The sequence below is a fragment of the Leptolyngbya iicbica LK genome (assembly GCF_004212215.1).
Taxonomy (GTDB): Bacteria; Cyanobacteriota; Cyanobacteriia; order Phormidesmidales; family Phormidesmidaceae; genus Halomicronema; species Halomicronema iicbica.
Genome location: NZ_QVFV01000006.1, coordinates 1 through 115,343, shown reverse-complemented (window position 1 = coordinate 115,343; position 115,343 = coordinate 1). Strand labels below are relative to the sequence as shown.

Below are 115,343 nucleotides of genomic sequence, written 5' to 3'. Positions count from 1 at the left end.
CAGGCTTGGAACCGCCCACCTCCCAAGACCAGGTATTGCGAAACCACAATGTCGGCAGCAGGTGAAGGGGCGCAGCTTCGGGGCCACGATTCGCCACCGAAAGTTTAATCAACACATCCTCGGGGCCGCCCTTGGCGTATTCCACAAACACATCAAAGTAACGGTTCTCGTCAAAGATGCCCGTGTCCAGCAGTTCATATTCCGGCACATCCCGCCCGAGGGAGCCGTTGGTCTTCACTAAGTCCTCGTAGGGATATGCCTGCTGCGGATACTTGTAGAGGTATTTCATGTAGGCGTGGGTGGGCGAGCTGTCTAAATAGAAGTAGTATTCTTTGACATCTTCGCCATGGTTGCCTTCGCTGTTGGTCAGGCCAAATAGTCGCTCTTTGAGAATGGGGTCGTGACCATTCCACAGGGTGATCGCAAAGCACAGTAATTGATGATCATCACTGAGCCCGGCCAAACCGTCTTCGCCCCAGCGATAGGCCCGCGATCGCGCATGGTCATGGGGAAAGTAGTTCCAGGCATCGCCATTGTCACTGTAGTCTTCGCGCACCGTGCCCCATTGCCGCTCACTCAAATACGGCCCCCACTTTTTCCAGGGCTGTTGCTGCAATTTGGCAGCCTGTAAGCGCTGTTGCTCTGCGTTCATACATTCATCCTTTGGTAGTAATGGGGCACTTCCTGAAAAGGCTGCCCTGAGAGATGAGTAGACATCGTCCCAGGCAGCGATCGCGCTCAGGACAACGGCTTTTGTAGCTATCAAGATGACTCGGTCAAGCGAGAGGAACCCGATTACTTATGGCTGAAAGGCTAGCAACCAAAGCCCTCACAAATCAGAAACGAATTGATTGTAATGTATGCCCTTTTGCGACAGATTCCAATAATTTCTCATAACCAGGTAAACATTAGGTTTAGAAGGGGTTTGAAACGTTCTCTGTGCCCTGTTTTTACCTTTCTGAGAGGCTGAGAGGTAAAACCCAGAATCAATATTGGATGTCTCTGGGAGCCGACTGCGGATCATCCCCAATGCCAGGAGAGTATGCAGCGGCGATCGCGCCCCAGCCGACTTGAGGTGTGCTCTCGCAATGCAAGTTCCCTCGTTGGCTAACGTCGAGTCACGAGCCCCAACCAGCGGCAATCCTGAATGCGGGCGATTTCCTTAACGTCAACCGCAACTGTCGCCACGAATGTTTCAACCTTGAAAGATCGCCTGAGCAATTGAAGGTGGCGCAGGCCCATCAAAAAAGCCAGTGGGCCGCGATCGCTGCCCACTGGCCCAACAGTTTCGTCGTCTGTGATTTAAAGATTGTCGAGCTGAGTCTTGAGTTCTTCAAGCTCCGCGTCAACGGCGGCATCCTTAGGCGCAGCCACCGGTTCATCAGCAGCGGGGAGCTGGTTATGATCGGGGGCACTGCCTGATAGTTGCGCTTTCATCGCCGCCAATTCGTCATCCACATCACCGCCCGCTTCTAACGCCGCAAATTGACTTTCCAGATCGGAACCCGCCAGCTCTTGCGCCGCTTGCGACTTGGCTTCCATCATCAGCACTTTTTCTTCCATGCGCTCAAACGCCCCCATGGCGCTGCTGGTATTCATGGAAGTCATGGTGCTCTGCAACTGTTCGTTGGCTTTAGCAGCGCTGACTCGCGCCTTGAGCATATCTTTCTTCGTCTTGGCTTCCGAAATCTTGCTTTCCAAGCCAATCAAATTTTTCTTGAGCTGCTCGACTTGGGTGGCTTGGCCGTCAAGCTGCGTTTTTAAGGTGTTGGCGGTTTCACTCTGCGTTTTCTTCCGAGTTAAAGCTTCGCGCGCTAAATTCTCATCACCTTTCTGCAACGCCAGCTGAGCCCGCTGATGCCAGGTGTTAGCTTCTGATTGAGCCCGCTCGTACTGCTGCTGTACCCGCTTTTGGGAAGCGATCGCCTTCGCAACGGCCTGCCGCATTTGCACCAGGTCTTCCTGCATGTCAATGATGGCCTGATCCAAGATCTTTTCCGGATCCTCTGCACCACTAACGGCGGCGTTTAGATTAGAGCGAACGACGCGGCTGACTCGATCAAACAACCCCATGATTCTGTAGTTCCTTCTAAGTTTGCTGTGTTACCGGGAGGCACCTCCCAATCAGTCTCGTAGCCTCTAACCCCTATTATTCGGTTCACAACCTGACGCATCAGGAGAACCTGGCTTGAAACTAGATAACTGATGACAAGCAACAGGGCGGTTGCCTGCTCTAGTCTTAACACATGACTCCGTTGCCTGAGACATTCTAATCAGCAGGTGTAACACCGATTTTCTGCAATAGGGCTCCCAAATTTTGGGTCTGGACTCTCCGCCACTTTTCCCGAGGTCTCAACGTTGGCTGCCCCTCAAGGGCGATATTCTGGGGTTACTGTTTGGACAGTTATCAGGCCGAACTGATTGGATGCCAGGTTTTGAGCAATTGAGTCAGACGTTGGTTAAACGTGTCAATCACTCGTTTATCCTCTGCTCTCACCGCTTTAAGATGTTGGTTCACATCATTGATCCGACCCTGTCTGTAATCTCTGGTGTAGCGGGATAGCTGCTCCCAACTGCTCAGCTGGGGGTCAACAGATAGGCAATATGAATGGAGTTGAAGGAGTTCCGATCTCAAGTTGTCAAGCTGAATCAAGATCCTAATGCGATTGCGGTTTAGGCTATCGACTTGCTGCTGTCTCAGCATGTTAACCTGCTGATAAATAGCCAGTTCTTGTTGATAGCGGTAGTAGCGATTGCGATCTAGATTCCGTTCATCTGGTGAGGCAACCGGCTGAACATCACACGCGCTCTCATAACGTTGAATCCAACGTTGGTGAGCCGCAATTCTGGCATTGAGTGCTATCACAGCCTGGTTTTCGTTAGCAATAAATCTTTCTTGGGCGGTGAGATAGAGCCAAGCGGCATCTAAGAGTGCCTCAAGCGCTTCAAACGGTGGTATATCTGCGCCGATAAAGGTAACTCTGCTGGTGGTAATATCGGGAAAATGGTCTCGACTAGCAAAGTCAAGCACAGGTGAGGGCTGCGCAGATGAATCAACCGCTTCGAAAAACTCCCTGAGCCCTGCCCGCAATTGAGCTAGCCATTCTTGCAACTCTCTCCAAAGCCACACCAATGAGTTGGACATGAGACATCTTCTGTCACAAAGCAGACTCACTCAGCATATTTCAGCGCGCAGAACAATTTCGTCCGCAGGTTACCGGCAGATGGGGAACACTTTCTATTCGTTGGTGACGTCTTTGAGATCTTGAGCCTCCCATTTGAGGACAGAGGCGTTAATGCCTTGCTCTTGCTTGCGCTTAGAGTCAGCTTCGAACCATTGAATAATTTGCTGCGGAGTCAACTCTGAGATCGGCGTTTCACAGTCTTCAGCGATCGCCTTCAGCAGCTTACTGGTGGAAATAGTCAGTCGCGTGAGAAATTTTTCGGGCGAAGTGAGCAGGGCTTTATCGACGTCGGCGGATTCTTCGGGCGTAAGGAATTGTACGGATTGGTCGAACATCTGAATAAACTTAAGTGGCAGAGCGATCGGGTAACTGCATCGATCTATCAAATCGCGTCGTGACGCTAGTAAAGATATCAACACTACCCAATTTCAGCATACTCAGTATTGCAGCTATGCTTCAGAAAACTAAAAAAATGTGTCGCTAAGCTTACAGCTGCTTGGCGACACCAAGTCATTTCTTTAGCGCTTACTATCACTCAAGTCTGGCGAGCTATGGCCATCTAAACTCAATTGATTTTTGTGATTTTTGTAATTGCTTTAACTCTTTCTTCGTAAGTTTTTTGCCAGTCCCCGTATTGTTAGCTCGCTCTTGACGATCTAGATCTGGCAATTTGAGTGCAATGCCTGCAGCCAACCAGTAATAGACATTCACTGGATCAACATCTAACGGGTAGTAGTAAGGAAAGTAACTGATGAACAACACAAAGGTGAACATCGCTGCTCCGTAGCCACGTAGGTTTGGGTCTTTGATAGAACGATAAGCTTTGAAGGTGGTGATGACTAAAATTGTGAACAGCGATAAGAGTAAAATCAACCCCAACGGAGCCATTTCATACAGCACCTTAGAGTGATACGTTTCCACAAGAACGGTCTTGCCAAAAATTCGGGCAGCGTTCGTAGCTCGCCCTAATCCCCTGCCCAGTAACCCTTGTTGTTGATCCATCGCCCACTCTAGCTGGTGGGTAATGAATTTTGTAGGAGGGGCAGCATTCCACCGGCTGACAAAACTGTCAATACTGCCTGAGAGCACCTCAGGATATTGAATCGCTAAGAAAACTAGAATGCCAGCCAGCCCCACAGCAATTGGCAAAAATCGCTTGGGCTGCAGTAGCTGCCCAGTCATGAGGAGCAGCAGCACCACGGAGGCAGGGACTAGCGCTAGAGCAATGCGCTGCCCCGAAACTACGGCCATGACCCCGACCATGACCATAGCGAGAATGCCAATGCCACGCCAGATAATTGAGCGATCGTTAAAGGCAGTGCCAAAAGCAAAGAAAGTGCTGGAAATTAAAAACCAGGCCCACTGCCAGGGCGCCACGAAGGTTCCAGGCAAACGAATAACTCCAAATTGGGGTGAATATAAAAGGGCTCCGCCTACAAAGCATCGAGCCTCTAGAGATGCCTTGAATAGATCATCGCCCTCACCTTGCGTAGGAGGACACATTCCTGTTTTCAACATCATGTATTGAACAAAGCCGAGAGCACAGCAAATGATGATCAAAACAGCTTGAGTACGTAATAAAAAATAGAGATTTTCTTTGCTGCGAATAAGATAGTGGATGCAAGTAATAAGCAAGAGGTAGCCAACTAAAGCTTTTAATCCTAAAACACCTAGTAAAATAGGCTGCTCACCATTCGATGAAAGCTGCTGAGAGCCATTTACAAATAGGAGAATTGCTATCGAGTAACTCATAAATACGATAAGTGGCAGTCTTAATGCAGGCGGTTGTACAAGCGGTTGTTTGTATTTTTGGCAAAACAGAATTACTGTCAAAAGAGCTGGGAAGAAAATAGCGTCTTTGGCGAGTGTGAGTATGGCACTGCCGCCTAAGGCATAAGTGACCGTGCCACTAATGGGTAAATAAAAGATAAAGCCATAAATGGCATATCGAGGAAAGCGATAGGACAGTGCTAGACAAGCGATCGCGGCCCCACCAGCAACGCCGAGCTTGGGTTCAGCTATAAAGCTAATGATGGCTCCCAACACGACACTGACTAAAAGTATGGGAATGATTGCAGAAATCACCCGCTGCCGATCTTGGGCCTTAGCACGGGCAATTCTGCGCAGTTCTTTTTTTGAAAGTTGAGGCTCAGCTGCCGCTGCTGCCTGAGCCTGCTGCTTTTTCTTAGCTTTGCTTTTGGGCTTAACTTTAGTCTTGGGCATAGGGACTAATGCGGGACAATAACTGGCGGAGAGGAAAGGTAACTGCTGGGGCAGCGATCGCTCCTTCGGAGCACGGACCCAGGCGGTTTTGGGGATAACATGGCTTCGCCCATTCTCTGAGCTCCCTTACAACCGGACGGTGCTAGTGAATCTTGGCAACTGAGCTAACGGCAACTGGTTAAAGGATTGTTCCCCTAAATAACAGTGAGACATCCCGCTCCTGCGAGATAACCCTGCAGATCTGAGACTCCTTCAAAGCAACCGTTCTTGGGTTCAAAACTGCTTGAGCCGCACTGCATGTATCGTCTGGCTCCAATTGGAAGCAGACTGATTTTTCCAAGCCTAACGAGGTCAACCGCCAGCTTGAGAGGAGGCTGTCAATTCTTTACGAAGACCTTAAAGGAAAATCCGTATTTTTATCGACCTAAGCAATTAGGAATTCCTTCGCAGCCGCCCGGAATGGTCGCGCGGGTAGTGTCGCCGCCCCAGCGACAGCAGTACTGACGTTGTTCATCAGACATGCGCTTAGCTCCTGAAAAGTCTACGTCTTCAATCACGGCTCCGGTATGCTCGCCTGTAGAAAAGTTAGGCGGTTCTAAGCGACTACGGGGTGAGGCAGATTTAGCTGTGCCATAGAAAAAGGTCACGCCCATCAGATCGGCTTCGGCAAGACTGGCTTGGTAGAGGATAGTGCGCGAAAAATTGGCTCGGACTAGATCACAACGACTTAAGTCAGCGCGAATGAGGTTGACATCGCTCAAGTCAGTCCACCGCAGGTCGCTGCCGGAGAGGTTTGCATTCGCCAAAATGGCCCCCAGATTGATGACCCGCACGCCGCGATTTCGATCTTCGGCGTATCCGCCATGTCCATCGAGGATGGGCCGCCCCAGATGCTCGTCTCGCTTGAGGGGTGTGAGGAGGCGCGATCGCGATAAAAAGCGAATAATCTTGGCTTTGCCAGGAGCGTCAATGCTGCTTAAAATAGCTGCCGTCCGCGCCTCGGCGATAATTCTTTCTTGGGGCCAATCTTCGAGTAGTCCTTCGTCATCCAGCACTAACTCAGAAATGCCTTGAAAGTAAGCATCAATAGTTTGCTGTTGAGTAATGCGATTTTGTTGCAGTGTCAAATCGCGGGAGATGATGTACTGTCGCCAGGCCACAAATAAGGCCAATAGAGCGACAAAAATTTGCCCGATCGCGCCCAAAAAGTCCCCAAACGAGCCCAAAATATCCCACCGCAGGGTGAGTGCCCAGGTGCGAATTGCTTGATTAATGCCGAGGGCCTCAGTGAGCCCAATGGCACCAATCACTGCGGCCGGAATGGCGACGATGAGCGATCGCTGCTGGGGTGAAAGTTCGGCCACAAAATAAGATAGCGAGGGCCAAATCAATCCCCAGGCTAATACCAGCGTTAGGAGGGCACCAATGAGGGTGAGCCAACTTAGGCTAAAGGCCAAGCCCAAGATAACCAGTAAGACACCCACCAAAATGACTAACGTAGCAGGGGGACTCTTGGCTGTAGACACGGCCATTGGGGCTGTGGCTAGCTCTGACCGCATAGCTGGAGGCAGGTCGTCTGAACGAGGCGATCGCCCATTCTGAGATAGCTGACGGGTGTCGGGCTCGGCTGCTGCCAGGTCATGGTCCATGCTTGCAGTTTCTAAAGCGTGCTGCTCATGAGGATTAGAGTGATCAGAGGTCGATGATGACTGAGATGCCGCAGCAATATCCGAGTCTTCGCGATTATCAGGAGTTGGGTCGCCGTTGGGCTGGGCACCAGAATTCATAGCGAAAATCCTTTGCATGGGCCAGGTTCATCGCTCAATGTAGCCTGATCCGTCAAAATTGGACAATGTGCTAAATCAGCTGGTGACATTTCAGCCATAGGGAATACAGATGCGATCGCTACTGATTACTGGAGCCAGTGGATTTTTAGGCGGTCACCTTTGTCATCAAACCAAGGTGGGCTGGCAGCTTTGGGGCACATATCACACGCAAGCGATCGCCCCGGTCAACATCAACCCGCTGCCACTTGACCTTACTGATGAGCAGTCTGTGCAATCGGTTTGGGAGCAAGCGCGGCCCGATGCGGTGATTCATACTGCCGCGCTTGCTGCAACCGGGCAGTGCCAACAAAATCCCACTCTCAGTTATCAGGTGAATGTTGCGGGCACAGCTAAACTGGTGCGACGCTGTGCGGCTGCTCAAATTCCGTTTATTTTTACATCGACAGATCTAGTCTTCGACGGTACTTGCCCGCCCTATGCCGAGGGCGATCGCCCTAACCCGGTGAATATTTATGGCGCTCACAAAGCGATTGCCGAAGCAACCGTGCTCGCGACCTATCCCGCTGCGACGATTTGTCGCTTGCCGCTATTGATGGGGCCACCCACCGCAACCGCCCAATGTTTTGTTCAGAGCACACTAGCGGCGATCGCGGCGAATATTCCCCAAACTTTATTTACCGATGAGATTCGTACGCCCGCCTCGGTATTCGATATTATTCAAGCCTTGCATCTCATCCTTGACCAAGCCGTATCTGGGATCTGGCACTTAGGTGGGCCACAGCCGATCAATCGCTATGAGCTGGGATGCTTGATAGCCAAGACTTTTGAACTGCCGACGACTACGCTTCAGCCAGCTTTACAGGCTTCAGTTTCTCTCTCTACGCCCAGACCTCCAGATGTTGCTCTTGATAGCCATAAAGCTTTTGCCTTGGGTTATACCCCAAAGCCACCCCAAGCAGCTTTGAAGGCGATCGCTCAAGCTTCAAGTTCCAAAGAAAACTGACCTGGATCAGTTGCTCATCTCAAGCTCAGAAATTGGCGAGAAGATAATTTCTCGGTAATTGTGGCAAGGACATAGACCAATGGGTCATTCGGGAATCTCTGTTGCCCAAGTGCCTCAGTCACAAGTCAGGAATCTGCCCTACCCATATCCATTGAACATGGCAGCGTCATAATTTTGTTCTGCCATATCGTTCGTAGAGTCGGCATGACCGACGATGGTTTTCACTAGAGAGGCGATCAAAATGTCCTGATGGATGGGGGCGATCGCCTCACCGTGCAATACCTTCTGGGTCATGACATAGCTGATCAGCGCTCCCACAAAAATGCGGGCGGTGGCCTCAGGATGAGGAGACGGCAGTTCTGGGTGAGCCGCTACGTACTGGCTCAACAGGGTCCAAACTTTTTGGGGCAGCGCCTTGATAAACAGTTGCGCCAATCCCGGAAACCGTCCTGATTCCCCAATCAAAAGCCGCAAAAACGCGATGTATTCGTCATCGATCGCGAGGATATCCAACAGCTTTTTGGCCAGTTTGCGAAGGGCGATCGCGGGCGGCTCGTCAAAAGCAAAATCGCCAAACACCAGTTGAAACCGCTCCGCCGTTACCTGCTCAATCAGCGCTGTGAACACGCCTTCTTTATCTTGAAAATGCTTGTAAATGGTGATTTTAGAAACCCCTGCCGCCGCTGCTACGCGATCCATGCTGGTCCCTTCATAGCCATTCTGCAAAAAGATTTGCCAGGCTCCCTGCAAGATCTGTTCGCGCTTGAGTTGAGCCGCTGAAGTGGGTGCTGGCAGGACTCCCATAGCCTTTATCTCCAAATTTTAAGAATGTATTGATAACGCTAGACGTCTGGGATGTTGGATCTATACTACACCGTATAGTTTAGCTCTAGCTTTGGGGTTTAGTGATGACCCAGCTTGCACCGACTCATGGCGATTCTGACTCATCCTCAGCATCTTCGGTGAGTCCTCAGCAAAGGTTGAAATCAAAGCTGAAGTTGATTTTGCCGCTTTTGTTGCTTGTGGTGGCGGCTGGCGTGGGTGTGCGCTATTGGCTGACTCGTCCTGACGATAGCGTGATTGCACTTAGCGGACGGATTGAAGGGTACGAAACTGATTTGGGGGCCAAGGTCGGCGGGCACGTTGCGGAGGTGACAGTGCGCGAGGGCGATCGCGTTACCCCCGGACAGGTGATCGCACGACTGGATGATGCGGAGTTGCGAGCCCAACTGGAAGCGGCCCAGGCGCGGGTGGCGGCGGCCCAGCAACAGGTGAGTCAGGCCCAGTTGCAAATTGCGGTGATCGACAGCCAGATTCAAGAAACCCAGCTCACGCTGCAGCAGTCTCAGGGGGACGCTGCCGGGCGGGTCAATCAGTCAGAGGCGACAGTGGCTGCGGCCCTCGCCCAGCTGGCGGAAGCCCAGGCGCGATTGCAGGAGGCACAGTCCACGCTAGCGTTAGCGAGGAGCGATCGCGATCGCTTCGCCACCCTAGTGAACCAGGGGGCCATTGCTCAGCAGCAGTTTGACCAGGCCCAAACCCAGTTTGAAACCGCCCAGGAAACGCTGGTGGCGCGTCAGGCCGCCGTTGCTGCGGCCCAACAGCAGGTCAGCGCTGCCCAAGGTGTCCTCACCCAAGCCCAAACCACCGAACTGAACCCCGACATTCGTACCGCGCAGCTCAATCGTCTGCAAACTCAGCAAGAACAGGCGCGATCGCAGCTCGAAGCGGCTCAGGCGAATCTCAAGGCAGCCCAGGCTAGCGTGGCCGAAACTACGGCGCGGCTGAATGATTTGGACATCACCAGCCCCATCGCGGGTGTCGTATTGACCCGCACCGTCGAACCGGGAGAGGTGATTGCCACCGGCACCACGGTGCTGACAGTAGTGGACTTGAGCGATGTCTACCTGCGGGGTTACGTCCCTGAGGGCGACGTTGGCAACATTCGCGTCGGGCAGCCCGCCCAGGTGTTTTTGGATTCGGCTCCCGATCAGCCCTTGGAGGCCGCCGTTTCTGCCGTCGATACCGAGGCGTCCTTCACCCCGGAGAACATCTATTTCAAAGAAGATCGGGTGACTCAGGTGTTTGGCCTCCGGCTGAATATTGAAAATCCCGACGGGTTTGCGAAGCCAGGGATGCCTGCTGATGGCGAAATTCTGCTGGACGATGGGGAGGTAGAGAGATGACACTCTCAGCCCCCCAAGCGCGAACGACCTTACAGGCCGATCGCGCGATCGCCGTTCACCATCTCCGCAAACGCTACGGCAAGCTGGATGCCCTCAAAGGCATCAATTTTGAAGTGCGATCGGGGGAAATCTTTGGTTTGATTGGTCCCGATGGCGCGGGCAAAACGACGACGTTCCAAATCCTCGCAGGAGTCATGGCCGCCACCGCTGGCGAGGTGTCGGTGCTCGGCACTCCCCCCCGGCAGGCGCGACTCAACCTGGGCTACGTCACCCAAAAGTTTTCCCTCTATCCTGACCTCAGCATTGAAGAAAACATGCGCTACAGCGCCGGACTGCGGCGGGTGCCCGATGCCGTGTTTGCGGAACGGGCCCGCCCTCTGTTGCAGCGGGTGGATCTGGAGCGGTTTCGCGATCGCCTGGCGGGGCAACTTTCCGGCGGCATGAAGCAGAAGCTGGCCCTTTGCTGCGCGCTGGTGACCCAGCCCAAAATTCTGCTGCTAGATGAACCGACGACGGGGGTTGATCCGGTATCGCGGCGGGAGTTTTGGGATCTGCTGGCAGCGGTCGCTACGGAGGGCGTGACCGTCGTCGCTGCCACCCCCTATCTGGATGAAGCGGAACGCTGCCACCGCATCGCCCTAATCTATGCTGGAGAAATTCAACAAATCGGCACTCTGAAGGAACTGCGGGACAGCCTCGGCTTGCAGCGCATCGAAGTGCGGGCCGAACCACTGACCCAGGCCGAAGCCGTTTTGTCAGAGCGGGTTCAATCCGTGGCGTCTGAGGAGCCGTCTTCGAAATCTTCACCATCCGAGAATCGCCCCCCTCGCCCCCCAACTTTGGGGGAGACCGGACAAAGTCCTCCAGCATTAGGGGATTTAGGGGGCCATCAGCCCTCAGCTATCGTGGATATTCAGACCTTTGGCGATCGCCTCGATGTCCTTGTAACCGACGCCGAGCGGGGCCAAACACAGATCCGCTCAGTGCTCAGCCAACACGGCTTAACGGTCAGAGCCATGGGCCAAAACGATCCCACGCTAGAGAATGTGTTCGTGAATCGGCTGCGCCAGCAGGGACTCGACCCCGCCTACCTGGAGTTTCCCGCCTATCGTGCCGGGAAGGAAAAAGGCGGTTTAGCAATCGCCACCCAAAATCTGCAAAAGACCTTTGGCGACTTTCAAGCGGTGAAGGGCGTCGATATCACTGTGCGTTACGGCGAAGTTTATGGCCTGTTGGGCGCGAACGGGGCGGGCAAAACGACCGTGATCAAAATGCTATGCGGCCTGCTACCCGCGAGCAGCGGTACGGTAGAGCTAGCGGGTGAAACTCAAAACCTAAATCGCTCCGAAGTGCGATCGCGCATCGGCTACATGAGCCAAAAATTCACCCTCTACGACGACCTGACCATTCGCCAAAACCTGGAATTTTACTGCGGCGTCTATGGCGTGCCCAAAAAAGCGCGGCGAGACAAGATTGACTGGGTGCTGGCAACCTGTGGGCTGGTGGGTCGCGAAAATCTGATCACGGGCAGTCTGCCGGGGGGCTGGAAGCAGCGGGTGTCCTTTGGCGCGTCGGTGATGCACGAGCCCGATATCCTGTTTCTGGACGAACCCACTTCCGGCGTCGATCCGTTGGCGCGGCGGCAGTTTTGGCGACTGATTCGCGACTTTGCTCGCCGGGGCACCGCCATTCTCGTCACCACCCACTACCTCGAAGAAGCCGAGAACTGCAACAACATGGCCTTCATGGTGGCGGGGGAAATTGTGGCCCAGGGTTCCCCTAGCGATATTAAGACCAGTCAGCCCGGTCAGTTGTTTGAACTGGTCTCCGACCAAACCCAGGCCGCCTCAGATCTCTTGAAGGAGCGGCTGGAACCCTGGCGCGTGGCGATTTTTGGCGATCGCCTCCACCTCGTCCTCGACCATCCCGATCAGGAACTCGACACCGTGCGCCGCTGGTTGGCCGACGCCGACATCGATATCCACACCCTCCATCCCGCACCCTTCTCCCTCGAAGATGCGTTCATCGGCATTGTGCAACGGGCAGCGGTGTCATGAAACGAATCCTGTCCCAGTGCTGGAAAGAACTCAACCAGTTTCGGCGCGCTCGCCTCACCGTCGCCCTCGCCTTCGTGCTGCCCCTGGCGGTGCTGCTGATTTACGGCTACGCCATTCGCCTGGAAGCGAAAAACATTCCCCTCAGCGTGCAAGACTTCGACAACAGTCCCCTCAGCCGCACCTACGTTGCTCGCCTCTTTGCCACCAACCAATTCGTCCCCACCCCCTTAGAGGGCACCGCCCCCACCGCCGCGTTAGACCGGGGCACCGCCAAAGCCACCATCGTCATTCCTCCCGACTTTGAACGCCAGGTCAAAGCCCGCAAACCCGTCACCGTGCAAGCCCTGATCGACGGCACCGATGTCAACAACGCCCGCGTCATTCAAAACAGTCTGCGGGCCACGACCCAGTTCTTTCTGCGCAGCAGCGATTTGCTCCCGCCCCAGGCGCGATCGCCCATTGATGCCCAAGTGCGCCTCTGGTTCAACCCCGGTCGGCAAGAATCGCTCTACATCGTCCCCGGCATTTTTGGCGTCATTCTCTGGGTGTTTCCCTCCATGCTGGCCGCGATCGCCCTCGTCCGCGAAAAGGAACAGGGCACCATCGTGCAAGCCTACGCCTCCGACCTGAGTTCAACGGAATGGTTGCTCGGCAAAGAGTTGGCCTATCTCATCGTGGCCCTGGCCGAAGCCCTCGTGGTCATGACTGTCGCCATGCTCCTGTTTGGCCTTCGGGTGCGCGGCGACCCGACGCCGCTGCTGTTGGGACTGGTAATCTACGAGGCTGCCGCCGTCGCCTTTGGGCTACTGGTCGGTGCCCGTGCAGGCAATCAGACCGGAGCGGTGCAGGGCACGGCGATCGCGGGTTTCCTCACCGCCCTCCTACTTTCCGGCTTCATCTACCGCCTTGAAAATATCCCCTTCCCCCTCTCCCTGGTCTCCAACGTGATTCCCGCCCGCTACTTCATCGAAATCACCCGCGATGCCTTCGTCCGGGGCACCGGCTGGCCCGGCATCTGGTACGCCCCCTTGGCCATTGCCGCGATCGGGGGCTTCTTCTTCCGCATCGCCATCCGTGCCCTCCACCGGATGCAATTCTCAGACTAAATTCTGGCGTTGCTGAATTGATTCATGATTCAGATGGGTACCGAAGCGGTTTGATCACGCAGGCAGTGCCGCAACAGTCACATGCCAGCAGTGCTGTCACCTGACCGGTACCCACAGCTCCTCCAATGGTGAGATAAATACATGCGACAAATTGGCGACGACGAGCCGGACATTGGTAGCGTGCTTGCCAGACTTATGGCTATGCTTACGGCCGTTAGAGGCGTTATATCGACGAAACTGTATGGCCTAATCTTCCAAGTGCCTGCTTAGATCACTCCCCACTAGCAAGCATAGAAACGTTAAGCGCTGAGCCATACAGAGGACTGCTTGTTATATTAGATACATCAAGTCTTCATGAACCCTCGGGCAAAGGTTCATGAAGACTCAGTGAATCAGGGCTTTAACGATAGTCGGCAGCTTGCGCTGCATAGTTTGATAGCAATATCAATCAGGGAAATTGCAGATTACTGGCTTTCGTCACATGACTGCTGTCCTGCAAAGGGGATATTCAGTCAGGCTGAGAAACTTTAGAGTTAATCCAGGTGGATGCGGGCTCGACGGTTTTGGGTTGGTGCCCCCCTCGCAACTGAGGTCGGCTGCTAAATGGTGATTGGCTCTAGCAGACAACTAATTGGGTTGAGGCAAATGAGTATGGGATCCGCTTTTCGATTAACTGGTTTGACGGTATTCGCCTCTGTGCTGGCCAGTCTTGTCGTTCCCCATAAGGTGCTGGCCGACGTACCTTTAACTCGTGCCGATGTCGAGGCGCTGTACAACCGCGTTGAGTACTTGCCAGACTCTGGCACCGCCAGAGCCGCTAACCTTTCTGACTGGCTGGCTGTCGGTGATGCAATTCGGACGGCTGCGGCAGCCCGAGCTGATTTGCGATTTAATGATGGCTCGCTCGCTCGTATTGGCGAACAGGCAACATTTTGGTTTGTGCCCAATACGCGGAATTTTCGCCTGTCTAACGGTACGGCTTTATTGTTAGTGCCGCCAGGTCGTGGGCCAAGTACGATTCAAACACCTAGTGCGGTCACTGGCATTCAAGGCACGGCGGTGGTGGTGCGCCATATCCCCGAAGTCCCGGTGTCGCCAGATGCGCCCCCGAGTCTCTCGTCACCGCCAGGTCGCACTGTCGTTATGGCACTGACGAATAACCCCGGTGGCCCTGTTGAAGTGACGTTGCCCAATGGCAAATCTGTGACTTTGGTGGCTGGGCAGATGGCGATCGCTGCCAATGGCAACCTTGAAGTATTTGAATTTAATCTCCAACTGTTCTACAAAACCAGCACTTTGGCCGCTGGCTTACACCTCGATGACCCCAACTTTATGGGTACGGGTTTACCCACCGATGCTGTGCATCAAGAGACGCGTGATGGATTAGCGCAACAAGCCAACTTTGTGGGCCGGGCGGTGCTCAATCACCAGCTACTTGATTTGCAAGTCAGCACCATTGCTGGCCTTGATTGGCAACTCCCAACTGACGATAACTGGACGGCGAGCATGAGCGATCGCCTCGATCCTGCCGCTAGCTATCTCCCCAGTCCAGATGCCACCCCAGCAGCTACCAACAACTTAGAGAGTATTCCAGTCGTTGTGGCGCCGACAATGGATGCTTCAGTCTTTGATTTTGGTCTAGACATGTCCGGCCAAAGTGGATTGGCCGCAGGCGGGATTACGGATGCGAGTACTGCGAGTGGCCCTAATCTATCGGTGCCGCCTCCTGGTGTTTTAGAACCGACTCCGGCGACTCCAGCGACCCCGGCGACTCCAGCGACCCCGGCGACCCCGGCGACTCCGGCGACTCCAGCGACTCCGGCGACTCCGGCGACCCCGGCAATCCCCGCAACTCCGGGTGAACCAGGTACCCCTGCGACTCCCGCGACTCCGGCGGTTCCCGCCAACCAAAACGTGCCGTAAGGCGATTGTTTCGGAGGTTTTATAGATAAAACGGCCCAGTGGACCGGGCAAAGCCGCCATTACCACCAATTGCGACTTCCCTTCATAGTCTGGCGATGGCCTGCAGTTTGGCAGTCAATATTTTATAAATTGCCCAGTCCTTCATTAATTTAGCAATGCTATTTGGGGCAAGATAGTACATACCTCTATCTTCGGAGTTGAGAGCCTTTTGCCGATAGGTTCTCAGTCAATTCAATGATTGATTTTCGTGGCTATCCAGATTTTGCCACTGCCAGTCACGCGGTGCTGGCGTTGTTGCGCGATCGCATCGGCTTTGATCTGTGGATGGTGACACGAGTCTCTGGACATGACTGGGTTGTCTTGCAAGCCGAAGATCATGGCTACGGAGTCGAGCCTGGTACCGTCTTCCAGTGGGCTGACTCTTTCTGTTCAGAAATGATCAAAGGCAAAGGTCCTTTCATTGCCACTGACTCCGATCTCGTTGCGGCTTACAAAAACGCTCCCATTAATCAAAAATTCAAAGTTGCAGCTTACATTGGCCTGCCACTATGCGATAAAGACGGCAACCTGTTTGGGACCCTTTGCGGCATCCACCCCACGACTTTTCCTGATAGCTTGCAAGATGATTTGCCGCTATTGGAGTTGATTGCTCGTTTGCTGGGCAGCTTGTTAGATGCTGAACTCAAGAGCCAACAGGCACGTCGAAGCGCCGAGCGGGCCGCATGGGAAGCGCAGACCGATACCCTGACGGGGCTTTACAATCGGCGAGGCTGGGAAAAGTTGCTACAACTAGAAGAAACTCGCTGTCAACAATTAGGCTGCGCGGCCAGTGTGATTGTGATTGATCTGGACGATTTAAAGAAAATCAACGATCAATTTGGTCATACTTGTGGGGACCAGCACCTACAGCAATTCACGGCAGCGATTGAACCCGTGCTTCGTCCATCAGATGTTGCAGCACGAACTGGCGGCGATGAGTTTGCTATTTTAGGCGTTGAGATGGATCATGAAGCGGTCCGCAGCTATGTTGAGCAACTTCAAGAGACGCTTACACGGTCTGAGATCCGTGCCTCAATTGGTTATGCCGTGCGTCATCCCCATCAAGGCTTGATGGCGGCGTGGCATGAAGCTGATTTGGCCATGTATCGTCATAAGCAGCAACGCAAGTTAGAGCAGGCGGCGCTATCTTGTCCGTTGCCGAGTGGGTGAGGCTAGCGGCTTTTAAGCGGGAACTCGGCCTGCTTTAAGTCAGAGGCGATACTCTCTTGGCACAGGGCAATGGCAAACAATGCGGGCAGCATGTCGCCACCGAAGGCGATAAAAGTTTTTGGGGATCATCCAGCGTGAGTTTGGTCTACGTGTCTGCGATCGCGGACCCTAGAAATACTTGACAAATAAAAGTTTTTCCTGCATTGGTGAGATCTTTTTGGCTTTTTTGAGCACAATAGCAACTAGGGAAGGGGAGTACGCCTGGTGACTCGGGCACCATAAACGAGGCGAGTACGCCAGTTAGGGGCAACTATAGGTATGGGCCAAGTGGATCACGCATCAAGCCATCCAAACGACGAGAGCAAAATTGCTCGCGAGGCACTACGTAAAGTATCTCAAGACTTGAGGGCGCTACAGGATGAGCTCTCAGGTCAGTTAAATCAAGACATCGCCCGGTTGCAAGGAACCAAGCATCGCCTGCTCAACGATATTGAAATCCTTGAAGAGGAGTACCAAACTCTTAAAGACGAGGTTGGTACGCTCAGAGAGCAGCACAGTGTAGAACTGAGTCGTCAGCAACTAGCCCAGCAGCAGGTATGGGCTAAGAAGTTAGCGCAAGCTCTCGCCACTCATCTGCAGGGACGGTTGACTCAAGACATCTACGCTGGCGGTACACCCGTCGGTGTCACTACGGCTCCCGATGGCTCTTTGCAAAATGCTTACCAGCTCCTGTCGTCACTCGATTCTAGTCTGAACGATACCCTCCATTCCTTACAGCAAGATCTCAACAGTTATCAAAGCTCACTATCGCAACAGATTAGCCGGATGCACAGTATGGAGCAGCAGGGTGAAGCTCTGTTAGAAGCTCTGGTGAGTCGGTTGAGCTTGCAATTGCAGACGCAAATTGCTCGACCACGAGCGATCGCGACAGTCACCAACGGCAACGGTAGCGCCTATGGTCAGCCGTTAAACGGCTATCAGCAGCGACCACTATCGCCCCCGGGGCAGTCCCCGACTGGTGCTCATGCCCTGCCTTACAATCAGCCTGCTCATAGTCAACCCCATCATCAAGGATATGTGCCGGCAAGTGCCTCGGCTAACTCGACATCTAATCCCACTGCGACCGCGCCCAACCAGGCTAAAAAGCCCGCCTCAGCGTTCCAAAAGGGGCTGATTTTCATTGTTCTATCGACACTGGCGTTATCTGTACACAACGTTTTGGTCGGCATTATTGGGTATGGGGGCAATATTTTTGGCCAGATTCCCATCGAAGGTATTTTTCCCCTCAACATCCCTAACTCTCTGATGCTGTTGTGGCTCAGGATGTTGGTGGTGTTGCCGTTAATGTGTTTGGTGGCCCAAAAGATTTATCCCAAAGTTTGGGGCGAGTTGCGGCAATTTTTGGGACAGCCAGATAAGCGACCGTTGTTTCCCGTGATTGCCAGTGGCTGTTTCTTGTTTATGTCGCAGGTATTGATCTATAAGGCGATTTCTGACATTGGGCCGGGAGTCGCCGTCACGTTGCTGTTCATGTATCCGTTGATTACAGTACCGCTGGCCTGGTTCCTGTTTGGCGATCGCCCCACTCCTCTAAGAGGACTGGTAATGTTTGCGATTACTATTGGCATCGTCTTTACCGCTCTGCCGCGCATTAGCAGCGATCTTGCCGTGGGTACTGTTTCACCCTGGGGCGTTTTTGCCGGTTTACTCTCTAGTGCGGCTTTTGCCTTATACCTAGTTTCAATGCAGATCAGTTTCCGTAAGCTGCATCCGGTGCCTGCTACCCTCATTCAATTCAGCACGATTTTTGTGTTGACTAGTCTGATTCTCATGGTGGGCTCCGTGTTGGGATTAGAGACAGCACAACCCAGTAGCTATACGAGTCTGTATATTGCAGCATTCTTGTTGGGGGGGTTAACCCTACTGGGATACTTATTCAACAACTTTGGCGTTCGTTTAATGGGGGCTGCTCAAGCTTCAATTGTGGCCGCGAGTGGCCCCGTATTGACGGCCGTGATGGCTTACATCATTACCCCTGGCGAAAAATCAACTCTTCAGTCGATTCAATGGATCGGGGTGATTTTGGTCACTCTTGGGGTTCTGGCCCTCAGTCTAGAAAGGTTAGGTAAAAAAGCCAAAGCTCCCAAGAAGGTGAATGCGGCGTGAGCTCCACCACTAGAGCTTAGTTTCAAACAGGCAGTTTTCTTGATTAGAGGTCTTGAAAACGTTGGACGTCAAGGGCTGAACCTGAGCCACCCGTCTTGCCAATTTATAGCGCCGCGTAGATCGCTCCGTACATCCCCATGCTGCGGAACAAGGGGCTTAAGCCCCTTGCCTGTTGGTACCTGACTGCGGACTGCTATAACTCAAGTCTATTTAGTTAATTCGCTTGGCATGAGTTGCTGGGTGAACAAAGGGCCATGAGCCAGGGGAACCGTCAGGCCAAAGGATCGAGCTCCTTTTATTAGTTACGGCTTATTGGTTACGGCCGTGGATGATCGACGGACTTAAAATATTCCTCTGCTGTCATGGCAGCAACTGTGTGCAAAAATCTCGTGAGCAGTACATCTATTTTGGTTTTTGCGTATTTGGGCGGGAGAAAGATTGATTGTTAACCTGATACGATGCCGACTATATCCGACTAAATCAGGATTAGTTGAGCAAACTTTAGCAGTAAGCTACACAGATAATCCGGGAATCCTACATAGCAGGTTGAATATTTATTTAAGTAGATGCTCGGCGACGCTATCTGAGTGACTTTAGCCGTCACACTGAGGGGTCTTGGCCCTAAGCAACACCGTTAGTCTGCATGCTTTCAAAAGAGAGAGTCAAAATCTAGCCCCCGCGATGTTTGTGCTTCTCCCTGCCTTTGTGCGTCCACGTAGATAGCTTTGATGAATGTTCGTCAGTGATGCCAGAGTCGTAAACTTTGACCTACAGACTGCTGGTCTGTGATAAAAGCATCATGTCTTTGTTCCACCGCACAGGCTTACTTCTTTCCCTGTAATGAATGGATCGGTACTTATTGTCGGCGATTCCGACTTTTCAGCGCGGCTTTGTGAAAAAGTCCGTGGTTTGTCAGTGATGACTGCTTGGCAGGTGCCAGATGCTCAAGCTGCTACAGAGTTATTGGACTCAGAAACGCCCGATATTATCTTGCTTCAAGCAGCTCAGCCAAGTAATTGGGAATTTTGTCAATCGCTAAAGCAGCAGCGCCATCATCTGTGGTGTTACACCATTTTGTTAGATGAGCGGAACTGTCCGCCAGAGCCAATTTCTGAAGAGGTTTTATTGCGCCAGGTGGGGCTGACGACTACGGCTTTAGAGGTGGGGGCTGATGCGTATTTATGGCTGCCGAGTGCGACGACAGTGGAGGGGACGGCGAGTGTTGATCATCTGAATCGGGCGTTGCAGGCTCACATTCGCACTGCTTTTCGGCGGAATCAGGCTTATCGGGAATTGTCACAGGCCAATGATTTATTGTCGGCGATCGCCCTGGTCGATCCATTAACTCAGTTGGGCAATCGTCGGGCCTTTGATTGGGAGTTACCACGACAGATTCAAGTCACTCGTGAGCAAAACCATCCCCTAAGTTTATTGATTATTGACATTGATTTCTTTAAGCAGGTGAATGACGACCATGGTCATCTGGTGGGTGATCAGGTGCTGAGAATGTTTGCCGATCGCTTGCGCCATCACATGCGCTTTTATGAAACGCCTTTTCGCTACGGGGGGGAAGAGTTTGTGGTACTGCTGCAAAGTACAACGGCAGAGGATGCTGAACAACTGGCAGAGCGGCTCCGGCGGTTGATTAACGACACGCCGTTTGTTATTAGTAAACGGTTGGATCTGCCACTCACTATCAGCATCGGTGTGGCGACGTTGGCGGCCACTGATGATGAGCATGGTAAAGAGTTGATTCGCCGGGCAGACGACAACCTATTGCGGGCTAAACGTACTGGGCGCAACCGCGTCATTATGGGCTGAGTCGTGATGCCCCTGCCTGGATGATCTGAATGAGTGGGAGCAGTCGTCTGGGCGCTTCAGGCCAGAAGTTTGGACAGTATTTCCCAAACTTAGGAATCGGAATTTAATCTAAGTGTGGACAGCCGTCTTGGCTGTTCAAGCGCAGGTGAGATGCCTGTCCAACAATCCTTGAAGTCGATAAAGTTTTGATTGCTTAGCTAGGGTTGCTTAGCTAGGGGACGAATGAACCCGCTAGTCTAGGTCTGCATAGCGGCGACTGCGGGTGATGCGGTAACTGAGCAAAATTACCGGCACAATGCCCACTACCAGAATTGCGAGGGCTGGTGCGGCGGCATCCACTAACCGCTCGTCTGAGGCGTATTGAAACACGCGCACCGCCAGCGTGTCGAAGTTGAACGGACGAATCACCATGGTGGCGGGCAGTTCTTTCATTACATCCACAAAGACGAGCACCGCCGCTGTGAGCAAACTACCGCTGAGCAGTGGGGCGTGTACTTGCGTCAAGGTTTGCGTGGGGGTGTTGCCCAGACAGCGTGAGGCGTCGTCCAGCGTGGGGCGAATTTTGGTGAGTCCGGCTTGCACAGTGCTAATGGCGATCGCTAAAAACCTGACCAAATAAGCAAACACCAGCGCTGCCACAGTGCCACTCAACAGCAGCCCCGTAGAGACGCCAAACCACTGCTGCGCCAGATTGGCAATGGCGTTATCTAACCGACCAACCGGGACGAGAATGCCGACGGCAATGACGGCTCCCGGTACGGCGTACCCTAGCGCCGCCACCTGTACCCCAAACCGCACGCCCGGCCCCGGTTGCAGCCGCGCCCCATAAGCCAGAATGAGAGCCAGCATGATGCCTAACCCAGCAGTCACCCCCGCCAAAATGAGACTGTGACTGGCGAGATCTAAAAATTCGCGGTTGAGAGATTTTTGCCAATTTCTCAGGGTCATCCCAGCTAGCAGTGCAGCGGGTAACAACAGTCCCAAGAGGATGGGCAAAGTACAGGCTAATAACGCCGCGATCGCCCGCACTCCCCCCAGTTGAAACTGCGACAGACTGGGCTGACTGCCTGATCCCTGGTAATAGCGAGCCTGCCGCCGCGAAAACCGTTCCAACACAATCAAGACCGCGATAAACAGCAGCAATACACTTGCGAGCTGTGTGGCGGCGAGGCGTTCCCCCATGCCAAACCAGGTGCGATAAATGCCCGTGGTGAAGGTGGGCACGCTGAAATATTGCACGGTCCCAAAGTCGTTCAGCGTTTCCATCAGCGCCAGGGCAGTCCCCGCCGCGATCGCCGGACGCGCTAACGGCAGCGCCACTATGCGGAAACTGCGCCAGGGATTGCACCCGAGCGAGCGACTGGCTTCCAGCGTGCAGAGCGACTGTTCTTGAAAGGCCACCCGCGCCAGCATGTAAACGTAGGGATACAGCACCAGACTGAAGAGCACGATCGCCCCCGGCAGCGATCGCACATCAGGAAACCAATAATCATTGGCGCTTTCCCACCCGAACAGGGTCCGCAAGCCCGTTTGCACCGGGCCGAAATATTCCAAAAAGTCGGTGTAGGTGTAGGCCAGTAAATAAGAGGGGGCCGCCAACGGCAGCAGTAAGGCCCACTCAAACAGCCGACTGCCCGGAAAGCGACACATCGTGACTAACCAAGCGGTACTGACACCGAGGACCAACACCCCCAGCCCGACGCCGATCATGAGTCCGAGGGAATTGAAAATGTAGCTCGGCAACACCGTAGACGCGAGATGCTGCCAGACCTCGCTGGTGGACCCTTCGCCCGCGTAGAAAAAAGCACTCAAGAGGACGGAGAGCAGCGGCGTTGAAATCAACAACGCAATGAGCAAAACTCCCAGCGACCAACCCGACAGCCGCAGCGAGGGCCGGGGTCGTTGAGCAAACCGGATGCGCATTTTAGGCGTCGTTAAGTGAGCCATATCAAACTGCCTGACGACGCTCCGTCACCTGAGCCGCCAGCGACCTTAATTGGTCCAGGGTCATGATCTCAGGACTCATTACATAAATCGCGGAGCCAGCCTCTTCGCCCTGAAACACGAGCAAAAATTGTTTGGTCGCCTCGCCACCGGGTGGGGTCAATTCGTATACATTGCGCCCAGTATCGTCTGCCAGGTCATCCCGCAGATCGACCCCATAGCCTTGACTTTCTAATCCGGCAATGAGCGTCTCGGCCACGACCCGAAAGGTCCCGACACCGCTGACTTGGCGACATTCTCCCAGGCCCAAACAGCCACTCGTGGCGCCCTCAAAATGGGGAAATTGCTCGCCATAGCTCAATAACGGGCCGTCATCATCCCCAGGGGACGCAAACGCTGGGGTGCGATCGCCGTCCTCGATGGGCAACTCTTCTGGTGGCGGTGTTTCGCTGGGATGCGGGGGCAGGTCAGCGACTGACGGGGGCGGTGCGACTGGTTCCGCAATGACATTAGTTGGCAACAAGGTCGCAGGCGCAGGTGCGGGCGTAATTGAGGGGTTGGGTGGCGGTGACGACGCAGACTTGGGCTGCGGTTCCGACGGCGATGGCGGGGGCTCAGACTGCGGCAAAATCACCACCGAGATGTCTTCATCAGCTGGAGACGCCGTAGGGTCAGCGAACACTTCTTCGGCTGCCGGCTGGGGCATGGGGACCCAGAAGATAGCGCTGTGGGCGATCGCAGAAAGCGTCACAACTGTAGCGGAAACGACGACTGATCGCTTGGCCTTAAACGGAAAAACCAACTGCACTAACCTGACTTACTCCGAATTTGAAGTCACTCGTCTATCTCAGACAGTCAAGTCAGACAGCCGAGATAGCTGAGAACAATTCCTCCACGAAATCATAGCCTTAATGGCAGTCACTTGCAATAACCCTGTCGGGAATTCCAGACACCGTTACAGACTATTGCAGACAGACGCGGCGGAAAGAAGAGCGCTCCATGCCGCCACATGACTCTGAAAATAGTTCCCTCAGGGGACGGGTCCCTTGGACGATGCCTGACCATCCTGATTGAACCGACAGGGACCCATCCCCTAGCCCCTTCGCAATCTCCCCCCCCTTTGTCATCGTTCGGAGTGGCGCGCCAGCGTCATGGGCCATTGCGCTGAACATTTGCCAAAGGAACTTCTTGGCAGAAATCCTCGCTAGCCTGTCGTTTGCAGCGCTGAGATTGCCTCTAGACTAGGGATAGGGAAGAGTTGGCGAGGCGATTACGGGTCGGCATGACTGGCCCGAGGAAAGTCCGGGCTCCCGAAAGACCAGACTTGCTGGGTAACGCCCAGTGCGGGTGACCGTGAGGATAGTGCCACAGAAACATACCGCCGATGGAGCGATCGCTCACAGGTAAGGGTGCAAAGGTGCGGTAAGAGCGCACCAGCAGCATCGAGAGGTGCTGGCTCGGTAAACCCCGGTCGGGAGCAAGGTCGCAGAGGCAAGGGTTGGTCTTTTTCCTGTCTCGCTGTTGGTGTACCGCAAGAGGCGGTTGGTAACAGCCGTCCCAGATAGATAATCGCCCTCTCGGCTTGCCTGAGAGAACAGAACCCGGCTTATGTCTGACTCTTCCCGACCATCATCGTGAGCGGTGCACTGCCACAGCCAGCGATGCGGATTTCGCCTGACGAGGTGGGCGCTCTGTTCATCACCGTGTGGAAGCAGACCTGTGACCAAATGGCCTCAGCCTGGTATTGGCAACGGCTGCTATTAGTTCACGCGACATCAGTTATTTATGGACATGAAGCGAATGACGGCGATCGCGATTACTAATGAATGCTGCCTGGGTGATTTATTGAGCTTTATTAAATCAAATTCAGAAAAAAATTAGTGTGTTTGCTCCGATTAAAACGATTTTCTTGTTTCCTGCTCCTAGAGTGCGGACATGGCTTGCTGTACTATCTAAAACTCTGGAAAAGGACTCGAAAATGCGAAAATTCCCCCTCATGATCAAAGCTTCTCTCGCGGCCTCGGTTTTATTGGCCGGAAACTTTACCCTCAAGATGGCGGCTGCCGAGCATCACGGCTATGAAATCTGGGGCTCTGATCAATCTAACTCCGTCGCTGATGTGGAATCTCGCGGGGTCAAAGGGAGCTGGATCTGGGTTTGGGATAGTCAGGATATGGAGCAGCAGTTGGAGACGGGCGAGGCTGCTGAACCCCTAGGCTGCGATGGCCAAAACCGTCCTGGCGACGGCCCTTGCAATATTTACGAGGTGTTTCCGGCAGCGCTGATGGAACACGACGCCGAAGGAGCCACCGGCAATCAGCTCGGCACCGATTTTGGTCGCCTCCACGGCATGCTGCCTGACCCTCAAAATCGCTACATGAATGTCAACCTCTTCTCTCCGGGGGGCGGCTATGTCGGCATTATGGATGGCGAGACCAAGGAGGCCGTGGCGCTGTTTCGGGTGACGGGCACCAGTGCGGGGCGATCGGTACACATGTCGTTTTGGAACAGCGACGGCAGCGCCTTACTGGTTGCCAACCTGAATGGCAAGGTGCTGGAGCGGATCGACATTACCCGTAACGCTGAAGGCGACATTATTGATGCCACCTTCAACCAGTCCGCTGCCCTCGGGGTCGGCAAAGCCATGACCATTGATGATGGGGCCAAGGTCTATCTGGGAGACAATAGCCACGGCAACCCGATGGTGGGGCAGGTCGCGGGCAGCTATGACCTGGATGTAGCCTTTGGCGACCTGACGCCTCAAGGTTTTTGCAAAGAAAATGGCTGTGAGAATGGCCCCGAGAGTGACCTCGGCGGACGGGCGAATAACGTCATCATTTGCCCGATCGTTTCCAAAGGGGACAATGCCTATGTCACCTTTGGTGGGGGTGGACTATTAGTGGTCGATACCACAGTGACCCCGATGGCGATCGTGGGCGAGTATGACAATCAGGTGGTCAATGGCGCTGGCTGCGGTGGCGTGCAAACGGGCGACGACATGTGGCTCAATGCGGGGGTTTCTGCCTCTGATGCCGGGGCCGATCAATCGACCTTCACCCTCTTTAGTCTGGATGACTCGCTGTTTGGCAGCACGTCGAATGCGCCAAATACGCCTGCGCCGAGGATGATCTTCAAAGACATGACCAATACCGCCACCATCGGCAATTTGGCGGGCGAGGCCGCTAACGCCACGGGCCAACTGCCGGGCAGCACGAGCCGTCGCGACTCTCACGGCATGGCGATCACCCCGTCTGGCGATTACATTCATACCGTCGATCGCATTCAAAACAATGTTGAGGTGTTTAACACCGCCACCCTGGCCCACACCACCTATGACCTGATCTCTGCGGATGGCCAGGGCCACGGCGTGGGAGCCTGTGCTGCCGCTTCAGTCGTAGATGACGAGGCGCTACCCGGTAATGACCCCGCCCCCGACCTGATGGAAGCCACTCCTGATGGCAAGTACCTGGTGGTGGCGCTGCGGGGGCCTGTACCCGTGTCGGTAACCCATTCGGCCCAGGGCAGTTGCCCCGGTGTCGGCATTATCGAACTGCTGGAGGATGGGGCTACAGGGCGTCTGGCAGGCGTACTGCGGACCACGAACACTATTGACAATGCGCCCCTGAGCGCCCCCGGTGGCCATGAGTATACAGGCGCTGAGCGCAGTGACATTCACGGGGCCGCCATTCGTCGGAAGTAAAGCTCGGTTGTCGCCCCACGGCATCATGCGCAATGGGGCGACGAAATTCGGGCTCAAACATGCATGGCCACGCCCAAGGGGAAGAGCTGCGATCATTGGAGCCAATAAAATCTGTTTTTCCATGGGCCTCACAGCGCGATCGCGCTGTGAGGCTTCGCTCAAGAGACGTTGAGCATGGCTCGGCTCGGTTTGTCTAGAAGGGGAATCGGGGAATCGGCAGGCTATCCAGGACTTCATCGATGACGCGATCGGTAAGCTCTTGGACGACCGCGTTGGCGATCGCATTTGCTGCCGCATTGGCAAACATGTCATCCCCAGTGGCTGCGACGTCAAAGACGCAACCATCCAACAGCGCTTCGTCAACCCCAGCTTCCTGGCAAGTGGTCAGCGCCGCATCAATGCGCGCCGGGGCCACGCCATTTAACGTCACCAACTGTCTGGGAAAGGCGGTATCCGTGAAGTTGGCGGTCGATTGTCCCAGGGGATAGTCGAACAACGATTCGGACTGTCGAATGCGCCAGCTATCACCGAACTGACGATACAGCGTATCGAAGTAGGTATCTTCAATCGTGCGGACAGGGATCACGGCTGGCAGCGCCCGATCCAGAGCATTGGTCGCCAGACTGTAGGTGGACTGAGCCGGCACAATGGAGCCGTCGCGGCCCATCAAATCATCGTCTGTTGAGCCGTTGAAATTACCCAATAAGCCACTCCAATCCTCAGGTTGGTCGCGGCGTAAGGTCGGCATGATATTGAGGAAGGTGTCGCCCCCAGCGCGAATGGAGCGAATGATGACCTGATCGCCACTGGGCCAAATAATGGCGTAATTGTCGTTGCCGCTGCGCTGAATCTCACCGCCCCCCGGTAAGGGCAATGCGTCCACCGCCAGCGGGGTCGGAATGCCATCAATCCACACGGGGGTCGAGCTGCCGTCGGGAATATCTTGGGCATAAATCGCCACCCGATGGCCGCACACGCGCATGGCGACGGCTGAATTCAGGGACACCCCATTTCTGCCAGCCACCGCTTTCTGCCGCGCCTGCACTTCAAAGCCTGCGTCTTCAGCTTTGGTCAAGATGAATTCGCCCACGAGCTGAAAGCTGTAGTGCAGTCCATCGTAGGTATTGATATGGGGGTCGCCGTAGCTGCGTCCCTGCACTGGCTCGGCTAGCGGCTCGGTGTTGGCCACGCAGAAGGCCGTATCACTCCCCGCCTCAAGGGGATTGTCTTGCGCACTCGCTGACCCCAGGGAGAGGCTCACCACGCTAAAACAGGTGGCGAGCAATAGCCCCAGCCAGCGCAGCGATCGCCCATGACGGAGCGGAGATTGAAAGTCAGGCATGATAAAGAACCTCGTGGCACTGCAAAGGGTCTGGTTTTCCGGTATCAGTCTACCGATCAGCAACCAGACATTCCGGAAGCGACGCGATGGCCTGAACCGCGATCGCCCCCTGCTGATCACGAAGCCAAGCGCTCCAAAATGTTCCCTGGTCGTGGGGCATCGTTGTGCGCATCGTGGGTGCTGAGGAATCTGGGTTTTATAAAATCCAGTTTTGTTGGGCAGGCATCTTGTCTGCCACAGGACAGCCGAGACGGCTGTTCACACTGACTTCAATGCTCATGCTTTAATCAGACGACTTGAGGCTTTGCAAGGCTTGACGCAGATGCCCTTGATGGGCTTGCAAACAGGCGTCAGCTTCGGGGGCGGAGAGTCCACTCCAGTGCATGAGGAGGGCGAGTTTGACCCGCTGGTCGCTCCGATCTAATAAAGCGGCGGCTTGGTCGCGATCGAGGTCGGCCAGGTCACTCAAAATGCGGATGGCGCGATCTCGCAGTTTCGTATTGGTCACGGCGACATCGACCATGCGGTTGCCGTACACCTTACCCAGTTGCACCATGACCCCGGTGGAGAGGATGTTCAGCGCCATTTTGGTGACGGTGCCCGCTTTTAACCGGGTGGAGCCCGCCAGAATTTCGGGGCCCACCAGCAGCCGAATGTCGCCATCGTAGTTGGCGGGCACCTGCTCGCAGGGCACACAAGCAATGAGGATGGCGGCGGCTCCCCGTTGTTGAGCCGCTTTTAACGCGCCATGCACATAGGGCGTGGTGCCCCCAGCAGTGATACCGACAACAACGTCATGCTCATGAATATGGTGTTCGTGGATGATGGCCGCGCCATCTTCGGCAATGTCTTCGAGCCCTTCGGAGCTGCGGATCAGGGCTCCGGCTCCCCCGGCGATGATGCCCTGCACGAGGTCAGGCGGGGTGCAAAAAGTCGGTGGACATTCCGAGGCGTCGAGCACGCCCAGGCGACCGCTGGTGCCTGCCCCCAGGTAAAACAGCCGTCCCCCCAGCCGCATCGAGTCGGCAATGAGGGTGATGGCGGCGGCTAAATCTTCCCGAGCACCCGCGATCGCACTCAAAGTTTTCTGATCTTCAGCGTTGACTAAATCGACAAATTCCAAGGGCGACAGTTGATCGAGGTTTTGACTCGCCGGATTAGCCTGCTCGGTGAGCAAGTGCCCCCGATCAATGGGCGAGTCGGGCACCGGGGTATTAGAAAAAGTCACCGAATTACTCCTTGAGCAGGGTTGAGACAGGGGAGAAACTGCGCTGCCGCGATCGCGACTCCCTGTCAATGGGCAATGGGCACAGCGCACGGCGTGCGGGGGCGATCGCAAGGCACTGGATGGCGCGGCGGTAGATAGGCTCGGCCTGGGGCGAACGACCTGATGTTGCGAAATTCGTAACCCCATCAGAGTCTTCCAAGCCTCGATGCCATAATGGCGATCGCTGCCAGGCTAGAGCAGTTTTTCTAAACGCTGGCGGATATCGTCGAGTTCTTCATTCGACAGTCGCGATTCGTCTGCCGTGGGGGGCTCTTCTGCCACGTATTCGCCGTCAGGATCCCAATCCATCGCTTCGACAGCACTGTCAGGAGGCACCATCAACGAACCCGCTGGAATCAACCGCAAGTCAAAGCCTGCCTCTTCGCAGAACTCTTCGATTTCGTCTTGCTCAAACGCTTCGATATCGGGCGTCGGAAAATCCTGCGCCTCTAACATCAAACCAAAGCGCGTAGCATCATCCTCGTCTTCAAACATGAGGACAGTGTTCCGCCCGTTGGCCTGCAACGAGTGAATTCCCTCGTTGTCAGTCCCCGCGTTAAACAAGAGCACATAGACTTGCATGAGTCTTTAATCCGTCGTTTATCCATAAGCGTTAATTTTAAGTATCTTAATGGGCAGCCAGACCATTTCAATGCTGAAACCCGGCAAATTGATCCACCTCGCAATGCCGAAAACGGTGAAAATTTGCCCAATCTTGGTACTGTCATGTTGGCAATTGGTGTCTTTGAGTCAGGCGCTCAGAGCGGCGAGATCAAACCGCCGCTGTGGGCAGACAGCACAGGTGTGTAGGCCATGAGCAACGGGTCATCCCCAGAGCCACAATCGACTCCCAAAAAACAGCGTCGCCGCCTCTGGACGACGACTGGCTTGGCGATCGGGGCGATCGCGACCCTGAGTGTGGCTGGGGTGGCGATCGCGGCTTGGCGGTTTGCCCACGAAACGCTATCTCCCTGGGCCTCAGACTATTTGACCGAGGCCCTTGATCGCCCGGTGGCCCTGGGCGAAGTGGAGCGAGTCTCGATTACGGGAGTGCAGTTTGGCCCATCGGCGATGCCGCCCACCGCGACCGATCCAGACACCCTGTATGTCGAGACCATCGCCGTGCGGTTCAATCCGCTGGGGCTGCTGGGGCGGCAAGTCAACCCACAAATTACCCTCACCGGCGTCCAGGTTTACATCGAACAAGACGAACAAGGCAAGTGGGTCGAAGTTGACATTAATTTAGATGACGACGATGACGATGAAGACCGGGGTGAGCCCTTCATCCGGGTCAACCCGACGGTCATCTTCGCAGATAGTGAAGTGCAACTCTTGCCCTATCTCGGGCCAGACGAATCGCCGCAAGTCTTTACCCTCAACGACATCAACGGCACCGTCGCGGTGCAAAAAGTGGTGGTGGATAATCCCCGGGCTGGGGGCAAACCCCAATTAGACGCCCAGGAAATCACGTTGGACTTCAGTTCTCGCCCTGAGAATGCAGGGGATTTAGACCTCAGCGGCGTGATTCGACAACTGGATTATGGGGACAATGCGCCCCCTAATCTGCTCGACTCGCTCGAGGCCAATATCGCGGTCCAGGCTCAGGCGATTGATCTGGCGGCATTGTCGCCGCTGGTGTTTGCCAGTGCCGGAGAGCGGCTGCCCCTGGCGATCACAGCGGGGCTGCTCAACGGCAATATCGCAGCCGAACTGACGCCGTTTGAAGCGCCCCGGCTGACGGGGACGGCCAGTTTAGAGGATGGCGAACTTTTTATCGATGCCCTATCGACGCCGTTCTCAGAGATTAATACCCAGGCACGTTTTCAGGGCAATCGGATCGCTTTGGAAGAGACCACGGCCACCTTTGGGGAACTGAAGGCGGAGGCGCGGGGCATCATTGATCCCCGCAATGGCTACGACCTGACCGGGGCGATCGCTCCCGTCACCCTGGAGGGCATTGCTGAGACCTTTAACTTTGAATATCCCGTCGAGATGGCGGCCACTCTGCAAGCTCCGAAGGTGGCGCTGACCGGGCCGTTGGCAAAACCCACGGTTTCCGGCCTGGTGGAAACGGTTGATGGGGGAACGATTGACCAGGTGGAGTTTGCGCGGGTGGCCTCTGAAGTGACCTACAGTCGTGAGGGCTTTCAGTTTGCCGATTTGGTGGCGAATCCCCTGGCGGGTGGCGAACTGACCGGGAATGGTGAACTGCGATTTGGCCGTCCCGTCGCGATCGCCTTCGATCTGCTCGGGACGGATTTGCCCGCCGATGACCTGGCCCGCCTCTATGGTTTGCCCGACGATATCTCCATTGGCACCCTGGCTTTGGAAGCGGATATTGCTGGCCCGGTCAAATCATTGACCGGCGTGTTCACTTGGGATGCCGTTGGCGGCACCTACCCCACGCGGGGCACAGCGGAACTTGAGCGTAACCTGCTCACGCTGCGACAGGCCGAGATTGCTGGGGGCACGGTGTCGGGGGTGGGTCGCCTGAACCAAGGGCAATGGACTGCGGACGTCCAGGCTCAGGGACTGCAAATGGGCTTCTTCAATGCCGCCTTGCAAGGGGTGACGGCAGGCGGTGATGTGCGACTGGGCGGCAGCACCCGCGACTTTTCGTTGGCGGGGCTGCAAGGCGACGGCAATATTGTCGCGGCGTTAGCCGGTGGCACGCTGAACAGTACTTTCAATCTCGCGAACGGCACCTGGCAGGCCGACGGTCAGGGCCGTAATTTGCAACTGCAACAACTATCGTCTGATTTGCGGGGCACCGGGTCGGCGACTTTTCAACTGGCGGGCAGCCTGGCAAACCTTTCACCCGCCGCCATCCGAGGCCGCGCCAACATTCAGCTGTCGGATGGGTTGGCGACGGCGCGGGCGCTGAATCCGGCGTTCGGGCGATCGCCCGCTCCCTTAGATGCCAGCCTGGCCTGGGATGGTCGCCTGCTGCGCATCGACAGTTTAGAAACGGGGGGTCTATTCGCCAGTGGCACCGTCACGCCGCAGCTATCCGGCTCTGGCGCGCCCAGCATTGCCGCAATTGACCTGAATCTGGCTGCTAACAACTACGATCTGGCGACCCTGCCAGTTAATTTCCCCCCGGCCTTGGCGCTGGTGGGCATCGCCGATTTGCAGGGACGGCTGACAGGGAGCCCCAGTAATCTGAATTTTGAGGGCGATTTGACCCTGGCAAATCTGGCCCTCAATGATTTAGTGTTTGACCGCCGCTTGGCTGGTCCCGTGACCTACTCTAACCAGAGGGGCTTGGCCGTGGGCCTGATGGGAACCGAGGACCAAATTACGGCGACCTATGTCCCCCAAACCCGACAGTTAAATGCCGAAATTCGGGCCGGAGAGGCGATCGCTACTGCCACCACCGAGGGCGACCTGCTGCAAGCTCAGCTCTACAATTTCCCTGTTTCGGTCCTGAATATTCCTGCGGAGCCGTCGCCCTACGGTTCACTGCGGGGCCTGGTGGATTTTGCCAACGCGAGTATCAACCTCCGGACGGGGGAGGCGATCGGTCAGTTTGATGTGGCCTATCTCGGCTTTGGCTATGTGAATGTTGATCGGTTGTATGGCGGTTTCCGTTATGCCGACGGTGTCGCCCAACTGAACGAAGGGCAAATCATCATGGCCGATCGCGATGAACGGGGCGCGGCGATCGCCACCCGCACCTACAATGTGTCCGGTCGTTATAGCCTGGGGCAAACGCCGCAACTCGTCGGTACGCTCTCGTCAGAAGCAGGGGAACTGCGCGACCTCTTACAAATGCTCCAGATTCAAGAGCTCGCCGATTTTCGCCGGGGGCTACAGCCCAACGAAGGGTTCATTCCAGCCTCGACCTTAGAAGCCGCCAAAATCTTAGCGACCAATCCCGTCGGTAGCCCCAACGACACCCTGCTCAACCAACTGCGGCGGCTGTCTGAAATCATTGAGATCCAAATCCTCGATGAAATTGCGGCCGAAGAAGCCCCGATCCCCCCTCTGAGCGAACTGCAGGGCAGCTTTGCCGGGCGCGTCAACATCACCGCTACCCTGCCTACCGATCTCCGCGCCACCTTTGACTTGGCGGGCCAAAACTGGAGCTGGGGTCCCGACATCAGAGCTGATCAGATGGTTGCCCAAGGTAGCTATCAAAATGGCTTGGTCACCTTTGCCCCGTTGCAGTTCAACTCTAATGAAGAGACGGGCATTGCCTCAGCGGCGCTGACCGGCAGTTTTTCCCTCGATCCGCAAGACCGGACTGACCGGGAAATGCTGTTGCAAATCACCAATGTGCCCATCAGCAACCTCGAAGATTTTGCCAATTTGCCCTTTGACCTGGATGGCCGCCTCAACAGCACCGCTATTTTGGGCGGTCGCCTGGGCAATCCTCGCCTCACGGGAGAGTTGGAAGTGATTGACGGCACCCTAAACGGGACGGGCATTTCCAATACGACGGCGGCCTTTTCTTATATCAACGCGCGAGCGGGCCTCGATGCTCAGCTGTCCCTGATTGGCTCCAACGATCCCCTCACGTTGACGGCGGCTGTGCCCTATCAACTCGGGTTTGTGGATATCGAGCCCGTCGACCAAAGCTATTTGCTGCGCGCCAATGTCAAAGACGAGGGCTTGGCGTTGCTCAATTTGTTTACTCAGCAAGTGGCTTGGGAAGACGGTCAGGGCGAAGTCGTGCTTAACATTGCCGGTGATTTGCAAACCAACAATAGTTTGCCAGAGACATTTCAAGGGCTGATCACGCTGGATGATGCCACCATTTCGGCCAGTGCCCTGCCCGTGCCGATGACGGATGTCACCGGGCGCATTCGGTTGGTGCCCAGCATTCAAGCGATCGAGGTCGAGCAGCTTACAGGCCAATTTAGCGAAGGACAACTCTCGGCCCAGGGGCTATTTCCTCTACTGCTGCCGCTGGATACGTTTGTCGATTTTGCTGATGATGATACGGAGCCGCCTCAAGGTGAAGACGAGACCGCGCCGCCGCCCGCCGCTGACGACACCGAGCCCTCCGAAACGAGCAATCCCCAATATCAGCCCCTGACGCTCAACCTCGACAATATTGCCCTCGACTTGCAAGGGCTGTATGAGGGACAGGTCGATGGCGAGATGCAGTTGGTCGGTAGCTTATTGCTGGGGCCGCAGCTCACCGGGGCGATCGATTTATCCCAAGGCACGCTGATCATCCCCGAGGGCGGTGGCCCGCCGCCGGTTGCGGCGGTGGATAGAAATGGTGGAGATAGCATTTTTCCACCGTTTGCCTTTTCTGATCTGCGCATTTTGTTGCGGCGCGGCATCAATATTGTGCAGGGCAATTATTTGGATGTGCGGGCTCAGGGCGGCCTGCGGCTGGATGGCACCCTCTCCACGTTGCGCCCCACCGGGACGATTCAGCTGCCGTCTGGGCGCATCGGTCTCTTTGCTGTGGAGTTGCGACTGGCGGGTGAGAACGATCGCGCTGATTTTCGAGGCACCTTTGATCCGCTCCTAGATGTCACGCTGCAAACCTCATTACCCGAAACCAATACATCGGGCATTCAAGTGACGAGAGGACCTTTTCCCCGCAATGAAGTGCCAGACACGACCACCCTGGAGTCTATCGGGTTGACTCAGCAAGGCAATCGTCTCGTGCGGATTCGGGCTCGCTACACCGGCCCAGCGAGCGAATTGGCGAATATCACGACGACCTCGCGCAATCTGTCGTTGAGCAGTTCGCCCCCCCGGTCTGAAAGCGAAATTGTCGGGCTGTTAAGCGGCAATGTGATCGGCGCGATCGATGCGCTGGGCAGCGATAATGCCTTGACTGGCATTGGCACGTTTGTCGGGTCGGCCCTGCTCAATACAGTGCGCGAATTTCTCGGTGATACCGTGCCGATTAGCGAGGTGCGGTTATTCCAGGTGTCCGATGCCTCCGGTGGGGTCGAGGCCAATGATGGCTCCGATATTGGCGCTGAGGTGGGCTTTGAGATCAGCCCCACTATTTCAGTGTCAGTCTTAAAGGTGATTACCAACGATACGCCGTTCCAGTTCAACACTCGCTATCGCCTCAGCGATGAATTCACCCTTCGGGGCACCACCAGTTATGAGGATTTTCGCGAGCGCAGCGGTGTCCTGTTAGAGTATGAAACGCGGTTTTGAGCACAGGTGCGATGAAGTCTAAGCCCGATGAGTTATCGACCCCCGATGCGGAGGAGGAGGCAGCCTCGCCGTCAGAATCCTCACTGTGGCGTCGCCTGTGGGATAGTCAGCGCGAGAATATTCGGATTTTGGCGATCGCTCTCGTTATTGCCATCTTTCTGCGCGTCTTTATTGCCGAACCCCGGTTTATTCCCTCCAATTCCATGGAGCCGACCCTGCACGTGGGCGATCGCCTCCTTGTCGACAAAATTTCTACCCGCCTGCATCCACCCCATATCGGCGACATCATTGTCTTTCAACCGCCGCCACAACTGCAGGAGTATGGCTACCGGGGCGACCAAGCCTTTATCAAACGGGTGATTGCCACCCCCGGCGAGACAGTCACCGTCACCGATCATCAAGTGCTGGTGGACGGTGCGCCGTTGCAAGAGAGCTACACCCTCGAACCACCTGACTATCTCATGGGCTCGATCACGGTGCCCCCAGGTGGCCTCTTCGTGATGGGTGACAACCGCAACGACAGCAACGACTCTCACGTGTGGGGCATCCTGCCCCAAGAGAATGTCATTGGCATTGCCCGCTTCCGTTTCTGGCCCTTTTCCCGTGCTGGTTCGGTGTCTTAGCCGTCGCGATCGCGGGTGGGCTCAGAGATGCGATCGCAATTCTTTTTGAACAATAGCCAACGCCACTTAGGTGAGAACTCAGGAGGGCCGTCTATCTATAGCTGTAGTGGCAGTTACCTCTTTCAAGGGAGGTTTATTCTCTAGCGGCTTGTTAACTTCGCAAGTAGATGAAACATTATTTATCGAGGTAAATTAGAGTATGAAAGCTGCCCAAAAGTTTGCATTAGTTATTGGGATTGTTTACGTCGTCATCGGAGCGCTGGGTTTCGTTCCTGCCCTAGTGGGCCATCCAGGGACTGATGCCGCCATCAAGCAGTATGGTATTGCGGCAGAGTATGGTTACTTGCTGGGCCTGCTGCCAGTGAATGCGCCCATCAACATCATCCATATCACTACTGGACTGGTTGGCATTGCAGCTGCAATCTCATTAGACAGTGCCCGCTTCTTCTCTGGACAGCTGGGAATTTATTACGCTGCCTTGGGTCTGCTAGGCGTTATCCCGTTTACCAAGACCTTTTTCGGCCTATTTCCATTGTTTGGCTTTGATGTCTTGCTGCACGGTGTGACTGGTTTGCTGGGAATTTATTTCGGTTTCTTTGCAACGCCTTCTCTCCTGGCGCTGTTTAAGCGCGAGCTAAAAGAAGATGCGACTGCCGCTGAAATTCTTTAGTCAAACTTTCGCGTTTGAGATCTGAGATAAAAGTCTGAGTTTTCTGTTTGCTGAGACTTACAGATTACATTGCCCCTAATGCAATCGGCGTTGGGGGCATTTCAATATGCAAAGGTGATGGCATCTCAATATCGCCAGCCTACATCCATGGTCGGGAAGATGACGAGGTTTGATCACATATCAATCTGATATTTTTATCCCCAACAAACCCTTACGAGTGGGCGAGGAAGGCTTTGCAATTGAGGATGGGGGTGTCAGCCCGATCGCTCATGGGGCACTGAACGCGATCGCACCGCTGGCAAAGTGATGTTTCTGTCTCGGCTGATTGATGCAGCGAATAAAGACTCACCCCTTGGCGAATGTAGCCTTCTGCTTCGAGGTCCGTCAGTTCATCAGTGAGCAGGAGACAGCGATCGGTTTTGAGGGCGTGTTTGGCCTTGCGGAGCCCGGTCAAAATTTCGCCAAATTGCCCACTACGGTGACTAATCATCAGGGGCACTTGCTGCCACACGCCGCGAAAACAGCGGGGCGCATCTTGCAGGTAATGGTCGGTGTATTGCAGGGTATAGGTGCCGTCGCTGTAGCAGCGAGTGCGAAACCACCGCTGAAAGGGGATGCCCAGCTGCCCAGAGGGTTCTAGCGTATCCCACCAAGAGCGATGCCACCCCTCATAGGGCAACTGCAAAATGCGCTGAATCTGTTCTTCGTCAAAACCGCCGTGCTGTAGCAGCGCGATCGCCTCCGACAAGTTCACTCGCCACGCCAACGTTTTCAAGTCAGACTGACAGCGGGTCAATGACTGCAAATCTCGTACCGATAGGTCTTCTCCCGAGGGGGCACCTGTGGACGGCATACACCAAACATGTTCGTACTCGATGACCGCATCGATATGTTCTAGTCCGGCGGTGCTAGCGGGGGGACCAATCGCAATGCGGATCTGGCCGATTTGATGGGCGCGGGCGATCGCCGCTGCACAGTTCACCAACAGCGACTTCAACATCGATTCATCGGCGAGGGCTAAATCTAACTGCACCTGATTGCGATCGAGTCGCGAAATGCTTGCTTCGAGATGCATAAGGTCAGAAGAAATCATCTCGCTACCTATTTGTGACTGCTAAAAAGCCGCCAAGTCAGCAATACTTTATCCCTTGGCGGCTGTGGAGCTAATGTGACGATGCCATGACTCCCAGAAGAGTTGATTCCATGTCTCTGTAACTCTCCCCTCTAGTTAAGTCCAGAATTTAGTGGGCGTGGGGGTGCTCTCACCAAACTTTGAGCTTGTTCTAAAAACGCAACAACTCTATGGAAAGGATTGAAAAGTGCGAGGGTGGCAGGGTATGAGGGTGGCGTTGCGGATCCTGATAAATAATCAGGGGCGCGGGGGAGCAAGGGGGAGTGTTCAAAAAACTGTCCTTGATCAGGCTAAAACACCTGATTTCTCGTTGCCTAAACTGGGCTTTACACAAAAATCGGATCGCTCCCGCAAGGGGGCAGCAGGGGGAGTCACGATTTAGAGAATCGGGATCAAGCCTGATAGTTCAAAGCACAGTGCCTGACCCAACCACCCAACCACCCAGCCACCCAGCCACCCAGCTACGCAGCCACCCAACCACCCAGCTACGCAGCCCCTCAGCTACCGCCCCCATTCCCTGCCCGAGAGGCCAAATTGAAATTGACGCCGCCGAGGCTAAAGCAACCCTTTACAATTGTCTAGTTAAGCGGATAGCAAAGAAGGAGTTTCGGACGTGGCGGATAAGTACACTCCCGCAGCGATCGAGGAAAAGTGGCAGCAGGTTTGGGCCGAGCAAGGGCTGGATAAGACGGACGAAGACGCCAGCAAGCCCAAATTCTATGCGCTGTCGATGTTTCCCTATCCTTCTGGCAACCTGCACATGGGCCACGTGCGCAACTATACGATCACCGATGTGATTGCGCGGGTACGGCGGATGCAGGGCTATCGCGTGTTGCACCCCATGGGCTGGGATGCGTTCGGGTTGCCTGCTGAGAACGCGGCCATCGATCGCGGCATTCATCCCGCCAAGTGGACATATCAGAATATTGACCAGATGCGGGCACAGCTCCAGCAGTTGGGCCTCTCCTACGATTGGGATCGCGAAGTCGCCACCTGTTCCCCCGACTATTACAAATGGACGCAGTGGAGCTTTATTCAGTTTTTAAAGGCTGGGTTGGCCTACCAAAAAGAAGCGGCGGTGAACTGGGATCCCATTGACCAGACCGTGCTCGCCAACGAACAGGTGGATAGTGAGGGGAAATCCTGGCGATCGGGCGCAAAGGTCGAGCGCAAGCTGCTGAAGCAGTGGTTTTTGAAAATCACCGACTACGCTGACGAACTTTTGCAAGATTTGGACAAACTCCCCGGTTGGCCGGAGCGGGTGCGCCTGATGCAGGAAAACTGGATCGGCAAATCCACTGGGGCCAAAGTTGTCTTCACCACGGAACAGGGCGATGACCTGGAAGTCTTCACCACCCGCCCGGATACGCTGTGGGGCGCGACGTTCATGGTGCTGTCACCGGAGCATCCCCTCGTCGAAAAATTGACCACGGCAGAGCAAAAGGAGGCGATCGCTACCTACCAAGCCGAAGCCGCCGCCAAAAGCGACATCGATCGCACCGACGAAGGCAAAGAAAAATCTGGCGTTTGGACCGGCAGCTACGCCATCAACCCGGTGAACGGGGCGAAAATCCCGATTTGGATTGCCGACTACGTGCTGATGGGCTACGGCACGGGGGCGATCATGGCGGTGCCTGCCCACGACCAACGAGACTTTGAGTTCGCCCGCAAGTTCAATCTGGAAGTGCGCGTTGTGGTGCAGCCCGAGGGCGATACTTTGGATGGCGCGACCATAGCTGAAGCCTGGCCGGGTGAAGGTGTGATGGTGCATTCTGGTCCCTTGGACGGCATCCCTGCGGGGAAAGGCGAGGGGCAGAGTGTCGAGCAGGCGATCGCCTGGTTAGAAGCAGAAGGCAAAGGTTCGGGCCAAGACAACTTCCGCCTGCGAGACTGGCTGATTTCCCGGCAGCGGTATTGGGGGGTACCGATTCCGGTCATCCACTGCCCCAGTTGCGGCACCGTGCCCGTCCCCGATGAGCAACTGCCCGTAGAGCTGCCGGAGAATGTGGAGTTCAGTGGTCGCGGCGCGTCACCGTTATCTCAACTCGGCGACTGGGTGAATGTGCCCTGTCCCACCTGTGGCGAGGCGGCCAAGCGGGAAACCGACACGATGGACACGTTCATCGACTCGTCGTGGTATTTTTTGCGGTTCACTGACGCCAACAATGACGGGGCGATTTTCGACTCGGCAAAGGCGAATGACTGGATGCCCGTCGATCAGTACGTGGGCGGCATTGAGCACGCCATTTTGCACTTGCTCTACTCGCGCTTTTTCACCAAGGTGTTGCGCGATCGCGGCCTCATCAACATCGACGAGCCCTTTAGCCGCTTGCTCACCCAGGGCATGGTGCAGGGCTTGACCTACATGAACCCCAACAAGGGCGGCAAAGATAAGTGGGTGCCCTCCGAGCTGGTGGCCAATCCCGATGATCCGCGTGATCCCGAAACGGGCGAGCCGCTGCAACGGCTCTACGCCACCATGTCGAAATCCAAAGGCAACGGCGTCGCCCCCAGTGACGTCATCAGCCAATATGGGGCCGACACTGCTCGCATGTTCATCCTCTTCAAAGCCCCGCCTGAGAAGGATTTGGAATGGGATGCCGCCGACGTGGAGGGGCAGTATCGCTTCCTGAATCGGGTGTGGCGACTGGTCACCGAGTTTGCCGAAAGTCCCGCTGCGACAAAATCTGTAGGGGCGCACGACCGTACGCCCCTACCGGAAAACCTGTCCAAAGCGGAAAAAGATGTACGCCGCGCCATTCACATCGCGATCAAGGAAATCAGCGAAGACATTGAGGGTGACTATCAGTTCAACACCGCCGTGTCGGAGCTGATGAAGCTCAGCAATGCCCTGACCGACGCCAAGTGCAAGGATTCGCCCGTTTACGCCGAGGGCATTCACACCCTGGTAAAGCTAATCGCTCCCTTTGCCCCCCATATCGCGGACGAGTTGTGGTCACAACTAGGCCAAACCGGGTCGATTCATCAGCAGGGCTGGCCGATCCTGGACGAGTCTGCATTGGTGGCCGATGAGATCACCCTGGTTATTCAAATCATGGGCAAAACGCGCGGCACTATCGAAGTCCCCGCCGACTCTGACAAAGCCGCGCTGGAAAAATACGCCCGCGAGTCCTACATCGCGCAGAAATATCTGGACGGTAAGGAAATCATCAAGGTGATCGTAGTGCCCGGTAAGCTAGTCAACTTTGTGGCGAAGTAGGCTGCGAGAGATCGCGATCGCCCCTCCTAGTCTTATTTCCCTCCGATGCCCGGGTATCTTTCCACACCTCTGTGAATTCGCAGCAGAGGTGACAGGTCGGTGTGCAAAAATGTGATTTTATTGACCCTGAAGAAAAGTTTAAAGTCAATCCCGTTGCTCGCTGGGCAATCGGGATGATTGTTTTTGCGTGTTCTCTGGAGGAATTTGGATGCAGTTTTTACTGCGGCTATCAGGTTGGATTGACCGCATCAGCCGCTGGATCGGCTGGTTTACCATTGGTCTGACTTTAGTCATGACGGCGATCGGGGCGTACAACGCCATTACCCGCTATCTGGGCCAATATCTGGGAGTCAACCTCAGCTCTAACCGCTACATCGAGATTCAGTGGTATCTCTTTAGCCTAATTTTTTTGTTGGGTGCGGCCTATGTGCTGCAAAAAAATGCCCATGTGCGAGTCGATATTTTTTACGGTCGCCTATCCACCAAGCAAAAGGCGTGGGTCGATCTATTGGGCTCTTTGCTGCTGTTATTGCCCTTTTGTGCGATCGTCATTTTCTATTCCCTCCCTGCTGTCACCAACTCTTGGGCGGTGTTAGAAATGTCGTCTGACCCTGCTGGGTTACCTCGCTATCCCCTAAAAACAGTCATTCCCGTTGCGTTTGCATGGCTCGGGGTGCAAGGCATTTCAGAAGCCATTAAAAATCTCGCCATTATTACTGATACCTCTCTACCCAACTCGACTGAGGAGGTAGCGTCATGACGGATATCCTCGGCCCTTTAATGTTTGTGGGCGCGCTGATGCTCATTTTTACGGGCTATCCCGTGGCGTTTTCCTTGGCCGGTACTGGATTGCTGTTCGCGGTCATTGGCGGTGCCCTGGGCGAATTTGACTGGATTCTCTTCTCCGCCCTGCCGAATCGCATTTTCGGCATCATGAGCAACTATGTGTTGCTAGCGATTCCTTTCTTTATTTTGATGGGCACGGTGTTGCAGCGATCGGGCCTGGCTGAAGATTTACTCGAAACCTTCGGCATGTTATTCGGGCGGTTGCGGGGGGGACTCGCGATCGGGGTGATTCTCGTCGGTACCATGCTAGCGGCGGCGACGGGCGTGGTAGGGGCGACGGTGGTTTCCATGGGCATGATCTCGCTGCCCATCATGCTGCGCTACGGCTATAGCCCTGCCCTTTCCACGGGCGTGATTGCTGCGTCTGGCACCTTAGGGCAGGTGATTCCCCCTAGCGTGGTGCTCATTGTGCTTGGCGATCAGTTGGGCGTATCGGTGGGGAATTTATTTCTCGGTTCCCTGGTGCCAGGGTTATTTCTCTCGGGCATGTACTTGCTGTACGTCATTGCGATGGCGATTTTTCAGCCTAACAGTGCGCCCGCCCTGCCAGATGAAGTGCTTGACATTAGCAAAGCCCAACTGGCACTGCGGATTTTTCGGGTTATGCTGCCGCCCCTGGCACTCATTTTGATTGTGTTGGGCAGCATTTTTGCCGGGGTGGCCACACCGACAGAAGCGGGAGCTATGGGCGTCATTGGCGCGCTAGTGCTAGCCGCGCTCAACCGGCGATTGACTCTTAAAACCCTGATTCAGGCCCTCGATTCCACGGTGGAGTTAACCACGATGGTGATCGTACTGCTGTTGGGCGCGACGCTGTTTAGTCTGGTGTTTCGCGGAGTCGGGGGCGACGCGGCGGTAGAACATCTGTTGACGAATTTGCCCGGTGGCGTCGTCAGCTTCCTGGTGTTCGTCAACTTGCTGGTCTTCTTCCTCGGCTTCTTTCTCGATTATTTTGAAATCGTGTTCATCATCGTGCCGTTGATGGCCCCGATCGCGCTCAACTTTGGCTTCGATCTGGTGTGGTTTGGGGTCATGCTTGGGGTGAACTTGCAAACCTCCTTTCTGACTCCGCCTTTTGGTTTCTCGCTGTTTTATCTGCGGGGAGTCGCGCCACCCGATATTCCTACCACTAGCATTTATCGGGGGGTGGTGCCCTTTATTTGCATTCAGGTTGTGGGGCTGCTCTTACTCATTGTGTTTCCGCAAATTGTCACTTGGGCCAGCCTGGGTTGAACCACGAGTCAACCAGTGAGCAACTGTTCAGTGCCCTGCCGCTGCCGTCAAGCGATCGCTTTGGGTCAGCGGCAGGTTTAGCTCTGACTGAGGGGAATCGTAATGGTGAAGGTCGTACCCCCTTGGGGAATCGATTCACAGACAAATCGACCACCATGCTTTTCAGTAATGATTTGATAGCTGATGGACAGCCCCATGCCAGTCCCTTTGCCGACTGGTTTAGTGGTAAAAAATGGGTCAAAAATCTGCTGGCGAATGGTGTCAGGGATGCCGGGGCCATTGTCATGGATGTGGATGTTGACCTGTTGGTCAGGGGTGAGGATGGTTTGAATCGTGATTTGAGGGGGTACAGCCTCAGCGGTGGGGAGCGATCTCCGTCCTTCCAGCGCATCGATCGCATTGCTCAACACATTCATAAACACCTGATTAAGCTGCCCGGCATAGCATTCCACCGTGGGAATTTGGCCGTATTCACACACCACCTCAATGGCGGCAGCATTCGCACCTGCTTTTAATCGATTTTGCAAAATCATTAAGGTGCTATCGATGCCGCTGTGAATATCGACGGACTTCATGTCTGCCTCATCCATGCGCGAAAACGTGCGCAGAGATGCAACGATTGCTTGAATGCGTTCCGAACCGACCTTCATTGACCGCATCAGTTTGGGCAAGTCCGTCGCGATAAACGGCAGATCGATCGCGTCAATATAGTCTTGAATCGCGAGCTCAGGGTCGGGATAATACTGCTGAAACAGTGCCACCAACGCCAGCAAATCGGCCATGTTTTGCTCGGCGTGGTCTAAATTGCCCGAGATGAAGTTGACCGGATTGTTGATTTCGTGGGCAATGCCTGCCACCAGCTGCCCCAAACTCGACATCTTTTCGGTTTGCACCAACTGAGATTGCATAGTTTGCAAGTCTTGCAAAGCCAACTGCAATTGCTGCGCTTGCTCGCGCGATCGCGCCTCCGATTTCCGTAGTGCGATTTCTCCCTGCTTCAGCGGGGTGATGTTGTGAAAGACCGCAATACCGCCCTCGCGATCGCCCGCCGCCGAAGTCAACGCTCTGGCTGTGACACTAAACCAGTTACCCGGTAGCGAGGGCGATGACTTGATAAATAGTTCCGTCGCCTCCAGGGCTTCTCCTTGAATCACGCGCGATAGGGGAAACGACGCTAAGTCACAAGGTGTCACCTGGTCAGCCAGAAAAATTTCCCACGTGGTTGACCAGGCTTGCAATGAAGTCTGATCCGCCCGGATGCCTAATAAAGCTTCGGCAGGAGCATTTAAGAACAAAAACTTGCCCGCTAAATCCATCACCACCACGGCATCGCCCATGCTGTTGAGCATTGAGCGTAGGGTTGCCAGCGTCGTCTCGGCATGGCTGAGCCGTTGGGTATGCTCGTTTAACTCCGCCAGGGTCGTTTCCAGACGAGTCGATTTGTCTAGCGTCTCCTGTTCATAGACTTCCAGCAGTTGTTCAAGGGTTTCAACTTGAGCTGTGAGGTGCTCATTTTCGGCCTTGAGCGCCTCAATGCTAGGGTCTGCTGCTTCCCCGGAAAAACTCACCATAGACTCTCGACTGATTGCATCAACTCGGGCAATGTTGGGTCACTAATAAAGAGTGGCAGATAGCAGAAGGCTGAAGATCGGCAATGGATATCCTGGCTGACAAGCTGTGGCGATGCCGTTAGGATGCGATCGGCATAAAAATAGTGCCTCGGTCAAAGGGCAAGACGGCCATTTTGACGTTGAGGGCTAAAGGCTTAAACAACTCGGCGGTAGCACGACTGATGGGAATTTTGGAAAATAGGATGATGACCATCAGATTGCCGGATGGCAAAATGCCCCCAAATCCTAACACTGACTTGATCTGAAACGGTTGCACGAACTCTGTCTGGGCTGGGATATAAGGACTGTCAGCGGCTTCAGGAATATGAAAAACGTTGAAGGTGCGCTCTTGTAGATCCACCAGGACGTCGGGCACGGGGGCAACCACGTTGCTCACGCTCAACCCTAACTGCTGAATGAGTTGGGAAATCATCGGGATACTTGTCACGGTGCGCTCGCTAGGGAGGGGAATCACTTGGTGTCCGGTCGATTGGCGACGCTCATTCCACTCGGGGCGATCGCCTGCCGTTCCCAACAGCGTTAAACATTTCATCTGGGGATTGTCAGGGGGATGCCCGAGAAAGTCTTGAGCGATCGCTTGCAGATCGTCAGACAACTCACTAAAGTCATGGGTTTTGAAGAATCGGGCCAAGGCAAAGGCCGACTCCCCGGTTTGAGGATCAACGAAATTCTCATAAAAATAACGGGCGATCTGGCTAGCAGCCCCTTCCATCGCCGTTGTGTCGCGCCCCAACTTACGCACGGCGGCCCCACAAGCGGTCATCTCGCTTAACGAAAATTGCTCCAAATCATACATGCCGCTTGGCTCCTCAAGTCTAAAGTTCGATTGAGTCGGTAACGTCCCTGAGTCTTTCGGGCTCGACCGCTGCTCCCCCAGCCAGAGTGGATTTTGTTTAGATTGCCCCGATCAGGCAACGTCGCCAACATTTGCCGTCTGCTCTGTTCGTGTCATTTTTTTGAGACTTGACCATGCGCCATTGAGGCGTTGCAGTGCGTGGTTAGCCATTATAAAAACTCCCCCAATCACTGAGACGTGACTGAGGGAACTAAAAGGCAATATTAAGAGAGCGTCAAGCAGTGACCATTTGCCAGTTAAGCTGATTGAGCCTTTTTGCGGCGGGAGGCCACAATCCCTCCTCCCACAGCGAGCAAGCCAATAACCGTGGCTGGCTCAGGAATGGTGGGGGTGGGGGGCTCAACCACTCGCTGACCAAACCCATAGAACGAAAAATGGGACAAATCGGGGCTACCGCCGTTGTTAGGAGTTACTCCGAGAGTATCCCAAACCCCCGTTGTAGAAAGTCCATCCCAAAAATATGAGGAGAAAGAGTTACCGGCCTTCACGACAAACATGCCGTACTGATATTTGTCAGTGATGCTTTTATCGAGCTCCCAGGTACCAGATTGCTTGTCCTGATCCTTGGCACTTTTGAAACTAAACCCGCCTGTTGAGCCTTTCGAACCGTTATCGACTTTAATCTCACCCGAAACAAAGGAACCACTTTCCCAGTTGATATCGAACAAGCCGTCAAGACTCTGATTGCTGTTGTTACCTGAGAACGGACCTTCGCAACTGGTTACACCACTAAACGCACTGAGAGTACAGCTAGCTGCGACAGTGCTAGATTGCTCGACGGTTTCATTCTTGTTCTGGTTGCCCTTACCGTTACCTTTAGCTGATGCACTATCGGCAAACATGGTCATGGCACTAACAGCCAGCAAGGAAGAGCCAATTAATAATGAGAGGTGTTTGTTCATTGTTTTCGGGATTTAGAGGGTCAACTGCTTAACTTCCGCTAGGTTGCCACGGGGGCGCGAAAAGTACTTTGCGATGCTTAGCACCCAGGAACGCGCTGAGTCGGGAGGTTACTGATCCCGAATCTTCTACATACTGACCTAGTGAAAGTGTCATAAGTTACCGGAAATACACGGAACTCGGAGGGCTTCACAGACTCTTCAACTTCTGGAAGTGGCCCAGTATGGAGACTTTGGCTGCCAGACAAAGATGTAACGAGGATCGTCTGGATGGATGCCGGATATGGTGTCGAGATCGCCTCCGGCTTGCTGTAGGGACGCATCCAATGAGTTGCGACTTCCACGACCCTATCGTTCAAAACACTAGGATAAAGACTTGCTCTGATTGGGGCTGTTGTGAGGGGGGCAGCGCTGATGACTCCATTTTTGTCACGCTTTGGGCGACTGGCGATCGCCAACATTGTGTCGAACTTGATGGTGCCGTTAGCGGGCATTATCGACACGGCTTTTTTAGGCCACCTGGCAGATGTACATCACTTGGGCGGGGTGGCGATCGCCTCGGTGATTTTCAACCTGGTGTACTGGAGTTTTGGCTTTTTGCGGATGGGCACGACAGGGTTGACGGCCCAGGCCTTTGGTCGCCGCGACACCGCTGAGATGAATTTGCTGTTGCTGCGGAATGGTCTGCTGGCGGTAGTGCTGGGTCTGTTGATTGTGGTGCTACAAGCCCCCATCCGGGAAATCGGGTTTTGGTTACTCAATGCCGAACCAGAGGTGCGACTGTCGGGAGAAGCCTTTTTCAACGCGCGCATTTGGGGGGCTCCGGCAGTATTGGCTAATTACGTACTGTTAGGACGATTTTTGGGCTGCGGGCAGGGGCGGCGCGTGGTGCTGCTGTCAGTGGTGGGCAATGGCGGCAATATCCTGCTGGATTATTGGTTCATTCGCGAGTTGGGTTGGGAAAGTGCGGGAGCTGGAGCGGCCACGGCCCTCAGCCAGGGCTTGATGTTAGGGGTTGGGTTATGTCTGTTGTTGAGGGAGGTGGCGATCGCGCAATTCTGGCAATTGCGTCCCCACCTGTGGGACAAAACGGCTCTTACCGCGATGTTGCTCCTCAATCGCGACATTATGATCCGCACCTTTTCGCTGTTGGTGAGTTTTGCGCTGTTTACGAATTGGAGTTCGGCCCTGGGCAACGAAATTTTAGCGGCGAATACGTTGCTGCTACAGGTGGTGACGCTGACCTCCTATTTCATCGATGGGCTAGCATTTGCTACGGAGAGTTTTGCGGGGCAGTTTTATGGCGCGGGAGAAGCGGCCCAACTCCGCACCGTGTTGATTTGGGGGCTGAGCAGCAGCGTGGTGCTCGGGATGGCGATCGCCCTCACCTTTAGCTGGTTTACCCAGCCCTTATTTCGTCTAATGACCCAACATCAGAGCGTGATTGATCAGGTGCAGGCATTAGTGTGGTGGCTAGTACCGACGTTGACTTTGGGGGCGATCGCCTTTTTGTTAGACGGTTACTTTTTAGGACTGACCCAGGGACACCTGTTGCGCAACTCGACGCTGCTCGCCAGTGGACTAGGCTTTTTGCCCTTGGGGTTGCTGGCCCGACATTGGCAGAGTCCCGCTGGGTTATGGCTGGCGCTGGCCTGCTTTATGGCGGTGCGGGCCATGACTCTGGGGAGTCAAGTGCCTCGCAGTTTAACGGCAGCGCAAAGCCAGGTGACCGATTCTGATGCCGCCGCCCTGTGAAGTCGTCGTCGGTTCAGCTACGTCATCCGACGCTGTTATCGGATTACGCTTCGGGGTTGAGTTCGGCGGCTTTGGTCTGCATCATTTTAAAAATGTTGTAAAAGCCGTTGGCCCGAGAAGGCGTCAAGCTCACATCGAGCTGGGTTTCTTTAATGAAGTCGGGGGACAAATCGATCACTTCCTGAGGGGTCAGACCGTTCATGCCACGAATCAAAAAGGCGACCAGGCCCTTTGTAATCTGCGCGTCAGATTCGCCCAGATAGTGCAGCTTGCCGTCTTCTAAAGCGGCAATGACATACACCTGAGAGACGCAGCCTTTCACCTTGTTGGCGTCGGTTTTCTCTGCCTCGGGGAATGCTTCTAGCTTTTTGGCTAACCAGAGGAGCTGTTCGTAACGCCGTTTGGGATCAGTGGCTTTTTGGAACCGCTGAACCAGTTTTTCGATGGAGGCGGGGCGGGCAGAAGAAGACGCAGACATGGGGCAGGCGATCGCAACGAACGACAAATGGCTTCACAATAGCCTCCCCTATTGTAAAGAGGTATCGGCTTAAAGTTCGCCCTTCAGCACGGCCCGCATGCGTAAAAAAGGACAGCGTGAGCTGCTGGGAGCCGTTGTCTCTGGCCCGAGTTGGCGCATTTGATAGCCTTCGGGATAGGTCCGGTTGGCCTGATCAACGCCGAAATGAGAGCGCTGCCGCCGGGGCAAATGGCGTACCAGACGCTGGCGCAGCCGTAATCCCCACGTAATGGCTTGCTTGACCCAATGGGGCGGGGCTGGCCACCCCAAAGCGGTTTGCATGGGTTCATCGGCAACAGTGCGGATGAGGTTAGGAATTAGGGGGGCCGCGATCGCGGGCAGCCAGCCCTGCATTAATTTAACGACAGCATCTCCCACGGCGCGGTTATCGGGATGATATTGAAAATGTTCGGCTTCATACGCCCGGTTAAAGTCGTGAAACGTTTCATAAGTTGCGGGAATCTCTTCCAGGCCCATGCGTTGTCCGACCACGCGCCAAAACTCAAAGAGGGCTTGCTTTTCCGTCTCGGTAAAGGGGCGCCAGCCAAAGAGTTGATTCCAGCGTACGGGCTCATAAATCAAGGTTGACAAGACGTAGAGAAAGTCTTCGTTGTAAATGTGGAAGCGTTGATGGATGCGATTCATTTGGGCGATCGCAGCGTGCCCTTTGGGACTGTCATAGCCCCATTTCAGGATGTTGCCTAAGATCAGGCTGGTGTCGTCGTAACGTTTTTGCGGTCGCAATTCAAATTCGCCGGTTTGTCGTAGCAGCGAGGCAATGCGGGGCACACAAAAGGTCTTGAGAACGGCAATCTCTAGCGAGCGGTTGAGCTCCCAAGGAAAGTCATATCCGGCTAACCGATGGCAGATGGCGACGGGGTCCCTTGCCGATGAGGATCCTGTGATCGGCAGAGTGGCATGTAAATCAGACATGATGGAGCGATCGCACTAAACATAGACTCTCCCCCTTATTGCGTGGGGGCGATCGCCCCTTCCGGAGAGCTAGCAAAGCTTCATCAATTCCTTAGAAATCAGGATTTTATAGCATCCAAGTCTTATCGGGCAGGCATCTTACCTGCTTTTGAACAGCCAAGATGGCGGTCCACACTTAATGAAGTTCCTATGCCTTCAATACTGCACTGGGCCACATCCATCGGGTGGAACAAAAAGTTTGCTGTGAGGGTTTGGCACTGCCCAACCCCAACAATCGGGGAAGCGATTTTCAAGTACCTTTCCTAAGGCGCGCCATCTTTAGGCACGACAAACCGCTGGGCAACCGTCTCCGGTTGAATGGCGGACAAAATCACGTGCCCTGAATCCATAATCAGAACGGCTCGGGTGCGGCGACCATAAGTCGCATCCACCAGCTGACCGCGATCGCGAGCATCCGCAATGACCCGCTTAATCGGTGCTGATTCCGGGCTCACAATGCCTACCACCCGGTTGGCCGAGACAATATTGCCAAATCCAATATTGATCAGCTTGATATCCATAAATCATCCTGGCGAGCACCAACAAGCCGAATCATCCACTCATCATCAGCCAATTGCCAGTTGTCTCTCAAGAGTTACTTACTAACCGTCCAAAACTAATCGCGATAGCTTGGCCGTCACCCCCGTCGAAACCTTCCAGCACCAGTGGCTGATAATCAAATAAATTTTGCAGAAGCCTTGTCGCCCTATCTTAACGACAAAGCTATTGAGCAGCAAGAGCCGAAGCGGTTGCGGCGGTGGGATTGAAGGCCCAACAGCAAATATTGCTGGCGATTTGTAACATAATTATTAGGAGCGCTGACTAAGTAGCTGTCGCCGAGGGCAATTCGAGCACTTAGTCACGGGCTTGCTGAAAAATTGTGCCTGATGCATTGTGGTCTCTTTGGCATTAGGAACGGGGGGAGAGCCCCTCAAGATATATCGACAGTGAGCCGCTGCCAGGAGTGCGTTGAGCTTGCTGCATTGCGTTCGTCAGCAGGAGAGGTCAGCCATGCAACCAGTGGATTTCACAACTTTGATGGCCGCCTGTGCCGAGCTGCGTCAATCATGGTTGCCCGCGCGTTGTGAGCAGGTGATTCAGCGAGATGCGACGACCCTGGCGATCGCCCTGCGTACCCTCAATCAGCGAGGCTGGCTCACACTTTCCTGGCATCCGCAAGCGGCGCGGCTCCATATCGACTCGCCGCCGCCCCGCGTGCCCGACACGTTTACCTTTAGCCAGCAGCTCAAACATCAGTTGGGGGGCTATGCCTTAGTCAGCATTACCCCCGTTGCGCCGTGGGAACGCGCCCTCGATTTGGCCTTTGCCCAGCGACCGGGCGACCCGATTGAGTGGCATTTGTACGTGGAAATCATGGGCAAGTACAGCAACGTGATTTTGGTGAATGCCCGCAATCAAATCGTGACGGCAGCGCATCAAGTCTCTGAGCAACAGTCCAGCGTGCGACCCATTGCCACGGGAGCGCCATATAGTCCGCCTCCGCCAATTCCAGGGCCCTTCCCCAAGTTGAGCGAGCCCCAAGAGCGGTGGCAAGAGCGCGTCGGTTTGCTGCCAACCACCCTCAAAAAAGCCCTGTTCAAAGCTTATAGCGGCTTGAGTTCGGCCCTGGTCCGTGATTTAACCGCTCAGGCTGACTTATCGCCAGAGCAGCCGGTAGAAACTTTGACGCCAACTGAGTGGGAGCGGTTGTTTGTCCAGTGGCAAGGGTGGTTACAGCGCCTGGAAAGCGGACAATTTTCGCCCTATTTGTTTGAGTCTGGGTATTCGGTGTTGGCTCCGATTGGTCAACCCAAAGCCGATGTGCAGACCTTACTGCGAGACTACTATCAGGAAGCGCTGAATCGCCAAGAATTTGATCGGCTGAAAAATCAGCTCACCCAGCGCCTCAAAACCTTACTGAAGAAGCTGCATCAAAAGGAAACGACCTTTGCCGAGCGGTTAGACAAGGCGGATCAAGCGGATGACTATCGTCAGCAGGCGGATCTGCTGATGGCTTACAACTACCAGTGGCAACCGGGTATGCAGTCCATGGCGCTGGCGGATTTTGAAACGGGGGAAACGGTGACGATCGCCCTCGATCCCGAGAAAAATGCCATCCAGAATGCGCAGGCCATTTATAAGCAGCATCAAAAATTGAAGCGATCGCGCCAAGCCATTACCCCCCTGTTGCAGGCCGTACGGGCAGAAATTGCCTATCTTGATCAGGTGGACGCAGCGGTGCAACGTCTGGAGCAATACGAGGCCGAACCCGATTTGATCGCGCTGCAAGAGATTCGCGACGAACTCATTCAGCAAACTTATCTGGAAGACCCGACCTATCGACCCGGTACTGCAGCCAGCAAGGACGCTTTAAATGTGCGCAAGTTTCAGACTCCCGGCAATTTGGAGGTTTGGGTGGGCCGCAACAACCGCCAGAATGATTTGCTGATTTCGAAAGCGGCCACCGATTACGATCTCTGGTTTCATACCCAAGAGATTCCCGGCAGTCATGTGCTGTTGCGCTTAGATGCGGGACAAGTGCCCACGGATGAAGATCTCCAGTTCACCGCTGATGTGGCAGCCTACTACAGTCGCGCCCAGCAGGCCGACCAAGTGCCCGTCGTATTTACTCAACCGAGATATGTGTTTAAGCCAAAGGGTGCCCTGCCGGGTATGGTGACCTATACCCACGAAACCGTGTTGTGGGGCCAGCCGACTAAACTCGAACCTCAACTTTTAGAAAATTCGGCCTCGTCGGAGCCAGTTTTAACCGCACCCTAACGGATCGCTGTCAGGGTTTCATGAGCATATATCAGATAAAACGACCTAAAAACCATGATTGTCTTTAGGGTCCCTAAGACAATCTCGCGAAAATCCTGAAGTTTTATGACAAAAAAACTGTGTGGCTTGATACAATGCTTTTTGGTGAGAGAGATGAATCGGGAAACACCGCTTCATGGACGTTTTGAGAGACGTCGTTTCCTCCCACTTGAGAGAGCAACTATATTCTTTTAAGGCCGACTTCTTGCGGAGTCGGCTTTTTATTTGGAGATTTCGCTTATTATCTGCTGCAGCAAGGAACAAAACCGTTCACCCCGAACCGTCAAAAAAATTAGTTTATTGACTAGGGCTCGGTAACGGGGATGCCCACTTTGGTTAACAGGTTGAGGGGGCCAATCTGGCTCAGTTTTTCCAGCTCGGCGGGGGTCTTGACCAATAGCCAGCCAGCGTAGCCCAGGCTATTGACGCCAATGCCGTCGTAGCCGGGGTGCGATCGCCCTACCACCAGCATCCAGTTGCGGGTCAGCAGCAGATTATAGGACTGCTCCGGTTGCGGGGTAGTCAGCGTCAAGCCCAGGGTGGCCAGTAACTGGCGATAGGTCGAGAGCAACTGCTGGCCTAAGCTGCGATGATCTTGTTGCCAGTCGAGATGGAGTGGCTGCCAACGGTGGTGGAAGGGCAGAGTTGGCAGGCGTGTGGGGTCGATCGCGGAGCCTGGCGGGGGCATGATTTGAGCGATCGGCAAGGTGGCGGCGCTGTCGTCCTCTTGAAAGGGCACCAGTTGCAGATGCTTATGGTGTTGGCTCGCCCCCGCGATCGGCCCACTGTTGTAAAAGCCCAGTCCATCAATCTCTTGGATGCAGCGCGCCCAGGCGACAAAATCTTCAAGAGTGAGCCAGGTTTGCTGAGCAACATAGTCGCGAGTGATGACGAGCAGATGATGATCCACCACGTTGAATTTGTTGAGCAGGCAAACGTGGGTAGGCGACAAATCGGCCACAAATAAGGCCGGTTCGTAGGGCAAAAAGGGATTAGCGGGCTGACGCGCTGGGCGATCGCGCTGGGCTTGGTCGTGCTTTGCTTTCCGGGCCAGGCTATCGACCACCCGCACCATAAAGGGAATGCCGCCATCGGCCAGGGTATGAGTATGCGTTGCGATCGGCATGAGTGCTCCACTGGCCAAGGCTTGCGTGGTGGTCTGTTGCACCAACGGCCACAAAACTTCGGGCGCTCCAGCGGCAAACTGCGTCATAAATTCAAACTGTGTGAGGAACTGTTGTGAGGATTAGTGCTAACCTACCGGGCGATTGCAGCGGTCGTAAAGTGAGTAATTGCCGACTTATAAGACTGCTGTGTGAAGACTGAAGTTTGAGATCATCAACCCCTGGTTGGAGGTCATGGTTATCCCTTTTTAGAAACGGCGGGACAATCGGCCAGATACCAGCGCCAGGGAATCTCGACGCCCTGAGTGAGACCGATGCGGGTGGTTTGCACCAGTTGATGGTGCCCCTGGGCAAATTGTTCAACCCAGTGGGGCGATCGCGGTTCTAGCCAGAGGGGATGGCCGCCCGTTAAGTGAATGCCGTTGAGGGTGCGGTCAATGTGCAGAGCCCGACATAACTTGCCTGGGCCAGCGGCGATGCGACGGGGCTTTTGGCGCTGTTTCTCGTCAATCCAGAGGGGCACGCGATCGAGGTCGAGGGCCCGAATGAGCACGGCACTGGGCACGGTGTCGGCGTCAGTCACCACATTGATGCAGTGGTACATGCCATAGATGAGGTAGACATAACAGCTCCCCGGTGGCCCAAACATCACTTCATTGCGGGCGGTGCGGCGACGATAGGCATGACAAGCCGGGTCATCGGGGGCGTAGGCTTCGGTTTCCACGATCAGGCCGCGATATTGACTGCCATCGGCAAACTGGCGCACGAGGGTGCAACCGACCAGATCTGGAGCCACGACCGGAGCGGGGCGGCCCAACCATTCAGCCGATATGGACGATTTGGGCAAAGAAGAGGACATCACGCGGGTACCGCAAGAATTGGCTAGACAAGGCATCGTCTGGTGAAGACGGGATTGAGATTTGACTCAAGGTCCGAGTCGATGCTGCACTAAAGCAGGATACAAAACTTTTAGGGTTAACCTCACTGTCGTTCGATTTGCCGATTTTGCCTATGTGGAACCTGATTGCCCAAGACATTGCCCGCGCGACGGGTCAGTCGTTTGACTTGCAAGACCGCCGCAGCGTGGGTGGCGGCAGCATTAATCAGACCTTTCGGATTACGGATGGCGATCGCGACTATTTCCTCAAGCTGAATCAGGCAAGCCAATATGCCATGTTTGAAGCGGAGGCGTTGGGCCTGCGGGAAATGGCGGAAACGCAGACCATTCGAGTGCCGAAGCCAATTTGTTGGGGCACCGCCGAGGGCTCGTGCTACATCGTGATGGAGTATTTGCCGCTGGGCAATAGCAGTCGCGACTCGTGGTATCAAATGGGGCAAGATTTGGCCGCCATGCACCGCGTAACGAGCGATCGCGGGTTTGGCTGGCAGCGTGACAACACTATCGGCGACACACCCCAAAAAAATCCCTGGACAGACGACTGGGTCGAATTTTATGTCGAACATCGGCTGCGCTATCAGTTTCAACTCGCCAATCGGCGCGGCAACTTTCGGCGACAGGAGGAACTGATGGCAGCGGTGCCTTCACTCTTGGCAGGCCACACGCCTGAACCCTCCCTCGTGCATGGGGATTTGTGGTCGGGCAACGCTTCCGTGACTGTTGACGGCACCCCGGTGATTTTGGACCCAGCGACTTATTACGGCGATCGCGAAGTGGATATCGCCATGTCGGAGCTATTTGGCCGCTTTCCCCAACCCTTTTATGACGGTTACAACGCCACCTATCCCCTAGAGCCAGGGTACGAGACGCGCAAAATTCTTTACAACCTGTATCACATCATCAATCACTTCAACCTGTTTGGCGGGGGCTATGGCTCTCAGGCGCAGAGCATGATGGATCGTTTGTTGCGCTGACGACTAGGGCATGACAAACAGGGCGCTGGGCGAGCTGTTTGTCATGCCCGAAAGCACCCAATTATTGAGATGATGGACAAGTCGAGTTCTCGCAATGACCTCATGGAAACTCAAACCTGTCCGGTCTGTGGCGTCAAAATCTTAGTCGGTGTGGTGGGGGGCGATCGCGTCCAATTTTCCGCCGGACCTCCGGGCACCCGCGCTCGCCTCTGGGCCAGAGTTTGTAAATATGTCGATAAACCTGGCTGCATCAATCCCGACGGGGGCTCGCAAACGCCCACCAAAGATGATTACTACAAGCCCGATGTGCCGCGATAAAGTGTTGCAAATGTGATCAGCTTGTCGCGTTAGGGCTGCATTCTCACAAAGCTGAGCCATAATGACACAGGAAATCTTCCCGCAATAGAAATCTATGAAGTTATCGCGCTCCGCTAGTTCATGGGCATGGATGCCGCTCGCCGTAGCCTGCACCCTTGGCCTCACCGCTGTTAAAGCCCAGGCCCAGAACTCGGTTTATAGCCCTATTCCCCTGCCTAGCAATCGAGAAATCACCGATACCTTGTCTGATAACGACATTCCGACTGGGGTGGGCGGCTTTGCCCGAGATTACACCGTGCGGCTAGAAGATGGAGACCAAGTCGCGATCGACTTGATTTCTGAAGAGTTCGACACTTTGATTACCCTGCTCGGTCCCGATGGCACCACCGTGGGTGAGAATGACGATGGCCCCGACGGCACCACCAATTCTCTACTCTTTGCCCGCATCACCGAATCTGGGACCTATACGGTGCGAGTGCGTTCCTATGCCGGCCAGGGTTCAGGCGAATTTCTGCTTAAAGTCGCACGTCTACGCCCTATCGACTAGTAGCAGTTGCCCCGGGGGTGCATAAGCTAGGTGTGCTCTGAGGTGGGCAATGCTAGCGATCACCAACGTCCTCGCAAATTCGCCAATTTTCGAAAAAACGCTTGCTGTTGGTTCAATGGGTCTGTTATCTTAATCAAGCGCTCAAGTTTTGCGCTCAAGCCGGGATAGCTCAGCTGGTAGAGCAGAGGACTGAAAATCCTCGTGTCGGCGGTTCAAGCCCGCCTCCTGGCATTTGTTTGACATCAAATACTTAGCTTATTTGCTGCGGGTAGTTCATTGATCGCAGGGCAGTGACGTGCGTTGAGCATTGCCAGCAACAGCTAGCCATCAGGAAAACCGAAGATAGCTTGACCTGCTGCTTCGGCATTATTCTGTCGAACTGATGCTCAAGAAGGTTTGCCAGTCAGTCAGGGCGGTGGGATTGGATGGCTGACCTCGTTCCAATAAGACTAAACCGTTACGGGCATCAATCAAGCCATATTGACCGCTCTCGATCAGGTTATTGATCACGGGCACAAAGGTGTTGTAGCGATCGCGATCGCTGCCAAAGGCCACTTGATAGCGCCGCAGTCGCCCCAAGTCAACAGCGATGAACTGCACCGTTTCTGCCGTTCCTGCATCGTTCAAATATTCAATTCGGGGCATGCGCAAAATGGCCCGTCGTCCTGATAGGTGAGGCACGATGTAAGTGGATGCTGTAACGCTGGCCTCACGGGGAATCTGCGCCAATAGCTGATGAATTTCCCCCGCGCGTTGCCACTGTTGCGGCAAGGGCACGTAGACCAGGGGTTGATAGGAGTCGGGCAGAGCGAAGGAAAAGGTGCGACTGGGGTTGGTAAACGGCACCAGGATCAGCGAAATGATGAGGCAGAATCGCCAAAAGCGGCGGAAGTTGCGGGCGGGCGATCGCGGTGTTACTTGTTCTAGCGATCGCCCAAACCGTCGAAACCCCTGCCCTCGCCACCAAATAATCGCCCCGTAAAACATGCCGGGCACCACATTCAGGGCATAGCGAATGCTGGTATTGAGACCTGAGTTGCTTTCCGTCAAGGTCATTTTGAGCAGCGGGGGGCCAGACATCAGCCAGGTGGTCGGCGACAGCGCAGGGATGAAGGCCAAAGGAAGCCAGTGTCCGACCAGATATTCCAACGTGCCATCCAGCGGCGTCACCAGTTCTCGCAAGAGCAGTCCGGGCTGACTCACCATGGCCCACAAGACTTCCAACGTGGATGCCTCTTCGCTGTCGATATATTGACCAAACTCCTCAATCATGAATCGTTTGGAAATGTCGTCGGAGAAGATGGGCATGAAGACATTGGTGACCAGCACAAAATAGCCCACGCTGAGGGTACAGACCCCGGCCCCGATCCCCGGATGGCGGCGACTGGCCAGCAGATACGCTCCGACCCCAAAGAGGGGAATGGCGCTATCTTCGCGCACGGCCAAAATGGCTAGACACAGCAGCCCGAAGATGGCCCAGCGGCGATATTCCATCGCCAATAACAGGCCAAACATAAAGAGGGGAATCTGGCCCAAATCGTGAAAGTTAGCGAGGTAGGGATTGAGGACGGCGATCCCCCCATAAAAGCTCACCATGATTGCCAGCGACAGGCGATGTTCTAAATGCTTGCGGGCGAGAAAGTAGAGGAGGAGTCCCGCGATCGCCGCAAAGGCGGCTTGCAACACGGACAACGTCACCGGCGATGGAAACAGTCGGTAAATCGGCCACCAAAACAGCAGCGCCGGGGTGAAGTGTTGTCCTAAACGGCGATAGTCCACTCGGGGCAATTCCCCAGCGTGAATCACGTCCGTCGATAATTGCGATGACAGGGTGCTCTGAAAGAAGTTGCCGTGGGCGTTGTTCCAAAACACCTGGTTAAAGATGCCCTGGTCGTAGGAGGCGTAGTAGGTGAAATAGCGATGGAGCAGGAGCCCGGCGATGACCAAAAAGAAAGCCGCCGCAATCGCGACCACTCGCCTCAAATCTGCTTCCTTGCGCCAACTCAATAGCATCTTGCGAGCCCCGCCCTGCCAGTTTTAAAACTCTACTGCACCGTAGAATACCGCCTGTTTGCCTCACTCAGCATGATTTGGCGACGGCGATCGCCCCCAGGAACCTCAGCCTTGTCGTCTAGGATGAGAAAGGTTGAAATTTGGCAGCAGCATGGCGCGATCGCAACAGTCCTCTCAGGGCAATTGGCATCTGAAAAAGCTTGGAGAATATCTGCGACCCCATTGGCAGCGGGTGGCGCTGGGCGTTGTTGCATTGATGCTGGTCAATCTAGTCGGCGTGCGCATTCCCCTGCTGATTCGCGACGGCATTGACGAATTGCAGGTAACTTTTAGCTTTAATCGCATCACGTATTATGCGGTCGTGGTGCTGGTGCTGGCGTCGATCATGTGGGTAATTCGCATGGCGTCGCGCATCCTGATTTTTGGCGTGGGACGACAGGTCGAGTTTGACCTCAAACAGCGCATTTTTGAGCATTTGCTGGGCATGGAGCCGAGCTATTTCGCCACCAACACCATTGGCGAACTGATCAGTCGCGCCACCAGCGATGTGGATAATATTCGCCGCCTGTTGGGCTTTGCCGTGCTGAGTTTGGTGAACACCCTATTTGCCTACGCGTTCACGGTGCCGGTGATGCTGTCTCTGAGTGTGCGGCTGACGGTGGTGGCGCTGGTGGTCTATCCCGTCATGCTGATTTTGGTGCGGCTGTTTAGCGATCGCCTCCGCAACCAACAGCTCCGCGTACAGCAATCCACTTCTCGCCTCAGCGAGCTGATTCAAGAAGACCTGAGCGGCATTTCTCTGATCAAAATCTACGCTCAGGAAGAGAACGAACGCCGCGCCTTTGCGGAACTCAATGACAATTTGCTGGATGCCAACCTGACCCTAGCCCGCACCCGCAACACCCTGTTTCCCCTCTTGGGCGGACTAGCGAGCATTAGCCTGCTGCTGATTTTGGCGACGGGGGCGGGGGCGATCGCGGATGGTGCCCTGTCCGTCGGGGACTTTGTCGCCATGGTGCTCTATGTGGAACGGTTGGTCTTTCCTACGGCGCTGCTCGGCTTTACCATCACGGCCTACCAACGGGGCGAGGTCAGTATCGATCGCGTCGAGGCGATTCTCACCAGCCAGCCCAAAATCGTCGATGCGCCCTCTGTCCAGGCAGTGCCCAGTGACACCATTCGCGGGCAACTGTCGGCCCGTGACCTCACCTTTGCCTACCCCGACAGCAAAGCTCCGGCCCTTAACGGCGTTTCCTTCACCATTCAACCCGGCGAAACGGTGGCGATCGTCGGCCCCATTGGTTCCGGCAAATCGACCCTGGCGAATGCGCTGCCGCGCCTGCTGGATATTGCCCCCGGACAAATCTTCCTCGATGGTCAGGATATTACCGACATTCCCCTAGCGGACTTGCGGAAAGCGATCGCCTACGTGCCCCAAGAGAGCTTCCTGTTCAGCTCCACCATCAACAACAACATCCGCTATGGTGAGCCGCTGGCAGAATTGCCGGAAGTGCAGCACGCCGCCAAACTGGCCCAAATTGCGCCGGAAATCGACAACTTTCCGAAGCGATACGACACGATTGTCGGCGAACGGGGCATCACCCTCTCCGGCGGACAACGGCAGCGATCGGCCCTCGCTCGTGCCCTGATGATCGAGGCCCCGGTGGTTGTGCTCGACGACGCCCTTTCCAGCGTTGACAATCAAACCGCCACCGACATCCTCAACAACCTGAAAACCGGCACCCAAAACCAGACGGTGCTCTTTATCTCTCACCAGATGGGGGTGGCGGCGTTGAGCGATCGCATCATGGTGATGGATCAAGGCCGCATCGCCCAAATCGGCACCCACGACGAACTCGTCCGCCAGCCCGGTCTCTACCAACAACTCTGGGAGCAACACAAACTCGAAGAAGTGCTGTTGTAACGGTTTCAGGGGAAGGGCACCACTGCGGCCAGGACTCTAGTAATCTGCAGTCAGGTGCCAAGAGTCCAAAAGTTGAAAGCATGGGAATTGAATCCCAGTGTGGACAGCCGAGACGTCTTTCCTGGGGCAGGCAAGACGCCTGCCTCACAAAACTTGGATTGGATAGAATCTTGCTTCTTACTCTAAGCCCCCTGTTTTTCTGCCAAAAAGATGAACGGAGCTATCTGCACAACGCGATAGAACTCATCATGAATGCGGTTTTGCAATGAGCCGTAGCTTCAGGAAACGGTTCCCTGTCGGTTCAGCCGCGATGGTCAAGAGCCGTGTGAGCGAACCATCCCCTTCGATGCCCTCTGTCCATTGTTCGGTGCGGCGCGCGACGGCATGGAACATTGCGCGTACTTGCCGAATGGGTCTGACCAGAGCGTTAAAAAAACTGTGGATTTAGCCGCTGATGGGGCGCAACCCGGCACAATGAAAGCGTTCAATCGGGCTGACCACACGGCGTATGAGACGACGACAACTACTCGCTTGGGGACTCCTGGGAGTCTGTCTGGCCTTCCTGCTTAATCTGACGGGCTGTCAGGGGCAGTCATCTCCAGTGGGTGGCCCCAGTCGTCTGGTGATTGGTCTCGTCAGCTATGACACCGGGGCGGCTTCGGTGGATGCTTACACTCCCCTCAAAGACTATTTGAGTGAAGCGTTGGCGGCGCAAATCGAGCTAGAGCCAGTGTTCAATGAAATTCGGGCGGTTGAACAGATTCAGGCTCAAGCGTGGGATCTGGCCTTTGCGCCAGCGGGCTTGGCGGCGATCGCCGTCGAAGATGCCCAATACATTCCCCTATTTCCGCTCCAGGGCAGTCCCAACCAGCGATCGGTGCTGGTGGTGCCCACTGACAGCACCGCTGAGTCTTTGTCTGACTTGGCGAATGAAGTGATTGCCTTAGGGGAACCGGGTTCGGCCACTGGCTATTACTTACCGCTGTATGACTTGTACGGGTTAACCTTTGCCGAAATTCGCTTTGCCCCGACGCCCAAAACCGTTTTGGCATGGGTCGCCCAGGGCGACGTCGCCGCTGGGGCACTCTCAGAAGAAGACTATCAACAGTATCGCAACGAGTTTGGGGCGAATGCTTTGCGGGTGCTGCATGAGAGCCGCACAATCAACAATGGGGCGGTGTTGCTGAGCCCCGCGATCGATCGCAACCAGCAGCGCCTCATTGAGGACGCCATGCAGGCCGCTCCGGCCAGCGTCGCCTCGGATGCCGGATATATCGCCAACGCGGCCCCCCCGACCTTTGATCAACTGATTCAGCTGGTGGATAAAGTGCGCCCCCTGGAAGATCGTGTGCGAGAACAACCGGCGGTTTTGACGGTTCCGGGTGAAGCGGCAGCGGCAGAAGAACCGGAGCTGTAGCAGCGACCCCACAGGCACCATCAACCTCAAGGAAACGGACATCGCGCGGCGATAAGCGGCTGCATTGATGGATATTGGTTTATCAATCCGCACTCAGATACCGATGGCCCAAAAGTTTGAAGAATGGGCATTGCATCTCGGTTTGGACATCGGGAGAAAACTTGGTTTGATAAAATCCTGCTGCCTCAGCTTCTCGTTTTATTGTCATAGAGATGAACGGAGCTATCTGCACAACGCCAGATCGCACAACGCCAGATCTGCTGGCATTGGCAAATAAGTCGCCAGCTTGACTCAAGGCCAAAATTTGCACGGCGACGACATCAAGAACGTGTAATGCGATCGCCATCTCCCCCAATGTCATCCGTAAAATTCCATAAACCGGGCTCCATACTGACATCAATCACAGCGGCTTACGCTACGGTAGTCGTAAATTGATTAATAACTGCGACGGTTATGGGCTGGTGGCGATCGGAGTGACCGACACGCGGACCCAGTTTTTCAACTGTCCTACACACTTTGTAGGTAAATCGGCGGATCAGGGTTGAAGCATCTGAGTAGTAGTAGGACCTTCTGCATCGAGGGTCTGGCGACCGATGGCATATTTTTCCCAACTATATGAACTACCCGATACCTGATAACTCACAAGGACAGAGAACCCTCGCAGCGATCGTGTTGACCGATGCGGTGGGCTTTAGTGCCCGCATGTCGATTGATGAGGAAGACACCCTCAACCTGATTCATCGCGACTTGGGGCTGATGGAAACTTTGTGCCAGCAGTTTGAAGGACGGGTGATCAAATCTACGGGTGATGGCCTGCTGATGTGCTTTTCGAGTGCGGTGCAGGCGGTGAACTGTAGCTTAGAAATGCAGCATCAACTGGCGGCTGCTTATCAATCTGTAGCCCCAGAGCAGCGCCTCGAACATCGGATTGGCCTGCATCTCGGGGATGTTTTCTTTAAAGACGGCGACGTGATGGGCAATGGGGTCAATATTGCAGCCCGATTGCAGACCGAAGCGCATCCGGGGGGGATCTGCATTTCACAGATTGCCTATGACGTGGTGAAGTCGCGAGTTGAGCTGAACGCGACCTACGCAGGTCCCCTACAGCTCAAAAATATTCAGGAACCGCAACCGGCTTACCATATCGACCCGCACGAAAAAGCCGCGACCGATTCCAGCGCCACCTATCAAGAGCCGGTGGCCCCGGCAAGGCCGACTCAGCGAGAGTCGGGTGAGGTGGGTTCGCCCCGCAGCAAGTTGGGGCCAGGCAGCAAAGTCGGGGGGCGCTATGTGATTCAGCGGGTGCTCGGGCAGGGCGGGTTTGGCCGCTCCTATTTGGTGGAAGATTCCCAGCGGTTTGGGGAAGCGTGCGTCTTGAAGGAATTTTTTCCTCGTAATGCGTCGAAGCGATCGCTGCAAAAAGCCCTCGACCTCTTCAAGCGCGAAGCGAAAACGCTGTACCAGATTAATCACCCTCAAGTGCCCAAGTTTCTCGCGGGCTTCACCCAAGAACAACGCTTGTTTATTGTGCAGGAGTACATCGACGGCGTCACCTATTCGCACCTGCTCAAAGAGCGCAAGCGCAGTGGTCAGGCATTTTCTGAGCCGGAGGTAAAGCGCTGGCTGATCCACATGCTGCAAGTACTGGAATATCTCCACGGCTTGAATATCGTGCATCGCGACATCTCGCCGGACAATGTGATGTATTGCCGCGAGCGCGACTTGCCCATCCTCATTGACTTTGGGCTGGTCAACGATGCCATGAATGAGATTTTGTCGGGCGAAGTAGAGCAAGACGAAGATGCGCCGCGCACTGCCACGGTGGTGGGTAAATTTGGCTATTCCCCGCCGGAGCAAATTCAGTTGGGCCAATGCTTTCCGTGCAGTGACTTGTATGCCTTAGGGGTGACAGCGATCGTGATGCTCACCGGGCGCTATCCCCGCGAATTGATGGATCGCAATACGCTTGACTGGCAGTGGGAGCAGCATGTGGCGATCAGCTACTCATTTGCGATGTTGCTGCGCCAGCTGACCCACCGGCAGCCCCAGGAGCGGTTCCAGTCGGCACAAACGGTGCTCGAAGCGCTCACGCCACTACTTGGGGCGGAGGAAGTGAGCTCGCCTTTGCCGCAGTCGATGCTCACCATGACGCGCATTGATCTGTCTCCTGATCCTCAAGCGGCTCCGGAATTCAACGCGCCGATGCACATTCGTTCGAGTTCGTTGCTGCAAAATGAGGCGTTTGTCTCGCGCTGTCGGGAGGAACTAACCCGCTGCATCGGCCCCATGGCGACCCTCATCATTGAAGACGCGATCGATCAATATCCGGATGCCAGTCCCCATGAGTTGGTCGATATTTTGGCGTCACAACTATCTGACGGCAAGCAAGCCGAGCAGTTTGTCAGCAGCATTCATATCCCCAGTGCAGCGCCTAATCATTACAGTCAGGCGAGTGGTTCGGGCATGGGGCGATCGCCGGGCGCAACGAGTGCCGCTCATACCATGAGCCAAGGCCACCACCGCACTTCTGGAGTCACTACCGCCGCGACCCCCACCCCCAGCGGTAGCTCCACCATCAATGAAGAACCGGTCTCGGGCTTGAGCCCAGACTTTATCAAGCAATGTCAACAAGCACTGACCCGCTGTGTTGGTCCCATGGCAGCAATGCTGTTGGAAGATGCGCTGGCCGATTATGCACACTTACAACGGCCCGAATTTGTGGCTCAGTTAGCAGCTGAAATTCCTGATCCTCGCAAGGCACAGGAATTTCAACAGCAGTTATTGGGATAAGTTACTGGGATAGGTCGTTCGTTGAGGAACCGCTGCGTCGCCCCTCACGATAGCGTTCCAACCGCTTCATCGCCATTTGTAGGCTCAAGCGCATGCGGTTAAAGGCTTCCGCCAGTTTGCCCACTTCGTCTTGCGAGTCTTGGGTGAATTCTGCTTCGGTATCGCCCATGCTGACGGCCTCGGCCACCATGGCCATGCGGTTCAGCGGTCGCACGACTAAGCGCTTGAGCCAGAGATTAACCAGGACGATCGCCACCGCAAACGCCACAATAAAGATCCCTAAAATCAGCACTAAGGACTGTCTAGCGGCCTGCACAACCCGTTCGGCAGGGACGGAAATCATTTGTGCCCCCACGATTTCCTCCAGTTCCCAACCAAAGCCATTTTCGGAGCCGTAGCGCTCGATCATGCTGGCCGGGGCAGCGGCTGGGGTGCTGTGGCATTCCAGACAACTTTGCTGACCCACTTTGATGGGGCGAGCGATGTAATAAAGGTCTCCGGCTGGGGTGCTGCGAAAGCCACTCACTTCTGAAGCGTTGTTGGGATTGGCCCGAAAATTGTTGACGAGCTCGGCTTCGAAGGCATCGGCCTTATCCCTCAGATTGGTCGGGTTGAGGGTTGCTTCTTTGTAGAAAAAGTCGCTGTAGTTAGGGTTCAGGCGAAAGGTTTCAAACACCTCGCGAGCGGAATAAGCCGGCACACTTTCGGGGAGAAATTCTTCCTCCAGGCGATCGGCAATTTCGGGCTGCACATGCTCGCTGGTGTAACCGCGAATGGCGTTCATGGTCTCCATCAGCATGAGGGCATTGGTGGTGAGTTGGCCCTGCGTGCCGCGATTGAGTACTGAGGAGAGGGCGACTCCGCTGGCCAGCACGCCGCCTAAAAAGACCAGCGTCAGCAGGAGCGTAAATTTTTGACCGAGTTGTAAATTTTTGAGCTTATTCATAGGGGGCGACTACTCATTAGAGGACTCTGTAATGCAATACAAAAGCAATGATGAGATTTCGGGGAAATGACGACCCGAGCACCGTGCCATCGCGATCGCATGACAGTTGCGGGGGTTCGCCTAACTTTCCCGGCGGTAATAATTCTGATGTAGCACCCTGTTCAGCCTTCCCTTCAATCTACGCAAGGAGTGCTCAGAAGGCTCAAAAACTTTGCTTTCATTTCATGCGATTGCCGTTATCAACCAGGTCACAAATCGAGCGATCGCGGGGCTGTTCACTCTGCGGCAGCGAACGTCAGGCAGTCTTGGAGCGATCGCCATCCCATCCCTGCGTAGCGCGGGGAAATTTGCTCGGGATGCAAAATTTCCGCCAAAATCTCCAGCGAGTCCACCAGTCGCGGCCCCGGACGGTTGAAATACTGGTTGCCGTCGGTGACATACACGCGCCCAGTCTTGACCGCTCTGAGCAAAGACCAATAAGGATGATCGCGTAGCCCCTGACTCTCGCGGATCGTCGTCGCTATGTCATAGCCACAGGGCATCAAAATAATCACTTCGGGGTCAGTCTTGACGAGATCATTCCAGGTGATCCACGGGGAATGTTGGCCGACTTGCGCCAACAAGGGCCGTCCCCCCGCTAGCGACACCAGTTCGGGCACCCAGTTACCCGCCGACATCAGCGGGTCGGGCCACTCGATGCACACCACTGTGGGCCGATGGGAGGCCGTCGCTACTTGGGCTTGACAGTGATCAACGCGGGCTTTGAGGGCCGCGATCGCGGCTTCTGCCCGAGCCCCGCCAGCATCGCCGAGGAGCGCGATCGCCACCCGGCGAATATCAGCCCACACCTCTGCTAGCCGATTCGGTTGCAGCGATAGAATGTGCGGCGCAATCCCCGTCAGAGAGGCCACCGCCGCTTCCACCTCCGGCAGACTGACGGCACAAACTTCGCACTGGGCCTGGGTCAAAATGTGCGTCGGCTGCAATGCCTCCAGCACGTCGGTCTGGATTTGGTACACGCTCAGCGCCGATTGCAGCAACTCGGTGACGCGATCGTGAATTTCGCCGCTGGTGCCCTCGGGGTTGAACTTAGGGGCCGTGCAAGGGGGAAGCGCGGTCACTGCGGCGGGAAAGTCGCATTCATGACTGCGCCCCACCTGATACTCCGTCAGGCCGAGGCAGTGAATGATTTCGGTGGCACTGGGCAACAAAGACACAATTTTGAGCGGGGTCATGGCAGGGCACCTAAGTCAACAACTGAGACTTAATGACACTATATCGGCCCGGTTGATTTCTGGAAGTGTCAATCGGGGCTGGTATTGCTAGTCCGGTTCATGAGCATGGGCAATGGGAGCGGCGGGGCAGGGGAGCCAATGCATACTCGCCCAAGGGGTCGGGAAATTTGCCCACTCCTCAAAATGATGAAGAAGAAAAAGAAGACTGGCTGAGCGGGTAAGGGGACAGGGTGAGGGGACGGGTCCCTGTCGGATCAACCGAGACAGTCAGGAATAGCCCAAGGAACCCGTACCCTGGGTGTTACCCTGCAAGTTTCACAGTTCCCAGGGCAGGGGGGAATTATCAGTTGCGTCAGAGGGGGATGGGAGCGATCGCTGCGCCTCTAATCCCTGAAAGTCAAACAGCTGCGGATCGGCTAACTGGCTCTCGGAGACGTGCTGCAAGCTGCGAAAAATGGAGTCCACCCGCCCCGGCGATTCCCGCTCCCATTGAGTCAACATCTGCTTAATTTGTACTCGCTGGAGATTGTCTTGAGAGCCGCACAGGGTGCAGGGAATGATGGGAAACTCGCGCTGGCGGGCATAGCGAGCGATATCTTTTTCCGGGCAGTAGGCCAGGGGTCGAATGACAATGTGGCGGTGATCGTCTGTCAGCAGTTTGGGGGGCATGGCCTTCATCCGCCCGCCGTGGAATAGGTTGAGAAAAAAGGTTTCTACCAGGTCGTCGCGATGATGGCCCAGGGCAATTTTGGTCACCCCTTCTTCCGCCGCCACCCGATACAGCACGCCCCGCCGCAGTCGCGAACAGAGGCCACACATGGTCTTGCCTTCCGGAATGACCCGCTTGACCACGCTGTAGGTGTCTTGCTCCACAATGCGAAACGGCACGCCCAACTGGGTTAAATATTCCGGCAGCACATGGGCCGGAAAGTTGGGCTGCTTTTGATCCAGATTCACCGCTAGCAGCTCGAACTGCACGGGGGCACGGCGCTGCAAGCTCATCAGCATGTCCAACAAGGTGTAGGAATCTTTGCCCCCCGACAGGCACACCATGACTTTGTCCCCGTCTTGAATCATGCCGTAGTCTTCAATGGCTTTGCCCACTTGCGATCGCAGCCACGCCTGCAGTTTTTTGAACGTTTTGGAAGACGGGCGAGTGACGGGAGCAGCAGTCATGACCAGTGGTGAATATAGAGGACGACGTGAAAGATCATACCGATTCATTGTAGAGAGGGGCGATCGCTCTACTCAATCATCCCACCCTGCCACTCTGCCACCCTGCACCTCTGCGCCGCTTGCCCCCTGCTACAGTGCTACCCTAATAAAGCTGTTATTCCCCATCATCAATGCTGACTCTGCCCACCTTACTGGCTGCTACTGAACCCGCTGAAATGTGGTCTTTAGAGAAATTCGTTTGGGCAGACTATCGGATTGCAGTGCTCTTCACGGTGTTCTTGCCCCTCATTCTGCTGATCTGGGCCTTCGTGCAAAAAAATGAAAGCATCCAGCGGTTGCTGACGATCTACTGGCGGGTGGCGAGTTTGCTGATGATCACGGTGTATCTGATGATTGGTGGCCTGACTTTCAGCTTTCTCACGGGCCTGATGGCACGCATTCTCATTCCCCTCAGTTTATGGTTTTGGGAAGACCTCAACGAAGAGATTCGTGAGCAACCGAACTCCTTGCTACGCTTTGCCTTTGTGGCTTGGCGCTGGGCCGTCAGCGTCTACAGTTTGGCAGGAGCCGTGTTTTTCGCGTTTTATATTTCCTGTGCGTTTTCGCGCGCTCAATTTGCGGGGGCCGCTTGTCAAACTTGGTTGCAGCCTCCCTTGCTCTATAAAGAGATTCTCCATGGTGGCTATACCAATGGGTTTCTCGCATTCTTTGGGGTCGTCGGTCTGCTGATTTATCTGCTGGTGCTGGGTTACTTTGTCTTTGTGCGGCTCGGACGTCAGGGCCGTTCAGCGATCAACTAAAGTTAGGGCGATCGCCAATCACGACCATGCTGCCTATTCAACGACTCGAACAGTACACCTTTCGCTTTCCTGACGAAGTGTTGATGGTCAACGCCCAGGTGGATGGCGACGAAGATTTTGTGGTGGTGTTTCGCGGCTTCTCCAGCTCGTTAGTGAAGCCGACAGCAGCTGATCCGGAAGTTCCCGTTTTGTCTGAGGCGGCGATCATTGACACCATCGATCGCCTACAAAGTCCCTACACCCCCGACAATCCGCAGTATCTGGAACGCGACATTCCCTGGGCTGACTTTAGCGATCGCCTGACCCAACTCGGTTTATGAGAGCGATCGGCTCAATAGCCAAAAACCCCAGTTTCTTCGAGAAATCGGGATTTCAAACAGCCGAAAAGGTTTGCTTATAAGACATCTTGCCAAGCGGCGGCATCATTGTCGCAAGTATCATCTTCAAAGGACATGACTCCACCGAGTATCGTCGTGACCACGGCACAGGACTGAATGCCGTCATTATTGGCAGGATTGATTTTAACGACAAAGGGTAATTCTTGGGCGGTGGTATTGGCTGGCCCTAGTCTCACCATGCCCTGATAGTCAAAGGTTATGGCGGTGGTCGCTTCGGGGTCGCCGCCCGGTGCCACAGAGGGAGAGCTGGCATCTAGAGTAATCATGCCGTCCCGTAGCTCATTAGGGCCAAGCCTTTCTTCAAAGCCATCAACTGTGGCAATATCTGCACCTGCCGCAATCGGCCCAACCACTGTGGTGACAGTGGGCAACGTCTCGGCTTCGTCAATGCGGACGGTGACCTGAGTGCGCTGAGCGATCGCGTCTTGCTGAGCCTGTTTAAGCACTTGCACAAGGTCGGATTCAACAGCGCGGACGCGCTGGCGGGTGGCGTAGGCTAGCCAACTGGGGGCCGCGATCGCGGCCAAGATCCCGACAATAATAACCACCACCAAGACTTCTAGGATTGTGAATCCGGCTTCTGATGGCTTGTGTTTGGACGACAGGAGAAACATGTTAACTACCAAGACAAAGACTGTTTGAAGCAAGAGATCGGGCACCCTGAATCAGTCGCCGGTAACGCGTTTTTCGATAACGCCTCGAACCAGGACCTCTGATTGCAGAGCTGGCAACTTACTGGATTCACTCGAAGCGGCAGTCGCTGGACTTTGTTCGATATTGCCGGTTAGGTTAATAATCAAGCTTTGACTGAGACTACCTACCCGTACATCTTGTCCGTCAATCTGATCAATGTCATCGCCGATGCGAGCGCAGACATAAAAGCTATTGAGCGGATCTTGAGTATTGTCGATTTCTGGCACTCGAAGATATGCGCCTACATCCGGGCAATCTACCCAATCAGCTGCAGCATCAGTTAAATCGACATGATCAGTGAGTACCTGAGCATTGCCTTCAGGTGGCCCGTTGATGACGACCCAGTCGGCAAATGAGCCATCGTCAGCATTGGGATTATCAATACTGGGGTCATCGTAGCCAACCGTTTGCAACAGTTCTTCTACGTCGCTGTATTTAGGCAACTCATAGCGAATAATGCGAGCTGGCCCTTCCCAGATTCCCGTCTCGTCGTTTTCCGCAATCAGATAAATCACTAGGCTGTAGGCGCTCTGGCGAATCTTTAATGTGCTGCATTCGCTCTCTCTATCTCCGTCAAACTCGGCAATGCAACCGTCTGGGTCATTTTCGTTGTAAGGGGCGGGATTGGCGGGTAAATCACCCATATCAATCGGGTCGAGTCGCCAAAACGCGAGGACCGGAGTAGCCCCTGCTGGCCATCTGGGATCGCCCTCCACTTCAGTGGCAATCCTAGTAACTTGTGCCGGATCAGCATATACATAATCCGCTTCGCCCACATCACTTGCCATATATGCCAAAGCTCGACGCATGTCTTGTTGCGTTATGGTCAACACTTCTTCGCGCTTACTCACTTTGAGGAGCTCAAGCACTAAAAAGAGCATCGACGAAACAATGATTGCCCCTACGATAATCGACACGAGCAACTCAATCAGGGTGAAGCCGCATTGTTGACTCGGGGGAGTCGGGGCACACAGTCTATGCAGATGGCGTTTAGCGGATTTGAAAAACATGGGCGACGACACCTCGTGAGACATCATATTTAGCTTTATTCGCAGCCAAGGGGCTTATCATCATCTGCTGTCGTTGTGCCCCCAGCTGCATCATCGAAATCAATGTAATTGCAAAAAGCTGTCCCCTCAGCGGTAACGAAGGCCGTGGAGTATAACGCGGCCATGGGCGCTCTCACACGCTCTCCCTGACTGCTGGTCAAGCCCAAAGAACCTTCATTGATGCCGAGATTGTCGCCGTCGACAATGGCTTGATAGTCATAGACGCGAACGCCGATGTAAAACCCCCGCTCCACATCCGGGGCTTCTACGCGGAACCGCTGAACCGCAAAGTCGGCATCATCTGGATCGGTGGGGTCATCAGTGGGGTCGACAAACACAGCAATTGTTTGAGTTGGCTGATCAAAATCAGCGCTGACATCGGCAGGCAAAATTGGCACGGCGGGAGCGGTCGGGGCTGGCACCTCAGTGATGGTAGACCCTGCTGCTGTGGGCAAGGGATTGGCCGGGGGAGGAGAGGTCGCCGCTGGGTCTAAATCTCTCAAGGCATCGGCACGATCGCCCCCTTGTTCGAGGATGACTCGGACGCGGTCAATTTCTCCCTGCGCCACAGCAAGTGCCTGTTCAGCTTTTTGACTTTGCACCCGTGTCGCTACCGATAACACCAACACTGGCGTGATGGCAGCCCCAATCATGCCGACCACCACAATGGCAGCTAAACACTCCAATAGCGTTAGCCCAGCTACGCTCGCTTGATTGGCGGTTAACCCGTTTAAGGGCATCACTGGTGGTCGATGTATTGGGCGGAAATGTCGTCGAGCCCAAGGTATGTTCATGGGTTTGCTCCTCGATAAGACTCAGTAGAAGGCCAGTCACAGTCACTATGGGCAGTCAAACAGTGGGTCACCATTGGCATTGGTCAACACCACGTCACCGTCCGTATCGACAGCACATTTCAGTTGCTCGATGTAGGGGTCATCAGCCGGAATCTCGCGATAGTACTCGCTGCGGGCATTGCCCAGGCTGACAAAGCGGCGGGCTGCTGCCGACGGCGGCACATACAAAAGGCCCACATCATAGCCCCAACGTCGATTAGGAGCCTCGTAATAATCAATATCCTCTCGGTTGACCGTATTTTGACCCGGTTCGAAGGCTTCTTGCTCATAAGGCCCAGTTCCTGCGGTTGAGAAGTTGAGCTGGAGGAACGCCCCCTGAATGTTGACATTCTTGTCGACCCAGTCTTCTAAGAAGCGGGGATAGTTATGCAAGCCGCCATAGCCTTGTCTCGGACGCCGGGGTACGATGCCGCTGACGAAGATCGCGTTGACGTAGATATCGTCTTGAACGGGTACCTGCACGTTATTGCCCCGGTTGTTGCCATCGTTGTGCTCGATCCAGCCGCGGTCGGCGGTGTCGTCGGTGGTGAATTGGTCATAAAAGGGCCTGACCGTATTGGCAGCATTTCCCGTCCAGTAGTAAACGCCGTTGCGATCAATCCACAAGGGTGAATTCGGATCGTCAGGGTCTTCTTGCACCCACCAGTTGGCAAGGGGCCGATCGCCATTCAAGTCGGGACGGGTCTGATTGGTGTAAGAGGTCATATTGGCTGCCTGACCATCTCTGATCGTCACCATGTCCGAAATCGCCCCGTCTCTAAAACTGTTGGACAAGATGCTCATAGAGTCTGACAACACCTCAACGGGGCGCCAATGGTCGGCACTTAAGTTAGCGAAAGTGTCGGTATTGAGGGTTTCACGATTGCCACCGTAGAAATCGTTGAAACCAAACGCCCCGCCCAAGATAGTTTCGTCAAACTCTTCTAGCAAGTTAGTGACGCCGCCATCGCTGCTGTGGGGGTTAAAGTTGCCCAAGATGTAGACGCTATTGTCGGTCACAAAGGTCATACCGACTCTGCGAGCATCATCGGCATCTGGGTCGCCGCCGCTAAAGTCAGCCGGATCACCGCTGAGGGTGCGAAGGCGGAAACCATAGGAACGCCGATCACCATCGGGAATGAAATCGACGGGTTTGAGGCTAATGCCCTCATCGGTAAGGGGCGGATCTTGGGCCTCCTCAGCAAAGTTCATCAAACAAGCAGGCTCTCGTTCGAGGGCAAAGATCAGGTCTTCACCGGTATCGGCCTCCATACAGTCCGTAAAGGTGACGCCCGAGGCTTGGGCCCGGACAATTTCGTCTTCGCGGACGGCATCTTCGCGGAAGGCGTAGACAACGCCTTCGGCTCGATTGGTGATATCAGCCGAGAGCCAGTAGTCGCCACCATCTGTGGTGTTGCCGATCAAAGCCTCTAAGTCGATATCCAAGACGCGAATATTGAGCAATTCGCGGCCATCGAACATTCCTTTATCAAGGAAGGGCACATCGTAGCCTATGGCACCCAAGCTAATGCGGAAGGGCTGAGCATCCGGATCGTTGAGTTCGGTTTGGACGGTGGTATCAATCGGAAGTACCCAATTGCCCACTACATCGACCGGAGCGGCAGCAATGTCACTGACGTCTTGGGGGACAGCTGGCACTTCAGGATCAGCTCCACTAGCCGGAGTGCCGGTATCGATAATTTTGTAACGATCTGCGCCATCGTTAGTGTCTCTGACGTACTCGTTATCAATGTACTCTTCTGCCCCAGCCGGTTGGGTATGGTCAAAGCCACCGGAGTTAGCCCCCCCATGGCCATGATCAACGAGCGGGAAGAGGTAGTACAGCGAGGGATATTTGGTGTCAAGCTTAGTTGAGCAGAACGCTACTGCTAGACCAATTTTCTTAGTTGCTTTACCAACTCCTGAACCACCAATCCCGGTAAAGATGTCCGGGTCACAAGTTGAGGAATACTTCTTGTCTCTGGTTTGAGCAGCATCGCCAGGTAACGTGACTGATTCATTGGCATCCCACTGCACCTGGTCTCCTGGCTCTAAACCAAGACCTGACGGAATGGGGCCGCGAACAAATCCTAATGCTCTGTCTCTCAGAATTTGGTAGCCGCCAATAAAGCTCTGAATTTTTTGAACATCGGTTAAAGCCGTAGCCAGGCGAGTCGCATTGTTGCTGTTCTTGGCTATGTAAGCCCGAATGAAATCTTCTGGAGTGAACTGGTCGTAGTAATCTCTTTCATCGCAGCCCTCTTCAAAATCTTCGGAATCTGTATCAGCAACGTCGATACAGGTGTTACCCGTTGTCCCAGTGTGATTAGGATCGACCCAGTCATCTCTTTCTGGAATCCCTGGTGTCAAGATAATTGGCTCATTAGGATACAGCGGATGAGTGGCTGGGAAAGTGTCGTAAGTTGCGCCTACAAGATCACTCAGATCATCAGGACTACCAGGGTTTATGAATTTCCAGAATTGCTCTCCAACGTCCGTAAGATTCTCCCCTGCCACAGACTCGTACTCGGCGATGGCTGTATCGACGTTGTAAGCCAATAGGCTAATCGTGCAGGCAGCACTATGTAGCGTCGTTTTGTCAGCCACGCTGAGATCGTCGTAGGTGAAAGTCGTGGTTGTGTTATCGAGGTAGTCATCAAAAATGCGGCGCAGGTTTGACGCATCGCCCCACATGCTCATGTAAGGAGCCGGATGCACTTGGCCGTAGTTAGTGACCGTAATGGTATCGGCAGGGTCTGTCGAGTCCGGATCGTCCACCTCCTCAGTGGTGGTGGTTTCTTGCACAGGACTGAACGAAGGCGCACCACCTAGGGGATCGCCAGCAAAGTAAGCCCAATTACGCAGTGCTTTGCCGAGCGGGTCATCCTCATCTAACTGCGTCTTAAATTCATCTTCGGTGTCATAGTCAGCGGGAAATCCAAACTCCAAACCGTTAGTGCCGTTACCCGTAAAGAAATCGGCCTTTAACTCGCCCGATACGGGGTAGTTGTTAAAAGTGCGGCTGTTGATGATGGTTTGTTCTGTACCGGGGTGGGCGGTAGCCGCCATACAAGCCGCCGGAAACCTGCCATCGTTGATTTGGTAGTGGTAGACCACCATGCCCTGCACAGCGGCCAGGTTATCGCGCAGTGACTTGCGGTGGAGCTGCTCATTAGGCCCGCCAATCCGAGTGTTGGCCGTGTAGTCAAGATCTTTGGGCGGGTATAGAGGGTCGCCTACCGAAGCTGCTGGTAGCGTATAAGCGGCATACTCAGGAGTCGGGTCATAGCCCCAGCCGTTGGCATTTCCCAGTTCCAGCCGTTGTCCCACGACGATTCGCATCCCCGTTCGGACGGCCTGACGCTCCCAATAGCCGTCTAAACCATCAACCGAATTGGTCAGTCTGGCGTCAGTGGCGGCATCGTAGTCGGTATTCGTCGTGTCTTCAATATCATCCCCAATCGAAATGTTTGGCAACGTGGTGATGTCTAGCGTGGGGTCGGTGGCATCGTAGCGAGGTTTTGGTCCCCAGCGATCGTCGGCCCGAAAGAAGTCGTCTACAAACGGTCGGGAAACAGAATCGTTAATAATGCGTGCACCATTCACGAAATTACTGTTTTCCCAAGCCCCAGGGCGGGTCCAAGTAGTGGGGTCGACGTGTGATTCTTGGTCTTGGGCGAACAAAATCAGCGGATTCATGGCCACCTCTGAGGGCAACCCGCCGTTCACTGAGTCGTTATTTTGAGTCAGGTTTTGTCTATTGGGCGGATCATCATCAGTGGAGAAGATATGCACCGGTATACTGGCGCCAGTGTAAGCGTTGTCACGTGTGGAAGCGATGATTGCCTGCCCCTGAAAGTCTCCCAGGGTACCCGCTTCAGCTGCGTTGGGGTCGCCCACCAAAATGCCATCAACGCCGTCATTATTAAATTCACCGAGGGTGATTTCTGATGATTCTTGACTGTAGACACAAGATTTTTCTGAACTCACCATGAAAGGCTCGATGCGGCCATTTAGCACAATGTTGCCGTCGGCGTGCATCGCCCCATTCCAGTTGAAGGGTTGACCAGGGTGCAGTTCGAGGTCGTAACGGAACCAAGCGCCCCACTTATTGGCTCTAGCGGCAATGCGGGACTGCTGAAATTCCAAGGTTTCGATGCTTTGAGTCCGCCCGCGACTGGGCACGACCAAAGCGTTGACCTGAAAGTTCTTTTGCAGGTTGGCGTTATCGCCAGCCGACACAATTTGCCAACCGCCTTCAGCGATCGCTGCTTTACATAAAGGAGTCGCCTCTGTAGTAGCCAGCGGCCCAGTCCGAGTCACCAGGGCTTCTGCCTTAGCTGCGTCATCGGCATCCGTCATGAAAACAGCATCGTCATCATCAAACGGGGTCGCGCCCGGCCCCTGGTCATCCAGGATTAATGAATAAATAACTTTTTCGTTGATGCCGTCGCCGTCTACATCTTGCCCAGAGTCGAAGATCCAAGCGTTGTCTAAGGTGCCATCGCGGTTGATGTCAAGACGATCTTCACCTGGCAACGTGTAAGGATCTTCAAGCGGATCGCCATCAACCGCAGAGAGGTTAGCGACCAACGGCACTGGGGGATCTTCGTCTTCGTTGAGCAAAACCCGAGAGCCTTCGGGCAGCAACATATCGGAAAGGCGATCGCTCGGCGGCACCCCGCTGGGAATGCGGTTGTCTTGCTGAAAAAGAAATTCGATTTTTGCTCTCGCCCGATCAATTGCAGGCGTCGCCGCATTGTAAACAACTTGCTGTTGGCGCTGGGTGATAACCTGGCTGCTGCGGCTAAACGTGCGATAGGTGAGCGCGGTCGCGGTCAGCGTCACCATTAACAACAGCAACAACGTCGTCGGAAAGACAAAGCCCGCTCGGGCCGTGGAGCGGTGTCGCCGCCCGCTAAACCACCAAAGCGAACGAAAAACGCCCTTCATAAATTGCTTAAACAAGCGCTGGGCGCGACTCGATTTCCGGGAGGTGTGACGATTAGGCATCATGTTGGCTCACCCTATTAGCAAGTCCGAGATATATCAAAGAGTTCACTGCGAAAATCGCTGGCAGCCCCTATGGTAGCTAACCAGCGCAAAAAGTATCCGGCAATGACTCAGCGTGTGAAATCCTGTAGATGGGAGTGAGACTAGCGTTGACAAAAGCTACTCACCGTACCGTAACCCTGAAGAATCTTAGCGAATCTTTTACAAATTGCCACCTTTTGTAAGGGCGACGTTAAAAAGAAGGTACCCATCCGTTCTAGCAAAACGATCAGTACCCGTCAAAACATTTGTTACATTAAAAAACCTGGAAAGTCTCCGTATTTGTACGTAAGCTCCGTAAAAATACAGGGTCAGGGTTAAGCCTCGCGACGCTGATTGATGCGTTCAATAAAGAAGTCTTCTAACGTCGGGCGTGCGAGCTGCATGGTGACCAATGTGCCGCCCATCCCCCGCAGACTGGACATAAAGTCATGGGGGGCACCGTTGAGGGTGCCGTGCCATAGTCCTTGCTCAAATTGCAGCTGCGTGATCCACTGCTGCAAGATGTTGAGATTGCCGCCGCGCCCCGAAACTTGATACTGGTTCGACTGACCCAGCAGTTCATCCAGCGTGCCTGCGCAGAGCAGCTCACCCTGATCGAGCAAGGCCACGCGATCGCAGATCGTCTCCACATCGGCCAAGACATGACTGTTAAAGAAGATGGTCTTGCCCTTAGCTTTGAGGGCCAAAATCACCTCCCGCACCCGAAAGCGTCCCATGGGGTCAAGCCCCGACATCGGCTCATCTAAAAACACCACCTCGGGGTCATTGATCAGCGCTTGCGCTAACCCTACCCGCTGCAACATGCCTTTGGAATATTTTTTGAGCGGCTTTTTGGCGATCGCTTTAGCATCCAGGCCCACCATGTCCAACAGTTCCGCGATGCGCTGCCGCCGCTGAGTGGCTGACAACCCAAACAAGCCAGCGGTATACGCTAACAGCTCTTCTCCCGTAAGATAGTCATAAAAGTAGGGATTTTCGGGCAGGTAGCCAATGCGATGTTTGACGCCGCGATCGCCGAGGGGATGGCCCAACAACGTGCCGCGACCGCTGGTGGGCCGCACAATACCGAGCAACAGTTTGAGCAGAGTGGTTTTGCCGGCTCCGTTCGGCCCTAACAGGCCAAAGGTTTCCCCCGGTTGCACCGCCAGGTCGCATTGTCTGAGGGGCGTCACCATCTGGTTGAGCCAAAACCCGGTGCGATAGGTCTTGGTGAGCTGATACGTCTCGACCACGGCGGCGGTGGGGGCCGTGGGGGGGGCAACAAAGCTGGGAGCTGAAGCACTCATGGCAGTACCGTTTTATGTCAGGCTGGGACTAAGCAGATGCCACCCAATTGGCGGAGGCACGCCATCCACAGTCGAAAAGCCGTATTTTAGGGTATCGGAAATCGAACCATGATGACTCGTTCTAAAATTGTCGCAATTATTACCGGGGCCTTGTCGCTGTTGCTCGCGATTGGCTACCTATTGCTGGTGCAGTTGCTCGACTTTCGCGGCGAAATGTTGCCCGCGCCAGTGGATGTCGTCGGCTGGTTGAGCTTTTACTAGATAGGTGATTGTCCTGGAACGCTTGCCAACGCTGTTTTTGGCCGCACCCTATGCTGGATCTGAGTAAGTTGGATGAAGAGCTCAGATCTCGAAGACGCCAGTTCGGCTGGAACCCATCTTCATTGATGTCTTGATAGAAAGATGTCTTGTTGAAAGATCAGGGGATAATGCCCTGTCGTCTGGGTGGCGAAGGTCGTTTAAGTCAATGAGTCACAGCCCTCTTGGTATCCCCTGGAAAACGAAAAACTCAACTCCAGGCATGACTCGACAAGTGACTGGCTGACGCCAAAAGCGGCGCATCGGCCTAAATCAAGTCCAGCTCTAGTAATAGTCGCGATCGAGCTCGGTTTCCGGCTCATAGAAATTCGATGGATCGAGCAAAAAGCGCATCACTTCGTCTTCTAGCCGATGGATAAGATAGGGCTCTAAGGCATCAGCATGACGCAATGCGGAAATATACCCTTCAAAGAAGAGGCGCAATTCGTCGGTGCGATAACCCCGATTCCAGTGGTCTACCAGGGCATCCGTAATGCGCTGATAGTACCGAACCGATTTGGCATCTTGAAGCATAACGATGTCGTACTCTCACTTAGGTAACAATTTGCGACGCAGCGTTCCAAAACAAGCAGATTTGTAACAAAAAGTCGTATTCGGCCTTTGCATTACCTACTCTTACTGTACTGAAATTTTGCCCAGGATGCTGACGGCAATCACGACTGGATCGATGCCCTCAGAAAGCGGTGCAGAATTCATGCGTGATCTGGCAGCGGGAATATCGCGTCGCGCAGATAGCTTGGTTCATCTCTTCGACAGAAAAACGAGGGGATTAGATGCAGGGTTTTATAAAATTCAAGTTTTGGGCAGGCATCTTGCCTGCGCCAGGACAGCCGAGACGACTGTTCACACTTAGATTAAATGCCTACTCTTTAAAAATTTTGGGGCACGCGGTACCTGATTGCGGATTGTTGCTGAGCCCGGGGGTTGTGTACATGCCACAGAGTCGACCGAGGATGGCGATCGCTCAACCGCCAACACGAATTTCTATCTACTCTCTGGGAAAAAGGGTGTAGAATTGAAAGGTTGTCAACTTTTTAGCAGTCATGGCGGTTCCCAAGAAGAAAACCTCGAAGGGTCGGCGGGATCAGCGCAAAGCGCATTGGAAGCGTACAGCAGCGCTGCAAGCACAAAAAGCGCTCTCCCAAGGTAAGTCTGTGCTCACAGGTCGTTCCAAAGGTTTTGTCTATCCCACTGATGATGAGGGTGAAGACGACGAAGAGTAGAGACCAGTTGGCTTTGATGTCATCCAATCCAAATTTCAAAACGGGATGTAGCAACGCTGCATCCCGTTTTGTTTTGCTGATCGGCGACAGTTGTTAGCTTTAGGGGCGTTGGGCTTGCCCAAATTCTAAAAGGTCGCCATCGCGGAAGAGGGCACAACGGTAGTTGCTCGCACCCGGCGCTTCAGGATCGAGGCCACCACCGGGATTGGTCGGGACAAAGAGCTGCCACTCGTTCTCGCCTCTGAGATTGGTATAGAAGCTGCCTTCGATATTGTTGTAGGTGCCGTCTGCTTCTGTGACGGGGACACCGTTGATAAAGCTAACGTTGTCTTCGCGATCGTAAATACGGACATACAGGTCACCCCGGCTTGGCGATTCTGGATCCAGATCATCGTCAAGGTTATAGATCTTGATGGCAAAGCTGGGGGTGTCGCAGTAAGCTTCCAGCGTTTCTGCTTGAGCAGGTAGGGTGATCGCCCAAGCGAGCATTCCCCCAAGGCTGATGCCCCAGATCCGGCGATGACAGTGATCATGCAACATAGTTGGCAACCTTCTCTAACTTAGATTGACGGCACTGAGAGACCCCTCAGCGATATTGGGTGCGATCGAGCCATGACTCAAACATCTAATACTGTTGAATACTCGGGTTCGCCTACGCATAAATCTGTCATGGGTCGTCACAAAAATTGACGCAAGCACCCATAGCCGTCGTCGAATTTTGACTGACTGGTAAACGCTGATTTAAACCGTGTTCGATGACGACTGAGAAAATCAAAAAAATCGCGCCATTTCAGAAAGTTGACATAGAATTACGGTCGTATGAGCGCGTTTTCTGAGCCATAGCAGCGGCGTTAACAGTTCCTGTGACCAGAATTCTGCGGGCTAAACGGGCAGTTGAAGATGAGGAGCAACGTAATGCAGTCCCCCCTTATTCTTATTAGTAAAGTTGCCTCGCTAACGCTGGCATCAACTTTGGTAGTGAGTGCCATTGTTGGTGCCGGTGTTGTCAAAGCTGCGAGAGAAATGCCCGAGTCTACACTGCCTGCAAAGCCAGCAAGTGGTGACCAACCCCTTGAGGTGGCACAGTCTCGCGATGTTTTGGCCTACAACACGGGCGAATTCAGTGTGCGGGTGTTTGAAAGAGGCGGTGGTACCTTTATGAACGTCTTTGACAACATTCGAGGGGTGACCCAATTAAATGGAGCTCCGGCTTCTCTGAGTACGGTTCAAGGGCAGGATGCTTACGTCAGTTTTGGCAGCTTTAATGGGCGATCGGTGGAATATGCTTCGCAAGTCTTTGCCAAGCCCCAAGATCCGGCTGGGGGGTTTGCTCGTCTATTTATTCTCGATCAAAGTTTTAGCCCTGGTGGCGAGGTCAGCGTGATTCGCGTGGAAGACGCTGAATTTGTCTCCGTCTTTAATGTGCCGCCAGGCGTTGGTATCGGCACTGGCGGCGGCACTGGGGGCAATATTCAAGACACGCTGCTCTTCTTCGAAACCAACACCTATGCGGTGCGGGTCTTTAATCGCAACGGCCTGCGCTTGATGAATGTCTTTAACCGTCGCACCAGTGCTCAGGAAGTGAATGGGGCACGGGCGAGCCTGGAAAATCCGATCAACCAGTTTGAGCGGACAGTCAGCTATGTGGCGACTGGCGGGCTGACTAATCAGCCGGTGCGTTACTATGCCCGCTACGACTACTGCTCAGAAACTACCTTCTTAGAAACCTACAACGCCAGCGGGGCGCGAATTCTGCGTGAGAACAGTATCGGTAGTGTCCAGAACAATGTTCCGCCTGCCGATTTCCCCGCTAATCAACCTTGTGATGGTCCTCCCAATGGGGGTGATCCTGGCCTCAGTACTAGAGTCCAAGATGCGTATATTGCGGCCGTCTTTGGGGGAGACAGCACCTTGAGAGAAGTGCAGCGCTTTTTCCCAGAAGCCTTTATGGACAGTTCTTCCCGTCAGGGTGATTTCATTAATGCGGGGGCATTCAGCAGTGAAGAAGATGCTTTGATTCGAGTTCTGGAATTGCGGCGCGAGGGCTTTAATACGCGGGTCGTGTTCCGGGACGTGCGCTTCCGCTAGCGTGCCTGGTGTCATAGCGTTGTGCAAATCGCTCTGTTCATCGCTTTGGCAGAAAAACGAGGGGATTAAATTAGGAAGCAGGATTTTAAAAATCCAAGTTTTTTGGAGCAGGCATCGTAAGTGTTTAGCGTGAAGCTCTCCGCCGGGATTCAATCCCCTCCGGGGAGGGGCGTTGGGGTGGGTTGGTGAAGTCATGACTAATTATTTGACCCACCCCGCCCTCCGGGCACTCCTCCATCGGAGGGGATCAGCCATTCCGAACTAAGGCTAAACATGTATCAGGCATCTTGCCTGCCCCGGGACAGCCGAGACGGCTGTCCACACTGAGCCCAAATCCCCATGCTTTAAGCTTTAGGGCGCTCGGCACCTGATTGCGGATTGCTATAGCCCTGGCTGATGGATGGGCGATCGCTCATCCTGCCTTGGGATCAGTGATCTGAGCCTGTGTAATCAGACCTTTAGGTTGTCGGAGAACAATCGTCCGGGAGTCGCTGTCGCCAAATGGCGTCGGCGACTTTAGCAACTTGCACCATTTCGTCGCCGTCGTGGACGCGAATGATATCAGCACCGCCAGCGATCGCGGCGCAGCAGGCGGCCGCCGTGCCCCACACCCGCTGTTGCGGATCGGGTTGGTTGAGCAGCCAGCCAATAAAGCTCTTGCGCGAGGGGCCAATCAAAATCGGGCAGTGCAGTTGCCGTAAGACGGGAATTTGTCGGAGAATTTCTAGGTTTTGTGGATAGGTTTTGGCGAATCCGATGCCGGGATCGATCGCAATTTGATGATGACCGACCCCAGCGGCTTGGGCGGTCTCGATCTGACGTTCTAAAAAGTCATAGATTTCGCCGATGAGATCGGCATAGTCAGTGTGCTGCTGCATTGTGGTGGGAGTACCGCGAATGTGCATCAGAATAATGGGTACCCCAAGGTCGGCCACGGTGGAGAACATGGCCGCATCGAACGTGCCACCGGAAATGTCGTTGACCAAGTCAGCGCCCGCCCGCACTGCGGCTCGTGCCACTGCGGCTTGGGTGGTATCGACCGAAATCACCACTTGCGATAGCTGGGGATCATCACTGGCGCGGATGGCCTCAATCACCGGGATCACCCGCTGCTGCTCGGCTTCGATGGAAATTTGCGCCGCACCAGGACGGGTGGACTGGCCACCAATATCTAAAATATCGACGCCAGCTCGGCAGAGGGCTGCGGCTTGGGCGATCGCCTGCGGCAGGGTCTCAAACTGCCCGCCGTCGCTAAAGCTATCGGGGGTGACGTTGAGCACGCCCATCACATGGGTGCGATCGCCCCAATGAAAATTGCGATCGCGGAGCATCCAAACGGGCATTGCAGCAGTCGTCATGGCAGCGCAAGGAAAAAGACAACACAAGCTAGCTTGCCATAGGCTCACGGCATGGTAGCAATGATTTTTCTTTCCCTGACGACTAAACTAACCAGCCACGGCTCTGTACGAGGCGGTGGTCGGCTCTCTGTTCTTTATGTCGAATGGCGCGTAATGAGCTGCAGGAGCTGGCGACGGGCAACTGGGGTTGCGGCGGGGGCTGGCTTGACCGCTAGGTGGCGATCGCAGCATTCCAGCCCTTTTAACAAGCGATAGAGACGGGCATCGTTAGCCGCCAATGCTGCTGGCAAGCAATCTGATTTCCGCTGACAAGTTTGGCAAAGCATATTTCCACAGGGGGTAAAGCTGAGTTGGCAATGTGGAGTGTGAAGCGAACGCTTGACAGCCTCAACCTAACACATTCGTGAAAGAAATTAGCTCGTCGTGGCATGGGTCAATCGTTCCGCTGTTGTCCATTTCAAAACGTCAAAGTTAGTCACAAAACTCCATCTGTTCAAAATCCATCGAGGGATGGAATCTGGCTAAATCAGATGAGTGATTAATCTGGTTTTACCTACCTTAGATTGACCCATTGCCCCGGAAAATATCCATCGTTTTTATGAAGACTCCGCGAAGACTTTCTATCGCTGGTCAGACCCAGTAATCGCTAAGATTCTTGACAGACAAGCGTTTTGGCCTTGTGAACCTAAAGAAATGTGCGATTATAAAAGTATGGCAAGTCGTTTTACCGCAAAAGTTCAGGAGTGCTAAACCGCTGCATGAATTTGAAATATAAGCTTAAAAATTTCAAATGCTGTGCAGGATTTGTAATCTAGGTGACATTTTTGGCGGATGGACGAAACTGAGTCACTACGTGTTGCAGTTTTTGTTGGCTGTGACTTTGGTGCATGACAATTGTTGGCAGCTAATTTATCGCCCCAATCGACTGTCAGCAATCGGGTGAGTTTTTGCGCCGAAGCTAAGTACTAAAGTTGCGATCGCTCCCTTGCCATATGTTTGTTGCAAAAGGGGGAACTTATGAAACTGTTCACCACCGCTTTATTATCTGTCGCGCTGCCGATCGCGATCGCCGTGCCCACTCAGGCAGAAGACCCAGCTCAGGTTGAGCAACTCTTGACCACTAACGCCTGCTATGGCTGTGATTTGTCGGGCGCAAATTTGTCGCAAGCCCACATCATTGGCGCTGACCTGCGACAGGCGGACTTGACGAATGCCAACTTGACTGAGGCCAATCTGGAAGGGGCCGATCTGGAGGGGGCCAACCTGCGAGGGGCCATTCTCGCCGATGCATTTTTGACCAACGCGAGTTTTCGCAATGCCAATTTGACCAATGTGAATTTGACTGAGGCCAAACTTTACTTTGTCGATGTGGCTGGAGCGACATTGGATAACCTGGATATTACCCGGGCTGAAATTGTCGGGACGCCAATCAGCGTTGGTGGCAGCTACGACCAGTGAAGAGATCTCCAGCCGCAAAACACCTGGCTGCGGAGCATGACGCTGCGCTCATGACACCCGACGAGTGGGAAATTCTTTTCCAGAGATCTCCCAAAGCGACGTGCATGATGAGGGCTGCGTCCAGGCCGGTTGGCACAACTCGGTCGGTGAAGAGCGCCAGATCAAGCGATCGCTGTCAGTGTGCGGTGCATTCCACATCGTTACGGAAGTGATGCTCTCTCGGGAATCGTCGATATACTGGGCGGCAGTCATGGGGCAGTTTTGTCGTGCGATCGCGCTTTTTGCTCAAAAGTTTGCTAACTTTGCGCCCGCGGCGGCGGAGTTGGCTAATAGTCGGATTGACCTATTGCATCGGTAGCGCCACGCTGGTGGGCTCGATGACCAAAGGGGCGATTGCGACTCCCTCGATTTCCCGAACCGCGAGCAGCTATATTTTGCCCATTCCCAAAAGCCGCTTTGCCGATTTGTGGCAGGGATTTTTGCGCGGCAAAGATGCCTTTTGGGCCGAGGTGCAAATTGGCGGCTTTGTGGCCTTAACTGGCGTTGAGCCGCGACGCTCTATCCGCCTGTTAGAAGGGGCCACCTACACGGTCAATCCAGATAACAGCATTACTTTTGTGCTGTCGAATGGGGTAGTAGTGCCGCCGCTGTCTCGTCAGACTTACGACACGATTCGCAGTACGGTGCCGCCCGGTCAACAGTCGGTTTTGGATGACAAGTTTTTTTGGCATTTGCAGCGCAACCCTGCCATTCCGCTCATCGCGGCCGATCTGGGGCGGGGCGAACATGAAGAACTGATCAGCAATAAGGTCTTCGATACGGATGCTTATTACCTGCGCCCATTTTTAGGCCATTTGTTTTGGGCCGCGCAAAAGGCTGATGTCCCCCTGCAAGAACTGATCCCCTTGGTGGAAACTCACCTCACGACGCTGGAGTTTCCCTATTTGCGTGAGCAAGACCTGTATGCGGGCTCGGGTTCGGTGCATTCGTTTTACAAGTATGAGCAGGAGCTGACGAATAAGCAGTATTTGATGCGATCGCTGCTCACGACTCCCGTTGAACCGTGGTTGCGGCTGGAAGCGATCGCCCAGGTGGAAGCCGCAACCACCAAGCAAGACTACACCGACGCCGAATCTACCAGCACCACGGTGTCGCTGGGGCGCTTGCCGTTGCCCACCCCCACCGCCGCCGAAGATACGCCTGCCGTTCACGCGCTGAATATTGCCCACCTGAGCCAGCAGGGAATTTCCCTGTTTCCTGCGGAGCTAGAGCAGGCGGCGCTCGACTATCAGCACCGCTACATCCATCGTCGCAATTTAGAAACCGCCCTCCGCAATCAGCTCACTGCCCTGGCCGCGACCCACGGTGACGATATCTTGGCGGCGATCAACAACTATTACGATCGCGACTTTTGGGTCAGCATTGGCCTCACCGATGAGTTGGGGCGGCGATCGGTGAATCAGATGGACACCTCGCGGATTTTGGGTCTCTTTGCCACCCGCACCGAAGCGATTACTAGCTGGCCTGCGGCTGAGAGCTATCCCGTAGCGCGGCAGCACTTCATTGACTTCTTTCAGAAAAATGCGCCGGGTTTGTCAGAAACCGAACTGCTGACACTACTCTTTTGTGACCAAGCCTTTAATCCGCAATTTTGGCGAGCGCTGAAGCGGCGGCAGCCTGACTTGGTGACTGAAATCAATGCCGTGCAGGCGGCCATTCAGCAATTGGAAACGGGATACACCGACGCCGCCACCCAAGAAGCCGAAGTGTTTCGTCGGTTGCAGCGCCACCAGCTCGATATCTCGACTGAAGCGTTTTCGCTGCTGTCAGTGGCCATGGCCAAACGGCTGAGTGATTTGGTGTATGCCGAATTTCAGCCGAGCGATCGCAAAAGCGTGGAATATTTGGAATTTACTCGGGCGATTTATCCGTTTTTGCGCGACATGCCCGATCTGAATATGCAGTGGGGCAACGGCCACAACATCAAGCGCTATGGCCTCGACAATTATGTGGTGCCCAATCTGATGGCCCTCACCCCCGACGACGCCCCGACCCTCGATGCCATGGGTGATCTCTGGTTCAAAATGGTGTCTAACGGTGACCTCGATCGCTGGGATCGCGACACCTTTATGCAACTGGTGAGCACTGCTTGCAGCCTCTCGTCCAACCAGACTCCGTCGCAACTGCCCGCCCGCCAGCTCGCCCTGCTCCATCTGGTCGAGAAGTATCGGCCCGAACTCAGACGAGTCGCCGGGGCGGATGGGAATGGGGCTCCCGCCGTGCTGCACGGTCTCAATAATCTGGATTTTCGGCTGGCGGGTTGGCCCGAGACGCGCACCCCGACGCCGCCGCGTGTCCGCCGCTTGACCCCGGCTAATTTGCAGCAGATTTTTCCGCACCTCACGCCCGAGGCTGCGGCTAATCTCGCCTGGCGATTTTCGAATAACAGCGGTGAAGTCTCGGTGTCGCTGCCCCTGGTGATGCTGCAAGACCCGCTCTTTGTGCTGCAAGCTGATGGCGCGATCGATCTCCTGTTTGCCGAAGGGGGGCAACAACAGGTGCTGCCCAAGTTTAACCATCACTTTGACTCGATCTACGCACCCGCCTACATGACCCGGGTGGCGGTGCCGCGCCAGGCTGATGCCGCTACCGTCAAGGCGCTCAATCAAGTATTGCTCACGACCCAGGCGATGTATGGCGGTTACACGCCGCCGTATATGACGCTGCCCGCGCCCCTGCAGCCGACCTGGGGCGACTAGTCAGAGACTCACCCGAAACTGAAGAGCAACCCAGAACTAGTGTCTTACCTCAGTTCTGTACTTTGCCGCGATCCTCGGCCCTCACCCCAACCCCTCGCCCAATTTTGGGAAAAGAGCTTTGAAGAGACGGGGTTTGTCGTCCTACTTCCGAGAATTGCCTGCTCCCTCAGGGGACGGGTCCCTGTCGGTTCAATCAGGATGGTCAGGAATTGTCCAAGGGACCCGTCCCCTAGCCCTTTCGCAATCTCTCCCCCTTGACATCGTTCAGAGTGGCGCGATCGCGTCATAGACCGTTGCTCTAAAAACAGACCCGGTCCCTAACACCTCAGCGATCGCCCCTTGTTATCGTTGGGGGTGTTGCGACAGCATCATGGACGATTGGTATGAAGCTGTGAGACGGAACATTGCCGATAGTTATCCGCCCAACGGCTATTCAAAACCGTCAGCCATGAGAGCGTTAGGCATCATGCATGGCCTGAAACAGCCGAGACGGCTGTCCACACTTAATTCAAGTTCCATGCCTTAGTTGACGATGTTCTGGCTAGGGTTGCTTGCAGCAAATCGGGAATGGCAGCGGCGGATACTGGCTGACTAAATAAGTAGCCCTGCATGGCATTACATCCGATCGCCTGCAAAAAAGTCTGTTGCTCGACAGTCTCGACCCCTTCGGCGACGAGGGTCAGGCCCAGGCCATGGCCTAAATTGACGATCGCTCGCACGAGGGCAGCTTCCTTGGTGCCGGGGGCCAGGTGACGAATGAAGGCTCGATCGATCTTCAACTGATGGAGAGGAAACTGTTGCAGGATGGAGAGTGAAGAATATCCCGTCCCAAAATCATCCAGCGCGGTTTGCACCCCCATCTGGCGGAGTTGCTGCAAGATGGCGATTGCCTTCTCCGGATTCGCAATGGCGATCGTTTCCGTGATTTCCACTTCCAGATGTTGGGGGGGCAGGCCAGTTTCCAGCAGTGTGCGTTGAATCAGCCGCGGCAAGTCATGATTTTGAAACTGCTGGGCGGAGAGATTCACCGCTACTCGCACGGGGGGCAGCCCGGCTTGTTGCCAAGCGTAGTTGTGGGTGCAGGCCGTGTGCAAAACCCACTGACTGATGGCGTGAATCTGCCCCGTCTCTTCCGCCAGCGGGATAAATTGTCCGGGCGACAGCAAGCCTCGTTCTGGATGTTGCCAACGCACCAACGCCTCTAGCCCCACAATCTGGCCCGTTTGCAAATCGACCTGTGGTTGGTAATACAGCACCAGTTCATGGCGGCGCAGCGCATGGTGCAAATCATTCGTCAAGACTAATTGATCGAGCGCCGCTTCATTCATCTCAGGGGCATAGAGTTGAAACTGGTTTTTGCCCTGCTGCTTGGCGCGATACATTGCGGTGTCGGCATGTTTTAAGAGGGTTTCAGCATCCTGTCCGTCGTAGGGGGCGATCGCAATGCCCACACTGGTGGTCATGTGCAGATCATGACCGTTACAAGAAAACGGTGTTTGTAATGATTGAATAATCCGTTCTGCAATGTAGGTCGCCTGTTGACCGGAGTGGATCTGCGGCAAAATCACGGTAAATTCATCGCCGCCCCAGCGGGCTACAGTGTCCGTCTGTTTTAGGCTGTGGGTCAGGCGCTGGGCAAACTGTCGCAGCAGCAAATCGCCCGTATCGTGCCCCAGCGAGTCATTAATCACCTTAAAGCGATCCATATCAATGAACATGACTGCCAGCGAAGAGCCGCTCTGGTGGGCACTGGCGAGCGCTAATGCCAGGCGTTCATTAAACAGCAGGCGATTGGGCAAGCCCGTGAGGGGGTCGTGCGAGGCCTGATGTCGCATGGCCTCTTCGATCCGGCGCTGCATGATGGACATGTAAAGGTGGGTGCCGATGGTTTGGGCCAGTTTCAGCTCATGGGGCTGCCAAGCTTGGGCCACCCCCTGACGCACTTCGCGCCAAGCCTCAAAGGAGGCCCGAGGGCGATGGTTGCGAGGGTCTTGGTCGACTCGTCCGGCCCACAAGCGTTCGGTCTCGATTTCGGCACGAAAGATGGTCAGACACCCAATGCATTGATGCCGATAGGCGAGCGGCACGAGCAACAGCGACCGAATCTGGGTGCCCTCAAAGGCGATCGCCAGGTCAGCCAACTCCGACACTTGGTATAAATCGTCAATGCTGTAAATCCGGACGGGGGCATCAGCGGTTTCAAAGACATTGTGATTAGCGGCAGAGAGCGGCGTCAACGGCGTCAAGGCAGGGGGCGATTCGCGTTCAGACGTGGTGATGTCCATCCCCATGGCTTGCTGCCAAAAGGGGCTTTCCTCAAGATCGGCGAGGGTGGGTTGCTCGCCTTGATGGTGCAGGTGGGCGACTTGGCCCGTTGGGGACGCACTGACGTATAGCCTGCCGCCAACACCATTGAGGGTGGCGATCGCCTCCGACAGCACCGACTGATGAATGGTGGCTAAATCCTGAGGTGAATGCAGCCATTGGTTAATGCGGTTGAGGGTGGCTTCTTGCGTCACCTGTTGCCGCATTTGGATGAGTAGATGGGCCTGGGCGATCGCGATCGATAACTGATCAACCAACAGCTGCAAGATCTGTAACTCTAACGGGCTATAGTCACGAGATTCGGTGTGGTGAGCCACCAAGAGGCCCCACAATTGCTGTTGATGCAAAATGGGCAGCACCAGCGACGCACACACTCCCATATTTTGCAGATATTCCACATGGCAAGCATCAACCGGGTGATAGCGAATTTGCTCGATCTCGAGACTGGCCCCGGTGTCCATATTGTCGAGCTGGCTGCAGATTTGTTGCTGAGAGACGACGTCCACCGCGATGCGGGCTCGGGCCTTCACAAATAGCTGCCGCGCCTGCTCAGGAATATCCTCGGCTGGAAAGTTCAGTCCGAGTAGGGTGGGCAGTCGCTCACCATCAATCGACTCCGCCACTACTTCGCCACTGCCATCGGCGTGGAACCGATAAATTTTGACGCGATCGACGTTAATAAAATCGCGGATTTCAACGACTGCCGCCTCTAAGATTTCTCGCAGCTCTAACGAATGACGAATGCGATTGGTCATGCGGTGCAACGCATTTTGCATCTCGAAATCTGGCTGCATATGGGCGGCGATTTTTTTTACACTCATGAAATTAGGTGTGACGCTAATAACGAGAGCTGATCCCGTCTTGATTATTGATGCGCAAAGGTTCTTAACATTCAGGGGCTATCTCTCATTATCTTGCCCAAATGTGACCTACATCACACTAATGCGATTAACTTTATATCCAGGCTGTGGTTTCGATCGCCAGTCCGGCAGCGACTTAGAGCTCAGCTGCGCAGTCTTTCTCCCTGGTATCGATGCTGGCACTTTGGCGCAAGAGAGGCCCGTAAGAGCCGCCAGCTTGATGGAAAGTTTCATGCCTCTAACGAGGATCAAGACAGCAGCCCATGAGTGCAATTCCGTTAGGCGGTGGCACATGAGCAATTCACCAGGGCCGTTAAGGCGATGTTGATGTTGCAGTCTGGATTTCGGGAGAGCGACGATAGTTCCTCAGTTTTTGCGGCCCAAAATTCACCAACCTCGCGGTCTCCCAGTATCTTAGAACTATGGGATATGAGCCACTGCACCACAAATATCGCCCCCAAACCTTTACCGAGTTGGTAGGGCAAGATGCGATCGCCCAAACCTTGAGCCACGCGCTGGAGCAGCAGCGCATTGCCCCAGCGTATTTGTTCTGCGGACCTCGGGGCACGGGCAAAACTTCCAGTGCGCGCATCTTGGCGAAATCGCTCAATTGCCTTACCCAGGGGCAACCCGATCCGCATCCCTGTGGTCAGTGCGATGTGTGTCGGGGCATCAGCAATGGCTCCATTCTCGACATTGTGGAAATTGATGCCGCCAGCAATACGGGCGTCGACAATATTCGTGAACTGATTGAGCGGGCGCAATTTGCTCCGGTGCAGTGCCGCTTTAAGGTCTATGTGATCGACGAGTGTCACATGCTCAGCACGGCGGCGTTTAACGCTTTGCTCAAGACGCTGGAAGAGCCGCCAGAGCACGTGATTTTTGTCTTAGCGACCACGGATCCGCAGCGGGTGCTGCCGACAATTATTTCTCGGTGTCAGCGGTTCGATTTTCGCCGCATTCCCCTAGAGGCGATGGTGAGCCACTTGCAGGCGATCGCTCAGCAGGAGAGCATTGACATCACCGAAGAGGCCGTACGCTTGGTGGCGCAAATTGCCCAGGGCGGCTTGCGCGATGCCCAGAGCTTGCTGGACCAGTTGAGCTTGCTAGCGCCCCCCATCAGCGCGGAGAAGGTGTGGGATTTGGTGGGGGCAGTGCCCGAGCGAGATTTGCTGGAACTGGTGCAGGCGATTGCGACCGATGACGGCGTCACCACCCTCGACACCGTGCGTCGCCTGATGGATCGGGGCCGTGAACCGATGATTGTGCTGCAAAATCTAGCGGGCTTTTATCGCGACCTGATTATTGCCAAAACGGCGGGCGATCGGGCTGACCTGGTGCCGGTGACGCCCCCCACTTGGGCAGCGATGAAAGAGTTTAGTCAGTCGCTGCCGCTGTCGCTACTGCTCACGGGCCAAAAGACCCTGCGGGAAGCCGAGACTCAACTCCGCAATACGACGCAGCCACGCCTCTGGCTAGAAGTGACGCTGATGAATCTGCTGCCGTCGGCCCAGGTTAACGTGAGTCCTGCCACCGGGGTCGGGGCACCTGCCCGTCCACCGTCTCGTCCTCCGGCATCAACCGTCGCGACTCCGTCCCCCCCCGTCCCCCCGTCCCCGACTCCAACGGCCCAACCCGCCGCGCCAACGAGCGCCCCGCCGCCGCCAGTAGCCCCGCCACCTGCCGAGTCTGTTCCCGCTGCTCCTGTCGCGAGTTCGCCCCCCTCGCCTTCTCCGGCCAGTCCGGCCGCGCCAGCTACTCCTGCTCCCGCGCCTGCCGACCATCCTGATCTAGTAGCTTTGTGGGCCCAGGTGATCGCTCAGGTAAAGCCCATGGGCACCCGGGCACTGTTGCAACAGCAAGGCCATTTGATCAATTACGACGGCAAAGCGGCCCGGGTCGGCATCCGGTCAGACAAGCTGCTCAAAATGGCCCAGTCGAAACTGCCTAATATTGAGGCGGCATTTCAGCAGTTGCTCAATCAATCGGTCAAAGTTTCCCTCGAGGTGGCGGGGGCTCCACCCGCCGAGAGTGCTCCGGTGGTGACTCCGGCACCTCCATCGCCGCCGCTCCAGAGCGATCGCTCGTCACCATCACCGCCGCCCGCCGCCCCACCAGAGTCGGCCCCGGCGGCGTCAGAGTCTGCCCCACCATCACCGCCGCCTCCGGCCATCACACGACCAGATCCCCCAGTCGCTCAGCATTGGCAATCGGCTTCTGATTTGGATCGGGCAGTGAAAAGTTTTGCCGAATTTTTCAACGGCCAAATTGTCGATTTATCGGATGAGGCTGATCAAGCGGCAGACAAACAACGCAAGACCAAGGGGAAAGGCAGCTCAAAGCCGTCCTCATCGCCAGGCAAAGATGTGCCTTTTTGACCTCTGGCAAGCCGACGATCGCTAATAGGATGAATAGCCGCTTGCCATCGGATATGGCATTGCGCAGATAGCTTTGTTCATGTCTTTGGCAGAAAACGAGGGGCCGAGGAAGCAGGATTTTATAAAATCTCAGTTTTGTCGCGCAGTCATCTTGCCTGCGCCGGGACAGCCGAGACGGCTGTCCACACTTGGATTCAATACCCATGCTTTAAACTTTGGGCTCTCTGCACCTGACTGCGGATTGCTATATCAACCAAAGGTGCTGCCGTTCCAGCCCCACATGGTCCCGGCGGCATCGGCAAACTCAATGTAGGTGCGACTTTTGGGCACGCCGAGCGTATCTTCAATCTTGGTGCAAAAGTCTGCACTCATCTTTTTTGTTTTTGCACCCATCGTGCCGATACTTTTAATCTCGACATAACAGACCGGTTCGGTCGTACCGGCAAAGGTCATCGGCACATCGCCCTCAAAGGCCGTCATCACATAGGATTCGGGCTTGCCCAGATGAGCGGCGAGGCTGCTCGACAAGTCTTTGAGCATGGCTTCAATTTGGTCCCGCTCGGGAGTCGGCAAGGAGGTCTGGACTTTAATCAGTGGCATAGTTTCCAACGCTCAGACAGTACAGTCTCTATGTAACCAGGGATGCTGAGAATGGAAAAGGGGCATCAGTCGCAGACGCCTGGACTGGCGGCAGAATCCGCGATCGCCGTATCCGGGTTGGCGATCGCCCCACGATAGACACGGTATGGTACTGATGCGCCTGTTGCTGTCAGTCAGCACTTGGCCAGTTTGCCCACTCTCTTTGCGCCATGTCCTCTCAATCCAGTGCTACTGCCTACCAAGCCACCAACAGCAAAACGGGCGGACCATGTCACGGGCTGCGCGGAGCGTTTTTAGATTTTGTGGCTGATCCCTTCTTTACCGACGAGGCCGCGAGTATCCGCTATTTGCCAGATGGTCTGTTGGTGATGGATGCCACTGGCCATATTTGCGACTTTGGCCCCTATGACACCCTGGCCGCACTTTATGGGGACATCCCCGTTGAGGTTTATCGCGATCGCCTCATCATGCCTGGGTTCATCGACACCCACATCCACTTTCCGCAAATTGGCATGATGGCAGCCTACGGCGAGCAACTGTTGGAATGGCTGAATAAATATACGTTCCCGACAGAGCGTAAATTCCAAGATCCAGACTTTGCCCGCGAGATGGCCGATCGCTTTTTGGATGAACTGTTGCGCAACGGCACCACGACGGCTCTGGTATTTGCCGCCGTGTTTCCCCAGTCGGCAGATGCCTTTTTTGCCGCCGCGCAAGCCCGCCACCTGCGCATGATTGCGGGCAAAGTCATGATGGATCGCAATGCGCCCGACTATCTCTGCGACACGCCCGAATCCGCCTATGCCGACAGTAAAGCGCTGATCGAAAAATGGCACCAAACCGATCGCCTGCTGTATGCCGTCACGCCCCGCTTTGCCATCACCTCCACTCCAGAACAGTTGCAAAAAGCGGGACAATTGCTGCGGGAATATCCCGGTGTCTATCTGCACACCCACCTGTCGGAAAATGTGAATGAAGTGGGTTTTGTGCGCGAACTGTTTCCTGACTGTGACTGCTATTTAGACACCTATGATCAAGCGGGACTAGTGGGTGAGAAATCAGTCTTTGCCCACGGTGTCCAGCTAACGGATGAAGAATTTCGGCGGTTGTCAGCGGCACGGGCCGCGATCGCCTTTTGTCCTACATCCAACCTGTTTCTCGGCAGTGGCTTATTCAAACTTGAGCAGGCCAAATCGGCCGATCATCCCGTCAAACTGGGCTTGGGTACTGATGTCGGTGCGGGCACCAGTTTCTCGCTCTTACAAACTGCGAACGAAGCCTATAAAGTGGCGCAGCTGCGCAATCAGCAACTCTCGCCCTTCAAAGCCCTATTTTTAGCCACTTTAGGGGGGGCGCAAGCATTAGGGTTAGCAGACAAAATCGGCAGCTTTGACCCGGGCAAAGAAGCAGATTTCATTGTCCTTAACCCCCAGGCCACTCCCCTGCTGACCTTGCGCAATCCTCAACCCACGGCAAAAACCTTGGCAGACCTGGCTGATTTAGTGTTTTCCCTGGTGATCATGGGCGACGATCGCGCGATCGCCGCCACCTACATCATGGGTCAAAAAAGCTGGCCCACATGACCGTTCTCACATCTTTAACCCCTACGACAATTGGGCAAAAAAAAGGACGTCCAGAGACGCCCTTTTCAGCAGAGGTTTGAGGGTATGGAAACGACTTAACTGTGTCCACCGGAAACAACTGCTAACAAGGTAGACATGTTGGCCGCCAACAGATAAGCAAACGTTGCGCCGCCAATGCCACCAATCAAAAAGCCACCCGCAAATTCACTCCAGCCCTCATCGGTGCTGAGTGCTTCAGGCGGGGTAAACGGTGCAGTGGTTTTCGAAACCGCTGGATTAACGCCTGCACCCGAATAAATCGAGAGGCAAGCCGTCAAAATCACCACCAGGCCAGCAGCGCCCAATAAGCCTGCCAAACCGGGAATATCAGAATCCCGCAGGGGGCCAAGCAGCGCAAACGGACCGTATAGCAAATAGCCATGAGCCATGCCCACTTCTAAGCCGCGACGCTGAGGCGACAGCCCCTTGCGGTAGGCGGGCAAATTCCCAATGAATGCCTTGGTAAAACCAGAGGAATTCAAGGGGGTTTCTAAGTTGCCAATTTGGGGATCCCCCATTGGCTGAATCGCATCGGACATAATTTGAGTTCTCCTACTCTCGAAGATGAACGCAACACAGCAAATAATTCAATACCAGCAATCTTGCCAGCGACAAATGGCTTCAAGCCTAAAGGAAGCAAAGTTAGAACTTGAATAAACGCAGAGCATTACCAAAAAGCCCCACGCTAACTCAAGACAACCTTTTCCTAAGGATGAAGCAGTAAGTCGGGAAAGAAGCGGTTGAATTCGATCAAAATACCCGCTGTGATGACCATCCAAACTGCCGCGAGCACGGGAGCCGTTGATAGATAGGTCAGCAAGTTTTTACTCATGAATGCTCTCCAACAAGTGTGAATGAACGAAATGTCTAACGAGGAGACACAGTGATCTCATCATCCTTAGCGAACATTGCGCCACTGAGCATGTCTTTAACCGCAGCTAAAGGCCAAGCAAAGCCAGAAATCGAGCACTTGACGGCCAAAGGCACGTCGATAATGATCTCTTTTTCTTCGGGGCTTTTTTCATCGCGCACTGCAATCAGATAAGCGCGACCCACCCAGCCAATCCAGCCAGCGATGTACAAGAACAGCAGACTCGGAATGATGAATTCGCCCAGATGAGCCAAGTCGCCATCCACAATCAAGTGGGGCAGGCCATCTTCGCCGCAGAGCAAACTAGAGTTGCCATAAAACTCGAATCGAGCTTTGGCTTGGTCAGTGGTGGCGTTAGCGGCACGCTGCTGGAAGGCAGCATTTTCGCCACAGGGGGTCAGGCCAGACACGTTGTCACCTGCGATGCTCGCAGATGCAGGCATTGCAAAGCCGAACCAGAGTGAAATTACTAGAGCCAGTGCAAACAACCGTCGCATACAGTGGTTTCCCTTTATTACGCAAAGGTCAAAGTTTTGAAGTCAAAACGTTAAGTTATTTGTAGGCGTTTTGCCTAACAATTGGAGGCCATAATACCTCGCCCCCGAGACCCGGTAAAGCAAAGCTGGGAAGGGGTTTACATCTCTCAAAGTTTTATGCTGCGTTTTGTAAATGAAGACAGTCTTAGCCTTAGAAACCAGTTGTGATGAAACGGCGGCAGCGGTGGTGCGCGATCGCACTGTGCTCAGCAATATCGTCGCGTCACAAATCGACATCCATCGGCGTTATGGCGGGGTGGTGCCCGAGGTCGCCTCCCGCGCCCATGTCGAAAATTTGGGTGCGGTGGTGGCGGCCGCACTGCAGGATGCGGATGTGACTTGGGCGGACATTGATGGCGTGGCGGCGACCTGTGCGCCGGGCCTGGTGGGCGCGTTGATGGTCGGCGTGACTGCGGGTAAAACTCTGGCTATGCTTCACAGCAAACCCTTCCTTGGCATTCACCATTTAGAAGGGCACATTTATGCGTCTTACCTCAGTCAGCGAGCGTTACAGCCGCCGTATCTGTGTTTGCTCGTTTCTGGCGGGCACACCAGCCTGATTCACGTCCAAGACTGTGGGCAATACGAACTACTGGGCAAAACCCGTGATGATGCGGCGGGTGAAGCCTTTGACAAAGTGGCGCGCCTGTTGGACTTGGGCTATCCCGGTGGTCCGGTCATCGACAAATTAGCCGCCCAGGGCGATCCCACGGCTTTTAAACTGCCTGAGGGGAATATTTCCTTGCCGGGCGGAGGTGTCCATCCCTATGACTCCAGCTTTAGCGGGTTGAAAACAGCGGTGCTGCGGTTGGTACAGTCGCTCCAAGATGACGGTATCGACCCGATGCCAGTGAATGATTTGTGTGCCAGCTTTCAAGAGACGGTCGCCAAGGGCCTGACGAAGCGCACGATTCGCTGTGCGCAAGATTATGGTCTAACCACGATCGCTGTGGGGGGCGGCGTTGCGGCGAATAGCGGTCTCCGTCAGCATCTTTCGGCTGCTGCCGCCGAGCAGGGTCTTCAGGTGCTTTTTCCGCCGTTGAAATACTGCACCGATAACGCGGCGATGATTGGCTGTGCCGCAGCGGATCACCTGGCCCGCGGCCATCAGTCAGACTTCAAACTGGGGACGCGATCGCGGATGGATTTGGCTGAGGTCATGACGCTATACGCCTAAAAAAATCCCCACCGGAGCACGACCAGTGGGGCACAGTTAAGCAGGAGAGGAGACCACGTAAACAGAAGCTTGCGGGGGCATCTTCAATCTATGGGTGCTTTGACGCGATGCCTGGGTGTTCAGTTCCCCAGCCCGGTACGAATGGCGATCGTGCGTTTCCGAAAAGTCGCTCAGGCGAATTGTGTGGCTCCGTGGTGGGGCCTGTGAGTAGTATTAAGCCACTGGCCGGGCCTGCCCCCCCTCACTCTTGATGAGAGTGAGGGGGGGCAGGCCGCCCGAGTGCAGTGAGACGTGATATGTGAGCGATCGCGATGAAACCTGGCAGCAAGTACTATCCCCTTTATCAGCGACTCGCTCAATTGCCAGACGACACCTGCACTTTCACGATGGATGAGTTGGAGGCTTGTATCGAGAGCAAGTTACCGCCCACGGCACGTCAAAAGAGCGCTTGGTGGGCGAATCGCAGCAAAGGTGCCAGCCAGTCTCAAGCGTGGGTTCAAGCGGGCTATCACGTGGATACGGTGGATTTTGAGCAGCAGCGGGTCGTCTTCAAAAAGTTTCAAACTGAGTACAAGATTCAGCGAGAAGACGGGGCAATTAAGTGGGATCAAGCCGCGATTCGAGCGCTACGCTTGCACATGAACTTGACTCAGTCGCAATTTGCTGAAGCCATGGGGGTTCGTCGTCAAACTATCAGCGAATGGGAAAATGGCGTATACGCGCCCGATCGCTCCACAATGAAACACCTGGGCCTAGTGGCCAAAACTTCAGCCTTTGACCCGACTGATTCGTATCAACCGCCCACAGCTGAGTGAGCTGATCAGTCAAGTAACGCATCGGTGAGATCTGCCCCCCGCAAGTTAGCGACGGACAAATCGCAATCTCGCAGGTCTGCGCCGCTGAGATTCGCGTTTTGAAAATTGGCGCCTTCCAAATTTGCCGATCGCAAATTCGCATTTTGCAAGTCAGCGCCGACGAGTTGCGCGTCGGTGAGGTTGGCGTTGCTCAGGTCGGCATTGCCCAATTGGGTCTCGTTGAGCGTGACTTCCGTCAGATTAGCCGACTTGAGATTAGCGTCTCGCAGGTCGGCCCCGGTTAAATCCACGGGGGCAGCAGCACCTAGCCCTTCAGGATTAGTTGATAGCGGTTGGTTAGAGATGGAAATGCGATATTTGCGGCCCAGACTCTGATTTTGTAAGTTGATGCCCCGCAGATCGCATTGCTGGCACGATCGCTCCACTTCAATGCGATACATATCTTGGGTACGCTGGTTACAGCCCAACGCGACGATACTTAACCCAAGCGCCGCGATCGCAAGTCCCCGCTGGCAAATAGTCATGGCGCTTTGATATAACTTTCAAGCTAAATGCAATTGGGTTGATCCTAACCGATGGGGGCGATCGCCTGCCGCCATGTCCTGTGCCCCGTTACGTTTCCTGATTCCCCGGGTCGCTGACGCAATGTTAATCACTGCTGGAGATTGTTATGAAACAAACCCGTCTTGCTGACCTGGCTACCCAGGGCGTTTCTCATAATGCCGCTATTCGCAAAAAAGTCATGTTGCAATTGGGCGATTTGCCCCATCTCACGCAATTTGCCCAGGCTCAGTTTCCGCCAGGGGCGATCGCCGGTGCTCACCACCACGATGACCTGCACGAAGTCTTTTTCGTGGAGTCAGGCACTGGGAAAATCGTCATCAACGGCCAGTCTCATGACCTCATACCCGGTGTTTGCGTCGCGGTGGCTCCCGGCGAAACCCATGAAGTCTGCAATACCGGTTCAGAAGTATTGACGCTCACTTACTTTGGCATCCGTGCCGCGTCTGCCTAAGGAATCAGGATTTTATAAACTCTCGGCTTTGTCGGATAGGCATCCTGCCTGTTCCTAAACAGCCGAGACGGCTGTCCACACTTAATTACATCCCTATTCCTGAACCGACGATCGGTCGCAGTAGTCAGCTAACGCTAGATCTCTTCCATCGGCATCAAAAAGCAGCCGGCAATGCGCCAGTCTTTTGATGGTTGCTGCTGCATCAGATAGACGGCCTTCACGATTTCGCCCGTTTGCGCCATTAAATAAACAGTTTGGGCAGGCATGCCCTGCATTTCGTTCAGCTCCCCAAACAAAACACTGCGGGGACGATAAACGGCTTGATAAGAGCCGCGCACCATGCGCATGAAATTGCCCACACTCTTAAACTGTTGCCGAATGGTCGGTGCCGCATAGAGAAAGGCTTGAATGCCGTCGTCCGCTTTGAAGGCTTCAATTTGAGCAATAATAATTCGGCGAATGGCTTCTTTATCGGTGTTGGTGATTTCGTTGGACATCAAAGGTTTAGCTCCCTGACCGCACCATCAAGCATGATATGTAGGTTATTAAGATCCAGTCTGTCGCGTAGATATCACCTGCAGCGGATCTATGTTTTAGCATGAGGTTTGCTTTCTTAAACATGCCCATTATCGACGTTGCAGCACTCAAAAAAGTTTACCCGATCGCGATCAAAGAGCCGGGTCTTAAGGGCACCCTCAACCACTTCTTTCGCCGCCAATATCGCAACGTCGAAGCGGTGCGTCAGGTTTCATTTCAAATTGAACCGGGAGAGGTCGTGGGGTTTCTCGGCCCCAACGGGGCAGGTAAGACGACCACGCTGAAGATGCTTACGGGGCTAATCCATCCGACGAGTGGGGTCGTTAAGGTCGCTGGACAGGTGCCGTTTCGACGCGCTCCCGACTTTTTGCAGCAGATCACCCTGGTGATGGGCCAAAAGCAGCAATTACTTTGGGATTTGCCCGCGATGGATTCGCTGCGGATTAACGGGGCGATTTATGGATTGAGCGATCGCACGTTTCGCGATCGCGTGTCTGAACTGGCCACCATGCTCGACATTGCCGACAAACTCAAACAGCCCGTCCGTAAGCTGTCCCTGGGCGAACGGATGAAGGCGGAAATGCTGGCAGCGTTAATCCACCAGCCTAAAGTCCTGTTTTTGGATGAACCGACCCTTGGGCTAGATGTCAACGCGCAGGTGGCCGTGCGGGAGTTTTTGAAAGAATATAACCGTCGCTATGAGGCGACCATTTTGCTCACCAGTCACTACATGGCGGATATCACAGCGTTATGCGATCGCGTGCTGCTGATTTACCAGGGGGAGTTGATTTACGATGGCGGTCTCGATGGGTTGCTCAACCGCTTTGCCCCCTATCGTGAGGTCAAAGTCGAACTGGCCCAGGATGCCGATGTGGGGAAACTGGCGCAATATGGCGAAGTCGAAACCTTGGCGGGCTGCACGGCCAGTCTGATTGTGCAGCGGGCTGATTTAACCGAAACGGTGTCACGCATGTTGGCCGATCTTCCCGTACAAGACTTGACCGTGACCGATCCCCCGATTGAAGAGGTGATTGGCCGGGTCTTTCAAGCTGGGGCGGTGGCCTGAGCGGGACACACGGCCTCACAGCAAGGTTTTGAGGCAGGGGTTCTCTGGCCGCCGTGCAACCGTCTGATTGCACCTACTTAATGGGGCTGAAATCGCTTCAGGCGTAGGGCATTGGTCACCACAGAAACTGAGCTAAACGCCATCGCGGCACCAGCAATGATGGGATTTAGCAGCCAGCCAGTGACGGGATACAGGATTCCGGCGGCAATGGGAATACCAATCACGTTGTAAATGAAGGCGAAAAAGAGATTTTGCCGAATGTTGCGTAGGGTCGCATTGCTGAGTTGAATCGCGGTGGCAATGCCCCGCAGGTCACCGGAAATTAGGGTGATGTCGCTGGCGGACATGGCCACATCCGTCCCTGTGCCGATCGCGATCCCCACATCGGCTTGGGCTAGGGCCGGGGCGTCATTAATGCCGTCCCCCACCATCGCCACGACTTTGCCCGCATCCTGCAACTCGCGAATCTTGGCGGCTTTTTGGTCGGGGTGAACTTCAGCGATAACTTGCCGAATGCCGACCTCACGCGCCAGAGCGTCGGCGGTGTGGCGGTTGTCGCCCGTGAGCATGATGACTTCCAAGCCTAGCTTTTGCAGCCGATTGACAGCACTTTGAGAATTCGGTTTCAGGGTGTCGGCGATCGCCAGCAGTCCCTCAATCTGTCCGTCCACAGCAATCAGGGCTGTCGTCTTGGCTTGACTCGCCAAGGCTGTTTCTCGCGCCGCCAGCCGTTCGATATCAATGTTCAGGTCGTGCATCCAGCGGGGAGTGCCAATTTGCACCCAGCGATCCGAGACTCGCCCTTGCACGCCGCAGCCCGCGATCGCTTCAAATTCAGAAACCGGGGGCAACGCATTCACCTCAATTTCCTGCCGTTGAGCGTATTGCACAATCGCTTCTGCCAGGGGATGTTCGGAATTTTGCTCGACGGCAGCGACTAAGCGCAGTAGCTTTAGCTCATTCTGATTGGCCGTTCCTCCCACGCTGACAAAATCCGTCACGGTGGGCTGTCCGGCAGTCAGCGTGCCCGTTTTGTCGAGTACCAGGGTGTTGATGCGGTGCGCCTGCTGCAAACTGTCGCCGCCGCGAATGAGAATGCCATTTTCCGCCCCTTTGCCCGTGCCTACCATGATGGAGGTGGGCGTCGCCAGGCCCAACGCACAGGGACAAGCGATAATCAGCACGCTCACAGTCGTAATCAACGATAGGGTCAGGTTGCCCGTAGTCAGTAACCAGACGAGGAATGTGACTAACGCGATCGCCATCACCGTCGGCACAAACCAACTGGTCACGCGATCGGCCAGTTTTTGAATGGGAGCTTTGGAATTTTGTGCGGCTTGCACCAACTGCACAATCTGGGCCAGAACGGTGTCTTTGCCCACCCGTGACGCTCGGAACTGAAAACTACCCGTTTTGTTGATCGTGGCCCCAATCACGGGATCGCCCGAACCTTTGCTCACTGGCATCGACTCCCCCGTCACCATCGACTCATCCACCGTCGATTGCCCTTCGATCACTTCCCCATCTACGGGAATTTTTTCTCCCGGACGCACCAACACCACGTCCCCCACAACGACCGCCTGAATGGGAATATCCACCACTTGGCCTTGGCGTAAGACGCGGGCGGTTTTGGCTTGCAGCCCCATCAAGTGACGAATGGCGTCAGAGGTGTGGTTTTTGGCTCGCTGCTCGAGCCAGCGGCCCAGCAACAGCAGGGTAATAATGACGACCGCCGCCTCGTAGTAAACGGCAACCTCAATGCCTTGATTAGTAACGAGTTGCGGGGCAATCGTGATGACCAGGGAGTAAATGTACGCCGTCCCTGTGCCTAGCGCTACGAGCGTATTCATATCGGCGGTGCGTCGCTGCCAACTGTGCCACGCGCCGACAAAAAAGTCGCGCCCACACCACACCATAACAGGGGTCGCCAAGGCCCATTGCACCCAGGGGTGGTGCAGCCACATGGGAATCCAGCCAATCTGCAGCCCCGTCATCATAGGAATCGAGCCAAAGACAATGATGGCGCTCATGACACCGCCAAATAACGTCTTGCGGCGCAATTCTTGGGTGTGTGGGTCAGCCGAGGGGTCGCGCTCTGCCGACATTTCCCAAAACTCGGTGATGGGTTCGGCTCCGTAGCCGGCTCGTGCCACCGCCTGCTGAATGTCTTGCAGCTTCAGCCGCTGGTCATTAAATTCGACGGTGGCTTGCTCGGTGCCAAAGTTGACGATGCAATTTTCGACTCCGTCAATCTGATGGATGGCTTTTTCAACACTGCTGGCACAGCCGGCACAGCTCATGCCGGTAATTTGCAAAGTCTGTTGCATCGTTTGGTTAGAGCGCGATCGCACCCCACTCCTATGAACGCTGTTTACATGCTAAACACTACAGCTCACTGGAGTTTCAACGGGCGACTTTTTCCTGTGCCAGATTGTCACCAATCGTCACGATTGATGCTGGATGCTCCCCCAAGACGGGCTGGCCTACAGTGACTTCCAAATCCCCCTGTTTAGCCGATTTGGGCTTTGTGCCTAGAGCGTCAAGTGCAGTAAATGTTCCGCGATTCGCCATTCTTCGAGCGGGGTTTTGCTGGATTCAAGCTGCTGAGGGGGTGGGTGATGACTCTGGGGGATGATTAAGCGAGCGGAAATTGAGCGGCGATTTCACCACTCGGTAACCCGAGCGCGATCGCATATTTTTTAATAAAGGCGCAGATGTAAAACGGCTCAGGCAGGGCGTCTAGGTCACCGCACTCAATCGCCTGCAACGCATAGCGCTGAATGTAGGTGCGCTGATGAATATCTTGCAGGGTCAGTCCTCGTGCAGTGCGAGCTTGTTGCAGCTGAGCCCCAATTTTGCTTAAGCTCTCGGCTTGGGCCGCTTGCAACGCCTGTTTGGCCGCCATCAATCGTTGTTGGCGAGGCGCAAACCGCAACTGCGGCGGCGGACTCATCATCGGTGTTGCCGACTGCCCCATCAACGGATGCATGGTTGATCCCATGACCGGAGTGGTCGAAGCCGTTGGGGGTGACGTCGGTGAGATCGGAGCCGCAGGCACGTTAGGCATGGGCTGGGCCGAGACCTGGGGAGAGGCGTCCGTTTGCGTTCGCGGCGATTGTTCCTCTAACAGGGAACCGGGCAGTTCGCTGGACTGAATGTGGCGATCAAGCCGCCGCCGGTTGAGCAGACCAATGGCCACCAAGGCCGTCACAGGTACAGAAGCCGCCGCAATTTGTTGGGCAGCCAGGGACATTGCGGCACTCGCCCCAGCTCCAAAAATCAAGGCATACTCCGTAGAAGACGAGAGTTTCGAAGCTGGCTTAGGGGTCTCCATAGGCTCTGTAGATAGCATTTGACTTTCAGCCTTTCGCCAGACGTGCCCCATCATCCGGAAGGCTGCTGGAAGTTAGTCAACTATACGTAGAGCCGCGATCGCGGCAGCACTTGGCTACATCCGTTCTAATACTTGGATCCCTAATAGAGAGAGCCCTAATTGCAAGGTGCGAGCAGTGAGATCGCACAGCATCAGGCGAGAGGTCCGCTGAGGTTCCTCGGCTTGCAAAACGGAGCAGCGATCGTAGAACTGATTGAATTTCTGGCTCAGCTCAAACAGGTATTGGCACAGACGGTTCGGATAGAGATCCTGAGCGACTTCGGCAATCACTTCGTCTAGTTGCAGAATGTGTTTAGCTAGAGCGAATTCACTGTCATCCTCCAGGTGAATCGCCGCGTCTGCGCCCAGATTTTGCCAATCAATGCCGCCTTTGCGACTGATGCCCTGCACCCGCACATAGGCGTACAGCAAATAGGGCGCGGTGTTGCCTTGCAGCGCCAGCATTTTGTCGTAGCTGAAGATATAGTTGCTGGTGCGATTTTGGCTCAGGTCGGCGTATTTCACCGCCCCAATGCCCACGGTTTCGGCAACGGATTGAATGAACTCGGCACTTTCCTGCCGCTCCTCAGTGGCTATGCGGCTTTCCAGATCGGCGCGCGCACGACTCACCGCCTCATCCAGCAGGTCTTTGAGCCGGACTGTTTCCCCCGATCGCGTTTTAAATTTCTTGCCATCTTCACCTTGGACGAGGCCAAAGGGTACATGGCTCAACTCAACCTTCTCAGGCACCCAGCCCGCTTTACCCGCCACTTGGAATACCTGGTTGAAATGGTTGGCTTGTCCGGCATCAACGACGTAGAGAATGCGCTCGGCACCGTCTTGCTGGGTGCGATAGCGAATCGCGGCTAAATCTGTTGTCGCATAGTTGAAGCCGCCATTTGACTTTTGAATGATGAGCGGCTGGGGATCGCCTGCCTTGTTGGTGAACCCATCCAAAAAAACAACTTGAGCGCCCTGGTCTTCGACGAGTAAACCTTGATTTTTCAAGTCTTCCACGACATCAGACAAGAGGGGATTGTAGAAAGACTCGCCTCGTTCGGTGATTGCGATATCCAGGCGATCGTAGATTTTTTGGAACTCTTTGCGGGATTGATCACAGAGGACTTGCCAGGCTTGGCTAGCCGATTCGTCGCCAGACTGGAGTTCGACCACGGCTTGGCGCGATCGCGATTTAAAGTCTTCGTCCTCATCAAAGCGATGCTTGGCCTGCTTGTAGAAGGCAACTAAGTCGCCAATATCCACCTGCTCAGAGCCTGTCAAAGCTTCGGGACAGGCGGTGCGCAGGTGAGTGATCAACATGCCAAATTGAGTGCCCCAGTCGCCGACATGGTTCAGCCGCAGCACGTCGTGGCCGACAAATTCCAACACCCGCGCGATGGAGTCACCAATAATGGTCGATCGCAAATGGCCCACATGCATTTCTTTGGCAATGTTGGGACTGGAAAAATCCACAATCACTTTTTGGGGAGAGGCGACGAGGACTACGCCTAGCCGCTCGTCGCTCGCGATCGCCTGCAACTGCGCTTCTAAATAGCCTGTCTGCAAGCGCAAATTGATGAATCCCGGTCCGGCAATTTCGGGTGGCTCACAAATGTCGGCGACATCCAAATTAGCCACGATGTTTTCGGCGATCGCTCGGGGCTTGTCCTTCAGCCGCTTCGCCAACGCCATCGCGCAATTTGCTTGATAGTCGCCAAATTTGGGATTGCTGGCGGGCACCAAGACGGGATCCGTCCCCGCCAGATCCTCACCAAAAGCTTTCACCAAAGCTTGCTCAAGCCGCTGTGTAAGAGTCGCGATCGCTGACAACATAAACTACCCGTGGCAGTGGCTCGCACCCCTGCAAAAACGCCTTTTCAATCCTAAAGCATCGCGACCCATCCCATGGCCCACTGGTACTCAAACGATTGCGGCTGGTGTTCACTCGTTGTCAGCTGTTGCCTATGCTAATTGCGGCTCAGCCACTTTTGGCCTTTCAAGCGTTGCACGGTGTAAAGCACCATCAGATCGAGGGTGATGCGGCGCTCATCGCCCATAAACTGCTCCAGCGTGCTGGCAGGACCATTGCCCTGGCTGTAATAGAAATATTTAGGGCTGGTAATGTCGTCTTGAGTAAAAACGATATTGAACCGATGGTCTAAATTACTGGGGTGACTGCCCTGCAACTGCCAATAGGTTTCTTGCGCATCGGCCCCTTTGACGGTGAGCGGCGCATCAACGAGCGATAACTGCACCCCTTCCCAGCCGTCGGAGCCCAACGCCTCGTCCAACGCCGGCAAAAAGTGCTGCTCCATAAACTCGCCAAAGGGCTTGTCTTCCAGCTTGGGCGGTTTTTCCTTTTTCGCTTTTGCTGCCTTCGGAGCCGATTGTGCCGTCTTGTCTTCAGCCATGTTGTTGCAACGCCTTTTAAGTCTGCATATTTCTGAAGGTCGAGATGAAATCTCGCTCGTAACCATATTAAAGGAAACAGCCCCCCAGACAGTTTCTTTATCTGGAGGGCTGTGATTAGTTTGGCTAACGTTTTCTAAGGTGCCAGCGGTTGCAGTTTGCGGCGCTTAGGCCATGCTCTGGCTGAGTTGGGTGCGCCGAATAGTCGCCAACTCCGGATGCACAACCTTGTCCGGATCAACAATGCCTACGGCTTCCAGGTCAGCATCGACCATCAGTTCCACCAACTCTTGGAAAGTGACGCTGGGTTCCCATTGCAGCTGCTTTTTCGCTTTGGCGGGGTCGCCGATGAGCAAATCGACCTCGGCGGGGCGCAGATAACGGGGGTCAAATTCCACATAGTCGCGCCAGTTGAGATTGACTCGACCAAAGGCGAGTTCCAAAAACTCTTCCACGGAATGGGTTTCGCCCGTTGCCACCACATAATCATCGGGCTTGTCTTGTTGCAGCATTAGCCACATCGCTCTCACGTAGTCTTTGGCGTAGCCCCAGTCGCGCTTGGAATCGAGGTTGCCCATGAATAGCTTTTTTTGCTGTTTGGCGACAATGCGGGCGACCGCGCGGGTGATTTTACGAGTGACAAAGGTTTCGCCCCGACGCGGCGACTCGTGATTGAACAAGATGCCGTTGCAGGCAAACAGGTCGTAAGATTCGCGGTAGTTGACGGTTTGCCAGTGAGCGTAGAGCTTGGCGCAAGCGTAGGGACTGCGGGGATAAAACGGCGTCGTCTCTGTTTGGGGAATCTCTTGCACCTTGCCGTACATTTCGGAGGAGCCCGCTTGATAGTAGCGAACCTCGTTGCCCGTGCGTTGCTGATAGTCGCGGATGGCTTCGAGCAGGCGCAGTGCCCCCATCGCGACGGTATCCACGGTGTATTCCGGCGAGTCAAAGCTGACGCGAACGTGGGATTGTGCCCCCAGGTTATATACTTCGAGCGGTTCAACCTGTTCTAAGATGCGGCGCAACATTGTGCCATCATTCAGGTCGCCATAGTGCAAAAACATCCGCGCCTCGTCATTGTGGGGGTCGGTATACACATGATCGAGGCGATCAGTGTTGAAGGTGGAGGTGCGGCGAATAATCCCATGCACCTCATAGCCTTTTTCTAATAAAAGTTCAGTTAGATATGAGCCGTCTTGGCCAGTGATGCCAGTAATGAGGGCACGTTTAGGGTCAGTCATGACAGTTAAATATCCTAGTTAAACTACGGATGCGGGCCTGGGGCTCGCTGGCAGTGCAATGGCGAATTCCGAAGGCACGCTGTTGTGCTGGCTAGCCTACCGATTTGCCTGACATGCGGTGGAACAGTCTAGGTGCAGGCCGAGCCCAAACGCGGGGCTGAGCTTTCCTAGGTTACCCAGGACAGTGGCAAAGTTAGCTTTACGGAGACAACAAAATCCAGGCGGCTGCATCAGTACTAGACCAGCATTATGAGGAGCAGAGAATGGTTGGGACAGCACAGTTCCCCAAGCCCAATCGCGCTTAATACTCATCGGCGATCGCGGCTCTGCTATCGGCATTCCAGACTACAATCAGCAATACATGAGTTCTGGTAGTTCTTAGGGAGCAATGGGTAGCGCATTATGGATTTTTTAGACCCAGTCGCCCACTCACAACGCATTGGCAAGGTGGTTAAGTCGAACTCTCACTGCGACTACGTTATTCAAGTAGATGACAGTCATGACGTAGTAACGCCACCACAACCCGAAGATTATGGCTTTGGGCGGTTTGTTGCTCTGGAAGATGGCGATCGCCATTGGGCGGTGGGCCTCATTTATAATTCGCAGCTCGTCAATCCGATGTTTCTCAACAATGGCCCACGCCTGTCGAGTGAACCTGACCCCATGTTTACGCCCGATCTCATCAGCGAAACCCGCACTCTGCTGGGGATTGTGCTCGTGGGCTGTCTCGAAAATAATGGCTCAATGCCCTATGGCCAGCATGGCATTCCCAAAGAAGTCGTCCCCGTAAATACCAACGTGTATAGTCTTGATGCCGAAACGGTACACCGCTTCCACTGTACGGTGACAGGGCAGCCGCAATTCCGCTACTACAGCCATTTATTGCGATCGGGCGGATTGTTCGCAGCGCAACTCACGCAGCAGGTCTTGACCGAACTGATTGACAGCAACCTCTTCACCGGAGCTGATCAACGAGCGCTCACGGTGTTGTGCAAAGAACTCTCTTGGAAAAACACCATGGGGGCCATGCGCTAGCAGGCCATTCCAGACTTTATGTTGATGTCCGTAACGGTTGCGTCTGGACTCCCACCCGTTAGGTCATTCTTAGCCTTTGTGTGCTTGCTCTCAAGCACTCATTTTGGGCCGCTCATCTCTATCAGTTGCATGAGCTGATTGCTCAGCGACTTCCTAACCTGAGTGCTGATTTAAGCTCTAGATTTTCACGGCATATTGCGTGATTCGTGCGTGCCAAGAAAGCGCGTAACCGTGGTTTAGCGCAGTAGTTTTGCCGATCGCCAGAAGTACTGCAAAGTTTTGAACAAATTTCCGTAGCTGGCGCAAAGTTTCGAACAATTTAATACTCCTGAGTCAGTGATTATGCGTATGAGCGGCCAATAATATTTGGAAGTGTACTGCGCATGATTTCAATTTGAGCTGTGCGCTGTTTGAGGGGGGCGATCGCTCTTAATACTCGATGCCTCGAGTGTCGTTTTCCTCCAATGGCATCAACGTCATGCTTCTGTTTACACAGTTATTTTTTATTGCAAAAAACTATGTTTAGCTCATCTTCGATTGCTGCTATTAACCGACAGACCGGCGTGGCCCAAGGTCGCCATTTGGTTGCGATCGCAGCCCAGGTAGCCGACCATGCTAGCTTGCTCAGCCAGATTAGAGCCGATGCCCAAGTGGTGATCTTAGACGCAGAACAAGATGGTATTGCCCAGCTCACTGCGGCTATTCAGACTTCCAATACGGCAATTCGCAGCCTGCACCTCATCAGTCACGGGGCGCCTGGCCAACTTTCGATCGGTAACACTCTGCTTGATCGATATAGCTTGACTCACTACAGTCAACAGATCAGCGCGTGGCAAGAGTTTTTCGCTGTCGATATCGATGTTTTGATTTATGGCTGTGAAGTCGCGCAGGGAGCGATCGGTCAGGCCTTCATCCAGCAAATCCAACAACTTACCCAAGCAAACATTGCCGCCTCAAAAACGCCCACGGGGAATCCACGCCAGGGGGGGGATCCGCAGCTTGAATATCGGCTTGGCACCCTAACGACTGCCTTGATTAATTTCGAATATTATCCAGGCATTCTGCCTGCTTTTGGGGGCGGTAACAGTCAGCAACTCTGGCTTAAAGCCAACGCTGGTGTGACCCAGGGCGGGGGAGCTGTCACTGCCTGGGCCGATCAATCAGGCAATAACCAGAACGGCACTGGCACTGGAGCAGTCACACTGAATCTCAATGCGATCAACGGTAATGCCGCCCTTGATTTTGCTGGTGGTTATGTTGAGTTGCCCGCAGGCTTTGCCGATTTTACCGGGGGGCTGTCTGCTTTTGTCGTCGCGAAGCCAGACACCAGTAGTAACTTCGCAAGATTTTTTGACTTTAGCGACACGACCGATCCGAACAACGTCACAAACGCCGTGTTCTTTTCTAGGAGAGATGCTGGCAACGACTTAGCCTATGGCACAGTTGGTCAACCCAATCAATTTTTAGTGGCCAACACTACCACTAACGATGTGATCAATAATGGCGAGTTTAAAATTTATGGGGTGGTGCAACAAGCCAACAACCCTGTCAATTTTTGGGCCAATGGCGAGTTAAGTGGCAACGGCTTTATTGACAAACCCACAAATGTGCAACGAACCGCCAACTTTATTGGCAAAGCTAGTAATTTTGACCGTAACTATGAAGGGCAAATTGCCGAAATTCTAATTTATAACGATGACTTGGATGCGGCTGAGCGCAATAAGGTTGAAACGTATTTGGCCATAAAATACGGCACGACTTTAATCAATGCGGACTACACCAGCACTGCGGGGAATGTCGTCTTTGATACTGACGGAGCTAACAGCCTGTATGCCAATGACATTTTTGGGATTGGTCAGGATACGCTCAGCACCCTCAACCAAACGCAGTCGCGCAGCAGCAATGACGACAGCATTGTGACGCTGAGCAATGCCTCTGATTTGGATGACAATGAATTTTTGCTGATTGGGAATGACGATGGTGATGCCAGTGCAGCAGGCGTCAGTAACAATACGCCAGCAGCGTATCCAGAACGATTGAGTCGTCTCTGGCAAGTAGCCGAAACCGGGGAAGTCGGCACCGTTGAGATTAGTTTTGACCTCACTGGCTTGGGCTATAACCTCACTGATGTCAAAGACTTTGCTTTGCTCGTTGATACCGATACTGACTTTAGCAATGCATCGGTATTTACCAATGGGCGCAAGATTAATGGCGATGTCGTGACGTTTAGCGGGATTAATTTTGCCGCTGGCGATTTATTTACCCTGGCCACTGATGCTCAAACCAACAGTGCCACTGACACGCTTAACCGATTTGTGGCCAATAGTTTTCTGAACTTTGAGCACTGGGTCTCTCGTGTGGCCATCAAAACGGGCGTGGTATATCAAAGCAGTTTGGTGGACTTTAATATCCAAATTGGCGGCCTGAGGGTAGCCCCTCTATTTGATGAAGCGGCGTACTTGCACGCTAACCCCGATGTAGCAGTAGCCGTGCAGCAGGGACGCCTACGCTATGGCTTTGAGCACTTTGTGCTGTACGGGATGGATGAGGGCCGGGGGCCAGGGCGGTGGTTTGACCAAGACTACTATTTGGAGCAAAACGCTGATGTGGCTGCTGCGGTAAAGAATGGCACTGTGCGTAGCGCGATCGCTCATTTCTTTACCTTTGGACATCGTGAACAGCGCAATCCTAATGCGGTGTTTGATGCTGAGGATTACCTGCTGAATAATCCTGATGTCAAAGGGGCGATCGCGGCGGGGGCAATTGACAGCGCTTTTGAGCATTATGCCGAGTTTGGTATTGAAGAAGGGCGACAGTCAGGCTTCTTATTTGATGAGGCTTTCTATCTCGAAAAGAACCCGGATGTGGCGGCTGCCGTACAAGCCGGCAAAATCGCATTGGGGATGTACCACTTCTTTGCCATTGGTCAAAGTGAGGGGCGTAATCCGTCTGAATTATTTGATCAGAGCGCTTATCTGGGGCGCTATGGCGATGTGGCGGCGGCTGTAGCCGCCGGTGACTTGGTCAGCGGTTTTGAACACTACCTGATGTATGGTCGTGCCGAGGGGCGAGTGCCCGTGTAACTGGTGAAGATACCAAGGTTGCTCAGTAGCATTGCCCGCCAACAGTTGTCTTTAACTGCTTAATCGGCGGGCGATCGCGCTTTCCCAAACCGTGGTTAAATCGGTGATCGCCGCTTGCACAATGGGCTGATCATCAACCGTGGTGAGCGCGAGGCCATCAGCGGCGGGGGTAACCGTTCCGATGGCTTGCCAGTAGCCCTCGAGATGCGCTTGCAGGTAAGCTTCCCAGTCTGCGATCGCGGTTGGAGTTACGGAGACAATAATCCGCGCCCCTCCTTCGCCAAACAGGAGTCGATCCCACCGCCCATCGGCGGCGATCTCCGGAAGCTGAACACTAGCCCCCAATTGACCGCTGATGCATGATTCTGCGGTAGCGACGGCAAAGCCCCCCTCGGCACAATCGTGGGCTGATTGTACCCACCCCTGATGAATGCCGTGGCGACAGGCCGCTTGAACTGATTGCTCTAACGCGACATCTATCTGGGGTGGCCGACCGGCCACGGTATCGTGAACGACGGCCAGATATTCCGAACCGCCGAGGGTGACGAGGTCAGGGGTATCGGCAATCGCCTCCAACTTCACCCCGAGCAAATAGATGCGATCGCCCGCTTGCTGCCACCCCTGCCCCTTTGCCTGAGTCACGTCGTCTAGCAGCCCCACCATGCCCACCACCGGAGTGGGATAAATGGGGGTCGGGTTGCCGTCACTATCCAAGGTCTCGTTGTAGAGGGAAACATTGCCGCCGGTCACCGGCGTACCAAAATCGCGACAGCCATCCGCTAATCCCCGCGTGGCTTCGGCCAATTGCCAATAGCCAATGGCCTTTTCAGGACTGCCGAAATTTAAATTATCGGTTACGGCCACAGGGGTCGCCCCGACACAGCTCAGGTTGCGAGCCGCTTCAGCGATCGCCCCCTTGGCTCCCTCATAGGGATCGAGATACACATGGCGACCGTTGCAGTCCACTGTGGCGGCCAAGCCCTTGCGGGTATTGACAAAGGCCGCTGCTTGGTCGCCGGTTTGAGGCCGCAAGCGAATCACCGCCGCATCCGCCCCACCAGGCAACAACACCGTATTGTTTTGCACCTGATGGTCATACTGACGATAGATCCACTGCTTGGAGGCAATCGTGGGACTGTCGAGCAGCATTTTTAAAACGTCCGTCCAAGGTTGCGAGCCTTGAGCTAGTTGGAGGCCCGCGCGATCGCACCCTGGCAAATTCGCCTCTGACCATTGCCGCGCCGTTTTGACATAGTCCGGCAAATCGGTCATCAACTCGCGGTGATACAGCGGCGTGTCGTCAGCCAGGGCATTGGCCGGAATCTCCGCCGCGATCGCCCCCTGAAAGCGAATGCGTACGATGGGTTCTTCAATCACTTTACCGACGACGACAGCGTGCAAACCCCACCGTTCAAAAATCTCGATCAGTTCGGCCTCGCGCCCCTTTTGCGCCACAAACAGCATCCGCTCTTGAGATTCCGATAGTAAATATTCGTAGGGCACCATGCCCGTTTCGCGGTTGGGCACCTTATCCAGATCTACATCGACCCCGACCCCCCCATTGGCCGCCATTTCAGAAGTGGAACAGGTGATCCCCGCTGCCCCCATATCCTGGGCTGCTACCACAGCTCCGGTTTTGAAGGCTTCCAGGCAAGCTTCCACTAAAGATTTTTCTAGAAAGGGGTCGCCCACTTGCACCGCTGGGCGATCGTCCTGGGAGGCGTCGGTAAGTTCCGCACTGGCAAAACTCGCGCCGCCCATGCCATCGCGCCCCGTGGTAGACCCCACATACAACACTGGATTGCCGATGCCCGCAGCACCCGACTTCACAATTTCCGGCGTCTCCATCAGGCCGATCGCCATCGCATTTACTAATGGATTGCCGGCATAGGCTTTGTCAAAGGTGACCTCGCCGCCCACCGTGGGCACCCCAAAACAGTTGCCGTAGTGGGCGATGCCCGCCACCACACCATTCACAATTTGTCGGGTGCGGGGATTGTCCAAGGTGCCAAACCGCAGCGCATTCAACACCGCGATCGGGCGTGCCCCCATGGTAAAAATATCTCGCAGGATGCCCCCCACCCCCGTGGCCGCTCCCTGAAATGGCTCCACCGCTGAGGGGTGATTGTGAGACTCAATCTTGAACGCTACCCGCAGGCCATCGCCCGCATCAATGACCCCTGCATTTTCACCCGGGCCAACCAGGATGCGATCACCCTCAGTGGGAAACTGTTTCAACAACGGGCGCGAATTTTTGTAGCAGCAGTGCTCCGACCACATCACCCCAAACATGCCCAACTCGGCGCGGTTGGGATGTCGGCCTAACCGCCGCACAATCTCTTCATACTCGTCAGGCTTAATGCCTTCAGACGCGATCTCATCAGGGGAAAAGGGCGCAACCATGCGGGGTAAACCTGTCTCTTAGAAACCGCATCATTTTACCGCTCATTACTCCAGTTCTTGGCAATATTGGTACCATGAGCGTGAAGGTTGAGATCCGCTGCTCTATCGCCTCGAAGCTGCGATCGCATACCGAGATTCTTCAGGAAGAAAACGTGTGATCAATGTCACTCTGTCTGGTGATAGAGATCCTTGGAGGAAAACACGTACTTGAACATACTGATAAGGACTCAACTCTAGCCGAGTCATCTACAGGGAACACACACAAACCGATGGGCACACGGGAGTCCCGTCGGTTTTTTTATTGCTTGAGTCAGCACCTTATATTCCAGGCAATACCCTACTTTGGAGCTTCTCCCGGTAGCCTCGTCCTGGCAAGATGTTCTTCAAGACCGCAGGGCTGACTTCAGTAAGAACTCGCAGGCAAACCTTCACGATTGCTTGACTAGCTGCCGCATTACCCCAACCCGCTTTCTCTGAAAAGCTGTGATTTTTTGGAGAAGTTGGGATTCGCGTGCCCTCACCACCACCAATGTCTGCCCATTCCGAACTGGCAGGTCGCAACAGTGCCGTTTTACCACTGAAGACCAGATCCTGCTTCATGGTTCGCAGCCCGGCGATCTCGTCATAGGGGGCATTCTCCCTACACTAGTCGTTCGGCAAGGGGCAAAATGAGAAGCTTTCATCCTCGTAACCGCGAAGTCTCAAGAGCACCAGAGGCAATCAGTCGAGATAATGCATATAGTTGCGTTCTTGGGCGCTGACAGCGAGCAAAATGACGCTATTTCCTGAGAACTCTTAAGCCTTTGTAAAGAGACTGATCGTTCATAAACGTCTCTGGGAGGGGTGATCGCGCGTTTCCTGTCGCTGCAAATGAGAAAAAAATCGCTTATAGTAAAGAACAGTTAAGACATTGCCGTCTTAAAGGTGAGTATTTTTGCTTATATGCTATGGCTCACCTGGCAGTCTGTACTTATTTATTTAGTAGATTCATTTTTGGAGAATCGCGCTATGACCATAGCAATGGGACGAGCGCAAGCCCAGCGAGGATGGTTCGACGTTCTCGATGACTGGCTAAAGCGCGACCGATTC

Annotated in this window: 90 protein-coding genes, 1 tRNA gene and 1 other RNA gene (1 of these 92 running past the window's edge); 43 read left to right on the top strand and 49 right to left on the bottom strand. The window is 54.7% G+C overall.

What is annotated here, in order from left to right; all coding sequences use genetic code 11:
- From DYY88_RS19195 to DYY88_RS19170, 6 genes are all read right to left on the bottom strand, one after another.
- Positions 1-652, bottom strand: the beginning of a protein-coding gene (locus tag DYY88_RS19195; protein ID WP_039725469.1) for an MGH1-like glycoside hydrolase domain-containing protein. Its footprint begins 2,069 nt before the window's first position; only the first 652 of its 2,721 coding nucleotides appear in the window; its start codon is at positions 650-652; its stop codon lies off the left edge, out of view.
- 650 nt (positions 653-1,302) lie between these two features.
- Positions 1,303-2,073 carry a PspA/IM30 family protein gene (locus DYY88_RS19190; RefSeq protein ID WP_039725468.1) on the bottom strand — a complete coding sequence of 257 codons (771 nt, stop codon included), beginning with the start codon at positions 2,071-2,073 and terminating at the stop codon, positions 1,303-1,305.
- A gap of 334 nt (positions 2,074-2,407) precedes the next feature.
- Complete coding sequence (locus DYY88_RS19185; RefSeq protein WP_039725467.1) at positions 2,408-3,145, bottom strand: hypothetical protein; 738 nt, start codon at positions 3,143-3,145, stop codon at positions 2,408-2,410.
- Between the two features lie 93 nt (positions 3,146-3,238).
- Complete coding sequence (locus tag DYY88_RS19180) at positions 3,239-3,520, bottom strand: NDH complex assembly factor CRR9 (protein WP_039725466.1); 282 nt, start codon at positions 3,518-3,520, stop codon at positions 3,239-3,241.
- A gap of 214 nt (positions 3,521-3,734) precedes the next feature.
- Positions 3,735-5,408, bottom strand: a complete 1,674-nt coding sequence (hpsL, locus tag DYY88_RS19175; RefSeq protein WP_044150965.1) for a hormogonium polysaccharide biosynthesis protein HpsL — start codon at positions 5,406-5,408, stop codon at positions 3,735-3,737.
- Between the two features lie 416 nt (positions 5,409-5,824).
- Entirely contained in the window at positions 5,825-7,195 is a 1,371-nt protein-coding gene (locus DYY88_RS19170) for a pentapeptide repeat-containing protein (protein WP_130199525.1), read from the bottom strand.
- Between the two features lie 109 nt (positions 7,196-7,304).
- Between DYY88_RS19170 and DYY88_RS19165 the strand changes: the two genes are divergently transcribed.
- Positions 7,305-8,198 carry an SDR family oxidoreductase gene (locus DYY88_RS19165; RefSeq protein WP_039725465.1) on the top strand — a complete coding sequence of 298 codons (894 nt, stop codon included), beginning with the start codon at positions 7,305-7,307 and terminating at the stop codon, positions 8,196-8,198.
- A 138-nt stretch (positions 8,199-8,336) separates the two neighbouring features.
- Here the strand turns inward: DYY88_RS19165 and DYY88_RS19160 are convergent, their stop codons facing one another.
- The gene (locus DYY88_RS19160; protein ID WP_039725464.1) at positions 8,337-9,002 is read right to left on the bottom strand and encodes a TetR/AcrR family transcriptional regulator; all 666 of its coding nucleotides are present in this window, start codon (positions 9,000-9,002) and stop codon (positions 8,337-8,339) included.
- A 104-nt stretch (positions 9,003-9,106) separates the two neighbouring features.
- On the opposite strand from DYY88_RS19160, the gene DYY88_RS19155 reads away from it, so the two are divergent.
- The 7 genes from DYY88_RS19155 to DYY88_RS19125 all read left to right on the top strand — a co-directional run bounded on the left by DYY88_RS19155 (position 9,107) and on the right by DYY88_RS19125 (position 20,666).
- On the top strand, positions 9,107-10,384 hold the full coding sequence (locus DYY88_RS19155; protein ID WP_039725463.1) for an HlyD family secretion protein: 1,278 nt from the start codon (positions 9,107-9,109) through the stop codon (positions 10,382-10,384).
- Entirely contained in the window at positions 10,381-12,441 is a 2,061-nt protein-coding gene (locus DYY88_RS19150) for an ATP-binding cassette domain-containing protein (RefSeq protein ID WP_039725462.1), read from the top strand. The genes DYY88_RS19155 and DYY88_RS19150 overlap by 4 nt, the downstream gene beginning before the upstream one ends.
- Entirely contained in the window at positions 12,438-13,547 is a 1,110-nt protein-coding gene (locus tag DYY88_RS19145; RefSeq protein ID WP_039725461.1) for an ABC transporter permease, read from the top strand. The genes DYY88_RS19150 and DYY88_RS19145 overlap by 4 nt, the downstream gene beginning before the upstream one ends.
- A gap of 651 nt (positions 13,548-14,198) precedes the next feature.
- A complete protein-coding gene (locus DYY88_RS24540; protein WP_052288233.1) occupies positions 14,199-15,470 on the top strand; it encodes a FecR domain-containing protein in 1,272 nt (423 codons plus the stop codon).
- A gap of 234 nt (positions 15,471-15,704) precedes the next feature.
- On the top strand, positions 15,705-16,679 hold the full coding sequence (locus DYY88_RS19135; protein ID WP_039725460.1) for a sensor domain-containing diguanylate cyclase: 975 nt from the start codon (positions 15,705-15,707) through the stop codon (positions 16,677-16,679).
- Between the two features lie 318 nt (positions 16,680-16,997).
- Positions 16,998-18,845 (top strand): DMT family transporter, encoded by a 1,848-nt coding sequence (locus DYY88_RS19130; protein WP_084606957.1) that lies wholly within the window; start codon positions 16,998-17,000, stop codon positions 18,843-18,845.
- 918 nt (positions 18,846-19,763) lie between these two features.
- Entirely contained in the window at positions 19,764-20,666 is a 903-nt protein-coding gene (locus DYY88_RS19125; RefSeq protein WP_052288232.1) for a GGDEF domain-containing protein, read from the top strand.
- 231 nt (positions 20,667-20,897) lie between these two features.
- On the opposite strand, the gene DYY88_RS19120 is transcribed toward DYY88_RS19125, so the two are convergent.
- Positions 20,898-22,613 (bottom strand): ABC transporter permease, encoded by a 1,716-nt coding sequence (locus DYY88_RS19120; RefSeq protein ID WP_044150961.1) that lies wholly within the window; start codon positions 22,611-22,613, stop codon positions 20,898-20,900.
- A gap of 1 nt (position 22,614) precedes the next feature.
- Entirely contained in the window at positions 22,615-23,316 is a 702-nt protein-coding gene (locus DYY88_RS19115; protein ID WP_130199524.1) for a hypothetical protein, read from the bottom strand.
- Positions 23,317-23,864: 548 nt separating this feature from the next.
- Between DYY88_RS19115 and rnpB the strand changes: the two genes are divergently transcribed.
- From rnpB to DYY88_RS19100, 3 genes are all read left to right on the top strand, one after another.
- An RNA gene (rnpB, locus tag DYY88_RS19110) (RNase P RNA component class A) lies at positions 23,865-24,234 on the top strand.
- Between the two features lie 10 nt (positions 24,235-24,244).
- Entirely contained in the window at positions 24,245-24,433 is a 189-nt protein-coding gene (locus DYY88_RS19105) for a hypothetical protein (protein ID WP_130199523.1), read from the top strand.
- Positions 24,434-24,606: 173 nt separating this feature from the next.
- Positions 24,607-26,310 carry a hypothetical protein gene (locus DYY88_RS19100; RefSeq protein ID WP_207223355.1) on the top strand — a complete coding sequence of 568 codons (1,704 nt, stop codon included), beginning with the start codon at positions 24,607-24,609 and terminating at the stop codon, positions 26,308-26,310.
- A gap of 193 nt (positions 26,311-26,503) precedes the next feature.
- Here DYY88_RS19100 and DYY88_RS19095 read toward each other — a convergent pair whose 3' ends face one another.
- The 3 genes from DYY88_RS19095 to DYY88_RS19085 form a co-directional block, all read right to left on the bottom strand.
- Positions 26,504-27,652: a VWD domain-containing protein gene (locus DYY88_RS19095; protein ID WP_052288230.1), complete on the bottom strand. Its 1,149-nt coding sequence runs from the start codon at positions 27,650-27,652 to the stop codon at positions 26,504-26,506.
- A 283-nt stretch (positions 27,653-27,935) separates the two neighbouring features.
- A complete protein-coding gene (murQ, locus tag DYY88_RS19090; RefSeq protein WP_242517643.1) occupies positions 27,936-28,880 on the bottom strand; it encodes an N-acetylmuramic acid 6-phosphate etherase in 945 nt (314 codons plus the stop codon).
- 231 nt (positions 28,881-29,111) lie between these two features.
- Positions 29,112-29,501, bottom strand: a complete 390-nt coding sequence (locus tag DYY88_RS19085) for a DUF3110 domain-containing protein (protein WP_039725457.1) — start codon at positions 29,499-29,501, stop codon at positions 29,112-29,114.
- Here DYY88_RS19085 and DYY88_RS19080 point away from each other — a divergent pair.
- The 4 genes from DYY88_RS19080 to DYY88_RS19065 all read left to right on the top strand — a co-directional run bounded on the left by DYY88_RS19080 (position 29,496) and on the right by DYY88_RS19065 (position 36,347).
- Positions 29,496-29,729, top strand: a complete 234-nt coding sequence (locus DYY88_RS19080; RefSeq protein ID WP_039725456.1) for a hypothetical protein — start codon at positions 29,496-29,498, stop codon at positions 29,727-29,729. The two genes, DYY88_RS19085 and DYY88_RS19080, sit on opposite strands and share 6 nt — an antisense overlap.
- 3 nt (positions 29,730-29,732) lie before the next feature.
- A complete protein-coding gene (locus DYY88_RS19075) occupies positions 29,733-35,054 on the top strand; it encodes a translocation/assembly module TamB domain-containing protein (protein ID WP_039725455.1) in 5,322 nt (1,773 codons plus the stop codon).
- A gap of 11 nt (positions 35,055-35,065) precedes the next feature.
- Entirely contained in the window at positions 35,066-35,677 is a 612-nt protein-coding gene (lepB, locus tag DYY88_RS19070) for a signal peptidase I (RefSeq protein WP_039725454.1), read from the top strand.
- Positions 35,678-35,876: 199 nt separating this feature from the next.
- Positions 35,877-36,347 (top strand): DUF4383 domain-containing protein, encoded by a 471-nt coding sequence (locus DYY88_RS19065; protein ID WP_039725453.1) that lies wholly within the window; start codon positions 35,877-35,879, stop codon positions 36,345-36,347.
- A 211-nt stretch (positions 36,348-36,558) separates the two neighbouring features.
- Here DYY88_RS19065 and DYY88_RS19060 read toward each other — a convergent pair whose 3' ends face one another.
- Positions 36,559-37,440 carry a hypothetical protein gene (locus DYY88_RS19060; protein ID WP_130199522.1) on the bottom strand — a complete coding sequence of 294 codons (882 nt, stop codon included), beginning with the start codon at positions 37,438-37,440 and terminating at the stop codon, positions 36,559-36,561.
- Positions 37,441-38,092: 652 nt separating this feature from the next.
- Here DYY88_RS19060 and leuS point away from each other — a divergent pair.
- From leuS to DYY88_RS19045, 3 genes are all read left to right on the top strand, one after another.
- Positions 38,093-40,699 carry a leucine--tRNA ligase gene (gene leuS, locus DYY88_RS19055; RefSeq protein ID WP_039725451.1) on the top strand — a complete coding sequence of 869 codons (2,607 nt, stop codon included), beginning with the start codon at positions 38,093-38,095 and terminating at the stop codon, positions 40,697-40,699.
- 208 nt (positions 40,700-40,907) lie between these two features.
- Positions 40,908-41,459 (top strand): TRAP transporter small permease subunit, encoded by a 552-nt coding sequence (locus DYY88_RS19050; RefSeq protein WP_039725450.1) that lies wholly within the window; start codon positions 40,908-40,910, stop codon positions 41,457-41,459.
- Positions 41,456-42,778 (top strand): TRAP transporter large permease, encoded by a 1,323-nt coding sequence (locus DYY88_RS19045; RefSeq protein ID WP_039725449.1) that lies wholly within the window; start codon positions 41,456-41,458, stop codon positions 42,776-42,778. Before DYY88_RS19050 ends, DYY88_RS19045 begins: the two co-directional genes overlap by 4 nt.
- A 77-nt stretch (positions 42,779-42,855) precedes the next feature.
- Here DYY88_RS19045 and DYY88_RS19040 read toward each other — a convergent pair whose 3' ends face one another.
- The 3 genes from DYY88_RS19040 to DYY88_RS19030 form a co-directional block, all read right to left on the bottom strand.
- A complete protein-coding gene (locus DYY88_RS19040) occupies positions 42,856-44,349 on the bottom strand; it encodes a PAS domain-containing sensor histidine kinase (RefSeq protein WP_044150960.1) in 1,494 nt (497 codons plus the stop codon).
- A 118-nt stretch (positions 44,350-44,467) separates the two neighbouring features.
- Positions 44,468-45,205: a hypothetical protein gene (locus DYY88_RS19035; protein WP_039725448.1), complete on the bottom strand. Its 738-nt coding sequence runs from the start codon at positions 45,203-45,205 to the stop codon at positions 44,468-44,470.
- Between the two features lie 296 nt (positions 45,206-45,501).
- Entirely contained in the window at positions 45,502-46,167 is a 666-nt protein-coding gene (locus tag DYY88_RS19030) for a PEP-CTERM sorting domain-containing protein (protein WP_052288229.1), read from the bottom strand.
- A 411-nt stretch (positions 46,168-46,578) separates the two neighbouring features.
- Between DYY88_RS19030 and DYY88_RS19025 the strand changes: the two genes are divergently transcribed.
- Positions 46,579-47,919, top strand: a complete 1,341-nt coding sequence (locus tag DYY88_RS19025; protein ID WP_039725447.1) for an MATE family efflux transporter — start codon at positions 46,579-46,581, stop codon at positions 47,917-47,919.
- 43 nt (positions 47,920-47,962) lie between these two features.
- Here DYY88_RS19025 and DYY88_RS19020 read toward each other — a convergent pair whose 3' ends face one another.
- From DYY88_RS19020 to remA, 3 genes are all read right to left on the bottom strand, one after another.
- On the bottom strand, positions 47,963-48,397 hold the full coding sequence (locus tag DYY88_RS19020) for a SufE family protein (RefSeq protein ID WP_039725446.1): 435 nt from the start codon (positions 48,395-48,397) through the stop codon (positions 47,963-47,965).
- Between the two features lie 69 nt (positions 48,398-48,466).
- Positions 48,467-49,369: an oxygenase MpaB family protein gene (locus DYY88_RS19015; RefSeq protein ID WP_063776157.1), complete on the bottom strand. Its 903-nt coding sequence runs from the start codon at positions 49,367-49,369 to the stop codon at positions 48,467-48,469.
- Positions 49,370-49,671: 302 nt separating this feature from the next.
- Positions 49,672-49,929: an extracellular matrix/biofilm regulator RemA gene (gene remA, locus DYY88_RS19010; protein ID WP_039725445.1), complete on the bottom strand. Its 258-nt coding sequence runs from the start codon at positions 49,927-49,929 to the stop codon at positions 49,672-49,674.
- A gap of 490 nt (positions 49,930-50,419) precedes the next feature.
- Here remA and DYY88_RS19005 point away from each other — a divergent pair, with 490 nt between their 5' ends.
- Entirely contained in the window at positions 50,420-52,189 is a 1,770-nt protein-coding gene (locus tag DYY88_RS19005) for an Rqc2 family fibronectin-binding protein (RefSeq protein ID WP_039725444.1), read from the top strand.
- A gap of 343 nt (positions 52,190-52,532) precedes the next feature.
- Here the strand turns inward: DYY88_RS19005 and DYY88_RS19000 are convergent, their stop codons facing one another.
- Together DYY88_RS19000 and DYY88_RS18995 are read right to left on the bottom strand one after the other, a co-directional pair.
- Positions 52,533-53,441 (bottom strand): ATP adenylyltransferase family protein, encoded by a 909-nt coding sequence (locus tag DYY88_RS19000; RefSeq protein WP_039725443.1) that lies wholly within the window; start codon positions 53,439-53,441, stop codon positions 52,533-52,535.
- Between the two features lie 149 nt (positions 53,442-53,590).
- The gene (locus DYY88_RS18995; RefSeq protein ID WP_039729321.1) at positions 53,591-54,211 is read right to left on the bottom strand and encodes a DNA-3-methyladenine glycosylase; all 621 of its coding nucleotides are present in this window, start codon (positions 54,209-54,211) and stop codon (positions 53,591-53,593) included.
- Positions 54,212-54,363: 152 nt separating this feature from the next.
- Here DYY88_RS18995 and DYY88_RS18990 point away from each other — a divergent pair, with 152 nt between their 5' ends.
- The 4 genes from DYY88_RS18990 (at position 54,364) to DYY88_RS18975 (ending at position 56,320) form a co-directional block, all read left to right on the top strand.
- Positions 54,364-55,224 carry a fructosamine kinase family protein gene (locus DYY88_RS18990; RefSeq protein ID WP_039725442.1) on the top strand — a complete coding sequence of 287 codons (861 nt, stop codon included), beginning with the start codon at positions 54,364-54,366 and terminating at the stop codon, positions 55,222-55,224.
- Positions 55,225-55,326: 102 nt separating this feature from the next.
- Positions 55,327-55,542 (top strand): NblD family protein, encoded by a 216-nt coding sequence (gene nblD, locus DYY88_RS18985; protein WP_039729320.1) that lies wholly within the window; start codon positions 55,327-55,329, stop codon positions 55,540-55,542.
- Between the two features lie 130 nt (positions 55,543-55,672).
- Positions 55,673-56,089, top strand: a complete 417-nt coding sequence (locus DYY88_RS18980; RefSeq protein WP_039725441.1) for a PPC domain-containing protein — start codon at positions 55,673-55,675, stop codon at positions 56,087-56,089.
- Positions 56,090-56,247: 158 nt separating this feature from the next.
- Positions 56,248-56,320, top strand: a tRNA-Phe gene (locus DYY88_RS18975).
- A gap of 135 nt (positions 56,321-56,455) precedes the next feature.
- Here DYY88_RS18975 and DYY88_RS18970 read toward each other — a convergent pair.
- Positions 56,456-58,102 carry a DUF2079 domain-containing protein gene (locus DYY88_RS18970; RefSeq protein WP_039725440.1) on the bottom strand — a complete coding sequence of 549 codons (1,647 nt, stop codon included), beginning with the start codon at positions 58,100-58,102 and terminating at the stop codon, positions 56,456-56,458.
- A gap of 133 nt (positions 58,103-58,235) precedes the next feature.
- Here DYY88_RS18970 and DYY88_RS18965 point away from each other — a divergent pair, with 133 nt between their 5' ends.
- Complete coding sequence (locus DYY88_RS18965; RefSeq protein ID WP_367889309.1) at positions 58,236-60,026, top strand: ABC transporter ATP-binding protein; 1,791 nt, start codon at positions 58,236-58,238, stop codon at positions 60,024-60,026.
- 508 nt (positions 60,027-60,534) lie between these two features.
- Positions 60,535-61,443, top strand: a complete 909-nt coding sequence (locus DYY88_RS18960) for a phosphate/phosphite/phosphonate ABC transporter substrate-binding protein (RefSeq protein ID WP_039725439.1) — start codon at positions 60,535-60,537, stop codon at positions 61,441-61,443.
- An 82-nt stretch (positions 61,444-61,525) separates the two neighbouring features.
- Here DYY88_RS18960 and DYY88_RS18955 read toward each other — a convergent pair whose 3' ends face one another.
- On the bottom strand, positions 61,526-61,789 hold the full coding sequence (locus DYY88_RS18955) for a hypothetical protein (RefSeq protein WP_130199521.1): 264 nt from the start codon (positions 61,787-61,789) through the stop codon (positions 61,526-61,528).
- Between the two features lie 269 nt (positions 61,790-62,058).
- On the opposite strand from DYY88_RS18955, the gene DYY88_RS18950 reads away from it, so the two are divergent.
- Positions 62,059-64,233, top strand: a complete 2,175-nt coding sequence (locus tag DYY88_RS18950; protein WP_072041290.1) for a DUF8082 domain-containing protein — start codon at positions 62,059-62,061, stop codon at positions 64,231-64,233.
- 1 nt (position 64,234) lies between these two features.
- Here DYY88_RS18950 and DYY88_RS18945 read toward each other — a convergent pair whose 3' ends face one another.
- The 3 genes from DYY88_RS18945 to ttcA all read right to left on the bottom strand — a co-directional run bounded on the left by DYY88_RS18945 (position 64,235) and on the right by ttcA (position 67,590).
- Positions 64,235-65,179: a c-type heme family protein gene (locus tag DYY88_RS18945; protein ID WP_039725437.1), complete on the bottom strand. Its 945-nt coding sequence runs from the start codon at positions 65,177-65,179 to the stop codon at positions 64,235-64,237.
- 275 nt (positions 65,180-65,454) lie between these two features.
- A complete protein-coding gene (locus tag DYY88_RS18940) occupies positions 65,455-66,414 on the bottom strand; it encodes a cobalamin-binding protein (RefSeq protein ID WP_039725436.1) in 960 nt (319 codons plus the stop codon).
- A 315-nt stretch (positions 66,415-66,729) separates the two neighbouring features.
- Positions 66,730-67,590 (bottom strand): tRNA 2-thiocytidine(32) synthetase TtcA, encoded by an 861-nt coding sequence (gene ttcA / locus DYY88_RS18935; protein ID WP_039725435.1) that lies wholly within the window; start codon positions 67,588-67,590, stop codon positions 66,730-66,732.
- Between the two features lie 170 nt (positions 67,591-67,760).
- Between ttcA and DYY88_RS18930 the strand changes: the two genes are divergently transcribed.
- On the top strand, positions 67,761-68,390 hold the full coding sequence (locus tag DYY88_RS18930; protein WP_236146299.1) for a DUF3177 family protein: 630 nt from the start codon (positions 67,761-67,763) through the stop codon (positions 68,388-68,390).
- Positions 68,391-68,416: 26 nt separating this feature from the next.
- Positions 68,417-68,710: a DUF7734 family protein gene (locus tag DYY88_RS18925; protein ID WP_039725434.1), complete on the top strand. Its 294-nt coding sequence runs from the start codon at positions 68,417-68,419 to the stop codon at positions 68,708-68,710.
- A 74-nt stretch (positions 68,711-68,784) separates the two neighbouring features.
- Here DYY88_RS18925 and DYY88_RS18920 read toward each other — a convergent pair whose 3' ends face one another.
- The 5 genes from DYY88_RS18920 to DYY88_RS18900 form a co-directional block, all read right to left on the bottom strand.
- The gene (locus DYY88_RS18920; protein ID WP_039725433.1) at positions 68,785-69,402 is read right to left on the bottom strand and encodes a pilus assembly FimT family protein; all 618 of its coding nucleotides are present in this window, start codon (positions 69,400-69,402) and stop codon (positions 68,785-68,787) included.
- 51 nt (positions 69,403-69,453) lie between these two features.
- Positions 69,454-70,491: a PilW family protein gene (locus tag DYY88_RS18915; protein WP_044150955.1), complete on the bottom strand. Its 1,038-nt coding sequence runs from the start codon at positions 70,489-70,491 to the stop codon at positions 69,454-69,456.
- A gap of 35 nt (positions 70,492-70,526) precedes the next feature.
- Entirely contained in the window at positions 70,527-71,324 is a 798-nt protein-coding gene (locus tag DYY88_RS18910; RefSeq protein ID WP_152624650.1) for a PulJ/GspJ family protein, read from the bottom strand.
- A 45-nt stretch (positions 71,325-71,369) separates the two neighbouring features.
- Positions 71,370-76,379, bottom strand: coding sequence for a hormogonium polysaccharide biosynthesis protein HpsA (hpsA, locus tag DYY88_RS18905; RefSeq protein WP_039725430.1), 5,010 nt, complete (start codon positions 76,377-76,379; stop codon positions 71,370-71,372).
- 353 nt (positions 76,380-76,732) lie between these two features.
- Entirely contained in the window at positions 76,733-77,704 is a 972-nt protein-coding gene (locus tag DYY88_RS18900) for an ABC transporter ATP-binding protein (protein ID WP_039725429.1), read from the bottom strand.
- A 108-nt stretch (positions 77,705-77,812) separates the two neighbouring features.
- Between DYY88_RS18900 and DYY88_RS24300 the strand changes: the two genes are divergently transcribed.
- Positions 77,813-77,965 carry a hypothetical protein gene (locus DYY88_RS24300; protein ID WP_160299501.1) on the top strand — a complete coding sequence of 51 codons (153 nt, stop codon included), beginning with the start codon at positions 77,813-77,815 and terminating at the stop codon, positions 77,963-77,965.
- A gap of 321 nt (positions 77,966-78,286) precedes the next feature.
- On the opposite strand, the gene DYY88_RS18895 is transcribed toward DYY88_RS24300, so the two are convergent.
- A complete protein-coding gene (locus tag DYY88_RS18895; protein ID WP_039725428.1) occupies positions 78,287-78,535 on the bottom strand; it encodes a DUF6761 family protein in 249 nt (82 codons plus the stop codon).
- Between the two features lie 530 nt (positions 78,536-79,065).
- Between DYY88_RS18895 and rpmF the strand changes: the two genes are divergently transcribed.
- Complete coding sequence (gene rpmF / locus DYY88_RS18890; RefSeq protein WP_039725427.1) at positions 79,066-79,245, top strand: 50S ribosomal protein L32; 180 nt, start codon at positions 79,066-79,068, stop codon at positions 79,243-79,245.
- 99 nt (positions 79,246-79,344) lie between these two features.
- On the opposite strand, the gene DYY88_RS18885 is transcribed toward rpmF, so the two are convergent.
- Positions 79,345-79,785, bottom strand: coding sequence for a hypothetical protein (locus DYY88_RS18885; protein WP_039725426.1), 441 nt, complete (start codon positions 79,783-79,785; stop codon positions 79,345-79,347).
- A 483-nt stretch (positions 79,786-80,268) separates the two neighbouring features.
- Here DYY88_RS18885 and DYY88_RS18880 point away from each other — a divergent pair, with 483 nt between their 5' ends.
- Positions 80,269-81,333: a hypothetical protein gene (locus DYY88_RS18880; protein ID WP_039725425.1), complete on the top strand. Its 1,065-nt coding sequence runs from the start codon at positions 80,269-80,271 to the stop codon at positions 81,331-81,333.
- 458 nt (positions 81,334-81,791) lie between these two features.
- On the opposite strand, the gene folP is transcribed toward DYY88_RS18880, so the two are convergent.
- Together folP and DYY88_RS18870 are read right to left on the bottom strand one after the other, a co-directional pair.
- Positions 81,792-82,691 carry a dihydropteroate synthase gene (gene folP, locus DYY88_RS18875; protein WP_039725424.1) on the bottom strand — a complete coding sequence of 300 codons (900 nt, stop codon included), beginning with the start codon at positions 82,689-82,691 and terminating at the stop codon, positions 81,792-81,794.
- A gap of 134 nt (positions 82,692-82,825) precedes the next feature.
- Positions 82,826-82,981 carry a hypothetical protein gene (locus DYY88_RS18870; protein ID WP_201278925.1) on the bottom strand — a complete coding sequence of 52 codons (156 nt, stop codon included), beginning with the start codon at positions 82,979-82,981 and terminating at the stop codon, positions 82,826-82,828.
- 727 nt (positions 82,982-83,708) lie between these two features.
- Between DYY88_RS18870 and DYY88_RS18865 the strand changes: the two genes are divergently transcribed.
- The 3 genes from DYY88_RS18865 to DYY88_RS18855 all read left to right on the top strand — a co-directional run bounded on the left by DYY88_RS18865 (position 83,709) and on the right by DYY88_RS18855 (position 86,908).
- Positions 83,709-84,149: a pentapeptide repeat-containing protein gene (locus tag DYY88_RS18865; protein WP_039725423.1), complete on the top strand. Its 441-nt coding sequence runs from the start codon at positions 83,709-83,711 to the stop codon at positions 84,147-84,149.
- A 64-nt stretch (positions 84,150-84,213) separates the two neighbouring features.
- A complete protein-coding gene (locus DYY88_RS18860) occupies positions 84,214-84,507 on the top strand; it encodes a hypothetical protein (RefSeq protein ID WP_039725422.1) in 294 nt (97 codons plus the stop codon).
- Positions 84,488-86,908: a hypothetical protein gene (locus DYY88_RS18855; RefSeq protein WP_039725421.1), complete on the top strand. Its 2,421-nt coding sequence runs from the start codon at positions 84,488-84,490 to the stop codon at positions 86,906-86,908. Before DYY88_RS18860 ends, DYY88_RS18855 begins: the two co-directional genes overlap by 20 nt.
- Positions 86,909-87,411: 503 nt before the next feature.
- On the opposite strand, the gene DYY88_RS18850 is transcribed toward DYY88_RS18855, so the two are convergent.
- Positions 87,412-90,054 carry a bifunctional diguanylate cyclase/phosphodiesterase gene (locus DYY88_RS18850; RefSeq protein ID WP_039725420.1) on the bottom strand — a complete coding sequence of 881 codons (2,643 nt, stop codon included), beginning with the start codon at positions 90,052-90,054 and terminating at the stop codon, positions 87,412-87,414.
- Between the two features lie 461 nt (positions 90,055-90,515).
- Here DYY88_RS18850 and DYY88_RS18845 point away from each other — a divergent pair, with 461 nt between their 5' ends.
- Entirely contained in the window at positions 90,516-92,471 is a 1,956-nt protein-coding gene (locus DYY88_RS18845; protein WP_063776156.1) for a DNA polymerase III subunit gamma/tau, read from the top strand.
- 249 nt (positions 92,472-92,720) lie between these two features.
- Here DYY88_RS18845 and DYY88_RS18840 read toward each other — a convergent pair whose 3' ends face one another.
- Positions 92,721-93,071, bottom strand: coding sequence for a phenylpyruvate tautomerase MIF-related protein (locus DYY88_RS18840; protein WP_039725419.1), 351 nt, complete (start codon positions 93,069-93,071; stop codon positions 92,721-92,723).
- 209 nt (positions 93,072-93,280) lie between these two features.
- Between DYY88_RS18840 and guaD the strand changes: the two genes are divergently transcribed.
- On the top strand, positions 93,281-94,654 hold the full coding sequence (gene guaD / locus DYY88_RS18835; protein WP_084606956.1) for a guanine deaminase: 1,374 nt from the start codon (positions 93,281-93,283) through the stop codon (positions 94,652-94,654).
- A gap of 95 nt (positions 94,655-94,749) precedes the next feature.
- Here guaD and DYY88_RS18830 read toward each other — a convergent pair whose 3' ends face one another.
- The 3 genes from DYY88_RS18830 to DYY88_RS18820 all read right to left on the bottom strand — a co-directional run bounded on the left by DYY88_RS18830 (position 94,750) and on the right by DYY88_RS18820 (position 96,007).
- Entirely contained in the window at positions 94,750-95,232 is a 483-nt protein-coding gene (locus tag DYY88_RS18830; RefSeq protein ID WP_039725418.1) for a photosystem I reaction center subunit XI, read from the bottom strand.
- Between the two features lie 167 nt (positions 95,233-95,399).
- The gene (gene psaJ, locus DYY88_RS18825; RefSeq protein WP_063776155.1) at positions 95,400-95,525 is read right to left on the bottom strand and encodes a photosystem I reaction center subunit IX; all 126 of its coding nucleotides are present in this window, start codon (positions 95,523-95,525) and stop codon (positions 95,400-95,402) included.
- A gap of 35 nt (positions 95,526-95,560) precedes the next feature.
- A complete protein-coding gene (locus tag DYY88_RS18820; protein WP_437438591.1) occupies positions 95,561-96,007 on the bottom strand; it encodes a Photosystem I reaction center subunit III in 447 nt (148 codons plus the stop codon).
- Between the two features lie 226 nt (positions 96,008-96,233).
- On the opposite strand from DYY88_RS18820, the gene tsaD reads away from it, so the two are divergent.
- Positions 96,234-97,277: a tRNA (adenosine(37)-N6)-threonylcarbamoyltransferase complex transferase subunit TsaD gene (gene tsaD / locus DYY88_RS18815; RefSeq protein ID WP_039725416.1), complete on the top strand. Its 1,044-nt coding sequence runs from the start codon at positions 96,234-96,236 to the stop codon at positions 97,275-97,277.
- Positions 97,278-97,588: 311 nt separating this feature from the next.
- Complete coding sequence (locus tag DYY88_RS18810; protein WP_039725415.1) at positions 97,589-98,092, top strand: helix-turn-helix transcriptional regulator; 504 nt, start codon at positions 97,589-97,591, stop codon at positions 98,090-98,092.
- 5 nt (positions 98,093-98,097) lie between these two features.
- Here the strand turns inward: DYY88_RS18810 and DYY88_RS18805 are convergent, their stop codons facing one another.
- Positions 98,098-98,616: a pentapeptide repeat-containing protein gene (locus DYY88_RS18805; RefSeq protein WP_044150948.1), complete on the bottom strand. Its 519-nt coding sequence runs from the start codon at positions 98,614-98,616 to the stop codon at positions 98,098-98,100.
- 146 nt (positions 98,617-98,762) lie between these two features.
- Between DYY88_RS18805 and DYY88_RS18800 the strand changes: the two genes are divergently transcribed.
- The gene (locus DYY88_RS18800; protein WP_039725414.1) at positions 98,763-99,107 is read left to right on the top strand and encodes a cupin domain-containing protein; all 345 of its coding nucleotides are present in this window, start codon (positions 98,763-98,765) and stop codon (positions 99,105-99,107) included.
- Positions 99,108-99,241: 134 nt separating this feature from the next.
- On the opposite strand, the gene DYY88_RS18795 is transcribed toward DYY88_RS18800, so the two are convergent.
- Entirely contained in the window at positions 99,242-99,604 is a 363-nt protein-coding gene (locus DYY88_RS18795) for a DUF4864 domain-containing protein (RefSeq protein ID WP_039725413.1), read from the bottom strand.
- Positions 99,605-99,726: 122 nt separating this feature from the next.
- Here DYY88_RS18795 and DYY88_RS18790 point away from each other — a divergent pair, with 122 nt between their 5' ends.
- Complete coding sequence (locus DYY88_RS18790; RefSeq protein WP_039725412.1) at positions 99,727-100,710, top strand: ABC transporter ATP-binding protein; 984 nt, start codon at positions 99,727-99,729, stop codon at positions 100,708-100,710.
- A gap of 77 nt (positions 100,711-100,787) precedes the next feature.
- On the opposite strand, the gene DYY88_RS18785 is transcribed toward DYY88_RS18790, so the two are convergent.
- From DYY88_RS18785 to gmd, 5 genes are all read right to left on the bottom strand, one after another.
- Positions 100,788-103,037, bottom strand: a complete 2,250-nt coding sequence (locus DYY88_RS18785) for a heavy metal translocating P-type ATPase (protein WP_039725411.1) — start codon at positions 103,035-103,037, stop codon at positions 100,788-100,790.
- A 308-nt stretch (positions 103,038-103,345) separates the two neighbouring features.
- Positions 103,346-104,044, bottom strand: a complete 699-nt coding sequence (locus tag DYY88_RS18780; protein WP_052288226.1) for a helix-turn-helix domain-containing protein — start codon at positions 104,042-104,044, stop codon at positions 103,346-103,348.
- Positions 104,045-104,158: 114 nt separating this feature from the next.
- Positions 104,159-105,916 (bottom strand): arginine--tRNA ligase, encoded by a 1,758-nt coding sequence (gene argS, locus DYY88_RS18775; RefSeq protein WP_039725410.1) that lies wholly within the window; start codon positions 105,914-105,916, stop codon positions 104,159-104,161.
- Between the two features lie 134 nt (positions 105,917-106,050).
- Positions 106,051-106,494: a DUF2996 domain-containing protein gene (locus DYY88_RS18770; protein ID WP_039725409.1), complete on the bottom strand. Its 444-nt coding sequence runs from the start codon at positions 106,492-106,494 to the stop codon at positions 106,051-106,053.
- Between the two features lie 165 nt (positions 106,495-106,659).
- Complete coding sequence (gmd, locus tag DYY88_RS18765; protein WP_039725408.1) at positions 106,660-107,733, bottom strand: GDP-mannose 4,6-dehydratase; 1,074 nt, start codon at positions 107,731-107,733, stop codon at positions 106,660-106,662.
- Positions 107,734-108,135: 402 nt separating this feature from the next.
- On the opposite strand from gmd, the gene DYY88_RS18760 reads away from it, so the two are divergent.
- A complete protein-coding gene (locus DYY88_RS18760) occupies positions 108,136-108,768 on the top strand; it encodes a DUF8166 family protein (protein ID WP_039725407.1) in 633 nt (210 codons plus the stop codon).
- Positions 108,769-109,286: 518 nt separating this feature from the next.
- Positions 109,287-111,851: a DUF4347 domain-containing protein gene (locus DYY88_RS18755; RefSeq protein WP_052288225.1), complete on the top strand. Its 2,565-nt coding sequence runs from the start codon at positions 109,287-109,289 to the stop codon at positions 111,849-111,851.
- A 51-nt stretch (positions 111,852-111,902) separates the two neighbouring features.
- On the opposite strand, the gene purL is transcribed toward DYY88_RS18755, so the two are convergent.
- Together purL and DYY88_RS18745 are read right to left on the bottom strand one after the other, a co-directional pair.
- A complete protein-coding gene (gene purL / locus DYY88_RS18750; RefSeq protein ID WP_039725406.1) occupies positions 111,903-114,254 on the bottom strand; it encodes a phosphoribosylformylglycinamidine synthase subunit PurL in 2,352 nt (783 codons plus the stop codon).
- 318 nt (positions 114,255-114,572) lie between these two features.
- A complete protein-coding gene (locus DYY88_RS18745; protein ID WP_044150945.1) occupies positions 114,573-114,854 on the bottom strand; it encodes a hypothetical protein in 282 nt (93 codons plus the stop codon).
- Positions 114,855-115,343 lie beyond the last annotated feature (489 nt).

Excerpts from the sequence above, each read along its gene's own strand:
- DYY88_RS18845 (WP_063776156.1), top strand. The coding sequence starts at position 90,516 with ATGGGATATGAGCCACTGCACCACAAATATCGCCCCCAAACCTTTACC.
- DYY88_RS19095 (WP_052288230.1), bottom strand. The coding sequence starts at position 27,652 with ATGCCTGACTTTCAATCTCCGCTCCGTCATGGGCGATCGCTGCGCTGG.
- DYY88_RS18795 (WP_039725413.1), bottom strand. The coding sequence starts at position 99,604 with ATGTCCAACGAAATCACCAACACCGATAAAGAAGCCATTCGCCGAATT.
- DYY88_RS18780 (WP_052288226.1), bottom strand. The coding sequence starts at position 104,044 with ATGGAGACCCCTAAGCCAGCTTCGAAACTCTCGTCTTCTACGGAGTAT.
- DYY88_RS18945 (WP_039725437.1), bottom strand. The coding sequence starts at position 65,179 with ATGAATAAGCTCAAAAATTTACAACTCGGTCAAAAATTTACGCTCCTG.
- DYY88_RS19170 (WP_130199525.1), bottom strand. The coding sequence starts at position 7,195 with ATGAATTCTGGTGCCCAGCCCAACGGCGACCCAACTCCTGATAATCGC.
- DYY88_RS18930 (WP_236146299.1), top strand. The coding sequence starts at position 67,761 with ATGCTGACTCTGCCCACCTTACTGGCTGCTACTGAACCCGCTGAAATG.
- tsaD (WP_039725416.1), top strand. The coding sequence starts at position 96,234 with ATGAAGACAGTCTTAGCCTTAGAAACCAGTTGTGATGAAACGGCGGCA.
- DYY88_RS18850 (WP_039725420.1), bottom strand. The coding sequence starts at position 90,054 with ATGAGTGTAAAAAAAATCGCCGCCCATATGCAGCCAGATTTCGAGATG.
- DYY88_RS18970 (WP_039725440.1), bottom strand. The coding sequence starts at position 58,102 with ATGCTATTGAGTTGGCGCAAGGAAGCAGATTTGAGGCGAGTGGTCGCG.
- DYY88_RS24300 (WP_160299501.1), top strand. The coding sequence starts at position 77,813 with ATGATGACTCGTTCTAAAATTGTCGCAATTATTACCGGGGCCTTGTCG.
- DYY88_RS18865 (WP_039725423.1), top strand. The coding sequence starts at position 83,709 with ATGAAACTGTTCACCACCGCTTTATTATCTGTCGCGCTGCCGATCGCG.
- DYY88_RS18760 (WP_039725407.1), top strand. The coding sequence starts at position 108,136 with ATGGATTTTTTAGACCCAGTCGCCCACTCACAACGCATTGGCAAGGTG.
- DYY88_RS19100 (WP_207223355.1), top strand. The coding sequence starts at position 24,607 with ATGATCAAAGCTTCTCTCGCGGCCTCGGTTTTATTGGCCGGAAACTTT.
- DYY88_RS18790 (WP_039725412.1), top strand. The coding sequence starts at position 99,727 with ATGCCCATTATCGACGTTGCAGCACTCAAAAAAGTTTACCCGATCGCG.
- nblD (WP_039729320.1), top strand. The coding sequence starts at position 55,327 with ATGGAAACTCAAACCTGTCCGGTCTGTGGCGTCAAAATCTTAGTCGGT.
- DYY88_RS18920 (WP_039725433.1), bottom strand. The coding sequence starts at position 69,402 with ATGTTTCTCCTGTCGTCCAAACACAAGCCATCAGAAGCCGGATTCACA.
- DYY88_RS19035 (WP_039725448.1), bottom strand. The coding sequence starts at position 45,205 with ATGTATGATTTGGAGCAATTTTCGTTAAGCGAGATGACCGCTTGTGGG.
- DYY88_RS18810 (WP_039725415.1), top strand. The coding sequence starts at position 97,589 with ATGAAACCTGGCAGCAAGTACTATCCCCTTTATCAGCGACTCGCTCAA.
- DYY88_RS19060 (WP_130199522.1), bottom strand. The coding sequence starts at position 37,440 with ATGATTTCTTCTGACCTTATGCATCTCGAAGCAAGCATTTCGCGACTC.
- DYY88_RS18830 (WP_039725418.1), bottom strand. The coding sequence starts at position 95,232 with ATGTCCGATGCGATTCAGCCAATGGGGGATCCCCAAATTGGCAACTTA.
- DYY88_RS19015 (WP_063776157.1), bottom strand. The coding sequence starts at position 49,369 with ATGTCTGATTTACATGCCACTCTGCCGATCACAGGATCCTCATCGGCA.
- DYY88_RS18990 (WP_039725442.1), top strand. The coding sequence starts at position 54,364 with ATGTGGAACCTGATTGCCCAAGACATTGCCCGCGCGACGGGTCAGTCG.
- DYY88_RS19030 (WP_052288229.1), bottom strand. The coding sequence starts at position 46,167 with ATGAACAAACACCTCTCATTATTAATTGGCTCTTCCTTGCTGGCTGTT.
- DYY88_RS18840 (WP_039725419.1), bottom strand. The coding sequence starts at position 93,071 with ATGCCACTGATTAAAGTCCAGACCTCCTTGCCGACTCCCGAGCGGGAC.
- DYY88_RS18900 (WP_039725429.1), bottom strand. The coding sequence starts at position 77,704 with ATGAGTGCTTCAGCTCCCAGCTTTGTTGCCCCCCCCACGGCCCCCACC.
- rpmF (WP_039725427.1), top strand. The coding sequence starts at position 79,066 with ATGGCGGTTCCCAAGAAGAAAACCTCGAAGGGTCGGCGGGATCAGCGC.
- DYY88_RS19050 (WP_039725450.1), top strand. The coding sequence starts at position 40,908 with ATGCAGTTTTTACTGCGGCTATCAGGTTGGATTGACCGCATCAGCCGC.
- DYY88_RS19065 (WP_039725453.1), top strand. The coding sequence starts at position 35,877 with ATGAAAGCTGCCCAAAAGTTTGCATTAGTTATTGGGATTGTTTACGTC.
- DYY88_RS19150 (WP_039725462.1), top strand. The coding sequence starts at position 10,381 with ATGACACTCTCAGCCCCCCAAGCGCGAACGACCTTACAGGCCGATCGC.
- hpsA (WP_039725430.1), bottom strand. The coding sequence starts at position 76,379 with ATGATGCCTAATCGTCACACCTCCCGGAAATCGAGTCGCGCCCAGCGC.
- folP (WP_039725424.1), bottom strand. The coding sequence starts at position 82,691 with ATGACGACTGCTGCAATGCCCGTTTGGATGCTCCGCGATCGCAATTTT.
- DYY88_RS18980 (WP_039725441.1), top strand. The coding sequence starts at position 55,673 with ATGCCGCTCGCCGTAGCCTGCACCCTTGGCCTCACCGCTGTTAAAGCC.
- DYY88_RS18785 (WP_039725411.1), bottom strand. The coding sequence starts at position 103,037 with ATGCAACAGACTTTGCAAATTACCGGCATGAGCTGTGCCGGCTGTGCC.
- DYY88_RS18955 (WP_130199521.1), bottom strand. The coding sequence starts at position 61,789 with ATGGCGATCGCATTACACGTTCTTGATGTCGTCGCCGTGCAAATTTTG.
- DYY88_RS19180 (WP_039725466.1), bottom strand. The coding sequence starts at position 3,520 with ATGTTCGACCAATCCGTACAATTCCTTACGCCCGAAGAATCCGCCGAC.
- DYY88_RS24540 (WP_052288233.1), top strand. The coding sequence starts at position 14,199 with ATGGGATCCGCTTTTCGATTAACTGGTTTGACGGTATTCGCCTCTGTG.
- DYY88_RS19125 (WP_052288232.1), top strand. The coding sequence starts at position 19,764 with ATGACTGCTTGGCAGGTGCCAGATGCTCAAGCTGCTACAGAGTTATTG.
- ttcA (WP_039725435.1), bottom strand. The coding sequence starts at position 67,590 with ATGACTGCTGCTCCCGTCACTCGCCCGTCTTCCAAAACGTTCAAAAAA.
- DYY88_RS18880 (WP_039725425.1), top strand. The coding sequence starts at position 80,269 with ATGCCCGAGTCTACACTGCCTGCAAAGCCAGCAAGTGGTGACCAACCC.
- DYY88_RS19040 (WP_044150960.1), bottom strand. The coding sequence starts at position 44,349 with ATGGTGAGTTTTTCCGGGGAAGCAGCAGACCCTAGCATTGAGGCGCTC.
- purL (WP_039725406.1), bottom strand. The coding sequence starts at position 114,254 with ATGGTTGCGCCCTTTTCCCCTGATGAGATCGCGTCTGAAGGCATTAAG.
- DYY88_RS18910 (WP_152624650.1), bottom strand. The coding sequence starts at position 71,324 with ATGAACATACCTTGGGCTCGACGACATTTCCGCCCAATACATCGACCA.
- DYY88_RS18820 (WP_437438591.1), bottom strand. The coding sequence starts at position 96,007 with ATGCCTGCATCTGCGAGCATCGCAGGTGACAACGTGTCTGGCCTGACC.
- DYY88_RS19025 (WP_039725447.1), top strand. The coding sequence starts at position 46,579 with ATGACTCCATTTTTGTCACGCTTTGGGCGACTGGCGATCGCCAACATT.
- DYY88_RS18950 (WP_072041290.1), top strand. The coding sequence starts at position 62,059 with ATGAACTACCCGATACCTGATAACTCACAAGGACAGAGAACCCTCGCA.
- DYY88_RS18755 (WP_052288225.1), top strand. The coding sequence starts at position 109,287 with ATGTTTAGCTCATCTTCGATTGCTGCTATTAACCGACAGACCGGCGTG.
- guaD (WP_084606956.1), top strand. The coding sequence starts at position 93,281 with ATGTCCTCTCAATCCAGTGCTACTGCCTACCAAGCCACCAACAGCAAA.
- argS (WP_039725410.1), bottom strand. The coding sequence starts at position 105,916 with ATGTTGTCAGCGATCGCGACTCTTACACAGCGGCTTGAGCAAGCTTTG.
- DYY88_RS19120 (WP_044150961.1), bottom strand. The coding sequence starts at position 22,613 with ATGGCTCACTTAACGACGCCTAAAATGCGCATCCGGTTTGCTCAACGA.
- DYY88_RS18805 (WP_044150948.1), bottom strand. The coding sequence starts at position 98,616 with ATGACTATTTGCCAGCGGGGACTTGCGATCGCGGCGCTTGGGTTAAGT.
- DYY88_RS19145 (WP_039725461.1), top strand. The coding sequence starts at position 12,438 with ATGAAACGAATCCTGTCCCAGTGCTGGAAAGAACTCAACCAGTTTCGG.
- DYY88_RS18915 (WP_044150955.1), bottom strand. The coding sequence starts at position 70,491 with ATGTTTTTCAAATCCGCTAAACGCCATCTGCATAGACTGTGTGCCCCG.
- DYY88_RS19160 (WP_039725464.1), bottom strand. The coding sequence starts at position 9,002 with ATGGGAGTCCTGCCAGCACCCACTTCAGCGGCTCAACTCAAGCGCGAA.
- DYY88_RS18745 (WP_044150945.1), bottom strand. The coding sequence starts at position 114,854 with ATGAAGCAGGATCTGGTCTTCAGTGGTAAAACGGCACTGTTGCGACCT.
- DYY88_RS19185 (WP_039725467.1), bottom strand. The coding sequence starts at position 3,145 with ATGTCCAACTCATTGGTGTGGCTTTGGAGAGAGTTGCAAGAATGGCTA.
- DYY88_RS18925 (WP_039725434.1), top strand. The coding sequence starts at position 68,417 with ATGCTGCCTATTCAACGACTCGAACAGTACACCTTTCGCTTTCCTGAC.
- DYY88_RS19085 (WP_039725457.1), bottom strand. The coding sequence starts at position 29,501 with ATGCAAGTCTATGTGCTCTTGTTTAACGCGGGGACTGACAACGAGGGA.
- gmd (WP_039725408.1), bottom strand. The coding sequence starts at position 107,733 with ATGACTGACCCTAAACGTGCCCTCATTACTGGCATCACTGGCCAAGAC.
- DYY88_RS19190 (WP_039725468.1), bottom strand. The coding sequence starts at position 2,073 with ATGGGGTTGTTTGATCGAGTCAGCCGCGTCGTTCGCTCTAATCTAAAC.
- DYY88_RS19005 (WP_039725444.1), top strand. The coding sequence starts at position 50,420 with ATGCAACCAGTGGATTTCACAACTTTGATGGCCGCCTGTGCCGAGCTG.
- DYY88_RS18885 (WP_039725426.1), bottom strand. The coding sequence starts at position 79,785 with ATGTTGCATGATCACTGTCATCGCCGGATCTGGGGCATCAGCCTTGGG.
- DYY88_RS18770 (WP_039725409.1), bottom strand. The coding sequence starts at position 106,494 with ATGGCTGAAGACAAGACGGCACAATCGGCTCCGAAGGCAGCAAAAGCG.
- lepB (WP_039725454.1), top strand. The coding sequence starts at position 35,066 with ATGAAGTCTAAGCCCGATGAGTTATCGACCCCCGATGCGGAGGAGGAG.
- DYY88_RS18995 (WP_039729321.1), bottom strand. The coding sequence starts at position 54,211 with ATGTCCTCTTCTTTGCCCAAATCGTCCATATCGGCTGAATGGTTGGGC.
- psaJ (WP_063776155.1), bottom strand. The coding sequence starts at position 95,525 with ATGAGTAAAAACTTGCTGACCTATCTATCAACGGCTCCCGTGCTCGCG.
- remA (WP_039725445.1), bottom strand. The coding sequence starts at position 49,929 with ATGGATATCAAGCTGATCAATATTGGATTTGGCAATATTGTCTCGGCC.
- DYY88_RS19115 (WP_130199524.1), bottom strand. The coding sequence starts at position 23,316 with ATGCCCCAGCCGGCAGCCGAAGAAGTGTTCGCTGACCCTACGGCGTCT.
- DYY88_RS19155 (WP_039725463.1), top strand. The coding sequence starts at position 9,107 with ATGACCCAGCTTGCACCGACTCATGGCGATTCTGACTCATCCTCAGCA.
- DYY88_RS18960 (WP_039725439.1), top strand. The coding sequence starts at position 60,535 with ATGAGACGACGACAACTACTCGCTTGGGGACTCCTGGGAGTCTGTCTG.
- DYY88_RS19130 (WP_084606957.1), top strand. The coding sequence starts at position 16,998 with ATGGGCCAAGTGGATCACGCATCAAGCCATCCAAACGACGAGAGCAAA.
- hpsL (WP_044150965.1), bottom strand. The coding sequence starts at position 5,408 with ATGCCCAAGACTAAAGTTAAGCCCAAAAGCAAAGCTAAGAAAAAGCAG.
- DYY88_RS18940 (WP_039725436.1), bottom strand. The coding sequence starts at position 66,414 with ATGACCCCGCTCAAAATTGTGTCTTTGTTGCCCAGTGCCACCGAAATC.
- DYY88_RS18895 (WP_039725428.1), bottom strand. The coding sequence starts at position 78,535 with ATGCTTCAAGATGCCAAATCGGTTCGGTACTATCAGCGCATTACGGAT.
- DYY88_RS19020 (WP_039725446.1), bottom strand. The coding sequence starts at position 48,397 with ATGTCTGCGTCTTCTTCTGCCCGCCCCGCCTCCATCGAAAAACTGGTT.
- DYY88_RS19000 (WP_039725443.1), bottom strand. The coding sequence starts at position 53,441 with ATGACGCAGTTTGCCGCTGGAGCGCCCGAAGTTTTGTGGCCGTTGGTG.
- DYY88_RS19165 (WP_039725465.1), top strand. The coding sequence starts at position 7,305 with ATGCGATCGCTACTGATTACTGGAGCCAGTGGATTTTTAGGCGGTCAC.
- DYY88_RS19045 (WP_039725449.1), top strand. The coding sequence starts at position 41,456 with ATGACGGATATCCTCGGCCCTTTAATGTTTGTGGGCGCGCTGATGCTC.
- DYY88_RS19135 (WP_039725460.1), top strand. The coding sequence starts at position 15,705 with ATGATTGATTTTCGTGGCTATCCAGATTTTGCCACTGCCAGTCACGCG.
- DYY88_RS18800 (WP_039725414.1), top strand. The coding sequence starts at position 98,763 with ATGAAACAAACCCGTCTTGCTGACCTGGCTACCCAGGGCGTTTCTCAT.
- DYY88_RS19075 (WP_039725455.1), top strand. The coding sequence starts at position 29,733 with ATGAGCAACGGGTCATCCCCAGAGCCACAATCGACTCCCAAAAAACAG.